We start from the raw sequence: 112,877 nt of genomic DNA on the forward strand, positions 1-112,877 counted from the left end.
CCGCTCGGGCTTGCGGCGCCGGTGCGACTCGCGGCGCTCGTCGGACTCGGGGTCGCGCTCTATGGCGCATTGCTTTGGATGCTCGAACGCGACGCGCTCGCCGAAGTGATCCGCCTTATATTGCGCCGCCAGCCGCCGGCCGCCGAAGCACCTGTTCAGGACGCGATATAGTCGCGCATCGCCGCGGCTTCGGCCTCGATCTTGTCGATGCGATATTTGACGAGGTCGCCGATCGACACGAATCCGACGAGTCGGCCGCCGTCGACCACCGGCAGGTGGCGAATACGGCGCTGCGTCATCTGCGACAGTGCCGCGATGACCGCGGTTCCCGAATCGCAGGTCACCGGCGTCTTGGTCATCACTTCGTCAAGCTGGCGGTCGAGCGCCTCGGGGCCGTATGAGGACATCAGCCGGACGAGATCGCGTTCGGAGAATATGCCGACGATCGCCTCGCCCTCCATCACCGGGACCGCGCCGATGCGGTGCTGCGCAAGCAGGTCGAGCACCGCTCGAACACTATCTTCCTTGCGCGCCGAAATAATCGCGCCCGTCCGTCCGTGAAGGATCGCTCCGATCGTCATGCCTGCCGCTCCCCATGTCGATTCTGTCGAGGCAAAGCCTATCATGATTCGTGGCAAAGCCGAAACGCCCGGCCGCGTTCCATTCGCGCTTGGCCTTGCCTCCGGGGTGGTCCATGGAGGCGCCCATGGTCAAACGCTCCCCGCTCGACGACGGCGACACGTCGAAAGTCGCCTGGGCACGCTATCGCCGGCTGATGAAGGGCATGGCGCTGGTATCGCTGCTCGCCGTCGTCGGCGCACTCGGCTGGCTTCGCTTCACGATGGGCGAAGCGCTGACCATCCACATGATGATCGCGACTGCCGCCGGGGTGGGCCTGTCGGTCCTGCTCGGCGCCGCGTTGATGGGACTCGTCTTCCTGTCGAGCGGCAGCGGCCATGACGAAGCGATCGAAGACCCGTTCGAAGACGATCCGGATATGAACCATGACCGATAACAAGCCAGACTGCCCGCGCGACCCGATCCTGCGCGTCGTGCCGCGCCCCGCCGACATCAACGCCAACGGCCATATCTTCGGCGGCTGGGTTTTGAGCCAGATGGACATTGCTGGCGGCATCGTCGCTGGGCGCGAGGCGCAGGGCGCGGTCGCGACGGTGGCAATCGAGACGATGGAGTTCATCGCGCCGATCCTGCTGCGCGATATCATCTCGATCTACGCACATATCGAACGGCGCGGCCGCACTTCGCTCGCGATTCGCCTCGAGGTGATCGCTACCCGCGACCGCGGCGAGAATGAAGTGAAGGTGACCGAGGGTGTATTCACCTTCGTCGCGCTCGACGAGAATCACAGGCCGCGGCCGCTACCCGCCATCTGACGCGCACGCCGGGACGAATCAGTCGCCCTTCAGTTTCTGCCGGAAAGTCCGGGCAAAACTGTCGTTCGCAGGGACGCGGACGCGCCAGACCCAGCTCGACCCGCGCCGCTCCCATCCTTCGGGGGTCGGATCGAGCGCGAAGGGAATCAGCATTTCGACCTCGGCATCGAAAGGCCGGGCGTTGGTCAACGTGACCTGCCACTGGCGATAGTCCGGGTTCGGGTCGTTCTGGACCGCGACCTTATACTGGACAGCAGGACTCGAGCCGATGTCGTAATCGACGCGCTCGTCCTTCGCCTTGTCGCCGATCCGCGCCTCGCCGACGAGCAGGCGGCGGCCGCCGATCGTTTCGAATATCGTCGCCATGCCCGCGGGCAGCGCGAGTCCCAGCCCGTCCGCTTCGCGATTCTGCGCGCGGAGCCGCATCGTCAGCGGCTGCGGGCGCCCGTCGCCGAAATTATAGAGCGTCGCCGCATAAAGCTGTTCGACCGCAACCTTGTCCTTCGCAAGCAGCGCGACCTGCTTCTGTCCCTTCGCCGACAAGTCGACGCGGAACGGGACCCGATAGAATTTGAGGTCGCCGAGATCCTCCGCGGGCGGCGGCGGCGGTGCGGGCGGCGGAGGCGGCGGTGGGGGCGGTGGTGCCATCGCCATCGCGCGCCGTTCGAGCCGGCTGCCGGTCACGACGACTTCCTCGGCCATTATGCCGTCGTAATTCTGTTCGATCTCGATGATCGGCGGCAATTCCCACAAGGGATGCGTGCTCGTGATATCCATCGGCCAGCATTTCAGCACCAGCGGCCCCGGCGTACTGCGCGGCAGCGGCGGGCTGTACATCTTGTTGAGCCGCCCCGCGATGACATTGAGCTGCGCGCCCGGAAAGCTCGTCACACCGCCATTGGCGACGGTGATCCACCCCGTCAGCCCCAGCGTCTTTCCGTCGGCGCCGCGGTCGGCAACATAATTGGCGGCCCAGTCGAACCCTTCGGCCAGATAGAGGAGCTGCACCTTCACCGTGCGCGCCGCCTTGCTCTCTACGAGCACCGACAAGGTCGGCTTGGCCGACAAATCCTTGGGCACGCGGGCGTAGAGCATGCGTTCGGGCAGCCCCGAACAAGCGAGCGCCTCGACCCCCGCAGCGGTTTGCAGGATGACGCCGCCGTTCGGCCCCGACTGGATCACCGCTTCCTGTTCGACGACCTTTCCGGTCGCAAGGCTGGTGCGTCGCAGCGTCACGCTGCGCTTGAGATAGGCGTCGACCAGCCCCGCGGGCGACAGCAGCCGTGCGTCGCGATTCTTTTCGACCACGCCGTCGGGCAGGCCGCTGACCACGGCGGTTTCGGGGAGCAATCCTTCGGCCACGCCTTCGAATCGCAGCACCGACGTACCCGCGGGCAAGGTGACGGTGCGCGTTTCGGTTATGAAGGCGAAACCCTGCGGCCAGTTCGGATTGATCGGCCCGCTGCCGCGCGACGGCGCGCGATAGACGGTGACCGCGGCATCGTCGATCTTTGCCGAGACGGTGACCGGGGCCGACGCCTGGGCGTGCACGGGCGCCGGTGCCAGCAGCACCGCGATTCCTGCCAGCGACAGTCGCGCCCGCGTCATGCGGTGCGCCTCAGTACCGCGTATCGAAGGTGGCGGTGACGTCGACCTTGCCATTGGCCGGCACCGGGACCGACCATTCAACGCGATCGGCGGATACCCGCTCGCCCTTCAGGCTTTCGTCGGTAATGCGCACGTCGCCATACAGCCCGTCCTGCGCCAACAGCACCGTCACCTCGCCCGGCCGGGCATTGCTGACGGTATATTTCATCTTGGTCACCCAGCGCGAATCGCCCTTGCGCGTGCGCGAAACGACGGTCGGCTGGACCTTGACGTCGAACGCGTCGCCGGTGCGCAGCGACATCGCCGACCCCATCGGGGTGTGGTCGATGCGATTCTCGCCGATGAATTGCGGGTCGCCGCGTGCATCGCGCATATAGACGCGGATCGTGCCCGCCGGGAGCTGGTCGCCGAGCCCGCCCTGACGCGACGTCGAGAAGCGCAGGACGCTCGCGGTGCTCACAGGCTCGGTGTTGCTGCCGAGCCAGCGATTGACATATTCATAGGTCGAGCGCGCGGGCGCCCCCTTCACGTCGAGGAAGCTCACCTGCTTCTGCTGCGCGTTGGCGATCGTCGTGCGCTGGGCGAGCGGATAGAGATAATAGTCGCCGAGCCGCTCGCGATCGTTCGATTCGGTACCCGCCGAATCCATCGCGCCGGTCATCTGGCGGAAATCGCCGCCCCCTCCCGGATTGCCCGCGACCAGCAAGGTGCGCGCATTGTTGAAGGTCGTGCCGGTGCTGTTGGTGAGCGTCACCCAGCCCTGGATATCCATCGCGCCCTTCGCGGCGTCGAACAATGCGACATAGTCGGCGGTCCAGCCGAGGTTGGGGGTCAGGTAGGACAAGCGCGCCGGGACGGTGCCGGCGTTGGCGGCATCGACGGTGACCGACAGCGTCGGCCGCGCGCGCAGATTGGGGGGCAGCCGGTCGAACACCGCGCGCACCGGCAGGCCGTCGTCGCGAAGCACCTCGATCCGCTCGCCGATCTGGAGCACGATGCCCCCGTTCGCCGCGAGCACCTTTGCACGCTCGCTGCGCTCGGCGCCGGTCGCGGGATTGGTGCGGACGAGAGTGATCGACTGGCCGACCGCCTTGTCCATCAACTTGTCGGGGGTAAGCAGGTCGAAATCGAAATTCTGCTCGACGATCCCGATGCCGGGACCCGAGAGCGTCACCGTTTCGGGGCGGATGCGCGCCGACACGTCGGGGAATTCGATGCGGTTGCGCCCGGCCGCGACGCTGAGCTGGCGATCGTCCTGCACCAGCGACTGGCCATTATTATAGATGGTAACGGCGACATCGCCCTGCGCGTTACGGGCCGCCGCCTCCTGCGCGAAAACCGAAGAAGGCATCCCTGCGACGAGCAACGGCAAAGCGGCCAAGGCCAACACGCGCATAAAAAACCTCCCCGCAGGATATGTCCTGCGGGGAGGCTATGTCATGCGAATCGGAAAAACCAGTGTGAAAACGCTAGCTTATTCGGCCGCCTCGACGTCGGTGTTGCGCGTCGCCAGCGTGCGGCGCGTACGGCGCGGCTTGGCCGCGGGCGCTTCGCCTTCGGCATCGCTTTCCGCGGCGCGTTCGGGGCGACCGATTGCGGGCGGCAGAACGGCGGTGTCGATGCCGGCATCGCCCTTGTCGGCGCTGTCGTCCTGCCGCGGGCGGCGAGCCGGGCGGCGCGCGGGACGCGGAGCGGGTTCCTGCTCGGCGACTTCTTCGCGCACAACGGGTGCTTCGCTGCGATCGTCCCGATCGTCACGGGCCTCGTCCTCGTCGCGATTGCGCGCCGGACGGTTCCGCGATTGCTGGCGGTTGCCGCGATTGTCGTCGTCGCGATTGCCACGCGGTTCGCGGTTGCCACGATTATCGTCATCCCGGTCGCCGCGCGGTTCGCGGTTACCGCGATTGTCGCGCTGGCCGCGATCACTGCGATCGTTCCGCTCATTGCCGCGATCGTCGCCATTGTCGCCGTCGCCCGCGCCGGTGTCGGCTTCGAAATCGCTGTCGGTATCGTCATGGCCGTCGAAATCCTCGACGCCGCGTATCTCGCGGCTACGGTCGTGGCCGCGGTCCTGCCCGTTCTGGGCGTTCTTTTCTTCCTGACGCGCACGAAAATCGCTGACGACGCGGAAATAATGGTCGGCGAACTGCAGATAATATTCGGTCTGGACCCGGTCGCCCGCAAGCTGCGCGTCGCGCGCAAGGTTGCGGTACTTCTCGATCATCTGGGCGCCGTTGCCGCGCGCCCGGCTGTCGATGCGGTTGGCCTGGTCGACCCCGCCGCGACCGCCCGATTGCGACCGATTGTTATTATTGTTGCTGTTGTTGTTGCGGCCACGACGGCGACCGCTTTGCCGGTTGTTCATGTTCAACTGAGACATCCTGTCGAATAAGCTAATAAGCTACGCCAACCCCTTTTGGCCGATCGCGCCATATGCGCGTCGCGCCCGCGCCTCCAAGCGCGGTTCCCTTTACCGCTTGCGCCGGACCCCACGGTCCGCACCAGCATCGTAAGTGGGAAGCAGGCCAGCCGGACCAATCAAGGTACCCGTGCCGTGCCTGTGAGCCGCCCCTACCGCGCTTTGCGGCGGAAACCAAGAAAATTCTTGTGCGGGTGTCAGGCGCGGGTCAGCAAAAGCGCCCTGTCGCGGCCGCCGAGATCCTGTCTGCAGGCGACCGAAAACCCCGCCGCTTCGGCGAGGTCACGAACCAACATATGCTGGCTATGCCCGATTTCAAGGATCGCGGCCCCGCCGGGCGCCAGAAGGCGCGGCAAATCGGGGATAATCCGGCGATAGTCGTCAAGCCCGTCCACCCCTGCGAACAGCGCGCCGGCGGGCTCATGGTCGGCGACATCGGGCATCAGAACTTCGCTGTCTGCGATATAGGGCGGGTTGCACAAGATGAGGTCGAACTGGCCGTCGAGACCGGCCGCCCAATCACCGACCCGAAAACGCGCCCGATCGTTCAGACCAAGGTCGTCGGCGTTCATTTCGGCCCAGTCGGCCGCCTTTTCGGATTCGTCGACACCCAGGCCGTGCGCGTCGGGCCATTCGGCGAGCGCCGCAAGGAGCAATGTTCCGGGACCGCAACCCAGATCGAGCACCCGTTTCGGCTCATTGTCGCCGAAATAGTCCACCGCCGCCTCGATCAGCGTCTCGCTGTCGGGACGCGGGATCAGCATTCCCGGCCCGACCGCCAGCCGGATCGTCCAGAAATCCCGATATCCCACGATATAGGCGACGGGCTCGTGCACCATCCGTCGCTCGACCAGCGACACGAACTCGGCGGGCACCGCATGACGCGAAGGATCGAGCAGCAGCGCCTGCCTCTCGACGCCCAGCGCATGTGCCATCAGCAGTTCGGCGTCGAGCCGCGGCGTGTCCGACACGCCCTCCAGCCGCTGCGCCGCTTCGCGCAGCGCGGCGGCGACGTCAGTCACCCAGCCCCGCCAGCCGCTGCGCCTGATCCTCGGCGATCAGCGCGTCGATCAGCTCGTCCATCTGCCCCTCGATGATTTCGGGCAGGCGGTGAAGCGTCAGGTTGATGCGGTGATCGGTCACGCGCCCCTGCGGGAAATTATAGGTGCGGATACGCTCGGACCGGTCGCCCGACCCGACCATCGACTTGCGCGCCGACGCCTCGGCGCTGTGAATCTTCTCGCGCTCGAGGTCGTAGAGCCGCGCGCGCAGCACCTGCATTGCCTTCGCCCTGTTCTTGTGCTGGCTGCGCTGGTCCTGCTGGATCACGACGAGTCCGCTCGGAATGTGCGTGATGCGGATCGCCGAATCGGTCGTGTTGACGTGCTGCCCGCCCGCCCCCGACGCGCGATAGATGTCGATCTTGAGGTCGCTGTCGTTGATCGCGACGTCGACTTCCTCGGCTTCGGGCAGCACCGCGACGGTCGCCGCGCTGGTGTGGATGCGCCCCTGGCTTTCGGTCGCGGGGACGCGCTGGACGCGGTGCACGCCGCTTTCGAACTTCAATTTGGCGAACACGCCCTGCCCCGTGACCGATGCGACGACTTCCTTGTACCCGCCGACCTCGGTCTCGTTCGCCGAAATGACCTCGACCTTCCAGCCCTGCCCGTCGGCATAGCGGCTGTACATGCGCAAGAGGTCACCCGCGAACAGCGCGGCCTCATCGCCGCCGGTTCCGGCACGGATTTCGAGCATCGCGGCGCGTTCGTCGGCGACATCCTTCGGCAGCAGCTTGATCGCAAGATCATGCTCGGCGGCGGGAAGCGCCTCCTCGACCGCGGCGATCTCCTCGGCCGCCATCGCCTTCATTTCGGGATCGGCGAGCATCTCGTTGAGCGAAACGAGCTCGGCGCGCAGCCGCGTCACTTCGGCCGCCGCTTTCGCAACAGGTTCGAGTTCGGCGAACTCCTTCGACGCCGCGACGAAATCGGCGGGCGCCATATCGCCCGTCGCCATGCGCGCCTGCAGCGCGGCGTGGCGCTCGATGATGGCTTCGATCTGCTTGGAAGAAACCTGGGCCATCAGAGCGCGCGGACGACCGCCTCGGCCTGCTTCGCCCGGTCGCTATCGCCGCGGACATTGATATGCGTCGCGCCGTCGCGCGTGCCGACCGATACCAGCGCGTGCGCCGGAATCTTCGCCGCCTTGTCGAACCGCTTGCGCGGCGAACCACTCGCCACGATTTCGGCCGAGAAGCCTCCGTTGCGGAGTGCCGCCAAGGCCTTCATCGCAAGCGCGAGCTGACTATCGTCTTCGACCGCGACCACCGCGTCGAGCCGGTTGTCGATGATGTCATCGGCCAGCAACATCGCCAACCGCTCGATCCCCGCTGCCCAGCCGACCGCCGGGGTCGTGGGACCGCCGAGATTCTCGATCAGCCCGTCGTAGCGCCCGCCGCCGAGCACCGTGCCCTGCGCGCCCAGCCGATCGGTGACGAACTCGAACGCGGTGTGACGATAATAGTCGAGCCCGCGCACGAGCCGCGCGTTGCGTTCCCAGGCGACGCCCGCGGCGTCGAGGCCCGCGGTGACGGCGCCGAAGAAATCCTGCGCCTCGCCGGTGAGGAACGCGTCGATATCGGGCGCGCTGTCGGCGATCGGGCGGTCCTTCGGATCCTTGCTGTCGAGGATGCGCAGCGGATTCTTGTCGAGCCGTGCGAGGCTGTCCTCCGACAGCTCACCGCGATGCGCTTCGAAATGCTCGACGAGCGCGGCGCGCCAAGCGTCGCGGCTTTCCGCATCGCCGAGCGTATTGAGCGTCAAGGTCACACCCTCGGCGACGCCCAGCTCTTTCAGAAGCTGGTCGGCGAAGACGAGCAGTTCGGCGTCGGCGAGCGGGCTGTCGCTCCCCAGAACCTCGGCGTCGAGCTGGTGGAACTGGCGATAGCGCCCCTTCTGCGGGCGTTCGTAGCGGAACAAGGGCCCGTGCGTCGCAACCTTCAGCGGCGCGAACTGCTGCCAGCCGTTCGTGACATAGGCGCGTGCGATCCCTGCGGTGAATTCGGGACGCAGCGTGATCGATTCGCCGCCGCGGTCCTCGAACGAATACATTTCCTTCGACACGACGTCGGTGGTTTCGCCAAGGCTGCGCGCGAACACCGCGGTCGGCTCGATTACCGGCACCTCGATCCGCTTGAAGCCATAGAGGCGGCGCACGCGCTCGAACGTGTCGACGACATAAGCGAAACGGTCGGCGAAATCGCCGAGCATGTCCTGGGTACCGCGCACGGGCTGCGGCGTCGGGATCTTCGCGGATTTGTCCTTGCTCATGCGCCGCGCGTCTAATGGTTTTTCGTCGAAAGGCAAAGCGCGCTTGCAGAGGCGTCGCTGGACCTTCGCAGCATTTGGCGGCAGAGGTATTGCCCATGAAAAAAGCACTGTTCGTCGCAGCGGCCGTGATCGTCGCCCCCATCGCCATTTCCCCCGCCATCGCCCAGGACGGCAACAGCCGCCCGCAGCCGGTCGTCCAGCCGCTCACCATCCCGCTGCCGTCGGACAAGCCCTATTCGGGCACGATGATCTTGAAGGTCGACGCGACCGACTTTGCGCGCGGCATCTTTCACGTCCGCCAGACGATCCCCGTCGCGCGGTCGGGCAAGCTCACCCTGCTCTATCCCGAATGGCTGCCCGGCAAGCATGCGCCGCGCGGCGCGATCGCCGAAATGGCGGGGTTCCGGCCGAGCGCGGGCGGCAAGCCGCTCACCTGGACGCGCCAGCCGACCGACGTCTACGCCTTTGACATCGACGTGCCCGCGGGCACGAAAAGCATCGACGTCGCCTTCGACTTCCTCTCGCCCACACGAACAAGCGAGGGCCGCGTCGTCGTCACGCCGTCGATGATGAACCTGCAGTGGGAACAGGTCAGCCTCTACCCCGCCGGCTATTTCACGCGCAATATTCCGGTGCAGCTCGACGTGACGCTGCCCGACGGCTGGACCGGCGCAACGGCGCTCGACGGGCTCAAGGTTTCGGGCAACCGCTACAGCTTCGCGCCGACCAATTACGAGGTGCTCGTCGACAGCCCGATGTTCGCCGGCAAATATTTCCGTAAATGGGACCTCGGCAACAAGGTGACGCTCAACGTCGTCGCCGACGAACCAAAATATCTCGAGGCGAGCCCCGACCATATCGCGCGCCACGCCGCGCTCGTCTCCGAAGCGGTGGCCCTGTTCGGGGTGCGCCATTTCGACCGCTATGAATTCCTGCTCGCGCTGACCGACGAACTCGGCGGCATCGGACTCGAACATCATCGCAGCAGCGAAAACAGCCGCAATCCCGACTATTTCACCAAATGGAACGACAATGACAGCGAGCGCGGGCTGCTCCCGCACGAGCTGACGCATAGCTGGAACGGCAAATATCGCCGTCCCGACAAGATGTGGACGCCCGATTTCCGTACCCCGATGCAGGACAATCTGCTGTGGGTTTACGAAGGCCAGACGAGTTTCTGGGACCTCGTCCTCGCCGGCCGGTCGGGGATGCAGTCGAAGGAGATGATCCTCGCCGAATGGGCGACCAACGCCGGCAACTACAGCGTCCAGCCGGGGCGGCTGTGGCGGTCGGTCGAGGACACGACGCTCGACCCGATCATCGCGGCGCGCAAGCCCAAGCCCTTCGCAAGCTGGTCGCGGAGCGAGGATTATTACAACGAAGGGTCGCTTGTCTGGCTGGAGGCCGACATGCTGATTCGCCAGGCGACGAACAATGCGCGGAGCCTCGACGATTTCGCGCGCGCCTTTTTCGGCGGGCGCGAGGGCGACTGGGGGCAGGACACCTATGATTTCGACGATGTCGTCGCGGCGCTGAACGCCGTCCATCCCTATGACTGGGCGAGTTTCCTTCGCGAGCGATTGCAGGCGTCGGGGCGGCCCGCGCCGGTCGGCGGGATCGAGCGCGCGGGGTACCGCCTCGTCTGGCGCGACGCGCCCAACGCCTATGACCGCGACCGCATGGCGCAGGCGAAAAACGCCGACCTGACCCATTCGCTGGGAATGACGATCGACAAGGATGGCGTCGCCACCGGCATCCTGTGGGACGGTCCGGCGTTCAAGGCCGATATCATCAACGGCACCAAGATCGTGGCGGTCGAGGGGCTGAGCTACAGCCGCGAGCGGATCGAAAGCGCGATTCGCGCCGCGACCGACGGCAAGACACCGGTGCGCCTGCTCGTCGAACGCGGCGGCCGCTATCGCAATATCGAGATCGACTATCGCGGCGGGCTGCGCTGGCCGCACCTCGAAAAAACGGCGAGCGGCCCCGACTGGTTCGACCGGTTGCTCACGCCGCGCCGCGCACTCTAGGCCCGGCTTCCGCAAGCGCGAGGCGGCACAACCTCGACCGACGCCCTCGACTTTTGGCTCTTTGGGGCGCTAAAGGCGCGCGCGATTCAAAAACACACAAGGATCTCCCATGCGTATCGACCTGATTCCCGCCGGCGACAGCCCACCCGACAGCCTGAATGTCCTGATCGAAGTGCCGATCGGCGGCGAACCGGTGAAATATGAATTCGACAAGGCATCGGGCGCGCTGTTCGTCGACCGCTTCCTGCACACGCCGATGCGCTATCCCGCCAATTATGGCTTCGTGCCCCACACGCTGGGCGAAGACGGCGATCCGCTCGACGCGCTCGTCGTGGCGCGCTCCCCGATCGTCGCGGGCGCGGTGGTGAAGTGCCGCCCGATCGGCGTGCTGATGATGGAAGACGATGCCGGCGGCGACGAAAAGCTGCTGTGCGTCCCCGTCAACAAGACCTTCCCCTATTATGACAAGGTCGCGAGCTACAAGGACATGCCCGAAATCGTGCTCCAGCAGATCGAGCATTTCTTCACCCACTACAAGGATCTCGAACCCGGCAAATGGGCGAAGCTCAACGGCTGGGGCGATGTCGACGACGCGAAGCGCATCATCGTCGAATGCATCGAGCGCGCGAAGAAGGTCGGCTTCTAATTTGCGTCGGCGGGCGCCGGGCCTTCGTCCGGCGCCCCGACGATCCGCACGTCGGTTCGCGGATAGGGGATGCGAATCCCCGCTTCCTTGAAACGATCCCATATCCCCAGAAACACTTCGCCCTGGATATTGCCGAGTCCCGCCTCGGGGTCCGAAATCCAGTATCGCAGCTCATGCTCGACCGCGCGCTCGCCGAACGCGGTGATCCATACGGCCGGCTCGGGTTCGTTGAGGATTCGGGGATTTTCCTTCGCGGTCTCGGCGATCAGCCGCTGCGCGAGGCGGAGGTCGCAGTCATATCCGACCGGAATACGCATCCGCACGCGCACCTCGGGGCTTGCATAGCTCCAATTCTCGACCGGCTGCGTCATCAGCAATTCGTTCGGGATCAGATGCTTCTTGCCGTCGCGCGTGATGACGTTGACCGCGCGCACCCCGATCTTGGCCACGCGCCCGACATTGGGCACCCCGCCGGGGAGCGCCGACCCACCCATCGAACTGCCATCGCCGACGACGATGATGTCCCCCGGCTTGATCGACCTGTCCATCAGCAGGATGATCCCGGCGATCAGGTTGCCGACGGTTTTCTGGAGGCCGAAACCGATGGCGAGGCCCGCGGCGCCCGAAAAGACCGCGAGCGCGGTGAGGTCGATACCGAGGAGGTCGATGCCGAACAGCAGTGCAAAGACGAACAGCGCGATCGCGATCAGCTTTTCGGCGAGCAGCCGCTGCGTCGCGTCGATCTGGGTGTTGCGGCGAAGCAGCCATTTGATCGACCGCAGGATGACGCGCACCGAAAGGTACAGCAGCACCGCGACGACAATCGTCGAGAACAGCCCGTAAAGCGACAGGCGGTACGAACCCACATCGATCCCGATCGCCTTCAGCACCTCGATCGTGCGGAGGACGCCGTCGGGCAGCCCGTCCATGCGGCTCATCCCGCCATTGCGGCAAGGCCGCGTTCGAGATCGGCGATCAGGTCGGCGGCATCCTCAAGCCCGATCGACAGGCGGACGAGCGGGTCGGCCTCGGTCCACGCGGCCGCGGTGCGAATCGACGCGGGATCGCTCGGCACGACCAGGCTTTCATATCCGCCCCAGCTGAAGCCGATGCCGAAATGCGTCAGCGAATCGATAAAGCGCGTCCGCGCCGCCTCGTCGGCGCCCTTCAGCGTGAAGCCGAACAGCCCGCTGGTGCCGGAAAAATCGCGCGACCAGATCGCATGGCCCCGGTCCCCAGGCAGCGCGGGGTGGAGCACGCGGCCGATCTCCGGACGCGCTGCCAGCCAATTCGCGACCGCGAGGCCGCTCTCGCCATGCCGCTGCATCCGCACGCCGAGCGTGCGCAGCCCGCGCAGCATCAGTGCGCAATCGTCGGGCGAAACCGCCTGCCCGAGCTGATAGGCCGCGCTCCGGAGCTTGGGCCACACCGCCCTCGTCGCGGTCAGCGAGCCCATCATCGCGTCGCTGTGCCCGCCGACATATTTGGTGAGACTCATCATTGTCACGTCGACGCCGTGCGCCAGCGCAGGAAACAGCAACGGCGTCGCCCAGGTATTGTCGAGCATCGTCAGCACGCCGCGCGCGCGCGCGATTGCCGTGATCGCGGGAATATCCTGCACCTCGAACGTCAGGCTTCCAGGCGATTCGAGAAAGATCAGCTTCGTTTCGGGCCGGATCAGGTCGCCGATGGCGCTGCCGACGAGCGGATCATAATAGGTCGTGTCGACGCCCATCCGCGCGAGCATTCCGTTGCAGAAGGCGCGCGTAGGTTCATAGGCGCTGTCGACCATCAACAGATGGTCGCCCGGCGACAGCAGCGCGAGCAGACCCGCCGAATTGGCGGCGACCCCCGACGGATAGAGCAAGGTGCCTTCGGCCCCCGGCTCCATCCCCGTCAATGCGTCGGCGAGCGCCCAGACGGTCGGGGTGCCGCGGCGGCCATAATAGAGTTTGTCGTGCGTCGCGTGGCCGCGCGCCTTCAGGTCGGCGATATTGTCGTAAAGGATCGTCGAGGCGCGCCACACCGGCGGATTGACGACCCCGCCGCCAAGGCGCGGGTCGCCCGTCCACTCGGGCCGCCGTCCGCCCTGCACGAGTTTCGTTGCAGGGCGAAGGCTGTCGCTGTCCTTGTCGCTCGAACCGGCCACTGCGCGGATCAGGCCGCGCCGGTGGCCTTGGGCGTCGCCGGATCGGCGCCCCATTCGATCCAGCTGCCGTCGTAGACCGCGACATCGTCCTTGCCGAGCAGGTGCGCGCCAAAAGCGACGACGGTCGCGGTCATGCCGCTGCCGCAGGTCGTGACGAGCGGCTTGTCGAGGTCGACCCCGGCGGCGTCGAAGACGGCCTTGAGTTCGTCACCCTGTTTCCAGGTGCCGTCGGCGTTGAACAGCTGGCTGTGCGGCAGGCTGCGCGAGGCCGGGATATGGCCGGGCGCCAGACCCGGGCGCGGATCGCGTTCCTCGCCGGTAAAGCGCGCGGCGGGACGGGCATCGACGACCTGTTCGGCGCCGCTGTCGACGTTCGCGAGCATCTGGTCCTTCGTGCGCACCGCCTTGGCGTCGCGCCACACGGTGAAGTGGCGGTGGCGCAGCGTCTGCTTGCCCATTTCGAGCGCGCGGCCTTCGGCCTTCCACTTGGCAAGGCCGCCGTCGAGCAGCGCGACGTCGTGCGCACCGAACAGCTTGAGCAGCCACCATGCCCGCGCCGCGCTTTTCAGCGGGCTGTCGTCGTAAAGCACGATACGGCTGCCGTCGCCGAGGCCGAGCGACTGCATGCGGCTGGCGAATTTTTCGGCGGGCGGCGCCATATTGTCGACGGCGTTCGACGCGTCGGTCAGTTCGGCCAGGTCCATGAAGACCGCGCCGGGGATATGCCCCGCCTCATATTCGGCGCGCGCATCGCGGCCTGCGTCGGCAAGGAATTTCGTCGCATCGACGACCCGCAGGTCCGATGCCCCCAGTTCGCGTTCCAGCCAGTCGGTTGAGACCAAGGCGTCCATGTCATGCTCCTGTTGCGGTCGGTCGGGAACATGTTTGCCTGTCCCTCGCCCGGCCATCCTGCTGTGGCTTCTTGTCTTTCCGGGGAATAGTCAGCCTATGCCCCCACCTGTGCTTTTTCAAGCATGGTCAGTCCTGCCCCAGAGGATGCTGCACCGCAACAAAAAACCAGTGCCCTTTTGGGCCTGGTTACAGGCTGCGCTTGATCGCCGTCGCGCGCGCGCCGGGGCGATCGACAGCATAAGCGGCGCGGTCGAGCGGCAGCGGCGCCAGCTTTTCGCTGCCACTCGCCCCCTGTTCGCGGCCGAGCACGAAGCTGCCGGCATTCTGGCCGAACGCTTCGCCTTCGCCGTCCCAATGATAGGTGACATCGAACGCGATCACGGGGACGAGCATCGGCTTGCCGCCGATCATCAGCGGCTCGATCGCGGCGCGCGGCAGCATGACTTCGGTCGACAATTCCTCACCGGCGCCCGGCGCGAGCATGATGTCATCGCGCAGGACGCTGCCGCCCGCACCATCGAAGAAACGGCCGAGCACCGGTTCGGGCATTGCCGACCCCTGGTTCAGCGCGATGCGGACCATCAGCCCGGTGGCGGCGACCGTCCCCTGATTGAGGAGGTTGAGCGCAAAACCCACCGCGACATGATCGGCGGCGAAGCGGATGCTGCGAATGTCGAGCGCCATGCCGACGACCGCGCGCTTGTCCCCCGCCGGACGCGTGACGAGCGGCGTGGCGGGCGCGGGCTGCGGCGGCGCCGGGCACGCCGGTGCGGCCGGCTTCGGCGCGGCGGCGCGCGTTGCGGGCGCCGGGGCGGCGGTGCGCGGTGCTTCGTCCGCTTCGTCAATCGACGGACCGGCCAAGGCCGAACGGCGGCGCCAGTACCAGTAACCCGCGCCGAGCGCAGCCAGCGCGGCGAGCGCCCAGGCCCAGAGCGGCGTGCCCGACGGCGCGCTCGCAGGTGCGGCAATGGCCGACGAGTCGTCGGAAGCCGTCACCGGCGGCGCTTCGGTCGCGGCGGGTGCAGCCGGGACCACCGTATCCGGCGGCGGCAGCTCGAGGTTCTCGTTCGCGGCGGGCGGTGCCGATGCCGCGGCGTCGGACTCCGCGGGGCGCGGCGCTGCCGGCGTATCGCGCCGCGCAGGAGTCGGCGCGGGCGTCGTCGCCGTAGCCGGTTGCGTCGGGGTCACGCGCGGCGGAGTCGCGGGCTGGACGGGTGCGGGCGCCGGGGTGGGGGTCAGGGTCGGCTGGCCGCGGCGTTCGCCGGGCGCGACCGGCGGCAGACCATTGTCCGACGGCCCCTGCACGCCGGGCGCGCGGTTGTCATCGGTGGGGGGCGGCAGGCGGAAGTCGAGCGGGCGTGACGAAGAGGGCGCGGGCGCATCCTGCGCGAACGCGGGCGCCGCCCCCGCCAGCAACAGCGCGAGTGCCATCAGCGGCGACGCCGCCTTGCCTGCCTGCCCCATCTTCCTCTTGATCATTCTGTTTCCGCGATCTCGAACCATGAATCCTGGTCCGGCGCCGCTGAATTGGCGCTGAACCCGGCCGCGCCGCCCAACGAGGTCGGTGACATCGGCTGCGCTGCGCACTAGAGGCTTTCCATGACCGATTCCAGCCCCACACCGCTCGCGCCGAAACATCTCGGCCAATCGAGCGAACTTCCTGCCGCGCCCGAAGCCGCGGTGCTCGACTATGTCCCCAATCCGCGCGCCGGCGATCTCTATCTCGTTCGCTTCGCCGCGCCCGAATTCACCTCGCTCTGTCCGGTGACCGGCCAGCCCGATTTCGCGCACCTTGTGATCGACTATGCCCCCGGCGAAACGATCGTCGAATCGAAGAGCTTGAAGCTGTTCCTCGGGTCTTTCCGCAACCATGCGGGTTTTCACGAGGACTGCACCGTCGGCATCGGCCGCCGGCTGTTCGACGAGATGCAGCCTCGCTGGCTGCGTATCGGCGGTTACTGGTATCCGCGCGGCGGCATCCCGATCGACGTATTCTGGCAGTCGGGCGCGCCCCCTGAGGGATTGTGGCTGCCCGATCAGGGCGTCGCGCCCTATCGCGGGCGCGGCTAGTTTGAAACGGCACCGGCCCGCTCCCCCACCCGGCCTCCCATAGGCTACTATCGTTGGGGAGGCCGGGTGGGGGAGCGGGCCGGTGCCGTTTCTGTTCAATGATGATAATTCATCTTTCCGTCACAAAATATTGACATTAGTGTCAGCGATATGACCGCAGCCTCGCTTCCGCACGACCACGACATCAAAGTCGGCGCCGACCAGATCGATTTCATGGGGCACGTCAACAACGCCCATTATCTGAGCTGGGTGCAGGAAGCGGTGCTCGCGCACTGGCGCCATATCGCGCCGCCCGACGCGGTTGCGGCGCATCTGTGGGTCGCGCTGAAGCACGAGATCACCTATCGCCGCCCGGCGTTCCTCGACGATCAGGTGATCGCGACGGTGATCCTCGAAAAGGTGCAGGGCGCGCGCGCCTTTTACGAGACGATCATCAAGCGCGGCGAGGAGGTCCTCGCCGAAGTGAAGTCGAGCTGGTGCTGTATCGATGCCGAAACGATGCGGCCCGCCCGGCTGGCGAGCGACGTGATCGCGCGCTTTTTCCCGGGCGAGAAGGCCTAGGCTTCGGGAACTAAAGGCCCTTCCTTGCGGGGAGAGGGCCTTTCCGCAATTTACGGGCTGACCGGGTCGTCGTCGCCGTCGTCATCGACCAGCAGCCAGATGCCGCCACCGATGATCGCAAGGCCGAGCACGATTGCGATCCAGCTTGCGCCTTCGAGTTCATTCTGGCCTTCGGTGATCGAAACGGCGCCAGCACCATCCATGGTCGGCGCCGCCAAGGCAGCCACCGGCGAGAGGGTCATAGAGGTCGCGGCGATTGAAATCGCGGCCTTTTTCCAAAGATTCATGACGAAGTCCTTTCAGCAAGCCGCCGGGAAACGCGGCGGACGCGGACTTTGTTCCATTTTTGCCAGCGGTACGCCGCATGGGACGACCGGCGTATCGCCTACGCCGCCTCGAACCGGATCGGCAAGCGCTTCAGCCCGCCGACGAACACCGATTCGACACGCGCCGGCGCGCCGTCCAGCTCCAGGGTCTTCAGCCGCGGCAGCAGCTCTTCCATCAATATGCGCATCTCCATCCGCGCGAGATGCTGACCGAGGCAGACATGCGCGCCGAAACCGAACGCGATCTGCTGGTTCTTTTCACGATCGGGATCGAAGGCGAAGGGATCGCCGAACACCGCCTCGTCGCGGTTGCCCGACACATAGTTGAGCATCAGCCAGTCGCCTTCGCGGATCGTCTGTCCGCCGATTTCGACATCTTGCCTGGCGCTGCGCATGAAATGCTGGACCGGGGTGGTCCAGCGAATCGCTTCCTCGATCAACCCAGTCTTGTCGCTTGTCGCGCTGCGAAAGCGTTCGAACAGCGCCGGATTCTTCGCAAGTTCCATGATCGCGCCCGCGGTCGAGGCACTCGTCGTATCGTGCCCCGCAGTCGCGATGATCATATAATAGCCGGCGAGTTCGCGGTCGGGGATCTGTTCGCCGCCAACCATGGCGTTCGCAATGACCGTCGCGATGTCCTCGCGCGGGTTGGCGCGCCGATCGGCGGTGAGCGTACCGAAATAATTTTCGAAATCGGCGATGACATAGTTGAGCATCGCGATCGCCTGCTCGGCGCTGGTGATCGCCTCGCGGCTGCGGTTCAGTTCGGGATCGGTGGGCCCGAACAATTGCTGCGTCAGCATCAGCATCCGCGGCTCGTCCTCGGGCGGAACGCCCAATATGTCCATGATGACGCGCAGCGGATAATGCGCCGCGACATCGCGCGCGAAATCGCACGCCCCGCCCGCCTCGAGCATATGATCGACCGTCTCGCGCGCGATCTGGCGGATGCGCTCTTCGACGATCTTCAGATTCTTGGGCATGAACCAGCTCTGCGTCAGCAGCCGGTATTTCATATGATCGGGCGCATCCATCTGCACCAGCGAGCGGATCAGATGCCCGTCATTGTTCGGCGTCGCCGCGCGCGCCAGCGCCTCGCCGTCGCGATTGGTCAGCACCGTCGGCCGGATACCATTCGCAAAGCGCTGCGGATCGCGGCTGATCGCCATGATGTCGGCGTGCCGCGTGACGAGCCAGAAAGGGTCGTGATCGTGATTCTCGGCGACGCCGAGCGGCACGTTGGCGCGCGCCCAGGCAAGCCGTTCGTGCAGCGGATCCCACGCCCCATAGGCGGCGGGATTGACGACAGCGGCGGCGACCTCTCCGGGCAATATAGGTTTTGTCATGAAACGAAGCTGCCGCAATTCGGCGTGCGAGTCGAGCCGTCAGAAACGGCAGTTCAGATGGCCGTGGCGGGATCGGGCAGCGCCGCCTGCCATTCGGCCCGCGCGCTGCGAATCATCGCCTTCAGCGCCTCGGCCTGTTCGGCCCAGCTTTCGGCACATTCGGTTGTCCACGCCGCGCCCGCCGCCGCGCCCAGTTCGGCGACCGTCATGTCGATGAAGGCGTCATATTCGGCAATCGGCAGCGGGCCATAGGCACGGTGCGTATGCACCAGCTCGGTGACCAGCGGCCACACCCAGCTTTCGCCCTTTGCCAGCCCGAACATCATCTGCAACGTCTCGTCGGTCATCCGCCGCGACGAGGCGTCGACGACCATGAAGCTGGCGCGCCGTCCGGGATAGGCGGCGAAGAAGCGGTCGAACAGCGCGTGGCGGATATCGATGCCCGCGTCGGCGACGGCGGCAAGGCTCGCCTCCATCGCGGGCACGCCGGTCATTTGAACAGGCTGCCCAGGATACCGCGCATCAGCTGGCCACCGAATTTGCCCGCGACCTGCCGGCCGAGGCTCGTCGCCGCCGAGCGCGCCGCCGATTGCACCATCTTGTCGGTGAAGCTCGGCTTTGCGGCCTCGCGCGCGGCGGCCTTTTCGAGCCGCAACCGTTCGCGTTCTTCGGCGGCCTTGCGCTTCGCCTCTTCCTTCGCGGCGATCGCCGCCTGCTTGTCGGCCTCGACCTGCGCCTTGGCCTCGACCGCCGCCGCCTGTGCTTGCTCAGCTTTCGCGGCGAGCAGTTCCTCGGCGCTTTCGCGGTTGACCGGCGTGTCATATTTATCGGCGACGGGCGAGATCGACTTGATAATCGCGCGCTCCTTTGCGTCGAGCGGGCCGGCGCGCGAGCAGGGCGGCTTGATCAACGTGCGCTCGACGGGCGACGGCGCGCCATCGGCCATCAGCAAAGACACCAGCGCCTCGCCGACCTTGAGTTCGGTAATCTCGCGCGCGACATCGACCTTGGGGTTCGGACGGAAGGTTTCGGCAGCAGCCTTCACCGCTTTCTGGTCGCGCGGGGTGAAGGCGCGCAGCGCGTGCTGGACGCGGTTGCCGAGCTGGCCCGCAACATCCTCGGGAATGTCGATCGGGTTTTGCGTGACGAAATAGACGCCGACGCCCTTCGAACGGATCAGGCGCACGACCTGTTCGATCTTGTCGGTCAGCGCCGGCGGCGCATCGTCGAACAGCAGGTGCGCCTCGTCGAAGAAGAAGACGAGCTTCGGCTTGTCGGGGTCTCCGACCTCGGGAAGCGTCTCGAACATCTCCGACAGCAGCCAGAGCAGGAAGGTCGCATAAAGCTTCGGGCTCGCCATCAGCTTGTCGGCGGCAAGGATGTTCACATATCCGCGGCCATTCTCATCGGTGCGGATCATGTCCTGGATGTCGAGCGCGGGTTCGCCGAAGAAATGATCGCCGCCCTGGCTTTCGAGCGTCAGCAATTGCCGCTGGATCGTACCGACGGTCGCCTTGGACACATTGCCATATTTCGTCGTGAGCTCGTCGGCGTTTTCGGCGCACCAGGCGAGCATCGCCTGCAAATCGCCAAGGTCGAGCAGCAGCAGATTCTGTTCGTCGGCGACGCGGAAGGCGATCGCGAGCACGCCTTCCTGCACTTCGTTGAGCCCCATCAGCCGCGCGAGGAGCAACGGTCCCATCTCCGAAATCGTCGTGCGAATGGGATGCCCCTGTTCGCCGAACAAATCCCAGAAGATGACCGGATTGTCGCGATACGCCCAGTCGCTGTCACCGATCTCGGCGGCGCGCGCGGCGAAAATCTCGTGCGTCTTTGCGGTCGGGCTGCCCGCCATCGCCATACCGGCGAGGTCGCCCTTCACGTCTGCGACGAAGACCGGGACGCCGACGGCCGAAAAACCCTCGGCAAGTCCCTGCAAGGTCACGGTCTTGCCGGTGCCGGTCGCGCCCGCGATCAGTCCGTGGCGGTTCGCACGCTTCAGCACGAGCGACTGGCGCGGTCCGTCGGCTGCGCCGCCCCCGCCAAGGCCGATATAGATTTCGCTCGCCGTGCTGCCGTCGCTCACCCGCTGTCCTCCACTAGGTCATTGAACGGCAAGGTTAGAGCGGCGGCGCGGGTCAGGCAATCGGCAAACGGGCCGGCAAACGGTGCGAGCCCAACGGCAGATTTCGACCGATTGCGGACATCTTCTCGACTTTTGCCCGAGCATCATGGAGAGGAACGTCAGGGAAGGATTCCATATGGTTCGATGGCTCATCACGCTGGCGCTAGTGGCACAGGTTGCACCGGCCCTCGCGCAAGAAAAATGTGGAATCAGTCGCCTGACACGCGGTCATCTGAGCGTCTCCGTGTTCATGAAGCAACATGGCGACGAAACGCCATTTGCGGATCATGTTAGCTATACATCGCGCAGCAGCGACGGAGCGCTGGAGCTTCGCGCGCCCTACACAATGGACCAGAGCGGCTTGCTGATCCCGTATATGCTCTTCATCCAAACCCTCCCGAATCTGCCGCCCGAACAAAAATCGCCCGAGAGGATCAAATGGCGCTTCAACGCAGAGGATTGGGCTACGTTTCCGTATCGCTATACCTACCCCGATCAGCGTGGCAATTTTAGCTACAAGATCGCCCAATTGGGATCAGGCGCACTATCTTTCCAGACCGAATGGCTGGACAGGTTACGGCAAGGTGGGCGTTTCACGGTCATGAGACTGCTCGAAGACGGGCAGGAAGTCGCAATGGGCTCGGTCGATTACCCTACCAATGAGATAATTGCCGACGTCTTTGATGAAGCCCGAAATCAGGCTCTGGCAAGGTTGGCACCATGTGGGCCGCCGGCTGCATCCGTCCCGGCTGCTCCTCGGAACTAAACGTCCGCTTCCTACCCCAAAGCCGACAGGCCTCAGCCGGTTCACCCCATGATGAAGGCGTTGAGCTTGTTGCCGTCGGGATCGCGGAAATAGCCGGCGTAAAATCCCTCGCCGCGCGGTCCCGGAGGGCCTTCGCACGTCCCGCCATTGGCGAGCGCGATGTCGTAAAGGCGGTGGACCTGATCCTTGTCCTTTGCCTGCAGCGCAACCATCACGCCGTTGCCGACGGTCGCCTCGTTGCCGTCGAACGGCTTGGTCAGGCCGATTCCCGCGCCGCCATCGGGCTTGCCCCACGCGATGAAGGCCTCATACTCCATCATCCGCGGCGTTTCGAGTTCGGCGGCGATCGCGTCATAGAAGGCGGCCGCCTTCGCCAGATCCTTCGTCCCAAGCGTCACATAGCCAATCATCATCATTCTCCCGACTCGATGTTATGGGAACATAATATGAACATTGGCGAAGGCGCGCAAATGAAAAGGGCGCCGGACCCGAAGGTCGCGGCGCCCCTGTCCCGGCCGGAAAGGCCGGAGCTTATTTCACGCGGATCGCGATAAAGGCCGACGGGCCGCCGCGACGCAGGATTTCGAGCAGGACCGCGTCGCGGCCCGCCTTCTTCGCGTCGGCAACCGCCTTGGCGAGCGCCTCCGCCGTCGTCACCGGCGTCCGGTTCGCGCTGAGGATCACGTCGCCGCGGCGCAGGCCCTTCCGGCCCGCGTCGCTGTTCGCCGACGCCGCGCCGATCACGAGGCCCTTCGTCCCGGCATCGACCCCCACCGCGCGCGCGATATCGGGGGTCACCACCTGCACCGACAGGCCGAGTTCGTTCTGGATCGCCTTGTCGGCGGCCCCGGTCGCATCCTCGGGCTCGGCCTGTTCGGCCTCGGGATCGAAGTTGCTGCCCGCCAGCTCTTCCTCGGGCGGGCGCGTGCCGACCAGCGTCTGGATCGTCATCGCCTTGCCGTCGCGGATGATTTCGAGCGGGATGCGCGTGCCCGGCTTGGTGTTCGACACGATGTACGACAAAGTCTGCTGCGGCGTTACTTCCTTGCCGTTGACCTTGGTCACGACGTCGCCGCGCTTCAGCCCGGCCTTTTCGCCAGCCTGTCCGGGTTCGACGCGCTGGATGAACTCGCCGCGGTCCTTGGGCAGGCCGAGTGCCGCCGCGAGATCCTCGTCGACCGGCGCGATGCCGATGCCGAGATAGCCGCGCTGGACCTTTTCGCCGGCGCGCAGTGCGTTGATCACCGGGATCGCCGCGTCGGCGGGGATGGCGAAATTGACGCCAATGTTCGCGCCGACAGGCGAGATCAGCATGTTGTTGATGCCGACGACATTGCCCTGCAGGTCAAACAGCGGACCGCCCGAATTGCCGCGGTTGATCGCGGTATCGGTCTGGATATAGCGGTCATAGGCGCCGCCCTGACCGATGTTGCGCTGCACCGCCGAGATGATGCCCGCGGTCACGGTCGAGCCGAGGCCGAGCGGGTTGCCGATCGCAACGACCCAGTCGCCGACACGCGCCGTGCTGCTGTCGGCGAACTTCACGAACGGCAGGCCGCTCGCGTCGATCTTGAGCAGTGCAAGGTCGGACGCGACGTCGCGGCCGACGATCGTCGCCTTATATTCCTTCTGGTTGGTCAGCGTCACCGTGACCTGGTTGACCGCCTCGCCGCGCGGGCCGCCCGAGATGACGTGATTGTTCGTGACGATATAGCCGTCGGCGGAGATCAGGAAGCCCGAGCCGCCGCCCTGCTGTTCCTGCGTGATCGGTTCGCGCGTCCCGGCGAAGGGATTCAGTCGAACGCCGAGCGTGACTTCCTGCTTGGTCGAGATGTTGACCACCGCGGGCTGGAGCTGTTCGACGAGGTCGGCGAAGCTTTCGGGCGCGCCCGAACGCGGGACCGCCTTGGCGATTTCGCTCTTTTCATTCTGCGCGACCTGCGCGCCCACGGGAGACTGGGTGACCAGCGCCAGCGCGGTGCCACCCGCCAGCAAGGCCGAAGTGATGCCATAAACATAACGCACGATCGGAAATCCTCTTCGTTCTCGAAAACTCAACAGCCCCGGCTGCGGCGGTCTGCGGCGGACTGGCTGAACGGTATTTGAACATGAACGGCGCTTGCATATCCCGTTCATCGGACCGTCCGCCCGCCGCGACCTCCTCAATTGCCGCGGAAACGCTTCAGATATTCATTGTCCGCCGACATGATGATCGACGTCCCACCCTGGTTGTTTTCCCCCAGGAAGGTCTGCCGATAGCTCTGCATCGCACGGTAGAAGTCATAGAATTCGGGGTCCTTGCCAAAGCTCGCCGCATAGATGCGCGCCGCTTCGCCGTCGGCGCCGCCGCGGATGATCTGCGCTTCCTTCTGCCCTTCGGCACGGATCGAGATCGCCTCCTGCTGCCGCGCGGTGCGCATGCGGTTATACGCCGCCTCTAGCGTCGCGCCTTCGGGAAGGTCGGCGCGCTTGATCCTGACGTCGATGATCTCGGCGCCATATTTGTTCGCCTCGCGGTTCAGCGCGATCTGGATATTGTCCATCACCGCGCCGCGTTCGGGCGACAGCAGGGTCGCAAAGGTGCGCTTGCCGAGCTCGTTGCGCAGCGACGAACCGAGGATCGTCGCAAGCTGCGCCTGCAATTTATCCTCGGTGCGGATCGCGGTGTACATGCGCACCGGGTTGGTGATGCGGAAGCGCGCAAAGGCGTCGACCTGCAAGCGCTGCTGGTCGGTCGAGAGCACCTGCTGGCGCTCCATGTTCACGCCGAGGATGCGCTTGTCGATATACTGGATGCCGTCGGTGAACGGCACGCGCAGCACGAGGCCGGCGCCCGAGCGCCCGAAATCCTCGTTCGGCTTGTAACGGTTCACCGTCCGCTCGATCTCGCCGAAGCGCAGGATCAGCGCCTGCTTGTCCTCGGGCACGATCGCGAGCGATTGCGACAGGATGACGAGCAGGACGACGACACCGAAGAGCAGCCGCATCGGGTTCTGGAACAGCGAATTCATCATTCGCCTCCCTTCGCGCTCGCGGTGGCTTCGGGCGCCTTGATCCGCTTCTGCACTTCGTTCAGCGGCAGATAGGGGGTTACCCCGCGTGCCTCGACAATCGTCTTGTCGACGTTCGACAACACCGTCTCCATCGTTTCATAATAGAGGCGCTGGCGGGTCACGCCGGGCGCCAGCTTATACTGTTCGTAAATCTTGTCGAACGCCGCGGTGTCACCGCGGGCGCGTTCGAGCACCTGCTGCTGATAGGCGCGCGCGAGGTTGATCGCCGATTCGCGTTCCTGCCGCGCCGCGGTAACTTCCTTGAACGCCTCGTCGACCTGGCTCGGCGGATCGACCTGGCGGATCGCGATGCCCTGGATCATCACGCCGGCGCGATACTGGTTGAGCAGTTCCTGCATGCGCTGCTGGACCTGCGCCTCGATCTCGACGCGGCCGGGGCCGATCGCCTGGACGAGGTCGAAGTTCGCGACCGTCGCGCGCATCGCGCTTTCGGCGACTTCGCGGATCGTGCCTTCGGGATCGGCGAGCTGGAAGAAGAAGAGTTCGGGATCGCGCACCGACCAGCGGACCTCATAGGCAAGGTCGACGATGCTCTGGTCGCGCGTCAGCACGAAATTCTCGTCGGTCGCGTTCGGCGAACCGACCGCCATCGTGCGGATTGCGCGGACGTCCTCGAGCCGGATGCGCTCGACCGGCGCCGGCCAGGTCAGCTTCACGCCGGGACCGACGGTGCGCGAATAGCTGCCGAGACGCGTGACCACGCCTTCCTTTTCGGGCGGCACGATGTGGAAGGAGGAAAAGAGCACCCACGCGACGGCCACGCCGACCACGCCCCATTTCCAGAACTTGGCCGAATCGCCGAAATTGAACTGGCCGCTGCCGCCCGAACCGCCGCCGCCGAACCCACCGCGCCCCTTGCGCAGCAGTTCGTCGAGCGCCGACGGGCCGCGCGGTTTTGGTCCGCGGCGCTGGTCGGCGGGATCGGGGGTCACCCACGGGTTGCGCGGGCCGGGCTTCTTGCCGTCGCCCTTTCCGTCGTCATCCCCCTTGCCCGGGCCGCTGCCCCATGGGCTGTTGGCCATCTGGCTGATCTGATGGAAAAATTGCCGCAATCCTCTCGGGCTGCGGCGTCCCATGCTGCCGTCAATCTTGTCGTTCATAAGGCTTTTATAGGGTCGGCGGGCGCGATTAACAGGGGGTGCGCGCGAAAATGGTGAGGGTCAGGGTCCACCCTTCACACGTTCGAGGCGCCGAAATGGCGAAGATATCGCCTTCGCGCGGCCGTCGCGGCTAGTGGTTCTAGCGGCAAGCCGCGCGAAGGCGAGATCGAAGCCATTTCGGCGTCCCTTCGGGATTTGACCGATTTTGCCCATGGCTGCGTCGGCAAGCCTTGAAATATCGACATATTCCTTCGCCTTGCTTCCTTGCCCTGAACAAAATCGCTTCAAACCTCGAACGTGCGAAGGGCCGACCCTGACCCTAGCTAAACAGGCCAATCATGCCTATCTGGCGCGGACATGACCGAACAAAGCGCCGATATCGCCCGCCTGACCACCGCCGCCGCAGAGCTCAGCGAAGGGCGCTCCTCGGGCCTCCGCATGCTCGACGATTCGGGTCTGCTCGCCGTCGTTCTCGACGTGTCGGGACTGGCGGTCGAAGACCGCAAACCGCTCGAAGACAAGCTGCGCGCCGGCCTGCTGGCCGAAGCGGGGGTACGCGAAGTGCGCATCGCGATGACGGCCGAGAAAAAGTCGATGACGATCATCGCGGTCGGCAGCGGCAAGGGCGGGGTCGGCAAATCGACCCTCGCCGCGAACCTTGCGGTTGCTCTCCGGCGCCAAGGCGTGAAGGTCGGGCTGGTCGACGCCGATATCTATGGGCCCTCGCAGCCCCGCCTGATGGACAGCGAAGGCGTCAAACCCGAAGCGCGCGGATCGAAGCTCGCGCCCGTTCCCAACGCCTATGGCGTACCGATGCTCTCGACCGGACAGATCGCGGCGCCGGGACAGGCAATCGCGTGGCGCGGGCCGATGGCGGGCAAAGCGCTCGAACAGCTCGTCGACGCAAGCTGGGGCGATATCGACACGCTCGTCGTCGACCTGCCGCCGGGCACCGGCGACGTCCAGCTGACGATGATCCAGCGCCACAAGCCGGCGGGCGCGGTGATCGTCTCGACACCGCAGGACCTTGCGCTGATGGACGCGACGCGCGCGGTCAGCCTGTTCGAACAGGCCGATGTGCCGATCATCGGGCTGGTCGAGAATATGGCGGGCTATGCCTGCCCGCATTGCGGCGAGGTCAGCGACCCGTTCGGTTGCGGCGGCGCCGAGGCGGCGGCGGGCACGATGGGGCTCGACTTCCTCGGCCGTGTGCCGCTGTCGATGGGCATCCGCCTCGCCAGCGACGGCGGTGTGCCGCCGGCGGCGGGAACCGATCATGCGGGCGAACCATTCCATGCGATAGCGGCGAAGGTGGCCGACTGGCTGCAAGCACGAAAGGGCAAATGATGGCGATCAACGACGAAGGCGAGATTCGCGAGTTGCTCGGCCAAAAACGCCGTATCGCCATCGTCGGTGCTTCACCCAATCCCGCCCGCGCTTCGAACGGCGTCCTCGCCTTTCTCGTAAGTCAGGGCCATGACGTGATTGCGGTCAATCCAGGGCACGCCGGCAAGACGATCCAGGGTGCCCCGGTCGTTGCGACGCTCGCCGACGTCGAGCCGCCCGCCGAGCTCGTCGACATCTTCCGCAACAGCGAAGACGCGGGCGCCGCGGTCGACGAGGCGATCGTCCATGGCGCCAAGGCGGTGTGGATGCAGCTTGGGGTGATCAACGAAGCCGCGGCGAAACGCGCCGATGCCGCCGGGCTGACCGTCGTCATGGACCGTTGCCCGAAGATCGAAATCCCGCGCCTCGGCCTGCTCAAGTGAGGGCCGCGCTACCGCTGTTCGCCGCGTCGCTGCTTGCAGGATGCGCAACGACGCCGACGAACGCGAATCCGCAGGACGCCTTTTTCGACGCGCTCGCCGCCCGCTGCGGCAAGGCCTATGCCGGCCGCCTCGCGAGCGATCAGGAGGCCGATGCCGAGATGCGCGGCAAGGCGATGGTGATGCACATCCGCCATTGCACCGCCCAGCGCATCGAAATCCCCTTCCATATCGACGGACTCGGCCCCGATGGCGGCTGGGACCGCTCGCGCACATGGATCGTCAGCCGCACGGCAACCGGGCTTCGCCTGAAGCACGACCATCGCCACGCCGACGGCAAGCCCGATGAGGTCACGCTTTATGGCGGCGACACCGCCGATGCCGGGACGGCGACGCGCCAGACCTTTCCAGTCGATGCCGAATCGATCGCGATGTTCGAACGCACCGGCCGCAGCGTTTCGACGACCAACATCTGGTCTGTCGAAACGACCGGAACGGGCTTCACCTATGGCCTCGACCGGCAGGGGCGGCATTTTCGCGTCGCGTTCGATTATGCCAAGCCGGTCACGCCGCCGCCAGCGCCCTGGGGCTGGTAGGGAACCGATTCGCCCGCCATGCGCTCCCCCCGCATCGAACGGGAGAAAAAATATGCGCTGCCAGACCCTTATGCTCGTCCCGCTGTTTGCGCTCGGCGCGTGCAGCGAAAAGGCGCCCGACCCGCGCGGGGTCGGGCATGACGAAACCCTGCTGTCGGTCTCGGCGACTGGTCGCTCCGAAACGAAGCCCGACGAGGCGCGCTTCACCGCCGGGGTGAGTACGATCGCACCGTCGGCGGAAGCCGCCACGCAGAAAAACAACGAAACGATGACCAAGGTGACCGAGGCGCTGAAGGCGTTCGGCGTCGCGGGCAAGGACCTCCAGACGCGCCAGCTGACGGTGGACCGAATCGACTGGGGCGCCAACAAGGGAAAATATGAAGCGGTCAACCAGGTCGAGGTGCGGATGCGCGCGGTCGACAAGGCGGGCGAAGCGGTCGCCGCGACGACAGAGGCAGGCGCCAACGTCCTGTCGGGTCCGACGCTGCGCGTGTCCGATCAGGAGGCCGCGACCAAATCGGCCTATGCCGCCGCCTATCGCGCCGCGCGGGCGCGCGCCGACGCCTATGCGGGCGCCGCGGGGCTCAAGATCGACCGCGTGCTGACGATCCGCGATGGCGGAGAGACTTCGCCTCCGATGCCCTATTACGAAATGGACGCCGCGGCGAACCGGGCTGTCGCGCAATCGGCCGCGCCGCCCTTCAATCCCGGGGTGAACGAATCGCAGGTTTCGGTCCGCGTCGACTTCGCCTTGTCGGAGAAATAGTCGCGCACCCCGTACGGACGCGCATTCCAAAAGCCTTTGCCTCGCCGACTCGCGCCGACTATCAGCAGCGGGCATGGCCGGCATTCGCGACACTGTGGGGAAAAACAAATCGCGCCTGCCGCACGTCAGCCGCCGCCAGATGCTGGTCGGCGCGACCGCGGCGGGCGGGCTTGCCATCGCGTGGAGCCTGTGGCCGCGCGATTACCAGCCCAACCTGACCGCCGCGCCCGACGAGCATATCTTCAACGCCTTCCTGAAGATCGGCGATAACGGGCATATCAGCGCGATCGTCCCGCAATGCGAAATGGGCCAGGGCGTCACGACGCTGTTGCCGCAGATCATGGCCGACGAGCTCGGCGCCGACTGGCGGACGATCGCGGTCGAGACCGCGCCGATCAACCCGCTCTACACCAACACGCTGCTCGTCGACGAGGATAGTGCCGTCTTCACACCGCGCGCGGGCGTCCCCGATTTCGTGTCCGACGTGCGCAGCTGGGTCCGCCGCGAATGGGCGGTGCGCCACGCGGTGATGCTCACCGCGAACAGCTCGTCGGTGCGCATGTTCGAGGGGCCGTGCCGCGCCGCGGCGGCGCAGGCGCGCGTGCTGTTGATGATGGCGGCAGCGAAGCGCTGGGACGCCGACTGGGAACAATGCGATACCCACGACGGCTTCGTCACCTTCGGCAAGAAACGCCTCCGCTTCGGCGACGTTGCCGCCGCGGCGGCGCTGCTCGAACCGCCCGCCGAACCCGTCTTCCGCGCGAGCAGCGCCGATCCGCTCTACGGCAAGGAACTCACGCGGCTCGACCTGCCGGCCAAGGTCGACGGGTCGGCCAATTATGCGGGCGACATCCGCCTGCCCGACATGGTGTTCGCCGCGATCCGCCAGGGCCCGCTGGGCGCGACGCAGCTGAAGGGCATCGACCGCAAGAAGGGGCTCGCTTCGCCCGGCCTGTTGCACGTCGTCACGCACGATCGCTGGGTCGCCGCGGTCGCGCGCAACTGGTGGGCGGCGAACCGCGCGCTCGACCGCTTCGCGCCGGTATTCGAAACCGACGGCGCGCCGATTTCGTCGGATCGGATCGACAAGGCGCTGAAGGCCGCGCTGAAGGGCGACGGCTATCGCATTTCGAGCGAGGGCGATGTCGCCGAAGCGATGGAGGGGCGTACGAAGGTCGCGGCCGAATATGCCGTCGCCCCCGCGCTTCATGCCGCGATCGAAACGCGCACCGCCACTGCGGCACCAGACGGCGGCGGGCTGCGCGTCTGGGTCGCGACGCAAGCCCCCGCACAGTGCCGCGACGCGATCGCCGACGCCACCGGGCTGGCACCTGCGAATGTCACGCTGTTCCCGATGATGGCGGGCGGATCGTTCGACGCGTGCCTCGACCATAGTGTCGCGGTGCAGGCGGCGATCATCGCGCTGCAAATCAAACGCCCGGTCCAGCTCGCCTGGTCGCGCGCCGAGGAGATCATGCGCCTGCCCCCCCGCGCGCCGGCGCGGGCAAAGCTCACCGCGACGCTCGACGCCGCGGGAGGGATCGACGCGCTGGTGACGCGCATCGCGGTGCCGCCGACGAATCACGAGGTTCGCGCGCGCCTGTTCGACAATGCGCCCGCCGACATTGCGCAGCGCGCCGCGGCAGGCAACGCCGATGCCGCCGCGGTCGAAGGCGCCGCGTCGAACTATGCCATCCGCCACCGCGCGGTCGATCATTGCCCCGCCGACATCGGCCTGCCGACCGGGCGCTGGCGCGGCAATGCCGACAGCTACACCGCCTTTTTCACCGAATGCTTCGTCGACGAAATGGCGGCGCGCGCGGGAACCGACGCGCTGTCCTATCGCATGGCGATGCTCGGCAATGCGCCGCTCCTCGCGCGCTGCCTGCTCACCGCGACCAGCCTCGGCGGATGGGAGGGCGGCCTCGCGGGCACGGCGCAGGGACTTGCCTGTCACACGATGCGTGGCAGCCATATCGCGCTGATGGCGACCGCGCGGCAGAGCGACCGGGGGTTGCAGGTCGAACAGCTCGTCGCGGTCGTCGACGCCGGGCGCCTCGTCAATCCGGCGGTCGCGCGCCAGCAGATCGAGGGCGGGCTGGTCTTCGGCCTTGCCGCTGCGGTCGGCGCGACCACCGACTATGAAGGCGGCATCGCGACCGCGCGCAAATTCGGCCAGCTCGGGCTGCCCGACCTGTCGCAAACGCCGCAGATCATCGTGGAATTCATCGACAGCGACCGCGAGCCCGGCGGGCTGGGCGAGATCGCGGTACCCGTCGTCGCGCCCGCGATCGCCAATGCGATGTTCGCCGCGACCGGCCGCCGCATCCGCCGCATCCCCCTGTCGGCGGACCCGCTGTGAGCCTTCCGCCCGACCATCCGCACCTGGCGACGCGGCGCATCGGCGTGCTGCTCGTCAACCTCGGCACCCCCGACGCGCCCGATGCGCCCTCAGTGCGGCGCTATCTGGCCGAGTTCCTGTCGGACCGCCGCGTCGTCGAAATTCCACAGATACTGTGGCAGCCGATCCTGCGTGGACTCATCCTGACCACCCGCCCGAAAAAGTCGGCGCACGCCTACGCGCAGGTGTGGACCGACGAAGGGTCACCGCTTGCCGCGATCACCCGCGCGCAGAGCGAGGCGTTGCAGGCGGCACTCGGCGACGCGGCGATAGTCGCCCACGCCATGCGCTATGGTCAGCCCGCCATCGGTCCGGCGATCGACGCGCTGACCGCCGCAGGATGCCGGCGCATCCTGATCGCGCCGCTCTATCCGCAATATTGTGCCGCAACGACGGCAACGGTGGTCGATGCCGTGGGCAGCCATCTGAAGACCCTGCGCTGGCAACCGGCGCTACGCTTCGTGCCGCCATATCACGACGATGCCGCCTACCTCGGTGCGCTGAAAACATCGGTCGAAGCCGGGATTGCCGCGCTCGATTTCACGCCCGACGTGCTGCTCGCGAGCTTTCATGGCATGCCCGAACGCACGTTGCATCTGGGCGATCCCTATCATTGTCAGTGCCAGGCGACCGCGCGCCTGCTGTCGGACGCGCTCGGCCGCCCGGTCGAGGTCGCATTCCAGTCGCGCTTCGGCCGCGCCAAATGGCTCGAACCCGCGACCGATGCGCGTCTCGAACAATTGGGCCGCGAAGGACGGAGCGTGGCGGTCTTCGCGCCGGGCTTTGCGGCCGATTGCCTTGAAACGCTCGAAGAACTCGCGATCCGCGGCAAGCATCAGTTCGAGGCTGCGGGCGGCAAACGCTTCGCCTACCTCGCCTGCCTCAACGCCGGGGCGCCGGGGTCGGCGATGATCGAAGCGCTGGTGCGCCGCGAACTCGCGGGCTGGCTCTGACCGTTCCCGCTTACCAACTGTTTAGGTCCATGCGCTAAATTCATCCGGCCCGGCGCCGAAACGGCGGCCGCGCCGCTTGGAGATATGCGATGAACCAGGTCGAATCGGCCGCGTTGAAGCTGGTCCTCTTTACCCTGGCCTTCCTCGCGATCGCCTTCGTCGTCTGGTGGTTGCGCCGCCCGCGCTCCGCACACGCCGCGCCGCGAACGCCGGGCGAAAGCCGCCTGCCACGCCTGTCACGCAAGACGAATCCCGAGCTGCAACATGTCGAAATCGCCCCGTCGCGGCTCGCACGCGTCAGCGGCAAGGCGCCGCTGGAGCACCCGCCTGCGATCGAATGGGACGACGATCCCGTCGCCCCGACGCCGGAAGTCGAGCCCGCGGCGGCCGAAACCGCGCTTGAATCGCACGTCGCCGACATCGAACGGCAGGTAGTCCGGCTGGAAAAATCGAGTCCCGACACCGCGCCGCGGCCTGTCGGGCTTGAAAAACCGGATACCGACACGGTGACGTTACGGCTCGTTCCGCAGATTCCGCCGCGCGACGCGATATCGACGACGAGCTGGCTCGGCGGCCGTCCGCGGCTGCCCGCCGGAACCGAATGGCCGAAGATCGACGACCAGCCGGCCGATTTCCTCGCCCAGATCGATTGCGCCGGCCTGCCGCGCGCGCTGTGGGGCGGGCTGGGGCCGCGCGACGGCACGCTCGCCTTCTTCATCCATCGGCGCAAACCGGATATGCGCGTGCTGCACCTGCGCGATGCGGGTGCGCCCGTTTCGCCGCCCTTCGCCCTCAACGACCCCGAGGGCTGGTTCGCGCCCTATGGCGGTCTTGGGACCGGCGACCTTGCATCCTTTGCCGTCCGCGCCTTTCCCGAATGGCCCGTCGACCTTGTCGCCGCCCGGCCGGGCGAAGCCGATCCGCGCGAAGTAGGTGACGCCGACGAACCCGGCCGTGCGCTGTATGATCGCGGCTACGACATCGCCGACCCGGCATTCCACCCCTTCGACTGGGGCAGCATGACCGCGATGATCGCGCTGCTCGAGATGCGGCTCGGTGAGCTGGCAAGGGAGGATGCGTCTCCCGCCGCCGCAAGCGACGAGGAGGCCGACGAAGCAAAACGCCGCGCCGCGATCAATCGCGAGGCGGTCGAGCGTGCGCGCGAGATTATCGCGATCGTCCACGACAGCGCCGCACGCGACGCCTTTGCGGCGGGCGACGCGACGGCGGTGATGGCGGCGCTGCACGCGATCCGCTGGGCAACGACGGTTCGCACGATCGACCCTGAAACGGGCGCCGAGCGGATCGAAACGATCGCCCTGCCGCTCACGACGCACCGCGCTGACGCGGACCTTTGGGTCCATGATTACCAGACGATGCTGTTCGACCGCGCCAAACATGCCTGGTGCGCCAACCCGGACCATCTTTCGGCCCCGGCGCGTGCGCTCTACGAACCCTGGTGGCAGGAACTCGCCGCGCGCGAGATGGCCGCGATAGGCCACGAACCATTTCGCCATATCGCCGATTTTGACGAGGATCGCGATGCCGTGCTGATCGAACTGCCCACCAGCGGGCTGATGAGCCGGCGGTTCGGCGACGGTGACAATCTGGTGGTGACGCTCGACAAGGCCGACCTTGCGATCGGCGACTTTTCAAAGATCCGTGTGCAGATCAGCAACTAGCGCCGAAAGTCCTCTGCATAGCTTTGCGATTGACGTTCCGGTCAACTTGCGGCCGTCGTCGGCGCGGCCTAGTCATGGAGCCATAACTCTGTGGGAGAGCTGGATTTATGGCACGTATCGCAATCGTTACCGGTGGCAGCCGCGGCATCGGGGAAGCCATTTCCCTGAAACTCAAGGAGCAAGGTGTCACCGTCGTCGCCAACTATGGCGGTAACGACGAAAAGGCCCGCGAGTTCACCGATCGCACGGGCATCGCGGCCATCAAATGGGATGTCGGCGACCATCAGGCGTGCCTCGACAGCTGCGCGCGAATCGCCGAGGAATTCGGCCCGGTCGATATCGTCGTCAACAACGCCGGGATCACCCGCGACGGCACGCTCGCCCGCATGAGCTACGACGACTGGGACGATGTGATGCGCGTCAACCTCGGCGGCTGCTTCAACATGGCGAAGGCGACCTTCGGCGGCATGGTCGAGCGCGGCTGGGGCCGCATCGTCAACATCGGGTCGATCAACGGGCAGGCGGGCCAGTATGGCCAGGTTAATTACGCCGCCGCCAAATCGGGCATCCACGGCTTTACCAAGGCGCTGGCGCAGGAAGGTGCGAAGAAGGGCGTGACGGTCAATGCGATCGCGCCGGGCTATATCGACACCGACATGGTCGCCGCGGTGCCCGCGCCCGTGCTCGAAAAGATCGTCGCGAAAATCCCCGTCGGGCGCCTCGGCCAGGCCGACGAAATCGCGCGCGGCGTCGCCTTCCTGTGTAGCGAGGATGCCGGATTCGTCACCGGATCGACGATGAGCATCAACGGCGGCCAACATATGTATTGACGGGGACAGGCCCCGGCGGCGGCTTTGCCGTCGCCGGTTTGGGCGCTAACGTCAGACGATGCCCAACCCCCTCCATCCCCCCGTCAAACGGTCGGTCACGATCGCCGGTCATCCGACCTCGATCAGCCTCGAACCGATGTTCTGGGACGCGCTCGAGGCTGCCGCCGCGCAGCAGGCCTTGCCCGTCAACGCGCTCGTCGCGCGGATCGATGTCGAGCGGATGGAGGCGGACGATCCCCCCAACCTGACCTCGGCGATCCGCCAATGGCTATGGCGGATGCGCGCCGACTAGATGGCGGCGTAGACAGCCGATCCGAACGCCGCGCCCTTGTCGGGCGCATGATGCAGGAACAGTGAAGGCTCGATCAGTTCGAGCTCCATGATGTGCAGCTTGCCCGCCGCGTCGCCGACCATGTCGACGCGCGCATAGACCGGCGCGGCGGGGGCTGCGGCGAGTGCGGCGGCGGCTAGTTCCCACGCGGCCTCGCTTGCTACCCACACCGTCTCGCGGCCGCCGAACTGCTCCTGCACGCGAAAATCGCCCGACGCGGGACGTTTGACGATCGCGTGGCTGAATTTCCCCGCAAAGAAGAACAGCGAATATTCGCCTTCGGTCAGGATGCCGGGCATCAGCGGCTGGACGAGGCGGCGCTGTCCGTGCGCATCGGCCGGGATTGCCTCGCCCGCCGTGATGCGGTGCGTACCGTCGGCGCCCCCCGAGATAGCGGGTTTGATCACCGCCTCGCCGATCGCGAGTTCGGACATCGCCGCAGCCAGGCTCGCATCGTCGAGCGCCGCAACCTCGACCGTCGGCACGACGGCCACGCCCTTCGTGCCGAGCTGCGCGAGATAAGCCTTGTCGCTGTTCCAGCGCAGCACCGGCACCGGATTGGCGACCGGCAGCGCTTCGGCCTCGAGCCGGTCGAGCAAAGCGTACCAGCCCGCAACATCGCGCTGATAGCCCCACGCGAAGAGCGGCAGCACGAGGTCATAGCCCGCGAGATCGCCGGGGTCGGTCCACGCCCTTTGCTCGACGATCAGCCCGGCCGCGGTCAGCGCCGCCGCCTTGCGGGCAAAGGCGGGCTGCCACTTCTCGTAATAGTCGGGGGCCGGGACGAGGATCGCGACGCGGGGCTGGAAAGGCATTTACCTCCCCAGCAACCCGCGCGCCTGCCCCGCAATGTGCGACAGCATCGCACCATTGGGGCTCGGTATCATCCGCGCGCGGTCGACCGTTGCACGGAATTGCTCGACCCGCGGCGCATGGTCGGCGAGCCATTTGGTCACCGCCGCGTCGAGGTCGCCCTTCGGCAGCCCTGCGAGGAAAGTCAGGCGCATCTGCTGGAAATCGCGCGCCAGGCTGTTGACCAGCAGGCGTTCCCACGGATCGGCGGGGCTCATATGCGCCGCCAGCGTCTGCGCCCAGTCGAGCCCGAGTGCCTCACCCAGATGCGTGAAGGCGTGCGTCACCGCGATCTCGTCGTCGCCGCGCCGTTCGGCGAGGTCGACGATGCCGATCGCGCCATCGGTCTTGAACAGACGGACGACCGAAGCGGTCAGCGCCTCGGGCGCGCCGGCGTCGAGAAGCTGCTGCGCGAGCATGTCCCACTGGCGCTTCACCGACGGGCTGAGCAGCGTATCGACGCCCGCCGTCAGGCGGTCGACGCCGGGCTCGAGCCGCGCGACGACGGGTCCGGGCTGCGACAACGTCTGCGTCACGCGCAGCAGGTCCGCCATTTGCGAGGTCATCGCCGACGCCGCCTGCGCGAAGAGCGAGAGGCGGACGGATTCGTCGATCTTCGCCGCGTCGAGCGCGTCCCAGATCGCAGGTATTTCGAGCAGCCGTTCGACCGCGACGAACGCCGCGGCGATGTCGCCGAGCGCGCAGCCTTCCTCTTCGACCAGCTCGAACGGATGGACGATGCCCATGCGGTTGATGATCCGGTTCGCGATCTTCGTCGCGATGATTTCACGGCGCAGTTGGTGATCGGCGATCGCCTGCGCGAAATCACGCTGCATCTCGTCGGGGAAGGCGGCCGCAAGGTCGCTGCCGAGCGCCGGATCGTCAGGAAGATCGCTATGTTCGATCGCATCCTGCAGCGCGAGCTTCGCGGTCGACAGCAGCACCGCGAGTTCGGGCCGCGTCAGCCCGCGCCCTTCAGCGGCACGGCGGAGCAGCTCGTCGTTAGCGGCGAGCCCCTCGACCTTGCGGTCGAGCCGGCCCGACGCCTCGAACGTCTCCATCAGCCGGACGAGCGACGGCACCGCGGCCGATCCGCCCTTTTCGGCGATCGACAGCGCAAGCGCCTGGAGCCGGTTGTCCTCGAGCACCAGCTCCGACACATTGTCGGTCATCCGCACGAGCAGCGCGTCACGATCTTCCTGGCTCAAGCGGCCTTCGGCCATTTCGCGGTTGAGCGCGATCTTGATATTGACCTCATTATCCGAGCAGTCGACGCCCGCGCTATTGTCGATGAAGTCGGTGTTGATCCGCCCGCCCTTCGCCGAGAAGGCGATGCGCGCGGCCTGCGTGACGCCGAGATTGGCGCCCTCACCGACCGCCTTCACGCGCAGGTCCTCGGCATCGACGCGCAGCGCGTCGTTCGCCGGATCGCCGACTTCGGCGTTGTTCTGGCTTGCGGCCTTCACATAGGTGCCGATGCCGCCGAACCAGAGGAGGTCGACCGGCGCTTTGAGGATCGCCGAAATGAGCGACACCGGGTCGATTTCGGAGACCGAAAGGCCGAGCAGCGCCTGCACCTCGGGGCTCAAAGGAATGCTCTTCTGGCTGCGCGGGAAGATGCCGCCGCCCTTCGAAATCAGCTTGGCGTTATAGTCGGCCCAGGATGAGCGCGGCAGATTGAACATCCGCTCGCGTTCCTTCCAGCTTTTCGCCGGGTCGGGATTGGGGTCGAGGAAGATATGGCGGTGGTCGAACGCCGCGGTGAGCTGGATCGCCTTCGACAGCAGCATGCCGTTGCCGAACACGTCGCCCGACATGTCGCCGCAGCCGGCGACGCGGATCGTGTCGGTCTGCACATCGACGCCCATTTCGGCGAAGTGGCGCCGGACCGACAGCCACGCACCCTTGGCGGTGATGCCCATCGCCTTGTGGTCATAGCCGTTCGACCCGCCGCTCGCGAACGCATCGCCGAGCCAGAAGTCGCGTTCCATCGCGAGCGCATTGGCAACGTCGGAGAAGGTCGCGGTGCCCTTGTCCGCGGCGACAACGAAATAGGGATCGTCACCGTCGTGGATCACAACGCCCTTCGGATGCACGACCTTGCCGCCCACCAGATTGTCGGTGATCGATAGGAGCGAACGGATGAAGATGCGATAGCATTCGGTGCCTTCGGCGAACCAGGCATCGCGGTCGATCGACGCATCGGGCAGCGCCTTCGGATAGAAGCCGCCCTTCGCACCGGTCGGCACGATGACGGCGTTCTTGACGCGCTGCGCCTTCATCAGTCCGAGGATCTCGGTGCGGAAGTCGTCGCGGCGGTCGGACCAGCGCAGCCCGCCGCGTGCGACCGGGCCGGCGCGCAGGTGCGTGCCTTCGACGCGCGGCGAATAGACCCAGACCTCGCGCCAGGGCAGCGGTTTGGGCAGGCCGGGGACAAGGCTCGAATCGATCTTGAACGCCAGCGCTTCTGCAGCGGCGGGCGCAAAGGCGTTGGTGCGCAGCGTCGCGCCGATCACCGCATGGAAGAGCCGCAGGATGCGATCCTCGTCGATCGACTTGATGTCGGCAAAGCCCGCCATGATGTCGGCTTCGAGCGCCTCGGCGCGCTTGGCATCGCGGGCCTTCGGGTCGTGGAGCGCGCGGAAGCGGTCGATCAGCGCGGCGGTCAGCGCGGGGGCGTGGCGCAGCGCGCTGACGACCGTGTCCATGCCGTAGGCCGAGCCGCCCTGGCGCAGGTAACGGAACCACGCGCGCAGCCAGACGATCGCACCGGGATCGGTCTGGTTGGTCAGCACCAGTTCGTTGAACGCGTCATTTTCGGCGCGGCCGTCGAGCACCGCGGCGATCGCGCCTTCGAGCACTTCGGCGTAGGGAAGCAGCGCGAGCTCGTCGACATTCGCGGGCAGGCGCAGCGTGAAATCGTGGATCACGATCGGCAGCTCGTCGTCGCCTTCGGCTCCGGCGGCGCGGCCATGGAGCGCGGTCGGGATTTCTTCGAGCACCTCGAAACCGAAATGTTCGAGCGCGGGTACGACGTCGGACAGCGCGAGCGGTCCCGCCGCGCTATAGACTTTTAGCCGGAGGCGATCGTCGCCGTCGAGGCTCTTGCGGGCGAGGCGCACGCTGCGCGGGTTTTCGGCGTCGAGATCGCGCAGGCGCAGGATGTCGCGCGCGGCTTCCTCGGGATTATAGAGGTTGCGATAATTGGGCGGGAACAGCGGGCCGAAGCGCGCCGCGAGCGCGGCCGCGCGGCCGGCGTCGCCGCGCTTCGCGAGCGCTGCCTCGACCTCGGGCTGCCAGCCGCGCACCATCTGTTCGAGCTGGGCGTTGAGAGCTTCGGTATCGGGGACGACCCCGCCGCTGCGCAGGTCGAGCGTGTAGCGCAGGAGCGCCGCACCGCCATCCTCGAGCACCATCGTCCAGCCGATCACGCCCGCCTTCGCTTCGCGGACAAGCATCGTTTCGACAGCGAGACGCCGGCCGGTCGACACTTCGTCGCGCGGCAACCAGACGAACACGAACAGGTGGCGCCCCAGCGCGCTGCGCACCGTCACCAGCTTCGGCCGTGGCCGGTCGGTGATCGACATCGAAGTGAGCACCAGCTCTTCGAGCGAGGCCGCGTCGAACGCGATCAGCAAATCGTGCGGCAGCGCCGTGAGCGCGTGCGCAAGCGCCTTGCCCGCATGCCCCGTCGGGTCGAAGCCGAACTTCGCCATCAGCGCCTCAAGCTGGGCGCGCAGCACAGGCACCTTGTCGGGGCGCGCCGAGAGCGCGGCGCTGGTCCAAAGGCCGGCATGGATCGACAGGCGCTCGACTTTCTTGCCCTTCATCTCGGGAACGACGACGAGGTCGAGCAAAACGCGGCGGTGCACCGCTGACAGGCGGTTCGACTTGATCAGCAGCGGGGCTGTGCCTCCGTTGTCGAACCAGGCGAAGGCCGCTTCGAGCGCTGCGGGCGACAGGAGCTGGCCATCAGCGCTTTCGCTGATGCCGAGCGGACCCTCCACCTTGCCGTCGCGCGTGCGCCATTCATGGCCAAGCTGGGTCATCGCCCCGCCCTCGAACCAGCGCAGCAGTTCGGCCGCCTCGCCCTCGACGCGCATCGCGGCATCGGCGAGCATCGCGGCACGCATCGCGCGCCAGTCGCGGACCGCCGCGCGCACGTCGCGCAGCGCCGCCTCGACCGCGTCGAGCAACCGCCGCCGCGCCCGTGCGTCGCCGCGCTCGAGTTCCATATAGATGACCGATTCGCGGGTTTGTCCGTCGCCAGCTTCCTGCAAATGACCCTTTGCGTCGCGCTTCACCGCGACGACGGGGTGCAGGATGCGGTGCACGGCAAGACCCTGCGACGCGACGACCTGCGAGGTCGAATCGACGAGGAAGGGCATGTCGTCATTGATGATGACGAGGCGCATGCGGCGGTCGGTTCCGTCAGCCGCGATCGGCTCGAGGAGCAGCGACGGCGTTTCGGCGGCGCGCTCGAGCGCAGCGCGCGCGGCGAACTGGCTCGCGTCGGCAAGCGCGCCCTTGTCCATATCGTCGCCCTCACCCGGCAGCGCGCTTCCACGCAGCGCGGCCAGGTAGGCGGCGGCGATTTTCGGGGGAACTTTGGCGATGGAGGCGGTGGGGGTGTCCGTTTCCGGCGTGTCGGACGTAATTTCAGGCATAAAGTGCAGCATCCCGAACCAAAAGAGGGGGATCCCAGCCGACGATCGGCGGGGGTCCGTTCGCTCCGCCCCCTATGCGCCCGACGCGCGCGCGGCTCAAGGCCTCGTTCGCTGCTCCGCGTAAAATTATTTCAATTTTGGGTTTGTCTGTTGCGTGAACGCTCTCAGCCGGCGCTCACACGCCCGACGTAATCGGAACCGCCTTCTTCGCAAGCTTCGCCACGAGCGCCGGATCCTCTGCCGCCTTGGCGACGATTCCGATATGGCCGCCGGGCATCGCGCGCGCGATCAGCACGACGAATTCTGCATCGCCGGCGTCATGTTCGAGGATCAGCGCGGGGTGCGCCCGGCGCAGCGCCTCGAGCTTTTCGTCCGGGCGGTCGCTGCTTTCCTTCGACGGCTTGCGCCGCGCGCGCGCATCCTTGACCAGCCCCTTGAGCCCGCCCGGATAGCGATCGAGATAGGCCGCAAGCGCGCCGCGGCCGACCCGCTCTTCTTTCGCGTGCCCGAGCACACAGGCATATTCAGCAAGCCGCGTCTTGTCATAGGCGGCGCCGAAAACGAGCTTCACGACCGGCGTCATCGGAGCGCGATCCTGCGCCTTCAGCCCGGCGTCGTCGAGCAAGGCGGCAAAGGCATCAGGCTGCTGTTCGGCGGCGAGCACGAAATCCCATGCCTTGCCGACCGCCTGGTATAGCGCGCCGCGGCTGCGGCTATCGGCGGCGAGTGCCCGTTCGGCGGTTTCGCGCGCCAGCGCCAGCCAGTCGGCGAGCTCGGCATCGTCGCCGGGCCCGGTCGTATCTTCATCGGTGACGGCCACGAGCTCGGCACCGGCATGGATATCCAAAGCATCGGCCAGCGCCGCAAAACCCGGGACGGCATCGTCGTCGAAATGCCCCGAATCGGGGCCATCGGCCCAGACCGGCACGGGTGCGGTCAGCGGAGCGGCGCTCCGCAGCGCCTGCTCGACCGAAAGCTGCAGCTCCTCGGCCTCGTCGGCGGGAACCGCTTCCTTCCAGTTGATGACGCCCATGATGAAATCGATCGTGTCGTCGTCGGACGAAAAGGGCAGCAAGATGCCGCGGTACATGATCGTCACGCCGCGATCGTTGACGAATTCGGCCTCGAAGCCGATCGGCGCGCGGTTGGCGATGATCTGGAGATAATGGTCGGTCAGCCGCGACAGCAGCGAACGCCCCGGAATCTGACTGATGTAATGAACATCCTCGTCGATCTGCGATTCTTCGCGCAGCCGGTCGCCAAGGAAGGCGAGACCCGGATTTTCGACGCCCGCAGTGAAATCGAGCAGCACCGAATGCGGCCCGAAATCGGCGCCGTCGAGGTCGAGATCCTCGACCGAGGGATAGGCGCGGTCGGCGAGCAGCGAAGCCCAGTAATTATAGGCGCGCACCTGCATCCGCCGCTCGTCGACACCGACGACCGCGGGCGCATCGATCGCGCCATCATCCTGGCCATGGCTACCCGAAAGCAGGCCGCGCATGCTGTCCATCATCTATCCCCAGTCGCAAACATCGGCCCTTGTCATGCACCGGAACTGGTAAAAGCGGCGTAAACGATGGCGGATTTGCGCGGCTCGTTCGGCATTTCCCGAGGTGCACGAATGCAGGGCAATTGGCCGATATTCAGACTTCATATGTATGGATTCATACTCACATTATACCATTCATTTCACACTTTGATGCATATAAAATACTATATTTTAACGAGAAACTTCCCCACTTCTCTCTCTGATCGTCCGGTATCATATACATTCTGCATGGCATTTCATGCGGCCGTTGGAGGCAAGAATGACAAGCGGTGACGTCGGCAATGAAAAGCTGCGCTGGATCCTGTGGGCGGGATGGAACGGGAAATGCCCCGAATGCGGCAAAGGCCATATGTTCCGCTCTTGGCTCAAGCTCGCCGAGCGCTGCGAGCATTGCGGGCTCGACTTCAGTTTTGCGGCGCCCGACGACGGCCCCGCCTTTTTTTCACAATGTATAGTCGCCTTTCCGCTGACCTTCGTGATCGTCTGGTTGCAGATCGCCTATAGCCCGCCGCTGTGGGTCCATCTGGTCTTCTCGATCCCGATCATGGTCATCGGCTGCGTGCTGCCGCTGCGGCCGATCAAGGGCTGGCTGGTCGCCTCGCAATATGTGAACAAGGCGCAGGAATCGGGGACCGAGCATCTGTGGGCGAAACTGAATGCACGCGAAAGGCACGAGGCGGACAAGCGGCGTGGCGAGTGACGCATGGGCGCCCGATATCGCGGGCGCCGCGGGTCCCAAATATAAAGCGGTGACCGCGGCGATCTCCGCCGCGGTTGCGCGCGGCGAGCTGCGGCACGGCGACCGCCTGCCGCCGCAGCGCGACCTTGCCGCGCAGCTCGGCATCGACCTCACCACCGTGACCAAGGCGTATGACCTCGCGCGCCAGCGCGGCCTGATCGTCGCGCGCGGCCGCGCCGGCAGCTTCATCAGCGAGGATGCGCGGACGGGCGAGATCGCGACCGCAGCACAGAGCGACATCGCGATGAACAGCCCGCCGATCGCGGCCGGAAGCCAGCTAGTCGAGGCGATGACCGCAGCGCTCGCTACCTTGGCGCGCGGCGACGGCCTCGCGCGGCTCCATTACCAGCGGCCGGGCGGCAGCGCCGCCGATCGCGAGACCGGCGCCGCATTGCTGGCGCGCACGAGCCTTGCGTCCGACGTCGAGCAGATCATCGTCGGCGCGGGCGCCCAAAACGGGCTGCACGCAATCGCGTCGACGATCCTGAAGCCCGGCGACCGCGTCGCGTGCGGGCTTTATGTCTATCCGGGCTTTCGCGCGATCGCGCGCCGGATCGGTGTGACGCTGGTCCCGCTCGCGGCGATGACCGCCGACGCGCTGGAGGCGGCACACGCCGACGCGCCGCTGCGCGCGCTGTATGTCGTCCCGACCAACGACAACCCGACCGCCGTGACGATCCCACACGCCGAACGAAAGGCCATCGCAGCATGGGCGCGGGATGCGGGCGTCCAGATCATCGAAGACGACGCCTACGGCCTGCTGCCAGACGCGCCCCTTCCCGCGATCACAAGCTTCGCGCCCGAAATCGGCTGGTATGCCGCAAGCATGGCAAAGATCGTCTCGCCCGCGCTGCGCGTCGCCTTTGTCCGTGCGCCAGGCGTCGCGCAGGCGATGCAGCTCGCATCCTTCCAGCACGAAAGCGCAGTAATGGCGCCGCCGCTCAACGCCGCGATGATCTCATTGTGGCTAGCCGACGGACGCTTCGACGCGCTGGTCGGCGCGGTACGCAAGGAAGCGGCGTGGCGGCAAAAACTCGCGCACACGGTGCTCGGCGAGACGCGCCACACCGCGCACCCGCAGGGCTATCACCTCTGGCTGCCGCTCGCCGAAGACAGCCATCCCGACACGCTCGCCGCCGCGCTCGCACTCGACGGGCTGTCGGCGGTGCCGTCGGACCGCTTCGCGGTGGCCCCGGAGACACCGAAAGCGATGCGCATTTCGCTCGGCGGGACGATCGATCGCCGCACCTTGTCGCGCGCGCTGCACCGCCTCGCCGCACATCTCTGGTCGCCCGAAGGCGCAACGAGCGATATCGTCTGACGCACTATTTCCCCAGATGGAGGCGCATCGCCGCGCCGCCGCCGGGCGCCAGCCAGAGCTTGTAAGTGTCGCCCTTCTGCACCCGGATCGTTTCATATGCGATCCGGTGCCGCGCATCGGTCAGGTAAGTGGCACCTTCGCCGTCCCGGTAAATCGTCGCGGTGTAATTCCTGCCCGCCTCAAGGAAGTCGAAGTTCAGCGTCAGCGTCCGCGCGGTGCCGTCGTTGACCCCGCCGACATACCAGTCGGCGCTGGCGCGGTCCTTGCGCGCGAAGATCGCATAATCGCCCACTTCGCCCGCGATCAGCCGGCTCTCGGCCCAATCGGTCGGCACCTGCCCGATGAAGGCGAGTTCGCGCGGATACTTCGCCAGATTCTCGATCCGGTCGGCCGCCATCTGCACCGGCGAATAGATGGCGAGATAGAGGCCGAGCTGCTTCGCCAGCGTCGAGGCCATTGGCACCTCGTTCGACCCCGCGAGGCTCAGCACGCCGGGCGTATAGTCCATCGGCCCCGATAGCATCCGCGTATAGACGAGCGTCGGTTCATGGTCGGGGCCGCCGTTCGCAAAGGCGCTCCAGCTGTTATATTCCATGCCGCGCGCGCCTTCGCGCGTTATCGCATTCGGCCAGGTGCGACGAAGGCCCGTATCCTTGACGGGTTCGTGCGCGTTGACCGCAATGCGATATTTCGCCGCCGTATCGACGACGCGCTGGTGGTGGCGCACCTGCCACTGGCCGTCGTGCCACTCCCGGCGCGTCGAGCCCGGCGTATCGCCCGGCGCAATGATGCCGCCCGCATCGGCGACATAGCCCGTCTTCACCGACGTGACGCCGAGCCGCCCGTAAAGCTTCATCGCATCGTCGAGCTGCGCCTCGTAATTGGCGACATGGCCGTTGGTTTCATGGTGCCCGATCAGCGTCACGCCCTTCTTGCGCGCATAGTCGGTGATCGCCTTCAGATCGAAGTCCGCTGCGGGCTGCGTGAAGTTGAACAGACCTCCGTTCCAGCCGGTGTTCCAGCCTTCGACCAGCACCCCGCCAAAGCCGTGCTTCGCGGCGAAGTCGACATATTGCTTCGCGCGCGCCGTCGTCGCGCCATGATTCGGCCCCTCGCCCCAGCTCCACGGCCCGCGGATCATGCCCCACCAGATGCCGATATATTTCATCGGCTTCACCCAGCCGACATCGCCGAGCCGGTTCGGTTCGTTGAGGTTGAGTTCGAGATCGCTTGCCACCAGCCCCGCCGCATCGTCGGCGATGCGGATCGTGCGCCAGGGCGTCGCGAACGGCAGGTCGCGCACGACGCGCGGTCCGCCCGACGAGGGCGACAATGTCGCACGGAACTTGCGGCCCTCGGCGCGCTTCAGCCACATCGCCGAATAATCGACGAGCGCGGCCTCGTGGAAAGCAAGGTGCGTGCCGTCGTCGAGGCGCATCGTGATCGGCGTGTGCGCGGTCGCCACGCCGTCGATCGGCGTCTTCTGGTAAATCTGCTCGTAGCGGTTCCATTCGCCGCCAGTGATCCACCAGGCGGTGCCGGGCGACGCGATGTCGAATTCGGTGATCTCGTCGGCGATGCGGGCGGTCTTCATCGCCGGCTGTTCGGGCAGTTCGTAGCGAAAGCCGATGCCGTCGTCGAAGAGGCGGAAGCGGACATTCATCAGATGCCCGCCGCGGCTCTCGTGCTGGCGAAAGCGGACGAGGAGTTCGTTGTGATGATCGCGGACGAACCGGCGTTCGCCCCACGGTAGTTCCCATGTCGCATCGCCCTTGCCGCGCTCGGCGCCGTCGATTCGGAAACCACGCTGGAGCGCGGCGCCGTCGGTGAGCAGGAAGCCGAGACTCGACGGCGCGATGAGCAGCTTGCCCTTGCGCGACAATGACCAGATCGGCCGCTCGTCATTATCGGTCGAGACGGTGAGGACGATGCTGCCGTCGGGCGATACCGCCGTCTCCGACGAGCGTGCTTGCTGCGCCGACACCGAGGTCGTGGCGAGCAGCAATAAAGCGGCCAACAGGCTCCGCATGATTTCTTCCTTCGTGGATCAGCCGGGGCAGGCATCTATCCCGGCTAATCCACGACTTGGCAAATCATGCAGACGTATGGATCAGCTCGACCAGCCGCCCGCGAGCGCGCGGAACAGTGCGATCTGACGGCGCGAAATCTGGCCGTCCTGCGCAGCGAGCACCGCTTCGGTCTCGGCGAACGTGCGTTCGGCGTCGAGCCATTCGAGCGAGTCCGACGCGCCTTCCTGCCGCTTTGCGCGCACTATCCGTGCCGCGCGTTCGGCCTGGTCGCGCGCGGCGCGCAGCGCCTGACGCTGCTCGAGCGACCGCGCGTAGGAAGACAAGGCTGTTTCGGTTTCCTCGAGCGCGCGCAGTACCGTGCCGTCGAATTCGGCGAGCGATGCCTGCGTGTCGGCCTCGGCCGCCGCGATTCGCGCCCGCGCGGGTTCCTGATTGGGGAAGGCCCAGTTCAGGAGCGGCCCGAGCAGCCAGCGGATCGGACCACCGCCGAATATGTCGCCGAAGCCCGATCCGGTCGAGCCGGCCGAACCGCCGAGCGTGATACGCGGATAAAGGTCCGCCGTCGCGACGCCGATACGCGCCGTATCGGCGGCGAGACGGCGCTCGGCGGCGCGAATGTCGGGACGGCGCTTCAGCAGCGCCGCCCCATCACCGACTGGGATCGGGTCGGTGATCTCGAGGCTGATGTTGCGATCGCCCGCGATGGCGGGGAGCGCAGCGGGCGCACGACCGGTCAGGGTCGCGAGGCGGAACAAAGCCGCCTGCCGCTCGGCCTCGATGGAAGGAATGTCGGCTGCGCGCTGGTCGCGCAGCGTCGTGATGCGTGCGAGGTCGAGCCCCGTCGCCATGCCGACCTCCTTGCGCCGCTCGGTCAGCTTCACCTGCTGACCCAGCAGGTCGACGATCCGCCGCGCGACGTCGAGCCGCGCGGCGCCGGAGGCAGCGTCGGCATAGGCCTGCGTCGTGTCGGCGGCGACGATGACGCGGACCGCATCGGCATTGGCTTCGGCGGCTGCGGCATCGCCCCGCGCGGCCTCGATCGAACGGCTGACGCGGCCGAACAGGTCGACCTCGTACGAGACGTTGATCCCGACATCGACCGCCCAGTCCTCGCGATCGGCCCCCGGCACGCGCTGGCCTTCGGGGCTGCGGCCGTAATTGGCGCCCGCACCGATCTCGCCCTGCGGCAGACGGTCGGCGCGCGCGCCGCGCAAGGATGCGCGGGCACGGGCGATATTCGCCACCGCGACGCGGACGTCGGTGTTGCTGGCCAGTGCATCGGCGACGAGCCCGTCGAGCACGGGATCGTCATAGAGCCGCCACCAGTCGCCCGCGACCGGTGCGAGCGAGACTGCGGGGCTGTTCGCCGAAACGAACGGCCCGGTCGCGACCGGCGCCGAGGCCGACTTGGGCTCGGCATAGTTGGGACCAACCGCGCAGGCGGCGAGCGCGAGCGCCGAGGCGGCGGTGAGGATATTGCGAAGGATCATGATCTGGCTCCTTATTCCGCCGGGACCGGCAGCGCGGTCCCGTGGCCGTCCGACCCGCGCCGCGCACGGCGTGCAGCCGACCATTGGCTCAGCGCGCGCGCGACGACGTAGAAGGTCGGGGTGAAGATGAGGCCGAACGCCGTCACGCCAAGCATGCCGAAGAAGACGGCGGTGCCGAGCGCCTGGCGCAGTTCCGCCCCCGCCCCGCTCGCGATTAGCAGCGGCACCGCGCCGAGGATGAAGGCGAAGCTGGTCATCAGGATCGGGCGCAGACGGTCGCGCGCGGCGCGCACCGCGGCCTCGACCGGCGACAGCCCGTCTTGTTCCTCGGCCTGCTTGGCGAATTCGACGATCAGGATCGCGTTCTTCGCCGCAAGTGCGATGAGCACGACGAGCCCGATCTGCGTCAGCACATTATTGTCCATACCGCGCAAATTTACGCCAACCATCGCCGCGAGCAGACACATCGGCACGATGAAGATGATCGCCAGCGGCAGCATCAGGCTTTCATATTGCGCCGCGAGCACGAGGAAGACGAAGACCACCGCGAGCGCGAAGACAATCCCCGCGGTATTCGCCGCCGCCTTCTGCTGGAAGGCAATGCCCGTCCATTCGGTGCCGTAACCCGCGGGCAGCGAGTCCGACGCGAGCTTTTCCATCGTCGTCAGCGACGCGCCCGACGACGAACCCGGCGCGGTGTCGCCGTCGATCTCGACCGCGGGAAAGAGGTTGTAACGCGTCACGCGATACGGCCCCGTGCGGTCCTCGAAGTTCGCGACCGACCCGATCGGCACCATCGCGCCCGAATCGGACCGTGTGCGAAGGTTCGCGATATCGGCAACGGTCTGGCGATACGGCGCATCGGCCTGTGCGGTCACGCGATAGGTCCGGCCGAGCAGGTTGAAGTCGTTGACGAACGCCGAGCCCAGATAGACCTGCAGCGCCTCGAACACCCGCTCGGGCGGGACGCCGAGCGCATTCGCCTTCGCTCGGTCGATGTCCGCGAAAACACGCGGATTGGTCGGGTCGAAGAAGGTGAAGACGTTCGCGAGCCCGGGCGTTTCGTTCGCCTTGCCGATCAGCTTGTTCGTCTCGTTCGCGAGCGCCGCATAACCATGGCCGCCGCGATCCTGCACGACCATCCGGTAACCGCCGGCCGAACCGATCCCCTGGATCAGCGGCGGCGGGATGATCACGATCTGCGCATCGGTGATGTCGGCGGTCCGCTTGTGCGCCTCGGCCATGATGTCCTCGAAGGTCACGCCGAGCTTTTTCCGCTCTTCAAACGATTTGAGCGGAAAATAGGCGGCAGCCGAGTTCGGCGCGAGCGTCTGCGACGGGCCGTCGAAGCCCGCGAGCATCACCGAGCCGAGAACGCCCTCGACCGGCAGCACGCGCGCGGCGACCTTTTTCAGCACCGCGTCGGTGCGCTCGACCGACGCCCCCGAAGGCAGTTTGGCGACGACGAGGAAATAGCCCTGGTCCTGTGCGGGAATGAAGCCGGTCGGCGTCGCCCAGAACAGGCCCGCGGTCGCGGCGATGAGGCCCGCATAGGTTACCATCATCTTCTTCGGCGCGCGCACCAGCCGGTCGGTGAGCTGCGCATAGCCGTCGCTCATCCGTTCGAAACCGCGGTTGAACGCATCACCCGCGCGGCGAAGATATTGCATGCCCTTGCCTTCGTTCGCCGGCGCCGAATGGCCGCGCAGCAGGATCGCCGCGAGCGCGGGCGACAGGGTCAGCGAAAGGACGAGCGAGATGATCGTCGCGGTCGAGATCGTCACCGCGAACTGCTGGTAGAAGGCGCCCGACAGACCGGTGAGGAACAGCGTCGGCACGAACACCGCGCAGAGCACGAGCACGATGGCAACCAGGGCGCCCGACACCTCGTCCATCGAGGTGCGCGCCGCTTCGAGTGCGGACATCCCCTTTTCGAGGTTGCGCTCGACATTTTCGACAACGACGATCGCGTCGTCGACGACGATGCCGATCGCCAGCACCAGCCCGAATAGCGACAGATTGTTGAGGCTGTAGCCGAACCCCGCGAGCACGACGAAGGTGCCGATCAGCGAAACCGGGATCGCAAGCACGGGAATGATCGCCGCGCGCCATTTCTGCAGGAACACGAGGATGACGATGACGACGAGGATCACGGCTTCGAGCAGCGTGTCCATCACCGCGTCGATCGACTGGGCGATGAATTCGGTGGGGTTGTAAATGACGCGATATTCGAGCCCCTTGGGAAAGCTCTTCGATGCCGCCGCCATTTCGGCCTCGACCGCCTGCGCCGCAGCAAGCGCATTCGATCCGGGGCGCTGGAAGGTGGCGAGGATGACCGTGGGGTCGCCCGGCAGATAGGTGTTCGAATTATAGTCCGACGCGCCGAGTTCGACGCGCGCAACGTCGGACACGCGAACCTGCCGCCCGTCGGCATCGCTGCGGATCACGATATTGGCGAAATCCTTCGGGTCGGTCAGGCGGCCCTGCGTTTCGACGTTGAGCTGGAAACTGCTGCCATTGGCATAGGGCGGCTGGCCAAGCGATCCCGCCGCGACCTGCACATTTTCACGGCGCAGCGCAGTAACGATCTCGCCCGCGGTCAGGTCGAGCGCGGCGGCGCGGCCGGGGTCGATCCACACGCGCATCGCATAATCGCGGTTGCCGAACAGCCGAACGTCGCCGACCCCGTCGATACGGGACAGGCGATCGCGGAGCTGGGTCAGCGCATAGTTGGAGATATAGGCGCGATCGAGCGACTTGTCGGGCGACACGAGGTTCACGATCAACAGGAAGTCGGGCGAGGTCTTGCGCGTCACGACGCCGAGGCGCTGCACCGTTTCGGGCAGGCGCGGGGTCGCGATCGCGACGCGGTTCTGCACCAGCACCTGCGCAGCGTCGAGATCAGTGCCGATCTTGAAGGTTGCGGTGATCGTGACGACGCCGTCGCCGGTCGACTGGCTGCTCATATAGAGCATATTGTCGACGCCGTTGATTTCCTGTTCGATCGGCGCCGCGACCGTTTCGGCGACGGTTTCGGCCGACGCGCCCGGATAGGTAGCGGTTACCGTCACCGTCGGCGGGACGATGTCGGGATATTGCGAGACGGGCAGGCCGATATAGGCGACCGCACCGACGATGGTGATGATGACGGCGAGCACGGCAGCAAAGATCGGCCGGTCGATGAAAAAGCGGGATAGGCGCATGGGAGAGCCCCTGTCTAGAAATTGACCTTCGGAATGCGAGCGCCTCCGTCATCCCGGCGCAGGCCGGGATCTCGACGTCAGCAAATCAACGCTCCCCTGAGATCCCGGCCTGCACCGGGATGACGAAACTGTTATCTTGCGAATGTCACCTGCGCCGACACCGGTTCGGCCGCGGCAGCCGCGCCCTGCTTCGGCGCCACCGCGGCGATCTTGCCGGGTTTGGTCACGGCCTTTTCGCCGGGACGCGCGAACTGGTATCCGGCGATCACGACGCGGTCGGTCGGCGCCAGCCCCGCGCGGATGACGCTGAGCCCGTCGACTTCGGGACCGAGCTCGACCGGCTTTGCGGCGACCATGCCGTCCTTGCCGACGACATAGACGATCTTGCGCGCCTGATCGGTCTGGACCGCTGCGGCGGGGATCAGCAACGCGCGGGTTGTCTGGCCGGTCGACAGGCGCATGTTGCCGAACATGCCGGGGGTCAGGAACATTTCGGGGTTTGCGAAGCGGCCGCGGGCGCGGATCGTGCCCGAACGCGGATCGAGGCCGTTGTCGGTGAAGTCGAGCTGACCCTTCCAGCGATAGTCGCCTTCGTCCTGCAAACGGACCTCGATCGCCGCCGACTTGTCGCCGCCCTCGCGCTTGGTCTTGAGGAACAAAGCTTCGGAACCCTGGAACGTGAAATAGATCGGGTCGAGCGCGTTGATCGTCGTGAGCAAGGTGCCGCCGGCATCGCCCGCCGATACAAGGTTGCCCGCATCGATCTGGCGATCCGAAATGCGGCCGCTCAGCGGCGCGCGGACGGTCGTGAACTCGACGTCGAGCGCGCGGGCCGCGATGCGGGCATCCGCCCCGGCCAGCGCCGCATTGGCGGCATTGACGCGGGCACGGAGGCGGTCGATCTCGCTCTGCGAGACCGCCTCGACATCGACGAGCCGCCCGGCGCGTTCGAGTTCGAGCCGTGCGAGCGCGAGGTCGCTGCGCGCGCTCGCTGCCGACGCGCGTGCTTCGGCGAGCGCGGCGCGATAGGGACGGGGGTCGATGGTGAAGAGCGGCTGGCCCTGGCGTACGATCTGGCCGTCGGTGAAGTGGATCGCGGTGATCGCGCCCGAGACGCGCGGACGCACCTCGACCGCTTTCGACGCTTCGAAACGGCCGATATAGTCGTCCCACAGCGTCACATCGCGCGCGATCGGCGCCGCGACGGTGAGCACCGGCGCGGGGGCAGCAGCGGCCGGGGGCGGACCATCGCGCAGCAGCCACCAGGCGCCGACGACGAGTATGAGGAACGCCCCGATCCATGCGGCGCGGCGGCCGCGGCCGGGATGGAGCAATGTTTTGAGTTCGCGGCGGACCTTCGCGTCAGCGGGGTCGAGCTTTTCGATCGGGGTGTGGACGGTCATCGGATGCCCTCTTCTCTAATTATTCGGTTCGGCCGCGCGCGGGGCGCAGCGGGTCCCGGCCCCGAAAGCGCGTGCCTTCGGTCCAGTCTCGAAACAGTCCTTGTTGCTGGACGGCCCTCTTCGAAGAGGACGACCGCCCCTCCGGCCGCCCGCATCGAAGATGCGCGCGCCGGCTCCCTGTTATGCCTTGCGGGCGAGCGCCAACGAGCGCCCGACCGGAACAAGACCCGCTCCCGGGAAAATAATCGGTGATGAAGGTTCCGACCGCCGCATGATCCAGATCATGCGGCGGTCGGTCTCGGGGGAGAGCCTATCTTTGTATACTAGGCGGTATATAAGTCATGCTGCGCTGCGTCAACCGCATTCTGTACCGGGCAGTAAAAATTTTTCTACTAGCGCCCCGGCCACAGCTTCAGGCTGGTTTCGACGAGCCGTTCGAGCTCAGCGCGCGTCGCCCCTGCGCCCGCCTGCACCGACATGCCCTGGTTCACTGCGGTCAGGAAAGCGGCAAGGCCTTCGGCGTCGGTATCGGGCGGGAAATCACCCTCTTCCTTGGCACGCGCGAAGCGTTCGAGCATCGCCCGCTTCGCCGCCGCGCCGCGTTCGAGTACGGCCTGGCGAATACATTCGGCCTCGGCCCCGCACGCCACAGACGTGATGACGCCCAGGCAGCCGTTCGGATTTTCGGGGCAGGTGTACATGTCGAGCGCGCCATACATCAGCCGCTCGGCGACGCCGCGCGCGGTCGGTGCGTCGAGCGCTGCGTGCATATAGTCGGCCTTTTCGCGCTCATAGAGATCGAGCGCCTTGTTGAAGAGCGCCTCCTTGTTGCCGAAAGCGGCATACAGACTGGGCTTGGTGATCCCCATCGCTTCGGTCAGGTCGGCCATCGAGGCGCCTTCATAACCCTTCGACCAGAAGACGCGCAGCGCCGCGGCCAAGGCCGCATCGACGCAAAATTCGCGCGGGCGGCCCTTGTGCGACGGGGCGACGGGGGCGGTTTCGATTTCCATAACGTCTGGTATATAAGTGGTCGATTGCAACTTGTCCAGTGGCGCGCCGGTCAGGCGAGCCGCGTGTCGATCGGCAGCCCGCCCTTCAGCGTGAGCGTTACCGGCGTGCGCTCGGCGATGTCGGCCATCCGCACCTTTTGCTCGTCATCGAGCCCGACGATCGTAAGGACCCGGTCGATCCTGAGCCCGCCCTGATTTTGGAGTCGTAAGCCGACCTCGACCGATTCCATCGGCCATTCCTTGCGATCGGCATACATGCGCAGCGTGATCGCGGTGCAGGCACCGAGCCCGGCGAGCAGGAAGTCATACGGCGCAGGCCCGAGATTCTGCCCACCCAGCCCCGGCCCCTCGTCGCCGACCAGGTCATGCCCGCTCACATTGATTTCGGTGCGATAATGATCGTTGCCGATGCGGGCCGTACCATGAGCCATATTGCGCGTCCTTTCCGATGGGCGGATAGCGCCAATATTCCGGGCCGCTGCCGAAACGGCAAGTGGAAACCCGACCCGTCAGGCTGTCGTCAAGAAACGACGCTAGGACATCCATGGCGTCGGTTTGAACAGGGGGAGGGAAATGTGGAGGCCCGAGCCGGAATCGAACCGGCGTGCGCGGATTTGCAGTCCGCTGCGTCACCACTCCGCCATCGGGCCTCATGCCGAACGCCGGGCCGCATATGCGGGCCGGCCGGGTGTGGAACGGCGCCGCTAGTGAGGGGGTTTCGCCGCCTTGTCAAGGATTCGCCGGAACGGCGCTGCGATGGGCCCCGCACCGCGCGATGCGGGGTTGGCGCCACCCACGTTGACAGCTATGCGCGGCGGCGATGCGGCTGCGGGGCTGTATTACTATTGCAATACAGCATTGCTTCGGCTAGAGCTGCTCCGCAAAGGTTCATGCCCAGAGAATCGGAAAAGGCTGATGGCGACGAAGTTTAGCGAAATCACGGCGGCGGAGATGCGCTCCGCCATGATCGACAGCCAGCTCAGGACCAACGACGTCATCGACCCGGCCGTGGTCGGCGCGATGGGCGCGGTCGCACGCGAGGCGCATGTCCCCGCCGCGCTGGCCAGCGTCGCCTATATGGACCGCGCGATCGCGCTCGGCCAAGGCCGCGCGCTCAACGCGCCGCTCGTCACCGGCCGGATGCTGGTCGCCGCAGCGATCCGTCCCGGCCAACGCGTGCTGCTGGTCGGCAGCGCGACGGGCTACACCGCCGCGCTGCTCGCGCAGCTTGGCGCCGAGGTCACCGCGGTCGAGGAAGCAAGTGAGCTGATGGCCGCAGCGCAGGCCGCAACGAACGACACGATCCGCTGGGTCGAAGGTCCGCTGAGCGCCGGCGCGCCCGATGCCGCGCCGTTCGACCGCATCATCGTCGAAGGCGCGATCGAAACGCTGCCCGACACGCTCGTCCACCAGCTCGCCGAGGGCGGCCGGCTGGTCGCGGCGCAGCGCGACGGCGCGGTCACCCGGCTGGTCGAAGGCGTGAAGACCGGCGGCACGGTCACAATGCGCAGCTTTGCCGACATGGACGTCGCCCCGCTGCCCGGCTTTGCCGCCCCGGCGGGTTTCCGGTTCTGAAGGCCCCACCCCTCCTTGTTTCAGGCTGACACCACGATGATCGATACCGATAAGAAACAGACTCTTCGTCGTGCCCGCTGGCTTGCCGGTCTCGCGGCCGGCGCCCTGATGCTGCCCGGTGCGGCGCAGGCCGAAACATTGCAGGACGCGCTGGCCAAGGCGTATGAAAATAATCCGACGCTGACGGCCGCGCGCGCCGGACAGCGCGCGAACGACGAAAATGTCCCGATCCAGAAGGCATCGGGACTGCCGTCGGTCGGCGTCAGCGTCGACTTTCAGGAAAATCTGGTCGTCCCCGGCAACAGTTTTTTCACGCCGGGCCGTTCGCTATCGACCGGCGCGCAGCTTTCGGTGCCCATCTATCAGGGCGGCGCGGTGCGCAATGCCGTCAAAGCGGCAAAATTCCGCGTCGAGGCCGGACAGGCCGACCTGCGCGCCACCGAAGCGAGCGTCTTTTCGCAGGTCGTCGGCGCCTATATGGACGTCATCCGCGACATCGCGATCGTCCAGCTCAACCAGAAGAATGTGTCGGTCCTGCGCACCAACCTGCAGGCGACTAGCGACCGGTTCGAGATCGGCGACCTGACGCGCACCGACGTCGCCCAGTCGGAGGCCCGGCTCGCGCTGGCCGAAGGCGATTTGCGCACCGCCGAATCGAACCTGATCCGCAGCCGCGAATCCTATATCCGGCTCGTCGGCGACGCCCCCGTGGATCTGCAACCGCCGCCGGTCCTGCCGAACCTGCCCGCGACGGGCGAAGAAGCGGTGGCGATCGCGCTCAACCACAATCCCGATATCGAGGCCGCGAACCAGCGCCTTAGCGCCTCGCGCGCCGATATCGGCGCCGCGCAGGCGACGCGCGCGCCCAAAGTGTCGGCGACGGTCACCGGCGGCTATAACAACAATCTGAATTCGATCCCCGCGGGCAATACGACGTCCGAGAATACGACGACGAGCACCATCGCCGGCGTGTCGATGACGCTCCCGATCTTCCAGGGCGGCCGCGCCTCGGCGCGCGTACGCCAGGCACAGGCCCAGACGAGCCAGGCGATCGAAAATTATGTCGCGATCGAACGCGATGTGATCGCGCAGACGCGCGGTGCCTATGCCGCATGGCAGGCGAACGAACGCATCATCGCCGCGACGCAGCAGGCGGTGAGCGCGAACGGCCTGTCGCTCGAAGGCGTGCGCGCCGAAAACAGCGTCGGCACCCGCTCGATCCTCGACATTTTGAACGCCGAACAGGAATATCTGAACACGCAGGTCCAGCTCGTGTCGGCGCGGCGCAACTCCTATGTCGCAGCCTTTTCGGTCCTCGCCGCGATGGGCAAGGCCGAAGCGCGCGATCTCGGCATCGAGGGCGGCGCGCTGTACGACCCCGAGGTCAATTATCGCCGGGTGAAGGGCGAAATCTGGGATTGGGCCGACGATCCGGCGCCGCAGCAGGTGGCGACCGATACCAAGGCCGTTCCCGCCGCCACCGCCAGCGTCCCCGCCTATGTCGAGGTCGGGCCGAAACAATAGGGCTTGGCAAGATACGACCCGAATCGGTAAGAAGTCGGTTAACCATCCGGTAATCGCGATGGTTTAGGGGGTTTGGTATGGGCGATATGTCGCGGGAACCGTCGATGGAAGATATCTTGTCGTCGATTCGGCGCGTGATCGCGCGGGATGAAACGCCGGGTTCGGTGCGCGAGCTTCGCGTTCCCGAAGCTGACGATATTCTCGACCTTCAGGACGAAGAAGACGCCGCTGCCGAAGCCGTGCCCGCAACCGACGACCTCGTCTCCGACGCCAGCGCCGACGCGGCGCGCCAGTCACTCGAAGCGCTGACCGCGGCGGTTGCGCCTGCGGTTACCGCCGCAACCGTTGCAGCCCCGACCGTCGCCGGCCGCACGATGGAAGATGTCGTCCTCGACGCGCTACGCCCGATGCTCAAGGACTGGCTCGACACCAACCTGCCCTCGCTCGTCGAAGCGATGGTGGCGAAGGAAATCAGCCGGATCACCGGCAAGCGCTTCTAACCCGCCGCCCATTCTTCCAGCAGGTGGCGCGCGATCGCCAGCGGCGGCGGCGCCATGAACGGCGCACCCATGTCGCCGGCCAGCGCGGCGCGCACCTCGGCCCGGTCGACCCACATCGCCGCCTCGATTTCGGTCGTGTCGAGCGTCAGCGCGGGATCGTGCGCGACCGCGCGGCAACCGATCATCAGCGACGAGGGAAAGGGCCAGGGCTGGCTCGCCACATAGCTGACGCCCGAAACGCGGATACCCGCTTCTTCCCACAGTTCGCGCGCGACGGCCTCCTCGAGCGATTCGCCGGGTTCGACGAACCCCGCGAGCGCCGAGAAGAAGCCCGGCGGGAAACCCGGCTGGCGCCCAACGAGCACGCGGCCCTCATATTCGGCGAGCATGATCACGACGGGGTCGACGCGCGGAAAATGTTCGGCGTTGCAGCTGTCGCAGCGCCGGCCCCAGCCGCCACGGAACAGGCCGGTCGGCGCCCCGCACACCGCGCAGAAACGGTGCCGCGCGTGCCAATCGACGAGGCTGCGCGCGCCGCCGTACAGCGCCGCTTCCGCGGCCGAGAGCAAGGGAAGCAGCCGCATCACGGTGCGCGACCGTGCGTCGATTCGCGCACCTGCGGGCGCTTCGCGGACGAAATGCGGGATGCCGGCGTCGTCGATGCCGAGCAGCATCAGCGCACGGTCATCGGCCGGGTCGAGCGATTCCCACCGCAGCCCGCCGCCCTCTCCCGGCACGAAATCGATGCCGTCGAGCAGCAGGCAGCGCGCGCGCGGGTCGGCGACGGCCTCCGCGAACCGTGCCGCGTCGGTGCGAAGCTGGTCGGCGCGGTCGAGCCACGCCCCGGTAAAGCCGAGCGGAAGCGGCATCAGGCCATCACGTCCTTGAAAAAAGTCTCACCGAACTTGTTCTGGAACGGCACCGCGTCGGGCGGCATGATCTGCGTATAACCCGCGGCGCGATAGCCGAGTTTGCGGTGCACGAAGCCGATCGTCCCCGCAGCGCCCGCCCAGCCGAAAATCCCCTCGCCGCCCGGCGAGGTCGGGAGCGACACGCGGCCGCCCGCGCCAAAGCCCTGCCCGTCGATGAAGGTGCCCTTGCGGTCGACGCTGTCGGCGATGAGGTTCGACATCGCAAGCCGCGCGGTCTCGGGCTTCATCACGCGTTTCCCGCCCGTCGCGCCTTCGCCGAGCAGCATCGCGAGAAAGCGGTCATAATCGCGCGCGCTCGACACGAGCCCGCCGCCGCCGAACGGATAGGGCGGCGGGTCGAGATAGATCGAGCTTGTCGCGGGATCGAAGGGAATCAGCGCGCCGCCGAAGGGCGCATAATTGCTCGTGAAGCGCCCGACGTCCTTCGCGTTCACCATGAAGCCCGTGCTCGTCATGCCGAGCGGGTCGAACAGCCGCGCCTTGAGGAACGCGTCGAACGGCTGCCCCGACACGACCTCGATCAACCGCCCCATCAGGTCGAGGCTGATCGAATAGCTCCATTTGGTGCCGGGCTCATAGACGAGCGGCAGCGCCGCGAGCCGGTCGGCCATGACGGCGAGGCTGGGTGCAGGCGTCACCGGCGCGAGCCCCGGGATCGGCAGGCGGCTCGCCTGCCCGCCGACGATGCCCGCGTCGTCATAGGCCTTTTTGATCGGCCCCTTCTGGATGATGTTATAGCCGAGCCCCGCCGTGTGGGTGAGCAGCTGGCGCACCGTGATCGGCCCCTTCGCGGGCCGGACATCGGTGATCGACCCGTCGGGCGTATTCTGAACCTTCACGTTCGCGAAGGCGGGCAGGAAATCGGCGATCGGCTGATCGAGCTTCATCTTGCCGTCCTCGATCAGCAGCATGGCGGCGGTACCCGTGACTGGCTTGGTCATCGAATAGAGACGCCACAGCGTGTCGGGACCGACCGGCGTCGCCGAATCGTTCGACTGAACCCCGGCGCCGAGGAACAGCGGCGCCTCCTGCCCCTTGCCGATAGCGGCGAGCGTACCCGCGAGTTCGCGCCGCTCGACGAAGCCTTTGATGAACGCGTTGGTCGCGGGATAGAGCGCGGCGCCGTCGGCCTTCCACGCGAGCGCGGCGCGCGGCAGCAGCGCCGCGGCGCCGCCCAGCGCCATCCCGCCCATCAGCGCGCGGCGCGAAACCATCATGTTCATGCGTCTCTCTCCAGCATCTTGTCGGTCAATTTGCGATAGAGCGTCGGCAGCCCCGCCGCGTCAAGGTCCGCGATCGGCCACCATTCGCCTTCCGCTGCGGCATCGGGGACTTCGCGCCGCACCAGGGTCAGCGTCAGGTCGAAATGGGTGAAGCCATGGTCGACGCTGGTGATTCCCGACTCGGCGGGACGCGCGTCGGTCCAGTCGCCGCCGGGCAGCGCACGCATCCCGCCGAGCATGCCCTTGTCGGGGCGGCGGACCAGCCAGATGGCCGCATCGCGCTCGATCCAGTGCGCGAGGCCGTGGCGATGCGGCTTCGCCTTTTTCGGCGGCTTGACCGGCAGGCGCTCGACGTCGGCGCGCCCGCGCGCGTGGCAATCGGCCATCAGCGGGCAGATCGCGCACGCCGGTGCGCGCGGCGTACAGATGGTTGCGCCCAGATCCATCAGCGCCTGCGCGAAATCGCCCGGCCGGCCCGCCGGCACCAGCGGCGCCAATGCCACGCGAATCTCGCGCTTCGCCATCGGCAGCGGCGTCTCGATCAGGCGGTGACGCGCGATCACGCGCTCGATATTGGCGTCGACGACCACCGCCGGACGGCCAAAGGCGATCGCCGCGACCGAGGCGGCGGTATAATCGCCGATCCCCGGCAGCGCGCGCAGCGCCGCCTCGCTATCCGGAAAACGTCCGCCATGGTCGCGAACGACCGCGCGCGCGCATGCGAGCAGGTTGCGCGCGCGGGCATAATAGCCAAGCCCCGCCCACGCCGCCATGACGTCGGCATCGTCGGCCGCGGCGAGATCGGCGACCGTCGGCCAGCGGCTGGTGAAGCGCGCAAAATAACCCACGACCGCGGCGACGGTGGTTTGCTGGAGCATCACCTCGGCCAGCCACACGCGATAAGGGGCGGGAACGGCGTCGCTCCCCGGCGCGATACGCCAGGGCAGCTCGCGCGCGGCGCGGTCGTACCAGCCAAGCAGGCGGGCGGCGAAGTCGCCCGCGACGCCGTCGATGATGCTGGAAGTCTGGACGCTCACCCCCCGCCTATGGCATGGCGCCGGGCATGGCGAAAGACGCGGGAGAGAATGGGCCGGCCAAAAAGGTCGGGGCCAAGGGCAAGGCGAAATCCGCCAAGCCCGCCGCGCGTCCCTACGAGCGCCCGCGCGGCGGCGAGGCGCGCTCGATTTCCGACCTCGTCCCCGAAATCGGCCGCACCGCCTTTCGCAAATTCGGGTTCATCCAGTCGTCGGTGGTCAGCCGCTGGCGCGAGATCGTCGGCGACCGGCTCGCCGACGTCACCCAGCCCGCAATGATCCGCTTTCCGGCCGGCCAGAAAGCGGGCGGCACGCTGCACCTCACGATCAGCGGCGCGCATGCGCCGATGCTCCAGCATGTCGCGCCCGACATCGTCGCCGCGGTCAATCGCTTCTTCGGCTATGCCGCGATCGCCGGCGTCCGCATGACGCACGGACAGGTCACCCCCGCCCCGCCCGTTCAGCCGCCGGCAATGCTCAAGCCCGTACCCGCCGAACTGGGGGATAGCCTGCGCGACATCGGCGACCCGGAACTGCGCACCGTGCTCGAACGCATGGCGGCAGGGCTGGCGACGCCGCCCAAGCTTCCCCGTATCAGCTAGGAAAGACGGATGTCCGCTTTTGACGACCCGCTTCTCGATCGCCGCACCGCGGTGCTGGCGCTTTCGGGCGCCGCGCTGACACTGCTCGCCGCGACGCCCGCCAAGCCCGCGGCCTGGTCGCAGACCGTCACCACCAGCCCGATCGGCGCCTTCCTCGTCGGCAACCCCGACGCCAAGGTGCGGCTCGTCGAATATTTCAGCTACACGTGTCACGTCTGCGCCGATTTCGCGAAAGCGGGCTCGCTGCCGCTCAAGACGCAATATGTCGATCGCGGGCTCGTCCTGTTCGAATATCGCAACCTCGTTCGCGACCCGGTCGACATGACCGCGGCGCTGCTCGCGCGCTGCGGCGGACCCAAGGCCTTTGCCGGCAATCACCAGGCGATCTTCGCCGCCTTCCCCGCGCTCATCGCCAAGATCCAGCAGGCCACCGAGGCGCAAACGAAGAGCTGGTTCGAGGGCACCACCGGCGAACGCGCGCGCAAGATCGCCGCCGGTACCGGCCTCGCCGCGCTGATGCGCGCCCGCGGCTACACACAAGCCCAGATCGACGCCGCGCTCGACAGCGAGGTCGCACAGGCCGAACTGACCGGCATGACCAACATCGGCCTCAACGCCGATCGTGTCCAAGGCACGCCCAGCTTTTTCGTCAACGGCCGCAACGCCGGTGTGACCGCATGGCCGGCGCTCAAATCGAAACTCGACCTTGCACTCAAGGCCTCGTAAAAGCCCCGCATTCCCTTCCGTGGAGAAAGAATGACATGACCGCATCGCTTCGTATCGCCCTTCTGTCTTCGTTCGGCGCGCTCGCCCTTGCCGGTTGCGGCGGCGGCGCAACCGACCAGAGCAAGGAGCAGGAGGTCGTCGCCAAGGTCGCGCCCCCTGCCGGCAAGAGCTGGTCGCAGGTCGTGCGCGTCGACGGCGATGGCGTCGTGATGGGCAACCCCGACGCGCCGATCAAGCTCGAGGAATATGGCGCCTTCACCTGCGGCCATTGCGCCCAGTTCGCCAAGGATTCGCACGAAGAGCTGAAGCGCGATTTCGTCGACACCGGCCGCGTGTCGTACAAGCTGACGCCGTTCATGCTCCACCCGGTCGACGCGATTTCGGGCGCCATCGTCAAATGCACCGGCCCCGACCGTTTCTTCCCGCTCGCCGATGCGACTTTCCTCGAACATGAAGCCTTCATCGCGGGTGCGTCGAAGCCGCAGCCGGGGATCGAAGAAGCGATGAAATTGCCGCCGGCACAGCGCTTCACCGCGCTCGCCAAGGGCTGGGGCATCGACCAGTTCTACCAGCAGCGCGGCGTCCCCGCCGCCACGATCCAGCAGTGCCTTGCCAAGGTCGAAAATGTCGAGGCGATCGAGAAGGGCACCAACGCCGGGGTCGAGAAATATCAGATCACGGGTACGCCGACCTTCATCATCAACGGCCAAGTCGCCGAAGGCGTTGCTTCGTGGGGCCCGCTGCGCGACCGCCTGCGCACGATGGGCGCGCGCTGATCCTGATTTGAAGCAAGGGGCGGGCGAAACCTGCCCCTTGCGACTCCCCCGGCCACGCGGCATGACGGTTCGCAGGGGGATATGTGACACCAAGGTTGCACCAGCTCCGATTCGACGCGCTGCACGGGGATAGCCCGTGCAGATAAAGCGGCTGCGCCTGACCGGTTTCAAAAGCTTCGTCGAACCCACCGAATTGCGCATCGAACCCGGGCTGACCGGAGTCGTCGGCCCCAATGGCTGCGGCAAGTCGAACCTGCTCGAAGCGATCCGCTGGGTGATGGGCGAATCATCGCCCAAATCGATGCGCGGCGGCGGGATGGAGGATGTCATCTTCGCCGGCACCTCGTCGCGCCCAGCCCGCGATTTTGCCGAGGTCGCGCTGCATTGCGACACCGAAGGCGCGCTTGTTGCAGGGCTGTCCGACGGCGGCGACGGCGACGATCTGGAAGTGATCCGCCGTATCGAGCGCGGCGCGGGCAGCGCGTATCGCGCCAACGGCCGCGACGTGCGCGCCAAGGATGTCGCGCTGATCTTTGCCGACGCCGCGACCGGCGCGCACAGCCCTGCGCTGGTCAGCCAGGGCAAGATCGCCAATGTCATCGCGGCCAAGCCGACCGATCGCCGCGCGATGCTCGAGGAAGCGGCCGGCATCGCCGGGCTCCACGTGCGCCGCAAGGACGCCGAGCAAAAGCTGCGCGCGACCGAAACCAACCTCACCCGCCTTTCCGAAATCGTCGCCGACATGGAGGTGCGCGCCAACGCGCTGCGGCGGCAGGCGCGTGCGGCGGAGAAGTATAAGAAACTCTCCGACGATATCCGCGTCGCCGAAGGGCGGCTGATCTATGCGCGCTGGCGCGACGCCGCCGCCGCCGCCGATCAGGCGCGCCGCGATGCCGATGCCGCCGAAGCCGCGGTGAAGACTGCGCAGGACGAACTCGAAACGATATCGAAGGCACAGGCCGAGGTTGCGACGCGCGTCGCTTCGGCGCGGAGCGATGCGCAGGCGCAGCGCGATGCGCTCGCCGAAGTCACCGCGACGCAAGTGCGCTTGCAGGGCGAGGAGCGTGCGGCGCTACAACGGCTCGAAGATCTCGCGACGCAGCAACGGCGTATCGCCGACGACCGCGCGCACGAGGGCGAGCTTGCGCGCGAAGCGCATGCCGCACTGACCGCACTCGACGCCGAAACGAAATCGCTCGCGAACGACATCGCCGGACACGACGCCGGAAAAGCCGCGCTCGCCGAAGCCAATCTCGCAGCGCAAGCACGCCTTCGCGATGCCGAGGTCGCGCTGGCGCAGGCGCGCGCCAAGGCGGCAAGCGAGGCGGCCGACCGGCGCATCGCGGTGTCGGCGCGCGACGGCGCCGAAGCCGCCGTGCGCCGCGTTGCAGGCGACAAGGCCCGTGTCGACGCCGATATCGCTGCGCTTGGCGACAGCGCCGCGCTCGCCGCGACGCATGCCGAAAGCGTGAAAGCCGCCGAAGCCGCCGAAACCGCTATCGGGGCGGCCGAAACCGCGCTGCAAGAGGCCGAGGCGGATCGCGAAGCGGTCGCCGCCGAACTCACCGGAATCGAAAAGGGCCTCGCCGAGGCACGCGCCGCGCTCGCCGCGCTCGAAGGCGAGGCATCGACGCTCGAACGCGCACTCGCCGCCGCGCGAAGCGACGAAAGCCGCGTCCTCGACCAACTTCGCGTCGCCCCGGGTTATGAAGCCGCGCTCGCCGCCGCGCTCGGCGACGATCTCGACGCGGGAACCGACAAAGATGCCCCGCGTAGCTGGGGCGGCGCCGATACGGCGAAGGGCGACCCGCCGCTGCCCGCGGGGACGAAGCCGCTCGCAGAATTTGTGCAGGCGCCCGTCGCGCTCGCACGTCGTCTCGCACAGGTCGCGGTGGCCGATACCGACGGCGGACAGCCGCTCGCGGTCGGCCAGCGTCTCGTCACGATCGATGGCGTGATGCGCCGCTGGGACGGCTTCGTCACGCGCGGCGACGGCGCGACCGCGACCGAACGGCTGCAACGCCAGAACCGCCTCGACGCGCTCGCCGCGCAGCGCCCGCAGGTCGAACTGGGCGTGCAGGAACTCCGCGACCGCCGCGACGCCGCCTCTGCAAAGGCGTCCGAGCTGACCGCAGCCGCGGCCGCCGCACGCAAGGCGCTCGCCGCGGCCGATGAAGCGCGCCGGGCCGCGCTGCGCGCCGCCGACCAGGCACAAGCCGCGCTCGACCGCCACCGCGACGCCGCAGCACTGTTCGACCGCCGCCTTGCCGAGATCGCCGAAGCCGCCAAGGAGGCGGCCGAAACGCTGTCGACACACGAAGCCGCGCTCGCCGCGCTGCCCGACGACAGCATCGCGCGCGCCGCGCTCGAAGCCGAAGAGCAAGCGGCCGAACGCGCACGCACCGATGCCAGTACCGCGCGCGATGCATTGGCGGCGCACGAGCGCTCCCTCGCCGGCCTCAGCGAACGGCAGGCGGTCGTCAGCGCCGAGATCAAAAGCTGGAAAGCCCGCGCGGGTGAAGCCGCGCGGCGCGTGACCGAAATGGACAAGCGTGCCGACGCGCTCGCCGCCGAAGCCGCCAAATTGGCCGACGCGCCCGCCAAGCTTGCCGAACAGCGCGCCGCCGCCGAGGCGCAGCAGGAGGCGCTGCGCGACAAGGTCGCCATGGCCGAAGCGCAGGAACGCGCCGCCGAAGCCGCGCTGCGCGAGGCCGAAACCGCACTTAATGCGATCCGCGAGCGCGTTTCCGCCGCGCGCGAGACCCGCGCCGGGGCGATCGCGCGCTCCGAAAATGCCGAGCTGCGCCGCATCGAAATGGGGCGCCTGTCGGGCGAACGTTTCGAATGCCCGCCGCCGCTGCTGCCGCAAAAGGCCGGGTTCGAAAGCGCAAGCGTCGGCGACGCCAACGCCGAATCGGCGCAACACGACCGGCTGATCGCCGACCGCGAACGGCTCGGTCCGGTCAATCTCGTCGCCGCCGACGAACTGGTCGAACTCGATAGCGAGCGCGAGAAGAACGCCGCCGAGATCGAGGAGCTGACGCAGGCGGTCCACCGCCTCCGCGGGTCGATCGGCAATCTCAACCGCGAGGGCCGCGTGCGCCTGCTTGCGGCGTTCGAGGCGGTGAACACCCATTTCCAGCGCCTGTTCACCACCCTGTTCAACGGCGGGCAGGCGCATCTCGAACTGGTCGATTCGGACGACCCGCTCGAGGCGGGACTCGAAATCATGGCGCAGCCGCCGGGCAAGCGGCTCGGCACGCTCACCCTGCTGTCGGGCGGCGAACAGGCGCTGACCGCGGTCGCGCTGATCTTTGGCCTGTTCCTGACCAACCCCGCACCGATCTGCGTCCTCGACGAGGTCGATGCGCCATTGGACGACGCCAATATCGAGCGTTTCTGCGACCTGCTCGACCGCATGGCGCGCGAAACCAACACACGCTACCTGATCGTCACCCACAATGCGGTGACGATGGCGCGCATGCACCGCCTGTTCGGGGTGACGATGGTCGAGCGCGGGGTGAGCCGCCTCGTTTCGGTCGACCTCGGCGGCGCCGAAGAACTGCTCGCGGCCGAATAGGCGGCTAGGGCGCGCTGCCGACCACCAGCATCGCGGCAAAGATCAGCAGGCCGGCAAAACGGTTGCTGCGGAACTTCGCGAGCGCATCCTCGCCATTCGCGGGGTCGAGCGTCACCACCTGTCCGGTGAGGTGCACTGCGGCGGGAAGCAAGGCCACCAACACCAGCGGGTCGGGCCGCACCGCCCACAGCGCGCCGCCCCAGCAAGCGAGCGCAACCGCGTAGCACATCGCGACGCCGCCCTTCACATGGCGTCCCATCGCGCGCGCGCTCGACTTCACGCCGATCAGCATATCGTCCTCGATATCCTGGAGCGCATAGATGGTGTCGTACCCGATCACCCACGCGATGCACCCGGCGTAAAGCAACGGCAGCGCCAGCCCGTCCTGCCCGCCGACCGCGACCCACGCGACGAGCGCGCCCCAGCTGAAGACGAGGCCCAGCCACGCCTGCGGCCACCAGGTGATCCGCTTCATGAACGGATAGCCGGCGACGAGGATCAGGCTCGCCAGCGCGACAATCTGTGCCGGACGCGGCAGTTGGAGCAGCACGAGCAGGCCGACGAGCGAGAGCAACAGGGTCCACAGCAGGGCGTTCCGTACCGACACCGCGCCGCTCGCGACCGGGCGCGACGCGGTGCGCGCAACCTTCGCATCGAGGTCTCGGTCGACGATGTCGTTATAGACGCAGCCCGCGCCGCGCATCGCGATCGCGCCGATCAAGAACCAGAGGAACAGCGGCCAGTGGCTGATCGCGCCGCCGCCGAGCGCCAGCGCCCACGCGCACGGCCAGTAGAGGAGCCACCAGCCGATGGGCCTGTCGAAGCGTGCGAGCAGCGCATAGGGCCGCGCTGCGGACGGCAGCAGGGCCACGAAACCGCGAAGCTGGCTGTCGGGAGGATGTGTGGCAGTCATCGGCAGCGGCGCGTGTAGCAGCGGCGGCGCCCGCGATAAATGGCTTATTAGATCCGGCAGCCGCGGATGATCAGGAGCAGGTCGAAACGGTCACCGACGGCGAGGGATTGTAGACCTGCGAAAGGTCGCGTCCTTCGCGGATATTGAACGCCGCGGTCGACCGCATCCGCTGCGTCCCCAGCGCCTTTCCATAGAGCAAGGGCTCATAGTCATAGACGATCTCGACGAACATCACCGCGGTGCCCGTCGACGCCTTGATCTCCGCGCCCGCCGGTCCCATTCCGAGGAAGTCGGTGCCCGTCGCGCCCGTACCTTGCGGACCATATTCGGAATCGACGTCGAGGTTGCCATAGCAGCGCTGCCAGTGAATCCACTGGCCATCGTCTTCATTCTGTTCGAGGCTGGAGAGGATGACACGCCCCCGCGTCGCGAAATTCAGGCCCTTTGCCTGTTCTTCGACCCCGGTGAACACTTCGTTGATGTCGATCTCGCGGATCGAGGGTTGCGACAGGGCGCTTCCGAACGCGATGCGCGACGCATTGTCTGCCGCGCTGAGACCGATCTGGCTGATCCGCGTCTTGGTCAGCGTCACATTGGCGATTTCCAGGCCGGCAAAGCCGACCAGCACGAGGAACGGAATGGCGAAGGCCATTTCGACCATCACCGTCGCGCGGCAATCATGCCACAGCTGCACGATCGCGCGGCGCATAGAGGTCAGCCGGGCGATCATGTGCATTTCACCGGGTTGGCGTTGGTGCCGGCATTATAGGGCTGGTTACGCAGCACGGTCGATTGCTTGAGGATCGTCTTTTGCGGCTGCCCCAGCATCGACCACACCGGCAAGATCCGGTTGAACTCCATCGACGCGGTATACAGCACGATGTCGTCGGCGCCGCCATTGCCGGCGCGGCCGCGATCGGCGTCCCAGCTGCCATTGGCGTTGATATCCTCGAAGCACTCGCCGGCGTCATATTGATTGTTGCCGTTCTTGTCCTTGAACGGTTCGGGTTTGCCGACCGCGTCGAAGCTGTCGTAGGTCTGGCGCGTGAAGGTGACGGTCGCCTTGCCGAACACATTCTTGACCGCCGTGCGGACCTTTTCGTCGAGCACGGCCTGGCTCGCGGCATTGCCCTCGAGCGTCGAATCGCGCGCGGCCTTGGCGACGGCGCCCTGCAACACCTGCCGGGCATAGAATTGCCAGCTATAGTCGAAGATGCCCATCAGGAGCAGCAGGAAGAGCGGCGCGGTCAGCGCGAACTCGGTGATCGCGGTGCCGCGCTGATGCCCCCGAAGGCGGCGCGCGAGGTTGGTGAGGCGCCGGGTCATTGCGACAACCTCAGACGCGAAATCTGGTCGGCGATCGACTGGAAGATGCCCTTCAGCTTCGTCGCGCTACCTGTCTGATACGCCTTGCCGACCGTCGCGCAATTGGTGAGCTGGCTGTTGAGCGTCACGCCGAAACCTATCACCCAGATGACGACCGGCGCGTCATTCTTGCCCACGGGCATATTCTTCGCCCGGGCGCAGAGCTGTTCGAAGCGGTTGTTGTGGCGGGCGACCGCATTGTCATCGCTCGTCGCGCCGATCCGTGCGATCACCTGTTCCTGCCCTTGGTGCGAAAAATTGCTGCGCGGCGCGGTCATCGTGCCGTCGGTCATGAAGATGATATGGCGACTGATCGGACGCTTGTTCGTCACCGTGGTATTCTCGGTAGCGAAAAGGCCGGTCGGCGAAATCAGACGCGCGCCCCACGCCATGCCCGAATCATGGTAGGTAAAGCCTTGCGGCTTCAACTCGGCGATCTTGTCCTTGAACTTCTGCTTCCCCGCCGCATCCATTTCGGTCAGCTTCATCGCGGGCGGCGGGCACGCGCCGGTGTCGACGTTGATGTCTTCGGCCGCCTTGCCGAAGCTGGTCCGGTTGGTCGTGGTGTCGTCGACGGCGGATCCCGAACGGCTGTACGCGAAATCGGCGAGGAACATTTTCCATTTGGTGTCGTCGCTCGACGTCGGCACCATGTTGATGTCCATGTCATACGCCCCGGCCGGCGCAGTCGTGGTCTGATTAAAGGCGGTGGTCTTGCGCTCCATGATGCAGCCGTCCCAGTTGGACGTGAGATTGGCGCCATTCGTCCCGGTGTTGAAGGTCATGTTCGCGCCGCCCTTGCCGCCCGAGACATTGAACGTCCGGTCTTCGTAGCGATATTTGTCGAAACTCCCGTTGCTTTTGTAGCGCGGCGAGCGCGACGGCACCGTCACAGAATCGGAAATCCACGCGGGATTGGCTGTATTAAGAATGGCGCCGACATTGACCGTGCCGCTGTACGGAACGATCCCGAAGCGCAGGCGGCCATCGCCGATCTCCGCCTTGGTCAGCGTATCGAAGAACACCATCGACGCGTCGCGCAGCGCCTGGATCTTCGACACCGAATCGCCCGGATTGGTCGCTTCCATCGACCCGGTGACGTCGAGGACGAGGACCACGTCGGTGTTCGAAATTTCAAGTTTCGCGGCGCAATTGGCCGTCAGGTTGAACTGATCGGTCCCGAACATGAACATGATCGCCGACGGCAAGGTCGCGCTGGCGGTGCCGTTGACGTCGGTCTTGTTGCTGCTCGCCGTCGACGTGAAGCTGATATTCTCGCTGCCGTAGATATTGGCGGGAAAGTTGAAGTTGAACATCTTGTTCGCTTCGGCCTTCGGGGGATCATTATAGTCCCCGCCCGCCATCGCGCGGCGGCCGGCAAGCACGCCGGCATCGCACGCCTGCTGCAAGCGCAGCTGGGTCATATAGGCGCGGCCGATGTCGACCGCCGAACCGACGATCCCGATAACCGGCACGACAGCGGCAGCCGTCAGCATCAGGGCGTTGCCGCCCTGATCGCGCAGAAGCTGTTTGGCGCCGAGCCGCACGCGGCTCAATACGGTCCCTCGCATGGTTTAAACCCCTCTTCGGCCCGCGGCACGCCCCACCAGATGGGCCGCTGGTAAACTCGCACTAGGGGAGGACTGCTTACCAAAATGCTAATCGGGGACAGCGGCTTCGGCCGATATCGGCAGTTTTGACCCGGATCGGGACACAGGCGATCACCTCGTGGCAAAGGATGCACAAAATACCGCCTTCTGCTATTCGCACGGCCATGCCCGCGACTCCCGCCTGGCCCCCTGCCAGCACGCCCCGCCTGTTCGTCGATTTCCCGCTGGGACCCGATGCCGCACCGCTGATCGACGGCGCCGCCGCGCATTATCTGCTCGGCGTGATGCGGATGAAGGCGGGCGACCCCGTGCTCTTGTTCGACAATCGCAGCGGCGAATGGCTCGCGGTCATCGCCGACGCGGCGAAACGGTCGCTGACGCTGCGCATCGAGCGCCAGATGCGCGCGATCGAGCACGTCCCCGACCTCTGGCTCTGCTTCGCGCCGGTCAAGAAGGCGCGGCTCGACTGGATCATCGAGAAGGCGACCGAGCTGGGGGTCGCGCGGCTGCAGCCCGTTATCACCGAGCGCACGATCGTCGAGCGCGTCAAGCAGGAGCGGATCGAAGCGCAGATCGTCGAAGCGTGCGAACAATGCGGGCGCACCGCGCTTCCGACGCTAGCCGAACCGGTCAAGCTGCCGCAGCTGTTGAAGGACTGGCCGGCGGATCGCACGCTGCTGTTCGCCGACGAAGCCGGCGGCGTCCCACTCGCGAAGGTCGACGCACCGGCGCCGGCGGCGATCCTGACAGGCCCCGAAGGCGGCTTCACCGACCGCGAGCGCGATATGCTGGTGGCGCACGCCGCGGTGCGCCGCATCGCGCTCGGCCCGCGCATCCTGCGGGCAGAGACCGCCGCGATCGCCGCGGTCAGCCTGTGGATGGCACAGCATGGCGACTGGTCGGTCGAATAGGGCAATATTGTCCCACGGCCGAACAGAAACGCGGCCAAGTCACCGATTTTAACCGGATATTAGCTATGCGGACGCCATAGCGGCGCCATGCAACGGCGGGACCAGAGCCGATACCGCTGGCGTGGGGGCCAGTGTTTGCAGTCTGTGCGAGCATGTATCATGCTTGTCTGGCTGGCCTTCGGGCTGGCCGCGAATCCCGCCGCCGCACAGACCACGAGCAGTTACAGCAACACGACGACCGGCACGATCAGCGAAAGCGCGACATCGTGCACCAGCCCGATGGTGCGGAGTTTCACCGTCGCCGCCAACGCGCAGGTCACCGACGTCAATATCGGTGTCCAGTTCACGCACACATACCGCGGCGATGTCCGGGCCACATTGACCTCGCCGTCGGGTACGGTGGTCAACCTGATCACCAATATCGGGACATCGACGGACAATCTGAACGTCCTGTTCGACGACAGCGCCGCCGCGAGCATCACGACACACACCTCGAACAATGATTCGACCGCGACCGCGCCGCCCTATCAGCGGACGTTCCGCCCGCAGGGCACGCTCGCGAGCTTCAACGGCGATGGATCGGCGGGCACCTGGCAGCTCACCATCTGCGATTCGCTGAATGGCGACAGCGGCGCCTTCACGCGGTCCGACCTGACGCTGACGACGGTGCCGCTGTCGCCCTACGCCGACCTGTCGCTGACCAAGTCGGTGAGCAACGCCGCACCGGCGTCCGGGACCAGCATCGACTATGTGCTGAGCGTCACCAACGCGGGCGCGTCGACGCTGACCGCGACGGGCGTCACGGTACAGGACACACTGCCCGCGGGCTTCATCTTCACCAGCGCATCGGGTTTCGGCAGCTATAACAGCACGACCGGCGTGTGGACCGTCGGCAGCATCCCGGCAGGAACGACGCGCACGCTGACGATCACCGGCACCGTTGCAGCGAGCGCAGGCGCGAGCGTCACCAATATCGCCGAGATCAGCGCCTCGTCGGCGTTCGACCCCGATTCGACCCCAGGCAACGGCGCGGCGGGCGAAGATGATAGTGACAGCGCGACCTTCACCGTGTCGGGTACCCGCATCGCGGGAACGCCGCCGACGCTCGTCTGCCCGGTCGGCACGACGGTGCACGACTGGGACAGCGTCAGCTGGCCCGCGGGGACGACAAACGGCAGCTATGCCCTGACCGCGATCGGCACGATGAATTTCAACATCGCGATCAGCGGCGGCAGCTTCCTCAGCAACGCGACCTACGGCGGCCAGTCGCCGACGCGGCAGAACGCCGTTACCGGGGGGCTTGCGCCTGCGCAATTTTCGATATTCCAGATCGCCGATTTCACCAGCCAGGCAGGCGCGATCACCTCGACGATCGCCTTGCCGACCGCGGTGCCCGGCGTGCAATTTCGCGTGTTCGACATCGATTACGCAGCAGGGCAGTTCGCCGACCGCCTGACCGTCATGGGCAGCTTCAACGGCGCCCCGGTCACCCCCACGCTTACCAATGGCGTCAGCAATTATGTCATCGGCAACAGCGCCTATGGCGATGCCACCTCGGCCGACGGCAGCGCCAACGGCAATGTCGTCGTGACCTTTGCCGCGCCGGTCGACACCATCGTCATCACCTATGGCAGCCACGGCCTTGCGCCCGCCGATCCCGGTCAGCAGGGGGCCGCGATCCACGATCTCACCTTCTGTCGCCCCACGACCAACCTGACGATCGCAAAGACGAGCAGCGTCGTCAGCGATCCGGTGAACGGCACGACCGATCCCAAGGCGATCCCCGGCGCGACAATGCGTTACTGCATCCTCGTCACCAACAACGGCAGCGGCACCGCGACCGGCATTAATATCGCCGACGCGCTGCCCGCCAGCACGACCTTCGTCCCGGGCTCGCTGCGCAGCGGCACAAGCTGTGCCAGCGCGACGACGGTCGAGGACGATAATGCGAGCGGCGCCGACGAAAGCGACCCGTTTGGAGCGTCGATCACCGGCACAACCGTCGCCGCAACCACGCCGACGCTGCTGCCCACGAACGCGATGGCGGTTGCCTTCGATGTGACGATCAACTGATGCTCGGCCGTACCCGCCTCGTGCGACGCGGCGTCCTCGCCGTTGTTGCCGCAGCGCTGGCGACCGCACCGCCCGCATCGGCGCAGCGCGTGATCGTCAATCCGTCGTTCGAAGCGAACAATCCGCAAGGCGCCGGTGCGGCTAATTATGAAATCTATTCGAACGGCTCGGTCACCGGGTGGGATTCGGCGTCGGGCGAGATCGAGCTGTGGGACACGAATTTCCAGGGCGTGCCCGCCTATGAAGGCTCGGTCTTTGCCGAAATGAACGCGAATGTCCCCGGCGCGCTCTACCAGAATATCTGCATGGTGACCGGCGAGACGATCGGCTGGACCTTTGCCCACCGGGCGCGCTCGGGCGGCCCGGCGACGCAGACTGCGCGCTTCCAGATCGCCAGCAGCACGGGCACGCTGATCCAGAGCCTCGCGAGCCAGTCCTCGACAGTGAACAATGTCTGGAACGTCAACACCGGGTCGACCACCTATAACGGCGCGTCGGGGGTGCAGCGCGTCCAGTTCATCACCACCGACGCGGGCAGCCTCGGTAATTTCCTCGACGACATCCGGATCACGCTCAATCCCTTCGTCGAACTGTCGACGGCGAGCGCCTCGGGGGTCGAATCGATCGCGTCGGCGAACCTGCCGGGGCTGCTCGTCAGCGGCACTTTGTTCACGCCGCGCACGGTCAATGTCAGCATCACCGGCGGCACGGCGACGCGCGGCACCGACTATACGACGCCCGGCGGCGGCGCGAACTTCACCGTTACCATTCCAGCGGGGACGTACCAGAATGTCACCGTCCCGCTCGGCATCCAGATCGTCGACGACACCGCGACCGAGGGCAGCGAGACGATCCAGATCGCGCTGAACAGCGGCACCGGATATACCGTGTCGAGCACGTCGAGCTGTGGCGGCGCGGCACGGAGCGCCAGCACCTATACGATTACCGACAATGACTCACCCGTCGTGCTCGCCAAGAATTGGACGAACGGGATCGCGGGCGACGCGGTGAGTCTGTCGATCGCGGGCGGGGTCTTGCCGACCGCGGGCAACTCGACCGTCGGCGGCGCCGCGACCAACGCAACGGCCATCGCCACCCCCGGCAGCACGCTAACCCTGACCGAGGCCTATACCGCCGGCAATGCGGCGAATTACACCAGCAGCCTCGAGTGCCGGCGCAACAGCGACAATGCGGTGGTCGCGACATCGGGGAGTGGACTCAGCCGCACCGTCGTCATGCCGTCGGGCACCTCGCTCACTTGCAGCTGGACGAACAGCCGTAAATCGGCGACGCTTGTTGTGCGCAAGACCTGGGTCAATGCGCAGGTCGCGAATGCGGTGACGGTCGCGACGAGCGGCCTGATCAACAACGCCAGCCTCGCCTCGGTCGCGAACAGCGCGAACGAGACCGACACCAACGCCGCGGTTACCGTCTATGCCGCTGAAAGCGCCGTCCTCAGTGAAATCTTCACGGTTGGCAACGGGGCCAATTATGCGCAGGCGCTCGCCTGCACGGGCAATGCCACCGCGCTCGCCGGCAATGTGCTCACGATCGCGGCCGCCGATACCGCCATCGTCTGCACCTTCACCAACACCTATGTCGTACCGCTGTCGATCGCCAAGGCCTCGCTGGCGTACAGCGACCCGGTGAACGGCCTGACCAACCCCAAATTGATCCCCGGCGCCTTTGCCAACTACAGCCTGACAATCACCGCGCCCACGGGCACCGCGCCGACCAGCAACAGCGTGATCGTCACCGACGCGATCCCGGCGAACCTCAGCCTGTTCGTCGGCACCTACGCGCCCGGCCCAGGCCCGATCCTGTTCGCGCCGGGTGGCAGCGGGCTGACCTATGGCTTCACCAGCCTGTCGAACAATGCCGACGATCTCGAATTTTCGAACAATGGCGGTGCCAGCTGGACCTATGCGCCGACCGCCGATGCCGACGGCGTCGACCCGGCGATCACCCACGTCCGCATCCGGCCCAAGGGCGCGATGGCGCCGGGTTCGAGCTTCACGATCAACTTGCGCGCGCGCGTCAAATAGCGCGCGAACAACAGCCGATTGCATTCTGTACCGAACCGTATAATGGCGCGATATGAGCACGCGCACCGCCTCGGACAGCAACGATCCCATCGTCGAAAGCCGCGACCAGCTCGCGGCCCCCATGATCAAGGGCGAAAAGCCCAAGGACCGCTGGCGCATCGGCACCGAGCACGAGAAATTCGTGTACCGCACCGCCGATCACCGTGCGCCCAGCTATGACGAACCAGGCGGCATCCACGACCTGTTGATGGCGCTCACGCGTTTCGGCTGGGAACCTGTGATCGAGGGCGGCAAGGTTATCGCGCTTGCCGGCACCGACGGCACGGTCAGCCTCGAACCCGCGGGGCAATTGGAACTGTCCGGCGCGCCGCTCGAAAACCTCCACCAGACCTGCGCCGAAACCGGCCGCCACCTGAAACAGGTGAAAGAAGTCGGCGCCGAACTCGGCCTCGGCTTCCTCGGCCTCGGCATGTGGCCCGACAAGACGCGCGCCGAACTCCCGATCATGCCCAAGGGGCGCTACAAGATCATGCTCGACCATATGCCGCGCGTCGGCACGATGGGACTCGACATGATGCTGCGCACCTGCACCATCCAGACCAATCTCGACTATTCGTCCGAGGCCGACATGGTGCAGAAGTTCCGCGTGAGCCTCGCGCTGCAACCGCTCGCGACTGCGCTGTTCGCCAGCTCGCCCTTCACCGAGGGCAAGCCCAACGGCTATATGTCGTACCGCAGCCATATCTGGACCGACACCGATCCCGCGCGCACCGGGATGCTGCCCTTCGTGTTCGAGGAGGGCTTCGGCTATGAACGCTATGTCGACTATATGCTCGACGTGCCGATGTATTTCGTCTTTCGCGACGGCAAATATATCGACGCCGCGGGGCAGAGCTTCCGCGATTTCCTGAAGGGCGATCTGCCTGCTTTGCCGGGCGAGAAGCCGCGCCTCTCCGACTGGAACGATCACCTCTCGACCGCCTTCCCCGAAGTGCGGCTCAAAAGCTTCCTCGAAATGCGCGGCGCCGACGGCGGCCCGTGGAACCGCATCTGTGCGCTGCCTGCATTGTGGGTCGGCCTGCTCTACGACCAGAGCGCACTCGACGCGGCGTGGGATCTCGTCAAGGGCTGGGGCATCGAGGAACAGCAGACGTTGCGCGATGCCGTGCCGAGCGAGGGCCTCGACGCCCCCGCCCCCGGCGGCGGCACCGTCGGCGAACTCGCACACCGCGTCCTCGACATCGCGGCCGCGGGGCTCGCGGCGCGCGGCGAGGTCAATTCGATGGGCGACAATGAGGTCGGTTTCCTCGAGCCACTGCGCCGCATAGCCGCGAGCGGCAAGTCGCCGGCGCACGACCTGCTCGACCGGTATGACGGCCCGTGGGGCGGCGATCTTTCCAAAATCTATGACGAGTTGAGCTTCTAGCAACGCGTCCGGGGCCGGGAACGCCCGCCCCCAAAGTGCAGCAATTGCGCAACACTGCTGACACGAACGTCAGCGCACCCCGCTTCGGCGATTGATTGCGCGCGCCCGCGAAGCCAAACAGGCTCCGGTTTTTCCACTCTCCCATCGTCAACTCTGTTTCAGGAAGCTCGCCCATGCGCCACTTTCCTTCCACTATCGCTATAGTCATCGCCCTCGCCGCCGCCGGCTGGGCCGTCCCCGCCGCCGCACAGGACGCGCCCGCCGCGACCGACGACGCCGGCCTCGGCGAAATCATCGTCACCGCGCAGCGCCGCGAACAGAATATCCAGGACATCCCGCTTTCGGTCGACGTCGTCAGCGGCGCCAAGCTCGACGCGATCAATTCGGGCGGCGGCGACATTCGCGCGCTCGCCGGCCGCGTTCCCAGCCTCAACATCGAAAGCTCGTTCGGCCGCACCTTCCCGCGCTTCTATATCCGCGGACTCGGCAATACCGATTTCGACCTCAACGCGTCGCAGCCGGTCAGCCTCGTCTACGACGACGTCGTGCTCGAAAACCCGATCCTCAAGGGCTTCCCGATCTTCGACCTCGACCGCGTCGAAGTGCTGCGCGGACCGCAGGGCACCTTGTTCGGCCGCAACACGCCCGCCGGCATCGTGAAGTTCGACAGCGTGCGTCCCGACCGCGACGGCGGTTATATCAAGGGCAGCTACGGCCGTTTCGATTCGATCAATATCGAGGGTGCGGCCGGCGGCCACCTCTCCGACACCGTCTCGGCGCGCCTTTCGGCGATGTACCAGCGCCGCAGCGACTGGGTCGACAATCTCGCAACCCCCGGCAAGAACGACCTCGAAGGCTATGAGGATTTCGCGGTCCGCGGCCAACTCCAGTTCGAGCCGACCGACCAGCTCAAGCTGCGCTTCACCGGCCAGTATCGGAATTTCGACGGCACCGCGCGCGTGTTCCGCGCCAACATCTTCCGTCCGGGCAGCAACGACCTGATCTTCTACCCCGGCGTGCAGAACCCCGGCCAGACGCCCGCCGCGGCGGTCGATTTCGACCGCAATGTCGTGCGCACCGACGGAATCAATTTCCAGAAGCTCGAGCTCTATAACGCCGCCGCGACGCTCGAATATGACTTCGGCCCGGTCACGCTGACCTCGGTCACCGCTTACTGGAACGGCAATTACGACAGCCGCGGCGACGTCGACGGCGGGTTCGGCGCCAGCTTCCTGCCGAATTCGGGTCCGGGGATCATCCCCTTCCCCGCGCAGTCGCAGGACCAGGTACCCAGCCTCGACCAGCTCACGCAGGAAATCCGCATCGCGTCGAATCCCGGCAGCGCGATCGATTATCAGGCGGGCTTCTTCTACTTCGACGAAAATATCGACATCGGTTCGATCAATTACGACAACCCCACCGACACGACCCCCAGCGTCATCGCGATGCAGCGGCAGGATTCGCGCGCGTGGGGCTTGTTCGGGTCGGTCACCGTTCCTGTCACCGAGCAGCTCAAGCTGACCGCCGGCGCCCGCTATAACGAGGATCGCCGCCGCATGACGGTCGACCGCACCGGCTTCTTCGGCGCGATCGGCACGGGCTTTGCCGCGGTGAAGGACGACAATCTGACGTGGGACCTGTCGGCAACCTATGAAGCATCGGATGCGGTCAATCTCTATGCCCGCGTCGCCAAGGGCTATCGCGCGCCGAGCATCCAGGGCCGCGCGCTGTTCGTCTTCACCACGGTGCAGGACGCGATCAGCACCGCCGACAGCGAAACGATCATGTCGTACGAAGCGGGGATCAAGACCCAGTTCGACCGCCGCATCCGCTTCAACCTGTCGGGCTTCGTCTACGACCTCAAGGACGCACAGCTCACTGCAGTCGGCGGCACGATCAACACCGCGCGGCTGATCAACGTCGACAATGTCCACGGCTATGGCTTCGAAGCCGAACTCGACGCGCGTCCGGTCGACAATATGGTCCTGACCGCGGGCATCAGCTACAACAACGCCAAGATCGACGATCCCAACGCCTTCATCACCGGGTGCGGCGGCGGCTGCACCGTGCTCGACCCGGTTCGCCCCGGATCGCCCGGCATCTATTCGATCGACGGCAACCAGCTGCCGCAGGCGCCGAAATGGTCGATCAACTGGACCGCGGGCTATGGCGTGCCGGTCGGCAACGGCGAAGTCTATGTCTTCACCGACTGGGCGTACCGTTCGAAGGTCAATTTCTTCCTGTACGAATCGGCCGAGTTCAACGACGACCATATGCTCGAGGGCGGGCTGCGCATCGGTTACCGCACCGACCGCTATGACATCGCCGCCTTTGCGCGCAACATCACGAACGACGTGTCGGCGGTGGGTGCGATCGATTTCAACAATTTGACCGGCTTCGTCAACGAGCCCCGCATCTGGGGCATCGAGGCGGGTTATAAATTCTAGAAATGCTTCCGGTCCGCGCGGCTTTTCCTTTCGCGCGGACCGGCCTTCGCATCCGAATATTTCCATGTTATCATCGCCCTGCAATGATGTGGGAGACGATGATGCCCCGTTTGATCGCCAGCCTTGTCGCCATCGGCCTGTTGGCCAGCCCGGCCGCCGTTTTCGCGAGCGACGTGAACTCGGCCGCCGACTTTGGCGCCAGCGCCTATAGCAAAGCCGTCAGCATCTACCCGCACACGCGCGCGGAAGAACGCGAATGGCTGTTGCAGCGTCTCGACAAGCTATGCAGCAGCAAGCTGCGGTCCGATCAGCGCCGATGCGACCGCGCCTGGCGCATCATCGCCGACGGCTATGCGCAATTACAGGCTCGCCGCGCCGCCGAAGCGGCGAGCGCCACCACCGATCCGCTGAAGGATTAGGCGACCGGCCCGATCCGCGGGTCGGGTTCGAGCCGGATCAGCGGGCGCGTCCGCCCCGTCAACTTTGCAAACAGGCGCGGCACCAGTGCATTCGCCTGCGCCCAGTTCCAATAGGCCACATAGGCCGGATCGGCGAGGAGATGCTTTTCCTCGGTCTTGGCGCGCCAGTAATAGACGCCGCTGACAAGGCCGAGCAGCACAACGTTGCGTACGCCCTCGACCCAGCCGCCCGCGGTGACAAGGAAGGGCAGCGACCCGATCCACCAGGTCATATTCTTTGAAATATAGGCAGGATGGCGCGTGAAGGCATACGGCCCGTGGGTGATGATGCCGCGGTGCGTCAGGTTCGAAAAGCGGATTCCGAACGCCATCGTCGCCCAGCTGTAAACCGCAGTCAGCAGCACGAGCGCGATCGCCCAGGCGGTCAGCAACCCGTCGTGCCCCGCCAGCCAATAGCCCCAGTCGGAGCCGTACATCTGGTAGTCGAGCGGCCCGCCGCTCATCAGGATGAAGGGCGGGTAGCAGATGAGCGCCGCGACCCACGCCATGCCATAGGGATTGGCGGTGCGAATATGCGCGTCGAGCGGCTTCAGCGTCAGGATATAGCCCACCGTCGCGATATGGACGTCGATCAGATAGAGGAAATTGATCGTCCAGATCCCCGTCCTGTAGGGATTGGCGAGGACTTCGCTCATCGGCACGCTGACGAGGCCCGCAAAATTGCCGGGGACGATCGAGAGCATGAAGGCGGTAAAAAAGCCCTTCACCGCCCAGGCGCGCAGATGATGTCCGATGCCGCGGCCGTCGACGGGCTGTCCGGGCGCGATCAGCCAGCGGCCGAAGGCGTAGCAACCGTCGCGCGGCTCGACCATGCGGCGGTCGAGCCACAGCATATAGGGCACCGAAACGAGCAGCAGCCACGGAACCACGGTTTCGAGGAGGTTCATCGAAAAGGCGTAATTGCCCTCCCAATAATAGCGCATCGTCGCATAGGTCAGCGCGATCAGCCCCCATGTCGCCCACAGCCCGGCGAGCTTGGTCAGGCTGATATCGACCGTCTCGCGCCACGGACGACGCTGTGCCCAGTCGATGCCGGTCGAGGGATTGCGATGCACCTTGTCGACAAACACCGACCATAAAACCATCGGGATACCGCAGGCGAGCACGCTCGCGATCGCCGAGTTCGGCCCGCTCATCGGCCCGCGGGTGCCCCAGTCGACACCGAGGAAGGCCGCGATCTCGGGCGCGAAGCGCGCAATGAGCAAATAGCTCACCAGCCCCGCGAGTCCGACGATGCCGACCCCCGCGCTGACCGCCGAACGCGGGCGCACGTCGGCCGGCGCCGACGGGTCGCCCGCCGATTCGTGCGGGCCGGGTTGAGCAGAATTGGCCATGATATTCACCCGCTTAGCCCTAGCCGAAAATGGTAAGCAAGCCGTCAATACAAAAGGCCGATTCGCCCGCGATTTCCCGCCAGATTGGCAGCGTTCCCGCGCTTTGACACCGTTCACCGCGCGATGGTTTCGACTCGGCGCGACTCGGCGCGCAAAGATTCGCACCGCCCCCATCGGCCTGATACAGCGCGCATCAATCGGGGCGGAGGGCTCCAATAAAACACAAGATGGGGTCGCCACTTGTCATCGAAAAATATGGGTCTGCGCGATTTGCGCCAGCGTTTTTCTGCGCTGTTTCAGGACCATGAAATCTTCGTTCGCACGCACGGCCATGTCCGCTTCCTGCGCGTCAGCGCGGTCTGGCAAAAGCGCGTCGCGCTGATCGCTGCTGTCGTCCTGCTCGCATGGGCCGGCGCGACCTTGGCAGTGCTCGTCAACCAGCTCCTCACCTCGGGTGAACGCGCTGCGGTCGCACAGCAACAGGCCGCCGCCGCCGCTTCGGAAGCGCGCATCGCGAAATATCGCGACAATGTCGCCGAAACCGCCGCCGACCTCGAAGACCGGCAGGAACAGCTCGAGGAATGGTCGAAAGTCCATTTCGGCGTCGAACCCGCGGCGGTGACACCCGAGATTGGCACCGAAGGTGCTCCGGCGGCCGAAAAGGCCCCGCTCAAGACCAGCGCACTGATCGATCCGAACCTGCCGCCCGAAGCGCAGGTCCTCGCCCGCCTCGAAGCGCGGCAGGAAGATTTCGCGACGCGCCTGCTGACCGCGGTCAACGAGCGCGCGGCAAAGGCCGAGGGCGCCGTCGCCAAGCTCGGCATGAACCCTGCGGCGCTCGTCCGCAACGCCGCGGCAGGCCGCGGTGGTCCGTTCATCCCCTATCGCGGACGCGCCGGGCGCGCGAGCACGCTCGGCAAATCCTTTGCCGCGCTCGAAAGCGCGCTGTTTCGCATGGAGGTGCTCGAACGCACGCTCGTCGCGATCCCGTCGGGCCAGCCCGCCAATGTGCTGATGCTCTCGTCGAGCTTCGGCTATCGCAGCGATCCGTTCACCGGCGCCGGCGCGATGCACTCGGGACTCGACTTCCCCGGCCCGATCGGCACTCCGATCCTCGCCGCCGCCCCCGGCCGCGTCGTCTATGTCGGGCAGAAGTCGGGTTATGGCAACGTCGTCGAGGTCGATCACGGCCAGGGCATCCTGACCCGCTATGCCCACTTGTCGGGCTTTACCTCGACCGTCGGCGCGCAGGTCGCCGCGGGGCAGCAGATCGCCAAAATGGGCTCGACCGGCCGTTCGACCGGCAGCCACCTGCATTTCGAAGTCCGTTTGAACGGCGTCGCGGTGAACCCGCGCCGCTTCCTGGAGGCCAAAGCCGATGTTCTCGAAGTCAAAGACGACGCCCGACAGCGAGTCGGTTCCGTCGCTGCCGTCCGTGGTGCCCGCTAAGATGGCGACCGGAGCGCGTCATACGACCTTTTCGATCCTCGGATCGGATGTCGTCGTCACCGGCAATGTGGCCGCCAGCGTCGACCTGCACGTCGATGGAAAGATCGACGGCGACCTGAAATGCGCCAACCTCGTCCAGGGCGAGGCGAGCGAGATCAAGGGTTCGGTCGTCGCCGAAACGGCGAAGATCGCGGGCCTGCTCGACGGCGCGATCGAGGCGAAAACGCTGATCGTCCACGCCACCGCGCGGATCACCGGCGACGTGACCTATGAAAGCATCACGATCGAAAATGGCGGCAAGGTCGAGGGCAAGCTCAGCCACCGCCGCCACGGTGCGGGCGCCGCAAAAGCGCCGCCGCCGCTCGAGGTGATCGAGAACAAGTCCGCATCCGCCGGCCTCTGACGTTCCGATCCTGAAAAGGCCGCACCCACGGTGCGGCCTTTTTCAATTCGACCGCGCAACCTCGCGGCCCGGCGCGCGTCGGGTGACATCTTGGTGCCGCTGGACGACGACCCTGTTCCGTCCGCCGCGCTTCGCATCGTAAAGCGCCTCGTCGGCGAGCCGGTATAGCTGCTGGAAATCGCACGCCGGCCGCACTTCGGCGACCCCGACGCTGGCGGTGACCGATTGATCGCCAATGGCTTCTTCATGGTCGCAGGCAGCAATCCCGCGCCGGATGCTTTCGGCGAAGCGGGCAAGGATGATGCCTTCCATCCCGATCGTCAGCAGGCCGAATTCCTCGCCGCCGAGCCGCGAGACGGTGCACATCGGCCCCTCCCACCGCTCGATCCGCCGCGCGATGCCGCACAGCACCATGTCGCCCGCATCATGGCCGTGGATGTCGTTGATCGACTTGAACCGGTCGATATCGACGAGCAGCAAGGCCGCAGGCCAATTGTCGGCACGCGCGCGGTCGAGGAGCGGCGTCACGCTCTCGACGAAACCGCGGCGATTGGGCAGGCCGGTCAGCGGATCCCGCCGCGCGAGTTGCTGCGCCGTCGCTGCGGCGCTGCGCGCATGGTCGCGCTCGATCCGCAGGTGCGCGAGCCGCCGCGTCGCCGCGGCTGCGAGCCACAGCGCCTGCCAGGTCGCCGCGACGAGCACCAGCAGCTTCGATCCGCCGCCCCAGAAGCCATCCTCGACATCGACGATATGGACGATGGCGAGCATTGCCATCGGCAGCCCCCAAGCGGCAAGGAAATCGCGTGCCTCGACCGATCCGCGCCGCCACGCCCAGCCGACATAGGCGGTCACCGCCAGCAGGTCGGCGATGATGACCAATGCCAATATGTCGGCGAGCGGCCCGAGGCTGTCGCCGCGAATCAGCGCCAGCGGGATCCCCGCAACCCCTACGCCAAGACCGAGGACGAGCGCGGCGGTCCGAAGCCATTTCGGCCCCCTCCCGCGATCGACAGCCGTCACCGCGCTGACCGTCGCGAGCGCGATCGCAAGGCAGGCAAGAAAGGTGCATATCTGCGTCGTCACCGTCCCGGCCAGTCGCGGCACGAGCGCGAGATGGACCTGCGACCAGAGCGCGCCCCAGAGCAGCATCGTGCCCGCCCACGCCGCCTGCCACGCCAGATATTGGCGGCGGACGGCAAAGGCGAGCGACAGGCTGTAGATGCAGCTGACAAGAAGCAGCATGAGCGCCGCGCCCACCGCGGCGGCCATGCCCGCCGACTGCATCCCCGCCTCGCCCTTCGGAACGATCCGCGCGTGGACGAACGCGTGCCCCGAAAGGCGATCGAAGCGCATCGTCACCGCGATCAGCGGGACGTTGCGATCGGGCGCCTCGAACAAGATCTGCCCGCCCGCGCGCCAGTGCGATCCATAATCGCCCGCGCGCACGCGGCTCCAGCGCGTCGTGCCGTCGGCGTAGGAAAAGGCGACGGCGAGCCGGTCGAACCGCGATTGATGGACCATCAGCGCGACATCGCCGCGCTGCGCTCGCGCGCCATCGAGCGGCGCACGAAGCCAGAGGCTGGCCTGTTGGTACCCCGCAGGCGCCCCGCGACAGGAAAAACGCAGTGCGGACAGACTTGTGTCGGGCAGCACCATGGCGCTCACCGCATGACAGGCGTCACGATCGATATCGAGCGTTCGCGCCGCCGCAGGCGCTGCCGGCCAGCCGAGCAGCAGGGCAGCGAGGCCCAGTATGAGCCGGCCGCACAGCTTTGCCACAAGATCGCCCGCCGCAGTCATGGCAGCCCTATTGCATGAAACTGTTCGAGAAATGTTTACCACCGTCCGGAAAACCGCGAGTTCAGCGCCGGTCGGGGCGGCTGACCCGCATCCGCACCATCACCTTGTCGCCCAGTCCGACACGTTCGGCCTTCTGGATCGCAACCTTGATCGGGAGCAGATAGCTTCCGTCGCGCGGGAAAAGCGAGGTCGCGAATTCGCTGTTCCCGACCCTTGCCACGACGGGAACGACGCCCCAGCCATAGCTCTCGGTCATCGCGGCATAGCGGATCGCGCCGACATGTTCGTCGGGAACGGAGGCGAACAGGAAGGGGGCGGGACCGCGCCATTCGATAATCGCGGCTTCGAAGACGATCGCGTCATCCACGGACATCAGTTCCTCGGTGCCTGCCGCCGATAGCTCAACGCCTCGGCGATATGGATTCGGCCGACGTCCTCGGCGCCGGCGAGATCGGCGATCGTCCGCGCGACACGCAATATCCGCGTATAGCCGCGCGCCGAAAGCCGCATCGCCTCGGCCGCTTGCGCGAGCAGTTGGCGCCCCGCCTCGTCGGGCGTCGCGACGGCTTCGAGGAGGTCGCCGTCGATCTCGGCATTGGTCCGCGCCTTGCGCCCGGCATAGCGCGCGGTCTGGACGTCGCGCGCCGCCGAAACGCGCGCCGCGACCTCGGCGCTGCCCTCGGCGGGCGGCGGCAGGACAAGGTCGGCGGCACTCACCGCCTGCACCTCGACGTGCAGGTCGATGCGGTCGAGCAAAGGCCCCGACAGCTTGGCCTGATAATCGGCGGCGCAGCGCGGCGCGCGGCTGCACGCGAGCGCGGGATCGCCGAGGTGGCCGCAGCGGCACGGGTTCATCGCCGCGACGAGCTGGACGCGCGCCGGAAAGGTCACATGCGCGTTGGCGCGCGCGACGCTGACTTCGCCCGTTTCGAGGGGCTGGCGTAGCGAATCGAGCACCCCGCGCTGGAATTCGGGAAGCTCGTCGAGGAAGAGCACGCCGAGATGCGCGAGGCTGACCTCGCCCGGCCGAACGCGCAGGCCGCCACCGACAAGCGCGGGCATCGAGGCCGAATGGTGCGGGCTGCGGAAGGGGCGTGCCCGAATCAGGCGCCCACCCTCGAGGTTCCCGGCAACCGAGGCGATCATCGACACTTCGAGCGCCTCGGCCGGAGTCAGATCAGGCAGGATGCCGGGCATGCACGCCGCCATCAGCGACTTGCCCGCGCCGGGCGGCCCCGACATCATCAAATTATGCGCTCCCGCCGCGGCGATTTCGAGCGCGCGTTTCGCGGTCTCCTGCCCCTTGACCTGCGCCAGGTCGGCGGCGCGTGCCGGCATGTCGACCTCGCCCGGCACCGGCGGCGCGAGCAACGCATGGCCCTTGAAATGATTGAGCAGCGACAGGAGGTCGGGCGCGCCGAGGACCTCGACATTTCCCGCCCACGCAGCCTCCGGCCCCTGCGCCGCGGGGCAGATCAGCCCGCGCTCGACGCTGCCCGCATGGATGGCGGCAAGCAGCACGCCGGGCGACGGCGCCACGCGCCCGTCGAGTCCGAGTTCGCCGACGACGACGTAAGAGGCCAGCGTCTCGGGATCGATCACCCCCATCGCGCCCAAAAGCGCGAGTGCGATCGGCAGGTCGTAGTGCGACCCCTCCTTCGGCAGGTCGGCGGGCGACAGGTTGACGGTGATCACCTTGGGCGGAAGCGACAGGCCGATCGCCGCCATCGCGGCGCGCACGCGCTCGCGGCTTTCGCCGACCGCCTTGTCGGGCAGGCCGACGACGACGAAGCGCGGTACGCCCGGCGTGATCTGGCACTGCACCTCGACCCCGCGCGCGTCGATGCCGAGATAGGCCGTGGTTGAGACGACTGCGACCATATTCCCCCCGGAACTGCACCGATGTGCCCCCTTTGTTCCAATGCCCTGTTTAGGCGAAGTGGCGGGAAGGTCGAGTCTTTTCGCAACTTCTCGATCATCGCGCACATCGCGGATGCCGGCGTCGATTTGACAACATACCAACTAGTCGGTATGTCGATTCGCATGACGACGAATCAGCCCCCCTCGATCCCCGCAGCCGCCGCCCGCGTCCCCTCGGCGGGCGGCGGCGCCCCGGACGCCCGCGCCCCGCGCGGCAGCGCCCGGGCGCGGCTGATCGCGGCGGCGCACGCCACGGTGCGCAAGCAGGGCTATTCGGCGACGACGGTCGACCAGATCTGCGCCGCCGCGGGCGTGACCAAGGGCGCCTTCTTCCATCACTTCGCATCGAAGGAAGACCTCGCGGTCGCCGCCGCCGAAGGCTGGACCGACCGCGCGCGCCCGATGTTCGAACTGCCGCCGCATGTCCGGCTGGAGGACCCGCTCGATCGCCTGCTCGGTCATATCGATTTCCGCCTGTCGATGCTCGACGGCCCGACCGAGGATTACACCTGCTTCGTCGGTACGATGGTGCAGGAAGCCTACGCCACGAACGACCGCATCCGCGCGGCGTGCGAGGCGAGCATCAACGCCTATTGCCAGGCGCTCACCCCCGACATCCAGGCCGCGATCGACATTCACGGCGTGCCCGACGACATTACCGCGCTCGGCCTCGCGCAGCATGTCCAGTCGGTTCTGCAGGGCGCCTTCGTCCTGGCCAAAACGACGAACGATCCGGCGATTGCGCGCGGCACCGTCACCCATCTGAAGCGTTATGTCCGGATGCTGTTCGGCGCCGGCGGCACGCCATGATGCGACAGGTAATTGCCGCCGCGCGCCGCGCACGCTGACTTCAAGCAACACACCCCAAGGAGAGAAGAGATGCCCCAGATGATTTTCGTGAACCTGCCGGTGACCGACCTCGACAAGTCGAAAGCTTTCTATGAAGCGGTCGGCGCGGTGAACAACCCGGCCTTCACCGACGAAACCGCAGCGTGCATGGTCGTCACCGAAGGGTCGATCCACGTCATGCTGCTGACGCATGAAAAATGGGCGACCTTCACCTCGAAGGCGATCCCCGACGCGCACACCACCGCGCAGGTCCTGCTCTGCGTCTCGGCCGACAGCCGCGCGGATGTCGACGGGCAGGTCGACAAGGCGGTCAAGGCGGGCGGCAAGGCCGACCCCACCCCGACGCAGGATTTCGGCTTCATGTACGGCCGCAGCTTCGAAGATCCCGACGGCCATATCTGGGAAGTGATGTGGATGGACCCGACCGCCATCCCCGCCGGCGAGCCCGCCGAAGCGACCGCATAATAGGCATAAGGGAGGAGGAAGAGGATGACCGACACGACCCCCACCAAGGGCCAGTTGATCGCCGGCCGCATTTTGAGCGGCCTTGTGATCCTCTTCCTGCTCTTCGACGCCGGATTGAAGCTCGTCGCGCCGCAGTTCGCAATCGATAACGGCCCGCCGAACCTCGGCTGGCCGCCCAAGATCGAGACGATGTACCTGCTGGCGATCCTGCTGTTGATCCCGACGCTGCTTCATATCTGGCCGCGTACCGCAATCCTCGGCGCGATCCTGATCACCGGCTATCTCGGCGGCGCCATCGCGACGCAGGTGCGCGTCGGCAACCCGCTGTTCAGCCACATGTTGTTCGGCGTCTACCTCGGGCTGATGCTGTGGGGCGGCCTGTGGCTGCGCGATCCCCGCGTCCGCGCGATGATCCCGTTTCGGGCGGGAGCGGCCGCATGAGCTTTCAGGCCTATATCGACAATGTCGAAGCCAAGACCGGCCAATCGGCCGACGCGCTGAAAAGCATCGCGATCGGCAAGGGCCTCGCCGACGAAAACGGGCTCGCTCCGGGCGTCAAAGCCGGCGCGATCATCGACTGGCTCAAGGATGATTACGACCTGGGCCACGGCCACGCGATGTCGATCGTCGCCTGGATCAAAGGGAAGAGGAACTGATCATGTCTGCCCGACCTGAAGCCGCACCCGAAATCACTGCCTACCGATCGGTGCCGGATTTCGCCTACGGCCGCATCAAGGACATCCGGGTTCGCTGGGCGCTCGACGAAATCGGCCGACCCTATCGCACGCGGCTGATCGGCGGCATTTTCGAGGACAAGACACCCACCTATCTTGCCGATCAACCGTTCGGGCAGGTTCCCGTCTACAAGGAGGGTGATCTGACCCTGTTCGAGACGGGGTCGATCCTGATCCACATCGGCGAAGCCGACGCGCGCCTGTTGCCGCGCGATGCAAAAGGACGCGGGCGCGCGATCAGCTGGATGATCGCCGCGCTCAACAGCGTCGAGCCGATGATCCAGACCTTGGTCGTGCTGACCGTCAAGGGACAGGGCACCGACTGGCTCGCCGGTGCCATCGAAGCGGCGAAACCCTTTGCCGAGCAGCGGCTGTCCCGATTATCGGAGGCACTCGGCGACCGCGACTGGCTGGAAGATCGTTTTTCGATCGGCGACATCGTGATGATCGATGTGCTCCGCAACGCAAATCCGGCGTTGCTGGCGCCGCACCCCAATCTGGCCGCCTATGTCGCGCGCGGCAAAGCCCGCCCCGCCTTTCAAAGCGCCATGGCGGCGCATCTGGCCGACTGCGCTGTCAGCGAACCACAACCTGCCTGACCCCCGAAACCGAGGAGAGATCGCCATGCCTGTGAACCCCGACAGCAAGATCGAAGTCACCGCCTTCGACTGGGTGCCCGATTTCGCGCGCGGCTATGTCCGCGACCTGCGCCCGCGTTGGGCGTGCGAGGAAATCGGGCTCGATTATGCCGAACATCTGATCAGTGCGATCAACCGCCCCGCCGACCATTTCCTGTTCCAGCCGTGGGGGCAGGTGCCGGTACTCAACGACGGCGGGATCCGACTGTTCGAAAGCGGTGCGATCCTGCTCCACCTCGCCGAGAAGGATGCGCGGCTGATGCCCCGCGACGCGCAGGCGCGCGCCAACACGCTCGCCTGGCTGTTCGCCGCCTATAACAGCGTCGAGCCGATGCTGTTCGAACTCGGCAATGTCGATATTTTCTCGACCGAAGAAGAATGGGCGAAGCTGCGCCGTCCGAGCCTGATCGAATTCATCCAGGGCCGGCTCGGCCGCCTCAACGACGCGATCGGCGACAAGGCGTATCTGACGGGCGAATTCACCGTCGCCGACATCGCGATGGCCACCGTGCTGCGCGAAGCCGTCGAGGCCGGCCTCATCGCCGAGCAGCCGCGGCTGCAGGCCTATCTCGACCGCTGCCTCGCCCGCCCCGCCTTCCAGCGCGCGATGGACGCGCAGCTGGCCGCCTTCAGCGAAGAAGCGGGACCGCCCGCCGCCTGAAACCCCCTCCCACCCCCCCAAGGAGAGACAAGATGACCTATGTAGAAGGATTTGTGGTCGCGGTGCCGACCGCCAACAAGGAAGCGTATCGCAAGCACGCCGCCGACGCGGCCCATCTGTTCAAGGAATTCGGCGTCGCGCGCATGGTCGAATGCTGGGGCGACGATGTCCCCGACGGCAAGGTCAATGATTTCAAGGGCGCGGTGCAGGCGAAGGACGACGAGACCGTCGTGTTCAGCTGGTTCGAATATCCCGACCGGGCGACGCGCGACGCCGCGAACGAGAAGATGATGAGCGACCCGCGCATGGCGGCGATGGGCGGCGAGATGCCGTTCGACGGCAAGCGCATGATCATCGGCGGCTTCGATTCGATCGTCGACGACCGCGCCGCGGGCCAGACCGCTTACGTCGACGGCTATGTCGTGCCCGTGCCCGAGGGCAACAAGGACGCCTATCGCGCGCTGGCGCAAAAGGCTTCCGAAGTGTTCCGCGATTATGGCGCGACGCGCGTCGTCGAGGCGTGGGCCGACGATGTCCCCGACGGCAAGGTCACCGACTATGCGCGCGCGGCGCACAAGAAGGACGGCGAAAGCGTCGTCTACAGCTGGGTCGAATGGCCGAGCAAGGAAGCGCGCACCGCCGGCTGGGAAAAGATGATGGCCGACGAGCGAATGAAGCCCGATCCCGACAACACGCCCTTCGACGGCGCGCGGATGATCTACGGCGGTTTCGCCCCGATCGTCGAGGCCTAGCTGGCGGATATCCTCCCTGTGGCCGGAGGCCATGGGGAGGTGGCAGCCCGTAGGGCTGACGGAGGGGCGATGACGCACCGTTGCAGCCCCTCCACCACCGCTTCGCGGCGGTCCCCCTCCCCATGGCTTCGCCACAGGGAGGATCAAAGGAGAGACCAATGCCCAGCACGGAAAAAACGGAAACACGCACCGCATCGTGCCAATGCGGAACGGTGGCGCTCGAACTCACCGGCAAGCCGATCATGGCGGCGACCTGTTATTGCCATAGCTGCCAGACGGCGGGCCACGGCTTCGAGGCCGTTCCCGGAGCGCCCGCGGTGGTTGGCGCCGACGGCGGCACGCCCTATCTGCTCGTCCGCAAGGACCGGCTCCTATGGCTGTCGGGGGCGGACCGCCTCGAAGAACATCGGCTGAAACCCGATTCGCCGACGCGGCGGTTCGTCGCGCGTTGCTGCAACACCCCGATCGCGCTCGAATTCACCAAGGGGCATTGGCTGAGCATCTATTCGGGGCGCATCCCGGAGGATCAGCGCCCGGCGGCCGAGATGCGGACGATCGTCGGCGACCGGCCCGAAGGCGTCGAGCTGCCCGACGATATCCCCAATTACCGAACGCCGTCGGGCAAGTTCATGTGGCGGCTGCTGACCGCATGGGCCGCGATGGGTTTTCGCGCGCCGGCGATCGAAGCGACGAAGGGATATGCGGGGTGAGCGAGGCCATCGAGCGCGTCGAGATGCTCAATGCGACGAGCCCCGGCCATGTCGTGCGCGTCGAAAAGGCGAAATATGACGCGATGCGTGGCGCGCTGCTCGCCTCGGTGCCCGCAGCCGCGCCCGGACTGACCGTTGCCGAGATCAAGGCGCGCGTGCTGCCCTTGCTGCCCGACACGCTGTTCCCCGGCGGCGCCAAGGCGGGCTGGTGGTTGAAGGGCGTTCAGCTCGATCTTGAGGCGCGTGGGCTGATCGCGCGCGAAAATGTGAAGCCGCTGCGGCTGCACCGGCTATAAACGGACCCAGAAGGAAGCCAAGCCATGGAACATCTGTCCTTCCCCGGCGAAAGCCCCGAATATCGCGCCGCGCGCGCCGAACTGCTCGCCGACGAGATCGCGCTGCGCCGCCAGATCGAGGCGGTCGCGGCGAAGCGCCGCGCGCTGCCGCCCGGCGGCGAAGTGCCCGAGGATTACAGCTTCGAGCGGATCGGCGCCTTCCAGCGGCCCGAGCGCGTGAAACTGTCCGAGCTGTTCGCGGGCAGGCCGAGCATCATCCTGCAAAGCTTCATGTTCGGGTCCGAGCGCGACAAGCCGTGCAACGGTTGCACGCATATGCTCGACGCGATCGACGGCAGCGCGCGCCATGTCGGGCAGCGTGCGCCGCTCTATGTCGTCGCCAAGTCGCCGATCGCGCGGCTCGAAGCCTGGGCGAAGGATCGCCGCTGGCCGCACCTGACCTTCCTGTCCGACGTCGAGGGCCGCTATTCGGCCGACTATTTCGGCGACACGTCGAAACTGACCGACGCCAAGCGCGCCGAACATGGCGTGAAACCCGGCGAAAATTGGGACGAGACGATCTTCAACGTCTTTCGCAAGGACGGCGCGCGCGTCCGCCACGTCTGGGCGAGCGAGATGGCCTATGCGCCCGAGGATCCCGGCCAGCACCACCGCGCGGGCGACCTTGTCGACCCGCTGTGGGGCCTGCTCGACATGACGCCCGAGGGGCGCGGCGACTGGTTCCCCAGCCTGACTTACTGACACCCAACCGAGGAGAGCGACGATGAACGCAGCATCGAACTTCATCTGGTACGAACTGATGACCCCCGACCCCGCAGGCGCGGCGCGCTTTTATGGAGCGGTCGTCGGCTGGACCATCGCGGCGACGCCCGATCCGGCGGCGGGCGACGTCGATTACCGCATGATCGGCCGCGCCGACGGCGGCAATGCCGGCGGGGTGCTCGCGCTCAACGCCGACATGCTCGCCGGCGGCGCGCGGCCGGGCTGGATGGGCTATCTCGATGTCGACGATGTCGATGCCAAGATCGCCGCGATCAAGGCCGACGGGGGCACGGTACATATGCCCGCGACCGACCTGCCCGTCGGCCGGATTGCGATGGTATCGGACCCGCAGGGCGCGGTCTTCTATGTCATGAAGCCCATCCCCCCCAAAGGCATGGAGGGCATGGAAAGCGACGTCTTCTCGGTCACCGAGGCGCAACATGTGCGCTGGAACGAGCTCGCGACGAGCGATCCCGATGCCGCCATCGCCTTTTACAAGAAGCATTTCGGCTGGGGACAGGAAGGCGAGATGCCGATGGGCGAACTCGGCGCGTACCGCTTCATCCAGCGCGGCGACGTCGGGCTGGGCGCAGTGATGCCGTTGATGGAGGGCTATCCGGCGCCGGCGTGGAATGTCTACATCGGCGTCGACGACATCGACCGCGCCCACGCCGCGGTGACCGCGAACGGCGGCACGATCACCAACGAACCGATGGAAATCCCGGGCGGCGAATATGCGATGAACGCGATCGACCCGCAGGGCGCGCCGATCGGCTTCGTCGGCCCGCGCAAGCCATAATCCCCCCAAGGAAGACAAGGAGAGAGACGATGACGAAACAACCGACGAGCCAACCGGTGAGCCTCTGCCTCTGGTACGACAAGGACGCCGAGGAGGCCGCGAACTTCTATGCCGCAACCTTCCCGAACAGCAGCGTGGGCGCGGTCCACCGGTCGCCGAGCGACAATCCGAGCAGCAAGGAAGGCGAGGTGCTGACGGTCGACTTCACCGTGCTCGGCATAGCGTGCGTCGGGCTCAACGGCGGCCCTGCCTTCAAGCATAGCGAGGCCTTTTCCTTCCAGGTCCATACCGACACGCAGGAAGAAACCGACCGCTACTGGAACGCGATCGTCGGCAATGGCGGCGCGGAAAGCATGTGCGGCTGGTGCAAGGACAAATGGGGGCTGAGCTGGCAGATCACACCGCGCGCGCTGACCGACGCGGCGATGGGCGGCGACCCCGCGGCCGCGAAACGCGCGTTCGAGGCGATGATGACGATGAAGAAGATCGACATCGCAAAGATCGAGGCCGCGGTGCGGGGCGAAGCCGTTGGCGCGGCGTAGCCCGGCGCTCTTCGCCTGGCTGCTCTGCGGCACGCTCGACATCGTCTATGCGGCGGTGTCGAGCGTCTTGCAGGGCGGCACCGTCTCCTCGATGCTCCACGCGGTGGCGAGCGGGCCGTTCGGCGACGCGGCGCGCGGCTGGGGCATCGGCGGCGATATCGCGGGCCTCGTCACGCACTTCGCGATCATGGGCGCGATGGTCGCGGCATGGTTCTTTGTCGCGCGGCGCTGGACCGCATTGACGACGTGGCCGTGGTGGCTCACGGGCACGCTCTACGGGCTGCTGCTCTATGTCATCATGAACGGCGTGGTGCTGCCGCTGCGCTTCGGATCGCCCTTCCCGCCGACCGACCTCGCCAAGGGTGCGATCGCGCTCTTCCCGCACATTTTCTTCGTCGGCTGGCCGCTCGCCTGGCTGACACGCAAGGATGGCAATTGATGCTGATCTATTATGGCCACCCCTTTTCTTCCTACACATGGAAGGTGCTGATCGCGCTCTACGAGAAGGGGATCGAATTCGACTATCGCTCGGTCGATCCGGCATTCCCCGAGCATATGCCCGAGCTGAGGGCGCACTGGCCGGTCGGGCAGTTCCCGCTGCTCGTCCACGACGGCGTGCCCTGGTTCGAATCGTCGATCATCATCGAATATCTCGACCACCTCGTTCCCGAGCCACGCCTGATCCCGCAGGATTTCGAGGCAGCGCTGAAGGTTCGCTTTTTCGACCGGATTTTCGACAATCATGTGATGAACCGGATGCAGGCGCTCGTGGCGGCAGTACTGCGCGACGCGGGCGCCGATATTCCCGCGATCAGGCAGCAGGTCGAGACTACGCTCGAGACCGTCTACGCCTGGCTCGACAGGGAGCTGGCGGGCGGCGGCTGGGCGACTGCCTATGGTTTCAGCCTCGCCGATTGCGCGGCAGCGCCGTCGCTCTTCTATGCCGACTGGGTTTACCAGATCCCGGACACATACGAGAATTTGCGTGCCTATCGCGCGCGGCTGCTCGCGCATCCGACGGTTTCGCGCTGCGTCGAAGATGCGCGCCCCTATCGCGGCTATTTCCCGCTCGGCGCGCCCGACCGCGATTGAGCGCGAGCGTGCCGAAACGGGGTTAACGGCCCGCTGACGCTGCCTGTTCGCCATTTGATAGGCGCGCACGCGCGAAGGCGGACGCATGGTTTCGCCGTCCGCCTTCGTTCGTACGCTCGTCGTCGCCGCGCTCGCAGCGGTGCTGGCGTTCGCGCCGGCGCATGCACAGCAGGTCGTGACCGTCACGACGACGACGGTGACGTGGACCTATGACGATACGGGCGACGGCGCCGACTATAGCGACGAAGGCGCCGCGCTCCTCGATGACGAAGCGCTCGCCGAAGATGCCGATTTCGCCGCTACGCGCCGCTATGCGCCGAACGCAGCGCTCGCGACGCTCGGCCATGCGAAAGCGACCTATGGTCCCTTTTCGGTGATCGACGCCACGACGGTCCGCATGGCGGGCGACGTCACCTCGGCAACCCCGCGCCAGTTCGCGGCGATGCTCGCGGCCTTTCCGGGGCTCAAGCGGCTCGAAATGGTCGACTGCCCGGGCAGCCTCGACGAGGAAGCCAATCTGATCCTCGCGCGCGCTGTTCGCCGGCAGGGCATGGAGACCGTCGTTCCCGCGGGCGGATCGATCCGTTCGGGCGCGGTCGAGCTGTGGCTTGCCGGGGTGACCCGCCGCGCCGCGCCCGACGCCGAGTTCGGCGTCCATAGCTGGGCCGACGAATATGGGCGCGAGGCGAACGACTATCCGGCGAGCGATCCGGTCCACGCCGAATATCTGGGCTATTACCGCGAAATGGGCATGGACGCCGCGAAGGCGCGCGCCTTTTACGCGCTGACCAACGCGACGCCGTTCGACGACGTCCGCTACCTGACGCGCGACGACATGGCGCGGTTCGTCACGCTGAATTGACGCCGCAGCGCGTCAGCGCTGCTTTAGCCTTGTAACACGCCGCCGCCTCCCCCACATCGCCCTCCATGGCGAAGCGGAGCCTTTATCAGCGATTGCGATCGACCGCGCAGGTCCGGCTGGCGCTGTTCATCCTCGGCGTCGTGATGATGGCGATCTCGCCGATCGTCGGAATTTTGCCCGGCCCCGGCTTCATCATCCTCTTCCCGCTCGGCCTGATGCTGTGCCTGCAGAACAGCGCGTGGGCGAAGCGCATCTATGTCCGCTTCAAATGGCGCCACCCGCGCTATGCCGCATGGACCGACCGCGTGATGCAGCGCGCGAGCGCGGCACGAAAGCGCGAACGCGCGGCACTCGATGCGATGAAGTCCGCGGCATTTCGCGGCAAGGCACCGGAAAACCGCCGCGATGACGATTGACTTTGCCCCGACTCTCGCTTATCCGCGCCCCCATCAGTGGCCGCCCACGTTTGGCGGCCCTTTTCTGTTAGAGCCTTTAAAGAGAATTTGGGGATACCGCGATGAAGCGTACCTATCAACCGAGCCGCCTCGTTCGCAAGCGTCGCCACGGTTTCCGCGCCCGCAAGGCGACTGTCGGCGGCCGCAAGGTTCTCGCCAACCGCCGCGCCCAGGGCCGCAAGAAGCTGTCGGCCTGATCGCTGACGCTTCTGCGCCAGTCACACTGGTGCGAACGCTTTCAAAACGCAGCGAATTCCTGGCCGCCAATCGCGGCCTTCGCTTTCCCATGCCCGGCTTTGTCCTGCTCGTCCGCCAGCGCGGCGACGGCGACGATTCGCTGGGCGTCGGCTATACCGTCAGCAAGAAGGTCGGCAACGCCGTCACGCGCAACCGGATGAAGCGGCGCTTTCGCGAACTCGCGCGCGCCGCGCTCCCCGAATCGGGAATCGCCGGCGCCGACCATGTGCTGATCGGCCGGCCGGGCGGCAACGACATCGTCTTTGCCGAACTCGGCGAGCATCTCGATTCGGCGTTGAAGCGCGCGGCGAAGAAGCTCGCAGCGCAAGCGTCATGATCGCCAAGCTGCTCATCCTGATCGCGCGGGGATGGCAAATCGGCCCCTCGCGCATCCTTCCGCCGACCTGCCGCTATTCGCCATCGTGCAGCGCCTATGCGATCACCGCGCTCCAGCGCCATGGTGCGATCAAGGGTGGCTGGCTGGCGACAAAGCGGCTATTGCGCTGCCATCCTTGGGGCGGCCACGGCCACGACCCGGTGCCGTAAGGCGCCATCCCCGACATTTTGAGACGAAGAGAGACCGAAGAGCGTGGACGACAAGCGTAACATGATCGCGGCGATTTTGCTGTCGGTAGCCATCCTGATCGGCTGGAACTTCGTTTCGGAGAAATTCTTTCCGACGCCCGACAAGCCCGATGTGACCAAGACGGTCGCCGGCGCCAACGGCGCGCCCGCCGCCACCCCGGCAGCGCAGGGCCAGCCGAGCGCCTTGCCGACCCCCGGTGCGCCCGCCGCGCCCGTGAGCACGGCGATCCGCCCGGTCGATGCCGTGCTGGCCGAGGGCAACCGCATCCCGATCGAAACGCCCGAGATCAAGGGGTCGATCAACCTCGTCGGCGCGCGCATCGACGACATCACGCTCACCAAATATCGCCAGACGATCAAGAAGGATTCGCCCGCGGTGCGCCTGTTCGCGCCGGGCGGGACGTCGGCCGCCTATTTCGCCAGCATCGGCTGGGCGGCGCAGGGCATCGCGGTCCCGAACGCAAATACCGTCTGGACCGCGACCGGAGCCAAGCTGACCCCGGCGACCCCGGTGACGCTGAGCTGGGCGAACACGACCGGCCAGACCTTCCGCATCGAGTACAGCATCGACGCCGATTACCTGATCACCGCGAAGCAGACGATCGCCAACACCGGTACCGCGCCGGTGAGCGCGAGCAGCTTTGCGCTGATCGACCGCCTCGGCAAGCCGACCGATCCGCACGAACAGGACAGCTGGACGATCCATATCGGCCCGACGGGCTATCTCGACGGCAAGTCGGTGTTCGACACCGATTATGACGATGTCGAGGAAGCCCCGAACCGCACCGTGCGCTACAATTCGGCAGGCTGGCTCGGCTTCACCGACAAATATTGGCTCGCCGCGATCGTCCCGGCAAAGGGCGAGCGCGTGACCGCGGCGATCAGCTCGCCCGCGGCGAACAATTACCAGACGTTGTTTGCGCGCGACTTCACGCAGGTGGCGCCCGGCAAGCAGGTCACGACGACCAGCCGCATCTTTGCCGGCGCGAAGGAAGTCGAGATCCTGTCGAAATATCAGGACGAACAGGGAATCCCCCGCCTGTCGAACGCGATCGACTGGGGCTGGTTCGAATTTTTCGAAGTGCCGATCTTCAAACTGCTCCACTGGCTGTTCCTCCAGCTCGGCAATTTCGGCCTCGCGATCATGGCGCTGACCTTGATCATCCGCGGGCTGATGTTCCCGATCGCACAGCGCCAGTTCGGCTCGATGGCGCAGATGCGCCTCGTCCAGCCGAAGATGAAGGCGCTGCAGGAACGCTACAAGGACGACAAGCAGAAGCAGCAGCAGGAGCTGATGAAGCTCTACAAGGACGAGAAGATCAATCCGCTCGCCGGCTGTCTGCCGATCCTGATCCAGATCCCGATCTTCTATGCGCTGTACAAGGTGCTGATGTTGGCGATCGAGATGCGGCACCAGCCGTTCATCCTGTGGATCAAGGATCTGTCGGCGCCCGACCCGCTGCACATCCTGAACCTGTTCGGCCTCCTGCCCTTCACCCCGCCGTCGATCCTGTCGATCGGCATCCTCGCGGTGATCCTCGGCATCACGATGTTCCTGCAGTTCCGTCTGAACCCGCAGGCGACCGACCCCGTGCAGCAGCAGGTGTTCAAGATCATGCCCTGGCTGTTCATGTTCATCATGGCGCCGTTCGCGGCGGGCCTGCTGCTTTACTGGATCACCAACAACCTGCTGTCGATCGCGCAGCAGCAGTGGATGTACCGCAAGTTCCCGGCGCTGAAGGCGGCCGTGGCGACGAAGTAGCGCCGTCTTCATCGGCGTGTGTCCCCGCGAAGGCGGGGACCCATCTCCGGTGGTTTCGGTAGTAAAACAACAGGAGATGGATCCCTGCTTTCGCAGGGGTACGGCCGAGTATGAATGAAGAAATTGAAGATCCCGAGCGGGCGGCCGAAACTGCCGAGCGCGCGCGCAAGCTGTTTTCGGGACCGATTACGTTCCTGAAATCGGCGCCTGCGCTCCAGCATCTGCCGGCGCCGAGCGTGCCCGAGATCGCATTCGCGGGCCGTTCGAACGTCGGCAAGTCGTCGCTGCTCAACGCACTGACGAACCGCAACGGGCTTGCGCGTACTTCGGTGACACCGGGCCGGACGCAGGAGCTCAACTATTTCGACGTCGGCGAGAATCCGCTGATCTTCCGGCTCGTCGACATGCCCGGTTACGGCTTTGCCAAGGCGCCGAAGGATGTCGTCAAGAAATGGCGTTTCCTGATCAACGATTACCTCCGCGGCCGCGCGGTGCTGAAACGCACGCTCGTGCTGATCGACAGCCGTCACGGGATCAAGGACGTCGACCGCGATGTGCTCGAAATGCTCGACACCGCGGCGGTCAGCTATCGCATCGTCCTGACCAAGGCCGACAAGATCAAGGCGACCGAACTCGAAGCGGTGCAGGCCGCGACCGAAGCCGAAGCGCGCAAGCATCCCGCCGCGCATCCGCAGGTGATCGCGACGAGCAGCGAAAAGGGCATGGGCATCGCCGAATTGCGCACCGCGGTGCTGGAGGCGGTCGAGAGTTGACGTCAGCTTTCTCCTCCCGCAAGCGGGACGGAGACAAAAGGACGACGCATGAAACTCTTCCTCGGGAACAAGGCTTACTCAAGCTGGAGCCTGCGCGGCTGGCTGGCGGTCAAGCATAGCGGCCTGCCGTTCGAGGAAGTCACCGTGCCCCTCTATGACGAGGATTGGTCGAACCGGCGCGAGGGCGACGAGTTCGCGCCGTCGGGCGGCAAGGTGCCGATCCTGTGGGACGGCGACGATATCGTCGTGTGGGACAGCCTCGCGATCATCGATTATCTCAACGAAAAGACCGGCGGGACGAAAGGCTTCTGGCCCGACGACATGCCCGCGCGCGCAATGGCGCGGTCGATGGCCGCCGAAATGCATTCGAGCTTTGCCGCGCTGCGCCGCAACCACAGCATGAACATCCGGCGCATCTATCCCGCCGCCGAACTGCTCCCCGAAGTGCAGGCCGATGTCATCCGCATCTTCCAGATCTGGGCCGAGTCGCGCGCGCGCTTCGGCGGCGAGGGCGACTTCCTCTTCGGCAACTGGTCGGCGGCCGACATCATGTTCGCGCCGGTCGTCACGCGCTTCATCACCTATTCGATCCCGCTGCCGCGCTTTGCCGCCGCCTATGCGCAGGCGGTGATCAGCCATCCATGCATGCAGGAATGGATCGGCGGCGCGCAGGCCGAGGACTGGATCATCGAAAAGTTCGAGGGGCCGGTCGAGGGCTGACCGGCCGCTTGTCGCGGCGCCGAACCATGCGTTCACGACGCGGCCATCCGAAGCCTGCCAGGACAGACCGATGCAGACACGCGCCCTCACCGCCCTGACCGCCCTCACCCTGCTCGCGGGCGCCAGCCCCGCCGCCGCGCAGGACGCCGCGAGCTGGGAAATCGGGCCGATCATCCGCGGCAAGAATTATTCGCAGGGCATGCCGCTGCGCCCGCAGCCGACGCGGACCGGCTGGTCGTTCGATTTTCCGGTCGGCAGCCGCGAAGCGGGGCATGTCCATTATGTCACCGTCCGCCCCGGCCCGGTCACGCCCCGCTCGCGCATCGTCGTGCGTTACCGCGTCGATGCGCGGCCCGGCACCCGCTTCGTGCCGCAGGAGACTCCGGACCGGCCCGCGACGGTATCGCTCTATTTCCAGCGCCGCGGCGACAGCTGGAGCGCAAAGGGCCGTTTCGAACATTATCGCTGGTACGCCCCGGCCGCGACGGTCCAGCAGATCGCGCCGGGCGAGCACCGGATCAGCATCGCGCTCGACGACCCGAACTGGATTTCGGTCATGGGGCGGACTGCCGGGTCGAACCCCGGCGCGATCGAGGCCGCGCTCGCCGACATCGACCGCATCGGCCTCGTCTTCGGATCGGCCGAGGCGCGCGGCCACGGCGTCTATGCGACCGCGCCCGCGCGTTTCACGCTGCTGGGCTTCCAGATTCTTTAGGGAATCCGCGTCGTCGGATAGGGCGTGCCGTCCTTGTGAAAATAGCCGTCGGGCGTGAACATCATGTCGATGTCCGAATAGCCGCCGCCGGTGTCGTATTTCTTGCCGCCGCCCAATGCGACAAAGACGCAGTCGCTGTCCGATTCGTTGACGAGATGATGCCCGTTGGTGCTGCCCTTCGGCCAGACCGCGATGTCGCCCGCGCGCATCGGCCAGCGCCCGCCATCCTCGACCAGCACCGCCTCGCCCGCAATCATCACGAGCATCTCGTCCTCGCCGTCGTGCCAGTGGCGCTGCGACGACCAGGCGCCGGGTTTGAGCACGACGTGGCTCGCGGCGAAATCGCTGAGCCCCGTGGGCGGCGCAAGGCGGCGGTACCAGCGGCCCTGCACGGGCGCATCATACGGTGCGGGATAGCCGGTCGTATTCGTCTGCGGGATGGTATCGAGATCGAGCTTGGGCATCGCAGTCCTCGCGGATTTGTTCTATCTTTGTTTCGCACAAAGCGCGCGCGATGCAAAGCCTCGACTTCGCGCGGTGCGAAGGCGTAAAGGGCGGGCATGACCCATCCTGTCAATCCCGTCGAACTGGCCAAGGCGCTGATCGCCGCGCCGAGCGTCACCCCCGCCACCGGCGCCGTGTTCGACGCGCTCGAGGCCGCGCTGACCCCGCTCGGCTTCACCGTCGAGCGCTTCATCGACGGGATCGAACCCGACGGACCCGTCGAGAATCTGCTCGCGGTGCGCGCGGGCAAGGGGCCGAAGCATTTCGGCTTTGCCGGGCATCTCGATGTCGTGCCGCCAGGGGTGGGCTGGACGGGCGACGCGTTCGCACCCGAAGTGCGCGGCGAGCTGCTCTACGGGCGCGGCGCGGTCGACATGAAGGGTTCGATCGCGGCTTTTGTCGCCGCTGCCGCCGCGACGCCGGCCGAAGCCGGAACGATCAGCCTGATCATCACCGGCGACGAGGAAGGCCCCGCGATCTTCGGGACGCGCGCGCTGATGGAGCATATGGACGCGCGCGGGGTGAAGCCCGACATGATCGTCGTCGGCGAGCCGACCTCGGTGAACAAGCTCGGCGACATGGTGAAGATCGGGCGGCGCGGGTCGGTCAATATCTGGATCGACGTGCCGGGGACGCAGGGCCACGTCGCCTATCCGCATCTCGCCGACAATCCGATCCCGAAGCTGGTGAAGATATTGGCGGCGATCGAATCGGTGAGCCTCGATGCCGGGACCGACTGGTTCCAGCCGTCGAACATCGAATTCACCGACATCGACGTCGGCAATGGCGCGACCAACGTAATCCCCGCCTCGGCGCGCGCGCGGCTGTCGATCCGTTTCAACGACCGGCATCGCGGCGCCGATCTCGTCGCAATGATCGAGCGTCTTGCGCACGACGTCGAGCCGGGTGCCAAGGTACTGGGCAAGATTTCGGGTGAAGCCTTCCTCACCCCGCCGGGCGACCTGTCCGAACTCGTCGCCGAGGCGATCCATGCCGAAACCGACGTGCGCCCCGAAATGTCGACGACGGGCGGCACGTCGGACGCGCGCTTCCTCCACGCGCTCTGCCCGGTGGTCGAATTCGGGCTGACCAACGCCACGATGCACAAGCTCGACGAGGCGGTCGCCGTCGAGGATCTGTACAAGCTGACTGCGATCTATCGCGGCATATTGATGCGCGTCTTCCTCTAGTCCTCGCGGCTGCGCCTGAAGATCACATAAACCGCCCCCGCGCCGCCGTGGCTGATATGCGCGGGGCGGAGCGCGACGATCTGGTCGGCGTAGGGCGAGTAAGCGAGCCAGTCGGGCAGCGAGGCGCGGATCGCGCCGCGCGGGCGCGGGTCGCCGTGCATCTGCGGCAAGCGGTCGGCGCCGGGGCGCAGCCGCCCCGCGACCACCAGCAACACGCGCGCACCGCGCAACAACGCCCGCCCGATCGCGTCATCGAGCAAGGCCTGCGCCGAGGCGAGCGTGTGCCCGTGGAGGTCGATGCTGAGATCGGGGCGCACGAGCCCCTTGCGCAGGCGGCGATCCCAATGGCCGTCGAGCGTCGCGGCCTGATGCGTCCTCCGCGGTGGCGGCAATTTAGCGGGGGCCCGCGGCGGCGCGGCAGGTGCGGAGGTGCTGCGCGGGGTCGGTTTGGGCGGTTTGACGGTCGGCGGCGCGACGGGCGCGAGCGGTGCCTTCGCCTTGGCGAGCGGCTTTACCGTCGCTGCGACCTTCTTCCACAGCGCGCTTTCGTCGGGATCGAGGCGCCGCGGCATGGCGGGTTCAGCCAGCCGGAGGGATCAGCCGCGCGATGCTGGCGCGCGGCAGCAAGAGTAGCGCCGATCCACGCGCCGCCATGCCGCCGGCGATCGCGCGACCTTCGTCGCCCGCGCCCCAGAAGCTGTCGAAGCGGTTCGCGCCCTTGATCGCACCCCCGGTATCCTGTGCGATCCAAAGGCCATTCGGTTCGGCGCGGTCGAGCGAGAGGAAAACGGGGGCGCCGAGCGGCACATATTTGGGATCGGCGGCGACGCTCGCGCGGCCGGTGACGGGCACGCCCAAAGCGCCGAGCGGGCCGGGGCCGGTGAGTTCGCGGAAGAAGACCCAGCTGGGGTTCTCGTTCATCACCGCCGCGCCGCGCACCGGGTCGGCGCGAAGATAATCGAGAATGCCCTGCATCGACGCCTGCCCGCGCTGCAACGCGCCGCGATCGAGCAGCAGCTTGCCGATGCCGACATAACCGCGGCCATTCTGGGTATCATAGCCGATGCGCATGACGCCGCCGTCGGGCAGCCGCAGGCGCCCCGACCCCTGTACCTGCAGGAAGAAGAATTCGGCGGCGTCGGCGACATAGGCGATTTCGAGCCCTTGGCCCGCGAGCGCCCCGCTTTCGATCGCCGCGCGGTCGTAATAGGGAACGAGATTGCCGCCCTCGACGCGGCCGCGCACCTTCTTGCCCTTCAGATCGTCGGAGAACTGGCCAAGGTCGACCTCGACGAGGTCGGTCGGGCGTCGATAGACGGGAACGTCAAAGCCCGGCTGCATCGTGCGCGAGCCCGCGATTTCGGGTTCATAATAGCCGGTCACAAACGCGCTGCCCGCGCCGACCTGCACCGTCCCGAAATAGCGGGTGAAAAAGGCGAGCGCGTCGCTGTCCGCCCAGTTCTTTGCGGCGGAGCAGCTTTCGGTCCAGTCGCCGCCCTGCGTCAGGCCGCTCGCATCGGCGCGGCGCTGCACCGAGGGACAGCTGATGCGGAAGGCGGCGAGCGCGGTCGCCGCCTGCCCGGCGGTGACGCCGAGCGTCGCAAAGTCGGGGCCCGCGATCACGCCGCTCGCGGCGGCGGTCGCCGCGTCGACGGGCACCGCCGCCGCGGGCAACGGCGCGCGCGGGGTTGCGGGGATCGGCTGTGCGGCGGGACCGGGGCGTTCGGAAGGCCGCGGCACATAGACACGCGGCGTCCCGATCGGACGCGGGGGCGCCGGGGTCGCGGTCGCGGTCGCGGGACGATTGTCCGCCGCCGGGACCACCGAAGCGCAGCCGGCAAGCATTGGCAGGGTAGCGAGGAGCGCGAATCCGAAAGCTCGCGCGCGCGGCGCCCGCACCGCCCGGATCATGCGATCAGGCCGATTCGGCTTCGTCGAGCACCCAATTGGGGTCGTTGCTGCCGATCTGGCGGCGGAAGGTCCAGAGGTCGTCGGCCTGCGCGGCGTCGCTCATCGATCCGGCGATCAGCTTGCCGTCCGCGTCGCGCGTCACGGCGCTGATATCGGCATGGTAGCGCACGGTGACGCGTGCCTCGCCGCGGTGCAGTTCGACCGCGGTGATCTTCGCCGAATCGATACCGATCAGGCGGTTGTCGAGCGTCTCGCCGCGCGCCTCGCGCGCCGCGATCGCTTCGATAAAGGCGTCGTAGCTGTCGTCGTCGCACAGATCGCGGAGCGTATCGCGATCGCCCTTCCAATAGGCCTCGAGGATCATGCGATACGCCGCCTCGGCGCCTTCCATGAAACGGCCGGCGTCGAAATTGCGGTCGGTCGCGAGCAGCTGGCGAAGACCGGCTTCGGCAGCGGGTTCGTAAACGAGGCCCGACGTGTCGGCGGGCGCGGCGGCAGCTGCCTGCGATCCGTCATTCTCGTCGAGCCGGACGGGGGCCGCCGTCGTCCGCTCACGCGGCAGCACGGGTTCCTGCTCGTGCCCGGTACGCTTGCCAAGCACCGAGTAGAGCCGCATCCCGAGGAAGGCGGCAATCATGGCGAGCAGGACGATCGAAAAAGCGGTCACGGGCAACTGTCCAATGCGGAAGAACGGAAACAATCTGGCTGATACATAGGCGATACGCGCCCCGGTTTCAAATGACCATGGCCGTTGGCGTGCGGCGGGTCAACGATTCGACCTTAACTATACGCCGGGACAGGGCCCCATTGTGCTGCTCGCCGGGCACTGCTAAGCGCCGCGGCAACCGTCCGCCGCGGTCCCGACACGGCTCGCGGATGCGGATATTGTTTCCAACTTTCCAGCGAAAGCATCTTCATCATGGCCGACGAGACCAGCGCCGACATCAACAACCCCGCCCTGCAGCCCAACGGCGAAGACACGAGCCCGGCGATCGGCCTGATCTCGCAATATGTGAAGGACCTGTCGTTCGAAAACCCGAACGCCCCCGCGGTCTATCAATGGCAGGACGCGCCGCAGGTCGATGTGCAGTTCAACATCGCCGCCGACAGCGTGGGCGAAAATCTGTACGAAGTAACGCTGAAGATCGACGTGACGTCGAAGACCGACCAGGGCACCAGCTTCGTCATCGACCTCAAATATGCCGGCTTGTTCGGCGTCCGCAACGTCCCCGACGACCAGCTCCAGCCCTTCTTCCTCGCCGAAGCGCCGCGCATCCTCTTCCCCTTCGCGCGCCGCGTCGTCGCCGATGCCGTCCGCGACGGCGGCTTCGCACCGCTGCTGCTCGAACCCATCGATTTCCACGGCCTGTTCATGCAGCAGGTCCAGCAGGTCGAAGCCGAGCAGGCGGGCGCGGTCGCGCCGGTTGGCCAGGCCTGACGCCATAGGACGGGCGGGCTGACGGGGTGAGCAGCCTGATCAAGAATGTCGGGACGATCGGCGGGCTGACGATGGTCAGCCGGATCTTCGGCTTCGTCCGCGACATGCTGCTCGCACGCGTGCTGGGCGCCGGCCTCGCCGCCGATGCGTTCCAGCTCGCCTTCACGCTGCCCAACACCTTCCGCCGCCTGTTTGCGGAAGGCGCCTTTTCGGTCGCCTTCGTCCCCATGTACAGCCGCGCGCTGCATGGTACGGACGAAGGCGGCGAGGAAGCGGCAGCGAAGTTCGCCGACGATGTGCTCGGTGTCTTCCTGTGGGTTCTGCTTGTCTTTTCCGCCATCGCCATGATCGCGATGCCGGGGATCGTCTGGCTGCTCGCGCGCGAATATCAGGAGGTGCCGGGCAAGTTCGAACTCACCGTCTTCCTGAGCCGCATCACCTTTCCCTATCTCGGCCTGATCAGCCTCGTTGCGATGCTGTCGGGCCTGCTCAACGCGCGCTCGCGCTTTGCCCCCGGCGCGGCGGCGCCCGTGCTGCTTAACATCGTGCTGATTGCCGGCATATTGATCGGTGCCGAAATGCGCGGCCCCGGCGGCGACGACCGCATCGTGGCGCTGGCACTCGCCATCTCGGTCGCGGCGGCCGGAGTGGTCCAGCTCGCCTATCTGTGGTGGGCGGTACGGCGCGCAGGGCTGAAGCTGCATATCCGCCTGCCCAAATTCACTCCCGAGGTGAAGAAGCTGGGCATGCTGATATTGCCCGCGACCTTTGGCGCCGGAATCTACCAGATCAGCCAGTTCGTCGACACTTTCTTCGCGACCAGCCTTGCGCAAGGATCGCTGGCCCTGCTCAAGCTGGCCGACCGGTTAAACCAGATGCCGCTGGGGATCGTCGGCATCGCGCTCGGCACTGCAATCCTCCCGATGCTCTCGCGCCATATCCAGAGCGGCGATGCCGCCGAGGCGCAGCGATTGCAGGCCAATGCGTTCGAGATGGCAACCTTGCTGACCTTGCCGGCGGCCGCGGCGCTCGCCATCTGCGCGCCCGCCTTTACCACCGCCTTCTTCCAGGGCGGGAAGTTTACGGCTGAAAATAGCGCGCTGATGGCAAATATCGTCGTCGCGCTCGTTGCCGGGCTCCCCGCCTATGTGATCGTCAAGATCCTGAATCCGGGGTTCTTCTCCCGGTCGGATACGCTGACGCCAGTCTGGACCGCGCTGGCATCGCTGATCTTCAATATCGGTCTCAACATCAGCTTCGTCGGCGTCGACAATTTCCTGTGGACGGGCATCCGGGTCGAAGGCATGGGATTCGGCATCACCAGCCTCGCTGCCGCGACGGCGATGTCGGCGTCGCTGAACTGCATTTTGCTTTATGCCATCCTTCACCGGCGCGGCTGGTTTCATGTGACCGGGAAACTGATCGGCAAAGTGGCACGGCAACTTGTGGCCGTCGCCGCGATGTCGGCGCTCCTCTGGTGGATGATGCCGCAGCTCGCACCCTATTATGGCGGCGGAGTTCTCGACCGGATCTGGTCGATTGCGGCGCTCTGCGCGGCAGGCGGCGCGGTGTTTTTCGCAGCCGCCTTCCTCGTCGGCGCGCTTGACAAGGATCTGGTCGCCATGCTCACGCGGCGGCGCGGCAAACCTGCCGCATAACAGGAGTTCATCATGCGGACGCTATCGGGCATCCAGCCCACCGGAAATTTGCATCTCGGCAATTATCTGGGCGCGATCCGCAACTGGGTGCGCATGCAGGACGAGATGGAGGGCGACAAACTCTATTTCCTTGCCGACCTGCACGCGATCTCGATGCCGCACGTCCCCGCCGAGCTCACCGCCAACACGCGCGCGATGACCGCGGCGCTCGTCGCCTGCGGGATCGACACCGACCGCTCGATCCTCTTCAACCAGGCGCGCGTTCCCGCGCATGCCGAGCTGCAATGGCTGCTCAACGGCACCGCGCGGCTCGGCTGGCTCAACCGCATGACGCAGTTCAAGGACAAGTCGGGCAAGAATCGCGAGAGCGCATCGGCGGCGCTCTACACCTACCCGGTGCTGCAAGCGGCCGACGTGCTGCTCTATCAGACGACGCATGTCCCCGTGGGCGAAGACCAGAAGCAGCATCTCGAACTCGCGCGCGACGTCGCGCAGAAATTCAACAATGACTATGCGAGCGAAGACGCGCCGGTCTTCACCCTGCCCGAGCCGATCATCCCGGCCGGGCTCGCGCGCATCATGAGCTTGCGCGACGGCAGCGCGAAAATGTCCAAGTCCGACCCGTCGGACATGAGCCGCATCAACCTGACCGACGACGCCGACACGATGATGCAGAAGGTCCGCAAGGCAAAGACCGACCCCGAGGTGCTGCCGTCCGAAGCCGAAGGGCTCGACGGGCGTCCCGAGGCGCGCAACCTTGTCGGCATCTACGCCGCGCTCGCCGACACGAGCGTCGACGCGGTGCTGCGCGACCATGCGGGCCAGGGGTTCGGCGCCTTCAAGCCCGCGCTCGGCGAATTGCTGATCGAGAAGCTGGGGCCGATCAACGCGCGCTACGTCGCGCTGAAGGACGATGCTGCCGCGCTCGATGCCATCCTCGACAAGGGGGCGGAAAAGGCGCGCGCACTGGCGAAGCCGACGCTCGACGCCGCTTATGCCGCGCTGGGGCTCTGCCGCTGACACGCCGCTGTTTCGACGCGAAATTTCTTGTTTTTGGCTTCCACGTCCCCATATCGGGACGTGGAACGCCGTGCGACGAAGCGGGTTCAACCAAGGTTAAGTCGCATCGGCATAGTCTATGGTATGAAAGTGCGGCCTGACCGCACACCGAATCACGGAGCCAAGACGATGAGCAAGATCAATTTCCGGCGACTGGGCCTTGCCGCCATGACGGGCGCGGCGCTGGCACTGGCCGGCTGCGCGACGCCGTTCAAGGCCGATGTCGCGCGCTTCCAGACGCAGCTTCCTGCGCCGCAGGGCCAGAGCTTCGTCGTCGAAGCGAGCAACCCGGCGCTCGAAGGCGGGATCGAGTTCGGCCAATATGCGAACCTCGTCGCGGGCGAGCTGACCCGCTACGGCTATCGCCCCGCGGCCAATGGCGAACGCGCCGACATGGTCGTTCGCATGGATTATGGGGTCGACAAGGGGCGCGAGCGCGTCGTGTCGAGTCCGAGCTTCGGCGATCCCTGGTATGGCGGTTATTATGGCCGCGGTTTCTATCGCCCGGTGATCGTCAGCGGCCGCGGCGGGCGCCGCTATGTCTATGGCTATCGCGATCCGTTCCTGTGGGGCGGTTTCGGACCCGGCTGGGGCGGCACCGATGTCAGCAGCTACACCGTCTATACCAGCGGCCTGAACCTGCAGATCAACCGCGCCGCCGACGGCGCGCGCCTGTTCGAAGGTCATGCCGAGGCACAGTCGCGCGACAACAATTTGCAGACGATCGTCCCGAACCTTGTCGAGGCGATGTTCACCGGCTTCCCCGGCAATTCGGGCGAGCGGGTGCGGATCACGGTAGCGCCGCCCGAAAAGGGCTGAGGCGCCGCACAAGCCAAAGCAAAAGGCCCGCCATCCGAAAGGAAGGCGGGCCTTTTTGTTGCTGTGGACAGATCCGGGGATAAGCCCGGGATAAATCTGTGGATCAGCTGTTGAGACTGCGCCGGATCGCGGCGATTTCGGCGTCGAGTTCGCTGTCGGCGACGCGCAGCGCCTCAACCGTGCGCACCGCATGGATCACCGTCGAATGGTCGCGCCCGCCGAAGCGGCGCCCGATTTCGGGGTAGGAGCGCGGCGTCAGTTCCTTCGCGAGATACATGGCGACTTGCCGCGGACGCGCGATCGCGCGGACGCGGCGCTTCGACGCCATTTCCGACTTGTCGAGCCGGTAATGGGCGCAGACTGCGCGCTGGATCTCGTCGATCGTGATGCGCGGGCGCGCGGTACGGACATTTTCGGCGAGCCGGTCCTCGGCGAGCGCGAGGTCGACCGTCGTGCCGGTGAGTGCCGCATAGGCGAGCAGCTTGTTGAGTGCGCCTTCGAGCTCGCGGATGTTGCGCGTGAAATGCTTGACCAGATAGGCGACGACATTGTCGGGCACCTCGACCATCGGCATCGCGGCGAGCCGCTGGCGGATGATGCGTTCGCGAAGGTCGTCCTCGGGCGCCTCGATATCGGCGACTAGCCCGCCCGACAGGCGCGACAGCAGCCGCGCCTCGACCCCGTCGAGCATCGCCGGCGGGCGGTCGGCGGTGACCACGAGGCGCTTGCCTGCGGTCATCAGGTCGTCGATCGTGTGGAGCAACTCTTCCTGCGTCGAATTCTTGCCGATCACGAACTGGAGATCGTCGAGCAGCAGCAGGTCGGCGGCGCGCAACCGCGCCTTGAACGCCATCATATCGCCGCCGCGCATCGCGCCGACGAATTCGAGCATGAACTTTTCCGCCGACATCAGGATGATGTTCGCGGTCGGGTGCGTCGCGGCATAATCCTGCGCGATCGCCTGGAGAAGGTGGGTCTTGCCCTGCCCGGTGCCCGAGCAGAGGTAGAGCGGGTTGAACTGCGGCGCTTCGACCATCGCCATGCGGCGCGCGGCGTTCGCAGCAAGGATGTTGCTGCGCGCGACGACGAAGCGGCCGAACGACAGGCGCGGATCGAAATTGAGCAGCGCCGGGTTGGCGGCGGGAGCCGGCGGCGGCGTCTCGAAGCTCGGCAGCGGCTGCGACGACAGCGCCGCGACGCGCTCGTTCGCCGCCGCGCCGCCACGGACCATGACGCTGCGCACTGCGGGCAGCTGCTGCCGCCACGCCAGTTCGAGCCGGTCACCGAAGCGTTCGTTGATCCAGTTCGCCGAAAAGCGGCTGGCGGTTTCGAGCGTCACGACGCCCGACAAGGTGCAATAGTCGGCAAAGCGCACGGGCTTCAGCCAATGATCGAAGGTGCGGACGCCGAGGTCACGGCGCAGCCCTTCGGCGACGCGCGGCCAGAGCGTTGCGGCATCGCCGTTCATCGCTCCACCCTTTGCGTCATTCCCATGCTGATTGCCGCTTTCCGTCACGCTGTGCCGCCCCCTCAGGTCCCCTGGCGCCGGATGATCGGGCGGCCGGCCACGCGCCGATTCGTCGCCTGCGCAGGGCACAGGCATACTATCCGGGGCAAGCAGCCCGAGAAGTCGCGAATCATGTCGATGTGGCGGCCGCCGGCGAAGGCCGACGACACCCCCTGTCTAGGCAAGGGTCGGTGAGTCGATCAAGGGCTGGCCATGTAAAAATACTGAAATAAAAATCTTGACTCATCGGGGGCACCGGAATCGCGCGAAACCCCCATTTTATCTATATATTTCAGTATTTTAATCGCGACATGCGCGTGACCAAGCAACGAATCGCCGTAAATCCGTCACTTACCGCGCTGCAACACTATTGCCATCGCGCTGTCACAATAACGGACGCAAAAAAGGACCCGCGGGCATGACGCCAGCGGGTCCTTTTTGTTCCCTTTCGGGACAGCCGAATCAGGCGATCGCGTTGACGCTCTTGGTCAGGCGCGAGAATTTGCGGGCCACGGTGTTCTTGTGCAGCACACCCTTGGCAACGCCGCGCGCCATTTCGGGCTGCGCAGCCTTCAGCGCGGTCGCGGCGGCGTCCTTGTCACCGGCGGCGACAGCGTTCTCGACCTTCTTCACCAGCGTGCGAATGCGCGAAACGCGATTCTTGTTCACGATGGTGCGCGCGGTGTTGCGGCGGATGCGCTTCTTTGCCTGCGGCGTATTGGCCATAAATTCCTCTAGTCTTTCAAACGGTCTACATGGTCGGAGCACAGCCTCAGCGGAGCAGCCGAATCGCGCGAGTTGCAGCGAATCAATGTCCGGATGCGGCCGGTTCCGGACGACCGGACCCTGCTCGAAGGGTGCGCGCATAGCCAGCTTGGCCCTTTTGGTCAATGCCTATTGCGGGAAAGCCCCGCATTACCGCTGGCATTTGGAGCAATAGAAGGTCGACCGGCCCGACTGCACGATCCGCACGATCGTCCCGCCGCATTCGCACGCCTCGCCCTCGCGCCCATAGACGCGCCAGTCCTTCGCGAAATAGCCAAGGTCGCCTTCGGGACTGAGGAAATCGCGCAGGGTCGACCCGCCGGCGGCGATCGCGGCGATCAGCACCTCCTTGATCGCGGGCACCAGCACGGCAAGTTTCGCCTTCGATACGTCGGCCGCGGGCTTCGCCGGCGCAATGCGCGCCATGTTGAGCGCCTCGCAGACATAGATATTGCCGAGCCCCGCAACGACCGTCTGGTCGAGCAGCATCGCCTTGATCGGCGCGCGCCGTCCGGCGAGCGCCTTCGCGAGATAGGCGGCGCCGAAATCGTCGGACAAGGGTTCGGGGCCCAGCGTCACGAATGCTGGAAACAGCGTCAGCGGATCGCCGCTGACGAGGTCGACCGACCCGAAACGCCGCGGATCGTGCAGGAACAATCGGTGCCCCGCCGTTTCGAGCAGCAGATGGTCGTGCTTGCCCGCTTCGCCGCCCTCGGTCCGCCAGCGCCCCGACATGCCGAGGTGGAAGATCATATGATCGTCGCGGTCGGTCGAGATGACGCCATATTTGGCGCGGCGCGACAGGCCGGTCACCGTCGAGCCGGTGAGCCGCTGCGCAAGGTCGGCCGGAAAGGGCCGGCGCAGGTCGGGGCGGAAGGTGGTGACTGCGGTCAGCCGCTGGCCTTCGAGGAAAGGTGCAAGGCCGCGGACGGTGGTTTCGACTTCGGGCAATTCAGGCATATCGCACATCGGGCTACGCGCCATTTGCCTGCGCGGCAAGGCCCGGCTAAAGGCCGACGCAACACACCATCTCCCCCGCAAAGGCGCGCACTCCATGGCCACTCCCGACACCGTCAGCTTCGGTTATGAACAGGTCCCCGCGGGCGAGAAGACCGCGATGGTCGGCGAAGTGTTCAGCCGCGTCGCGCGCAAGTACGACATCATGAACGACGCGATGTCGGGGGGCATGCACCGGCTGTGGAAGGACCGCTTCGTCCGCCGCGTCAAACCGCGCGAGGGCGAGACGATCCTCGACATGGCGGGCGGCACCGGCGACATCGCGTTTCGCATGGAGCGGTTCGGCGCGAGCATCACCGTCGCCGACATCAACCCCGACATGCTGGGCGTCGGCGTCGAACGCGCCGCCGAACGCGGGATCGACACGCTGGTCTGGTCCGAACAAAATGCCGAGAAACTTTCGTTCCCCGACCAGTTTTTCGACGCCTATACGATCGCCTTCGGCATCCGCAACGTCACCGATATCCCGGCGGCGCTGGCCGAAGCGCACCGCGTGCTGCGTTATGGCGGGCGCTTCTTCTGCCTCGAATTCTCGACCAACGAATGGCCGGGTTTCGCGCAGGCCT

General features: G+C 66.4%; 109 protein-coding genes, 1 tRNA gene and 1 pseudogene (2 of these 111 only partly in view). 64 read left to right on the plus strand and 47 right to left on the minus strand.

The features are described 5' to 3' along the window. Nucleotides 1-171, plus strand: partial view of a lipopolysaccharide biosynthesis protein gene (locus tag VGN62_RS06030; RefSeq protein ID WP_327451824.1) — the final stretch only. Its footprint begins 1,362 nt before the window's first position; 171 of the gene's 1,533 nt are visible here — the last part of the coding sequence; its start codon lies beyond the left edge, outside the window; its stop codon occupies nt 169-171. Here the strand turns inward: VGN62_RS06030 and VGN62_RS06035 are convergent. Then, a complete protein-coding gene (locus VGN62_RS06035) occupies nt 156-581 on the minus strand; it encodes a CBS domain-containing protein (protein ID WP_327451825.1) in 426 nt (141 codons plus the stop codon). The two genes, VGN62_RS06030 and VGN62_RS06035, sit on opposite strands and share 16 nt — an antisense overlap. A gap of 125 nt (nt 582-706) precedes the next feature. On the opposite strand from VGN62_RS06035, the gene VGN62_RS06040 reads away from it, so the two are divergent. Both VGN62_RS06040 and VGN62_RS06045 read left to right on the plus strand, forming a co-directional pair. Beyond that, on the plus strand, nt 707-1,015 hold the full coding sequence (locus VGN62_RS06040) for a hypothetical protein (RefSeq protein ID WP_327451826.1): 309 nt from the start codon (nt 707-709) through the stop codon (nt 1,013-1,015). Beyond that, the gene (locus VGN62_RS06045) at nt 1,005-1,394 is read left to right on the plus strand and encodes an acyl-CoA thioesterase (protein ID WP_327451827.1); all 390 of its coding nucleotides are present in this window, start codon (nt 1,005-1,007) and stop codon (nt 1,392-1,394) included. Before VGN62_RS06040 ends, VGN62_RS06045 begins: the two co-directional genes overlap by 11 nt. Before the next feature lie 18 nt (nt 1,395-1,412). Here the strand turns inward: VGN62_RS06045 and VGN62_RS06050 are convergent, their stop codons facing one another. The 6 genes from VGN62_RS06050 to hisS form a co-directional block, all read right to left on the minus strand. Then, entirely contained in the window at nt 1,413-3,002 is a 1,590-nt protein-coding gene (locus VGN62_RS06050; protein ID WP_327451828.1) for a hypothetical protein, read from the minus strand. Nucleotides 3,003-3,012: 10 nt separating this feature from the next. Further along, the gene (locus tag VGN62_RS06055) at nt 3,013-4,398 is read right to left on the minus strand and encodes a DUF4139 domain-containing protein (protein ID WP_327451829.1); all 1,386 of its coding nucleotides are present in this window, start codon (nt 4,396-4,398) and stop codon (nt 3,013-3,015) included. Nucleotides 4,399-4,476: 78 nt separating this feature from the next. After that, on the minus strand, nt 4,477-5,367 hold the full coding sequence (locus VGN62_RS06060) for a DUF4167 domain-containing protein (RefSeq protein ID WP_414713254.1): 891 nt from the start codon (nt 5,365-5,367) through the stop codon (nt 4,477-4,479). Between the two features lie 251 nt (nt 5,368-5,618). Further along, complete coding sequence (gene prmC, locus VGN62_RS06065; protein ID WP_327451831.1) at nt 5,619-6,443, minus strand: peptide chain release factor N(5)-glutamine methyltransferase; 825 nt, start codon at nt 6,441-6,443, stop codon at nt 5,619-5,621. Continuing rightward, complete coding sequence (gene prfA / locus VGN62_RS06070; RefSeq protein WP_327451832.1) at nt 6,436-7,503, minus strand: peptide chain release factor 1; 1,068 nt, start codon at nt 7,501-7,503, stop codon at nt 6,436-6,438. Before prfA ends, prmC begins: the two co-directional genes overlap by 8 nt. Then, complete coding sequence (gene hisS, locus VGN62_RS06075; protein WP_327451833.1) at nt 7,503-8,750, minus strand: histidine--tRNA ligase; 1,248 nt, start codon at nt 8,748-8,750, stop codon at nt 7,503-7,505. Before hisS ends, prfA begins: the two co-directional genes overlap by 1 nt. Nucleotides 8,751-8,845: 95 nt before the next feature. Here hisS and VGN62_RS06080 point away from each other — a divergent pair, with 95 nt between their 5' ends. Beyond that, the gene (locus VGN62_RS06080; RefSeq protein ID WP_327451834.1) at nt 8,846-10,780 is read left to right on the plus strand and encodes a peptidase M61; all 1,935 of its coding nucleotides are present in this window, start codon (nt 8,846-8,848) and stop codon (nt 10,778-10,780) included. Nucleotides 10,781-10,889: 109 nt separating this feature from the next. Continuing rightward, the gene (gene ppa / locus VGN62_RS06085) at nt 10,890-11,426 is read left to right on the plus strand and encodes an inorganic diphosphatase (protein WP_327451835.1); all 537 of its coding nucleotides are present in this window, start codon (nt 10,890-10,892) and stop codon (nt 11,424-11,426) included. On the opposite strand, the gene VGN62_RS06090 is transcribed toward ppa, so the two are convergent. From VGN62_RS06090 to VGN62_RS06105, 4 genes are all read right to left on the minus strand, one after another. Next, nucleotides 11,423-12,355, minus strand: coding sequence for a mechanosensitive ion channel family protein (locus VGN62_RS06090; protein ID WP_327451838.1), 933 nt, complete (start codon nt 12,353-12,355; stop codon nt 11,423-11,425). The genes ppa and VGN62_RS06090 overlap by 4 nt on opposite strands. Nucleotides 12,356-12,360: 5 nt before the next feature. Next, nucleotides 12,361-13,629, minus strand: coding sequence for a cystathionine beta-lyase (metC, locus tag VGN62_RS06095; protein ID WP_327451840.1), 1,269 nt, complete (start codon nt 13,627-13,629; stop codon nt 12,361-12,363). Then, nucleotides 13,584-14,426, minus strand: coding sequence for a 3-mercaptopyruvate sulfurtransferase (gene sseA / locus VGN62_RS06100; protein ID WP_327451842.1), 843 nt, complete (start codon nt 14,424-14,426; stop codon nt 13,584-13,586). Before sseA ends, metC begins: the two co-directional genes overlap by 46 nt. A gap of 187 nt (nt 14,427-14,613) precedes the next feature. Next, entirely contained in the window at nt 14,614-15,906 is a 1,293-nt protein-coding gene (locus VGN62_RS06105) for a hypothetical protein (RefSeq protein WP_327451846.1), read from the minus strand. Nucleotides 15,907-16,026: 120 nt separating this feature from the next. Here VGN62_RS06105 and queF point away from each other — a divergent pair, with 120 nt between their 5' ends. Together queF and VGN62_RS06115 are read left to right on the plus strand one after the other, a co-directional pair. Then, nucleotides 16,027-16,497 carry a preQ(1) synthase gene (gene queF / locus VGN62_RS06110; RefSeq protein ID WP_327451848.1) on the plus strand — a complete coding sequence of 157 codons (471 nt, stop codon included), beginning with the start codon at nt 16,027-16,029 and terminating at the stop codon, nt 16,495-16,497. A gap of 150 nt (nt 16,498-16,647) precedes the next feature. Further along, the gene (locus VGN62_RS06115; protein WP_327451850.1) at nt 16,648-17,058 is read left to right on the plus strand and encodes a thioesterase family protein; all 411 of its coding nucleotides are present in this window, start codon (nt 16,648-16,650) and stop codon (nt 17,056-17,058) included. 50 nt (nt 17,059-17,108) lie between these two features. On the opposite strand, the gene VGN62_RS06120 is transcribed toward VGN62_RS06115, so the two are convergent. The 4 genes from VGN62_RS06120 to VGN62_RS06135 all read right to left on the minus strand — a co-directional run bounded on the left by VGN62_RS06120 (nt 17,109) and on the right by VGN62_RS06135 (nt 20,816). After that, on the minus strand, nt 17,109-17,345 hold the full coding sequence (locus VGN62_RS06120; protein ID WP_327451852.1) for a hypothetical protein: 237 nt from the start codon (nt 17,343-17,345) through the stop codon (nt 17,109-17,111). Between the two features lie 98 nt (nt 17,346-17,443). Continuing rightward, entirely contained in the window at nt 17,444-18,730 is a 1,287-nt protein-coding gene (locus VGN62_RS06125; protein WP_327451854.1) for a cytochrome P450, read from the minus strand. Between the two features lie 53 nt (nt 18,731-18,783). Beyond that, on the minus strand, nt 18,784-19,224 hold the full coding sequence (locus VGN62_RS06130) for a hypothetical protein (RefSeq protein WP_327451856.1): 441 nt from the start codon (nt 19,222-19,224) through the stop codon (nt 18,784-18,786). Then, nucleotides 19,221-20,816, minus strand: a complete 1,596-nt coding sequence (locus VGN62_RS06135; protein WP_414713250.1) for a helicase HerA-like domain-containing protein — start codon at nt 20,814-20,816, stop codon at nt 19,221-19,223. The genes VGN62_RS06130 and VGN62_RS06135 overlap by 4 nt, the downstream gene beginning before the upstream one ends. Before the next feature lie 175 nt (nt 20,817-20,991). Between VGN62_RS06135 and VGN62_RS06140 the strand changes: the two genes are divergently transcribed. After that, on the plus strand, nt 20,992-21,621 hold the full coding sequence (locus VGN62_RS06140) for a hypothetical protein (protein ID WP_327451858.1): 630 nt from the start codon (nt 20,992-20,994) through the stop codon (nt 21,619-21,621). Between the two features lie 41 nt (nt 21,622-21,662). Here the strand turns inward: VGN62_RS06140 and VGN62_RS06145 are convergent, their stop codons facing one another. From VGN62_RS06145 to VGN62_RS06160, 4 genes are all read right to left on the minus strand, one after another. Further along, nucleotides 21,663-22,031, minus strand: coding sequence for a VOC family protein (locus tag VGN62_RS06145; RefSeq protein WP_327452295.1), 369 nt, complete (start codon nt 22,029-22,031; stop codon nt 21,663-21,665). Between the two features lie 121 nt (nt 22,032-22,152). Continuing rightward, nucleotides 22,153-23,646 carry a trypsin-like peptidase domain-containing protein gene (locus tag VGN62_RS06150; RefSeq protein ID WP_327451860.1) on the minus strand — a complete coding sequence of 498 codons (1,494 nt, stop codon included), beginning with the start codon at nt 23,644-23,646 and terminating at the stop codon, nt 22,153-22,155. 137 nt (nt 23,647-23,783) lie between these two features. Beyond that, nucleotides 23,784-24,632: a protease modulator HflC gene (locus VGN62_RS06155; protein WP_327451862.1), complete on the minus strand. Its 849-nt coding sequence runs from the start codon at nt 24,630-24,632 to the stop codon at nt 23,784-23,786. Continuing rightward, the gene (locus VGN62_RS06160; RefSeq protein ID WP_327451864.1) at nt 24,632-25,795 is read right to left on the minus strand and encodes a protease modulator HflK; all 1,164 of its coding nucleotides are present in this window, start codon (nt 25,793-25,795) and stop codon (nt 24,632-24,634) included. The genes VGN62_RS06155 and VGN62_RS06160 overlap by 1 nt, the downstream gene beginning before the upstream one ends. 357 nt (nt 25,796-26,152) lie before the next feature. On the opposite strand from VGN62_RS06160, the gene VGN62_RS06165 reads away from it, so the two are divergent. From VGN62_RS06165 to VGN62_RS06205, 9 genes are all read left to right on the plus strand, one after another. Continuing rightward, entirely contained in the window at nt 26,153-27,142 is a 990-nt protein-coding gene (locus VGN62_RS06165; protein ID WP_327451866.1) for an Mrp/NBP35 family ATP-binding protein, read from the plus strand. Continuing rightward, nucleotides 27,142-27,564, plus strand: coding sequence for a CoA-binding protein (locus VGN62_RS06170; protein ID WP_327451868.1), 423 nt, complete (start codon nt 27,142-27,144; stop codon nt 27,562-27,564). Before VGN62_RS06165 ends, VGN62_RS06170 begins: the two co-directional genes overlap by 1 nt. Then, the gene (locus VGN62_RS06175) at nt 27,561-28,157 is read left to right on the plus strand and encodes a hypothetical protein (RefSeq protein WP_327451870.1); all 597 of its coding nucleotides are present in this window, start codon (nt 27,561-27,563) and stop codon (nt 28,155-28,157) included. Before VGN62_RS06170 ends, VGN62_RS06175 begins: the two co-directional genes overlap by 4 nt. 52 nt (nt 28,158-28,209) lie before the next feature. After that, nucleotides 28,210-28,923, plus strand: coding sequence for an SIMPL domain-containing protein (locus VGN62_RS06180; RefSeq protein WP_327451872.1), 714 nt, complete (start codon nt 28,210-28,212; stop codon nt 28,921-28,923). 73 nt (nt 28,924-28,996) lie between these two features. Then, nucleotides 28,997-31,285 carry a xanthine dehydrogenase family protein molybdopterin-binding subunit gene (locus VGN62_RS06185; protein ID WP_327451874.1) on the plus strand — a complete coding sequence of 763 codons (2,289 nt, stop codon included), beginning with the start codon at nt 28,997-28,999 and terminating at the stop codon, nt 31,283-31,285. Continuing rightward, complete coding sequence (hemH, locus tag VGN62_RS06190; protein WP_327451877.1) at nt 31,282-32,277, plus strand: ferrochelatase; 996 nt, start codon at nt 31,282-31,284, stop codon at nt 32,275-32,277. The genes VGN62_RS06185 and hemH overlap by 4 nt, the downstream gene beginning before the upstream one ends. Before the next feature lie 89 nt (nt 32,278-32,366). Continuing rightward, the gene (locus VGN62_RS06195) at nt 32,367-33,959 is read left to right on the plus strand and encodes a DUF1963 domain-containing protein (RefSeq protein WP_327451879.1); all 1,593 of its coding nucleotides are present in this window, start codon (nt 32,367-32,369) and stop codon (nt 33,957-33,959) included. Nucleotides 33,960-34,066: 107 nt separating this feature from the next. Beyond that, nucleotides 34,067-34,789 (plus strand): acetoacetyl-CoA reductase, encoded by a 723-nt coding sequence (gene phbB / locus VGN62_RS06200; protein ID WP_327451881.1) that lies wholly within the window; start codon nt 34,067-34,069, stop codon nt 34,787-34,789. A gap of 58 nt (nt 34,790-34,847) precedes the next feature. Continuing rightward, nucleotides 34,848-35,081, plus strand: coding sequence for a ribbon-helix-helix domain-containing protein (locus VGN62_RS06205; RefSeq protein WP_327451883.1), 234 nt, complete (start codon nt 34,848-34,850; stop codon nt 35,079-35,081). Here the strand turns inward: VGN62_RS06205 and VGN62_RS06210 are convergent. The 3 genes from VGN62_RS06210 to VGN62_RS06220 all read right to left on the minus strand — a co-directional run bounded on the left by VGN62_RS06210 (nt 35,078) and on the right by VGN62_RS06220 (nt 42,149). After that, nucleotides 35,078-35,935, minus strand: coding sequence for a hypothetical protein (locus VGN62_RS06210; RefSeq protein WP_327451885.1), 858 nt, complete (start codon nt 35,933-35,935; stop codon nt 35,078-35,080). The two genes, VGN62_RS06205 and VGN62_RS06210, sit on opposite strands and share 4 nt — an antisense overlap. Next, a complete protein-coding gene (locus tag VGN62_RS06215) occupies nt 35,936-40,639 on the minus strand; it encodes an NAD-glutamate dehydrogenase (RefSeq protein ID WP_327451887.1) in 4,704 nt (1,567 codons plus the stop codon). Nucleotides 40,640-40,814: 175 nt separating this feature from the next. Beyond that, a complete protein-coding gene (locus VGN62_RS06220; protein ID WP_327451889.1) occupies nt 40,815-42,149 on the minus strand; it encodes a hypothetical protein in 1,335 nt (444 codons plus the stop codon). A gap of 298 nt (nt 42,150-42,447) precedes the next feature. Between VGN62_RS06220 and VGN62_RS06225 the strand changes: the two genes are divergently transcribed. Then, entirely contained in the window at nt 42,448-42,888 is a 441-nt protein-coding gene (locus tag VGN62_RS06225) for a DUF983 domain-containing protein (RefSeq protein WP_327451891.1), read from the plus strand. Continuing rightward, complete coding sequence (locus tag VGN62_RS06230) at nt 42,878-44,248, plus strand: PLP-dependent aminotransferase family protein (protein ID WP_327451893.1); 1,371 nt, start codon at nt 42,878-42,880, stop codon at nt 44,246-44,248. The genes VGN62_RS06225 and VGN62_RS06230 overlap by 11 nt, the downstream gene beginning before the upstream one ends. A gap of 4 nt (nt 44,249-44,252) precedes the next feature. Here VGN62_RS06230 and VGN62_RS06235 read toward each other — a convergent pair whose 3' ends face one another. The 7 genes from VGN62_RS06235 to VGN62_RS06265 all read right to left on the minus strand — a co-directional run bounded on the left by VGN62_RS06235 (nt 44,253) and on the right by VGN62_RS06265 (nt 54,037). Beyond that, the gene (locus VGN62_RS06235) at nt 44,253-46,277 is read right to left on the minus strand and encodes a glycoside hydrolase family 97 protein (protein WP_327451896.1); all 2,025 of its coding nucleotides are present in this window, start codon (nt 46,275-46,277) and stop codon (nt 44,253-44,255) included. An 81-nt stretch (nt 46,278-46,358) separates the two neighbouring features. Then, a complete protein-coding gene (locus VGN62_RS06240; RefSeq protein ID WP_327451898.1) occupies nt 46,359-47,768 on the minus strand; it encodes a TolC family protein in 1,410 nt (469 codons plus the stop codon). An 11-nt stretch (nt 47,769-47,779) separates the two neighbouring features. Further along, nucleotides 47,780-50,971: a multidrug efflux RND transporter permease subunit gene (locus tag VGN62_RS06245; RefSeq protein WP_327451900.1), complete on the minus strand. Its 3,192-nt coding sequence runs from the start codon at nt 50,969-50,971 to the stop codon at nt 47,780-47,782. A gap of 131 nt (nt 50,972-51,102) precedes the next feature. Then, nucleotides 51,103-52,374 carry an efflux RND transporter periplasmic adaptor subunit gene (locus VGN62_RS06250; RefSeq protein ID WP_327451902.1) on the minus strand — a complete coding sequence of 424 codons (1,272 nt, stop codon included), beginning with the start codon at nt 52,372-52,374 and terminating at the stop codon, nt 51,103-51,105. Nucleotides 52,375-52,766: 392 nt separating this feature from the next. Then, nucleotides 52,767-53,387, minus strand: coding sequence for a TetR/AcrR family transcriptional regulator (locus tag VGN62_RS06255; protein ID WP_327451904.1), 621 nt, complete (start codon nt 53,385-53,387; stop codon nt 52,767-52,769). 50 nt (nt 53,388-53,437) lie between these two features. After that, nucleotides 53,438-53,818 carry an OsmC family protein gene (locus tag VGN62_RS06260; protein ID WP_327451906.1) on the minus strand — a complete coding sequence of 127 codons (381 nt, stop codon included), beginning with the start codon at nt 53,816-53,818 and terminating at the stop codon, nt 53,438-53,440. Nucleotides 53,819-53,963: 145 nt separating this feature from the next. After that, nucleotides 53,964-54,037: transfer RNA gene (locus VGN62_RS06265), tRNA-Cys, on the minus strand. 265 nt (nt 54,038-54,302) lie between these two features. On the opposite strand from VGN62_RS06265, the gene VGN62_RS06270 reads away from it, so the two are divergent. From VGN62_RS06270 to VGN62_RS06280, 3 genes are all read left to right on the plus strand, one after another. Further along, complete coding sequence (locus VGN62_RS06270) at nt 54,303-54,962, plus strand: protein-L-isoaspartate O-methyltransferase (RefSeq protein ID WP_327451908.1); 660 nt, start codon at nt 54,303-54,305, stop codon at nt 54,960-54,962. 36 nt (nt 54,963-54,998) lie between these two features. Next, nucleotides 54,999-56,486, plus strand: coding sequence for a TolC family outer membrane protein (locus VGN62_RS06275; protein ID WP_327451910.1), 1,488 nt, complete (start codon nt 54,999-55,001; stop codon nt 56,484-56,486). 104 nt (nt 56,487-56,590) lie between these two features. Then, the gene (locus VGN62_RS06280; protein ID WP_327451912.1) at nt 56,591-56,986 is read left to right on the plus strand and encodes a DUF2497 domain-containing protein; all 396 of its coding nucleotides are present in this window, start codon (nt 56,591-56,593) and stop codon (nt 56,984-56,986) included. Here VGN62_RS06280 and nudC read toward each other — a convergent pair. Genes nudC through VGN62_RS06295 form a run of 3 tightly spaced genes read right to left on the minus strand, consistent with a single transcriptional unit; the run spans nt 56,983 to nt 60,178 of the window. Next, complete coding sequence (nudC, locus tag VGN62_RS06285) at nt 56,983-57,855, minus strand: NAD(+) diphosphatase (RefSeq protein ID WP_327451914.1); 873 nt, start codon at nt 57,853-57,855, stop codon at nt 56,983-56,985. The two genes, VGN62_RS06280 and nudC, sit on opposite strands and share 4 nt — an antisense overlap. Beyond that, nucleotides 57,855-59,141: a serine hydrolase domain-containing protein gene (locus tag VGN62_RS06290; protein WP_327451916.1), complete on the minus strand. Its 1,287-nt coding sequence runs from the start codon at nt 59,139-59,141 to the stop codon at nt 57,855-57,857. Before VGN62_RS06290 ends, nudC begins: the two co-directional genes overlap by 1 nt. Then, a complete protein-coding gene (locus tag VGN62_RS06295) occupies nt 59,138-60,178 on the minus strand; it encodes an A/G-specific adenine glycosylase (RefSeq protein WP_327451918.1) in 1,041 nt (346 codons plus the stop codon). Before VGN62_RS06295 ends, VGN62_RS06290 begins: the two co-directional genes overlap by 4 nt. A gap of 26 nt (nt 60,179-60,204) precedes the next feature. Here VGN62_RS06295 and VGN62_RS06300 point away from each other — a divergent pair, with 26 nt between their 5' ends. The 4 genes from VGN62_RS06300 (at nt 60,205) to smc (ending at nt 65,859) form a co-directional block, all read left to right on the plus strand. Next, entirely contained in the window at nt 60,205-60,777 is a 573-nt protein-coding gene (locus VGN62_RS06300) for a DUF721 domain-containing protein (protein ID WP_327451920.1), read from the plus strand. Nucleotides 60,778-60,786: 9 nt separating this feature from the next. Next, the gene (locus tag VGN62_RS06305) at nt 60,787-61,503 is read left to right on the plus strand and encodes a thioredoxin domain-containing protein (RefSeq protein ID WP_327451922.1); all 717 of its coding nucleotides are present in this window, start codon (nt 60,787-60,789) and stop codon (nt 61,501-61,503) included. A gap of 35 nt (nt 61,504-61,538) precedes the next feature. Continuing rightward, nucleotides 61,539-62,279: a thioredoxin domain-containing protein gene (locus VGN62_RS06310; protein ID WP_327451924.1), complete on the plus strand. Its 741-nt coding sequence runs from the start codon at nt 61,539-61,541 to the stop codon at nt 62,277-62,279. Between the two features lie 136 nt (nt 62,280-62,415). Continuing rightward, nucleotides 62,416-65,859: a chromosome segregation protein SMC gene (smc, locus tag VGN62_RS06315; RefSeq protein WP_327451926.1), complete on the plus strand. Its 3,444-nt coding sequence runs from the start codon at nt 62,416-62,418 to the stop codon at nt 65,857-65,859. A 4-nt stretch (nt 65,860-65,863) separates the two neighbouring features. Here the strand turns inward: smc and ubiA are convergent, their stop codons facing one another. From ubiA to VGN62_RS06335, 4 genes are all read right to left on the minus strand, one after another. Beyond that, the gene (ubiA, locus tag VGN62_RS06320; RefSeq protein ID WP_327451928.1) at nt 65,864-66,772 is read right to left on the minus strand and encodes a 4-hydroxybenzoate octaprenyltransferase; all 909 of its coding nucleotides are present in this window, start codon (nt 66,770-66,772) and stop codon (nt 65,864-65,866) included. 70 nt (nt 66,773-66,842) lie between these two features. Next, nucleotides 66,843-67,502: a hypothetical protein gene (locus VGN62_RS06325; RefSeq protein ID WP_327451930.1), complete on the minus strand. Its 660-nt coding sequence runs from the start codon at nt 67,500-67,502 to the stop codon at nt 66,843-66,845. Further along, a complete protein-coding gene (locus tag VGN62_RS06330) occupies nt 67,499-68,098 on the minus strand; it encodes a TadE/TadG family type IV pilus assembly protein (RefSeq protein WP_327451932.1) in 600 nt (199 codons plus the stop codon). Before VGN62_RS06330 ends, VGN62_RS06325 begins: the two co-directional genes overlap by 4 nt. Next, nucleotides 68,095-69,708 carry a TadE/TadG family type IV pilus assembly protein gene (locus VGN62_RS06335; RefSeq protein ID WP_327451934.1) on the minus strand — a complete coding sequence of 538 codons (1,614 nt, stop codon included), beginning with the start codon at nt 69,706-69,708 and terminating at the stop codon, nt 68,095-68,097. Before VGN62_RS06335 ends, VGN62_RS06330 begins: the two co-directional genes overlap by 4 nt. A gap of 203 nt (nt 69,709-69,911) precedes the next feature. On the opposite strand from VGN62_RS06335, the gene VGN62_RS06340 reads away from it, so the two are divergent. From VGN62_RS06340 to VGN62_RS06365, 6 genes are all read left to right on the plus strand, one after another. Next, nucleotides 69,912-70,658, plus strand: coding sequence for a 16S rRNA (uracil(1498)-N(3))-methyltransferase (locus VGN62_RS06340; RefSeq protein ID WP_327451936.1), 747 nt, complete (start codon nt 69,912-69,914; stop codon nt 70,656-70,658). A gap of 159 nt (nt 70,659-70,817) precedes the next feature. Beyond that, nucleotides 70,818-72,731, plus strand: coding sequence for a proprotein convertase P-domain-containing protein (locus tag VGN62_RS06345; RefSeq protein WP_327451938.1), 1,914 nt, complete (start codon nt 70,818-70,820; stop codon nt 72,729-72,731). Next, the gene (locus tag VGN62_RS06350; RefSeq protein WP_327451940.1) at nt 72,731-74,776 is read left to right on the plus strand and encodes a hypothetical protein; all 2,046 of its coding nucleotides are present in this window, start codon (nt 72,731-72,733) and stop codon (nt 74,774-74,776) included. The genes VGN62_RS06345 and VGN62_RS06350 overlap by 1 nt, the downstream gene beginning before the upstream one ends. Before the next feature lie 52 nt (nt 74,777-74,828). Next, on the plus strand, nt 74,829-76,202 hold the full coding sequence (locus VGN62_RS06355; protein WP_327451942.1) for a glutamate--cysteine ligase: 1,374 nt from the start codon (nt 74,829-74,831) through the stop codon (nt 76,200-76,202). A 173-nt stretch (nt 76,203-76,375) separates the two neighbouring features. Further along, on the plus strand, nt 76,376-78,649 hold the full coding sequence (locus tag VGN62_RS06360) for a TonB-dependent receptor (protein WP_327451944.1): 2,274 nt from the start codon (nt 76,376-76,378) through the stop codon (nt 78,647-78,649). A 101-nt stretch (nt 78,650-78,750) separates the two neighbouring features. After that, nucleotides 78,751-79,068: a hypothetical protein gene (locus tag VGN62_RS06365; RefSeq protein ID WP_327451946.1), complete on the plus strand. Its 318-nt coding sequence runs from the start codon at nt 78,751-78,753 to the stop codon at nt 79,066-79,068. On the opposite strand, the gene VGN62_RS06370 is transcribed toward VGN62_RS06365, so the two are convergent. Beyond that, entirely contained in the window at nt 79,065-80,462 is a 1,398-nt protein-coding gene (locus VGN62_RS06370) for a methyltransferase family protein (protein ID WP_327451948.1), read from the minus strand. The genes VGN62_RS06365 and VGN62_RS06370 overlap by 4 nt on opposite strands. Nucleotides 80,463-80,702: 240 nt before the next feature. Here VGN62_RS06370 and VGN62_RS06375 point away from each other — a divergent pair, with 240 nt between their 5' ends. After that, nucleotides 80,703-81,911, plus strand: a complete 1,209-nt coding sequence (locus VGN62_RS06375) for a M23 family metallopeptidase (protein WP_327451950.1) — start codon at nt 80,703-80,705, stop codon at nt 81,909-81,911. A 1-nt stretch (nt 81,912) separates the two neighbouring features. Further along, nucleotides 81,913-82,314: a polymer-forming cytoskeletal protein gene (locus VGN62_RS06380; RefSeq protein WP_327451952.1), complete on the plus strand. Its 402-nt coding sequence runs from the start codon at nt 81,913-81,915 to the stop codon at nt 82,312-82,314. A gap of 42 nt (nt 82,315-82,356) precedes the next feature. Here VGN62_RS06380 and VGN62_RS06385 read toward each other — a convergent pair whose 3' ends face one another. From VGN62_RS06385 to VGN62_RS06395, 3 genes are all read right to left on the minus strand, one after another. Further along, complete coding sequence (locus tag VGN62_RS06385) at nt 82,357-84,114, minus strand: diguanylate cyclase (RefSeq protein WP_327451954.1); 1,758 nt, start codon at nt 84,112-84,114, stop codon at nt 82,357-82,359. A 61-nt stretch (nt 84,115-84,175) separates the two neighbouring features. Then, nucleotides 84,176-84,487, minus strand: coding sequence for a DUF1905 domain-containing protein (locus VGN62_RS06390; RefSeq protein ID WP_327451956.1), 312 nt, complete (start codon nt 84,485-84,487; stop codon nt 84,176-84,178). Further along, nucleotides 84,487-85,995: a YifB family Mg chelatase-like AAA ATPase gene (locus VGN62_RS06395; RefSeq protein ID WP_327451959.1), complete on the minus strand. Its 1,509-nt coding sequence runs from the start codon at nt 85,993-85,995 to the stop codon at nt 84,487-84,489. Before VGN62_RS06395 ends, VGN62_RS06390 begins: the two co-directional genes overlap by 1 nt. Before the next feature lie 162 nt (nt 85,996-86,157). On the opposite strand from VGN62_RS06395, the gene VGN62_RS06400 reads away from it, so the two are divergent. The 24 genes and pseudogenes from VGN62_RS06400 (at nt 86,158) to VGN62_RS06515 (ending at nt 100,443) form a co-directional block, all read left to right on the plus strand. Next, on the plus strand, nt 86,158-86,844 hold the full coding sequence (locus VGN62_RS06400; RefSeq protein WP_327451961.1) for a TetR/AcrR family transcriptional regulator: 687 nt from the start codon (nt 86,158-86,160) through the stop codon (nt 86,842-86,844). Nucleotides 86,845-86,913: 69 nt separating this feature from the next. After that, nucleotides 86,914-87,348 (plus strand): VOC family protein, encoded by a 435-nt coding sequence (locus tag VGN62_RS06405; RefSeq protein WP_327451963.1) that lies wholly within the window; start codon nt 86,914-86,916, stop codon nt 87,346-87,348. A 24-nt stretch (nt 87,349-87,372) separates the two neighbouring features. Then, on the plus strand, nt 87,373-87,789 hold the full coding sequence (locus VGN62_RS06410; protein WP_327451965.1) for a DoxX family protein: 417 nt from the start codon (nt 87,373-87,375) through the stop codon (nt 87,787-87,789). Continuing rightward, nucleotides 87,786-88,004 (plus strand): DUF4287 domain-containing protein, encoded by a 219-nt coding sequence (locus VGN62_RS06415; RefSeq protein WP_327451967.1) that lies wholly within the window; start codon nt 87,786-87,788, stop codon nt 88,002-88,004. The genes VGN62_RS06410 and VGN62_RS06415 overlap by 4 nt, the downstream gene beginning before the upstream one ends. 2 nt (nt 88,005-88,006) lie before the next feature. Then, complete coding sequence (locus VGN62_RS06420; protein ID WP_327451969.1) at nt 88,007-88,681, plus strand: glutathione S-transferase family protein; 675 nt, start codon at nt 88,007-88,009, stop codon at nt 88,679-88,681. Nucleotides 88,682-88,706: 25 nt separating this feature from the next. After that, entirely contained in the window at nt 88,707-89,381 is a 675-nt protein-coding gene (locus VGN62_RS06425; protein ID WP_327451971.1) for a glutathione S-transferase family protein, read from the plus strand. 32 nt (nt 89,382-89,413) lie between these two features. Next, nucleotides 89,414-89,710, plus strand: a pseudogene (locus VGN62_RS06430) (DUF1428 domain-containing protein); the annotation flags it as partial. Nucleotides 89,711-89,728: 18 nt separating this feature from the next. Then, the gene (locus VGN62_RS06435; protein WP_327452297.1) at nt 89,729-90,133 is read left to right on the plus strand and encodes a DUF1428 domain-containing protein; all 405 of its coding nucleotides are present in this window, start codon (nt 89,729-89,731) and stop codon (nt 90,131-90,133) included. 158 nt (nt 90,134-90,291) lie between these two features. Next, nucleotides 90,292-90,843: a hypothetical protein gene (locus VGN62_RS06440; protein WP_327451973.1), complete on the plus strand. Its 552-nt coding sequence runs from the start codon at nt 90,292-90,294 to the stop codon at nt 90,841-90,843. Further along, nucleotides 90,840-91,139 carry a DUF6958 family protein gene (locus VGN62_RS06445; protein ID WP_327451975.1) on the plus strand — a complete coding sequence of 100 codons (300 nt, stop codon included), beginning with the start codon at nt 90,840-90,842 and terminating at the stop codon, nt 91,137-91,139. Before VGN62_RS06440 ends, VGN62_RS06445 begins: the two co-directional genes overlap by 4 nt. A gap of 24 nt (nt 91,140-91,163) precedes the next feature. Next, a complete protein-coding gene (locus VGN62_RS06450; protein ID WP_327451978.1) occupies nt 91,164-91,880 on the plus strand; it encodes a DUF899 family protein in 717 nt (238 codons plus the stop codon). A gap of 22 nt (nt 91,881-91,902) precedes the next feature. Beyond that, a complete protein-coding gene (locus VGN62_RS06455) occupies nt 91,903-92,700 on the plus strand; it encodes a VOC family protein (protein WP_327451980.1) in 798 nt (265 codons plus the stop codon). A 29-nt stretch (nt 92,701-92,729) separates the two neighbouring features. After that, entirely contained in the window at nt 92,730-93,242 is a 513-nt protein-coding gene (locus VGN62_RS06460; protein ID WP_327451982.1) for a VOC family protein, read from the plus strand. Beyond that, complete coding sequence (locus tag VGN62_RS06465; protein WP_327451984.1) at nt 93,229-93,681, plus strand: hypothetical protein; 453 nt, start codon at nt 93,229-93,231, stop codon at nt 93,679-93,681. Before VGN62_RS06460 ends, VGN62_RS06465 begins: the two co-directional genes overlap by 14 nt. After that, a complete protein-coding gene (locus VGN62_RS06470) occupies nt 93,681-94,334 on the plus strand; it encodes a glutathione S-transferase family protein (protein WP_327451987.1) in 654 nt (217 codons plus the stop codon). The genes VGN62_RS06465 and VGN62_RS06470 overlap by 1 nt, the downstream gene beginning before the upstream one ends. 85 nt (nt 94,335-94,419) lie before the next feature. Beyond that, complete coding sequence (locus tag VGN62_RS06475) at nt 94,420-95,196, plus strand: alpha/beta hydrolase (RefSeq protein ID WP_327451989.1); 777 nt, start codon at nt 94,420-94,422, stop codon at nt 95,194-95,196. A gap of 65 nt (nt 95,197-95,261) precedes the next feature. Then, complete coding sequence (locus tag VGN62_RS06480) at nt 95,262-95,612, plus strand: hypothetical protein (protein WP_327451991.1); 351 nt, start codon at nt 95,262-95,264, stop codon at nt 95,610-95,612. Nucleotides 95,613-95,713: 101 nt separating this feature from the next. Then, on the plus strand, nt 95,714-95,848 hold the full coding sequence (gene rpmH / locus VGN62_RS06485) for a 50S ribosomal protein L34 (protein WP_054586364.1): 135 nt from the start codon (nt 95,714-95,716) through the stop codon (nt 95,846-95,848). Nucleotides 95,849-95,877: 29 nt separating this feature from the next. Further along, on the plus strand, nt 95,878-96,225 hold the full coding sequence (gene rnpA / locus VGN62_RS06490) for a ribonuclease P protein component (protein WP_327452001.1): 348 nt from the start codon (nt 95,878-95,880) through the stop codon (nt 96,223-96,225). Further along, on the plus strand, nt 96,222-96,434 hold the full coding sequence (gene yidD / locus VGN62_RS06495; RefSeq protein WP_039570339.1) for a membrane protein insertion efficiency factor YidD: 213 nt from the start codon (nt 96,222-96,224) through the stop codon (nt 96,432-96,434). The genes rnpA and yidD overlap by 4 nt, the downstream gene beginning before the upstream one ends. Nucleotides 96,435-96,477: 43 nt before the next feature. Beyond that, nucleotides 96,478-98,235 carry a membrane protein insertase YidC gene (yidC, locus tag VGN62_RS06500; protein WP_327452005.1) on the plus strand — a complete coding sequence of 586 codons (1,758 nt, stop codon included), beginning with the start codon at nt 96,478-96,480 and terminating at the stop codon, nt 98,233-98,235. Nucleotides 98,236-98,345: 110 nt separating this feature from the next. Continuing rightward, complete coding sequence (yihA, locus tag VGN62_RS06505; protein WP_327452007.1) at nt 98,346-99,008, plus strand: ribosome biogenesis GTP-binding protein YihA/YsxC; 663 nt, start codon at nt 98,346-98,348, stop codon at nt 99,006-99,008. Between the two features lie 48 nt (nt 99,009-99,056). After that, nucleotides 99,057-99,728 (plus strand): glutathione S-transferase family protein, encoded by a 672-nt coding sequence (locus VGN62_RS06510; protein ID WP_327452009.1) that lies wholly within the window; start codon nt 99,057-99,059, stop codon nt 99,726-99,728. Nucleotides 99,729-99,798: 70 nt separating this feature from the next. Continuing rightward, nucleotides 99,799-100,443, plus strand: a complete 645-nt coding sequence (locus tag VGN62_RS06515) for a hypothetical protein (protein ID WP_327452011.1) — start codon at nt 99,799-99,801, stop codon at nt 100,441-100,443. On the opposite strand, the gene VGN62_RS06520 is transcribed toward VGN62_RS06515, so the two are convergent. After that, nucleotides 100,440-100,907, minus strand: a complete 468-nt coding sequence (locus VGN62_RS06520; protein ID WP_327452013.1) for a cupin domain-containing protein — start codon at nt 100,905-100,907, stop codon at nt 100,440-100,442. The two genes, VGN62_RS06515 and VGN62_RS06520, sit on opposite strands and share 4 nt — an antisense overlap. A 96-nt stretch (nt 100,908-101,003) precedes the next feature. On the opposite strand from VGN62_RS06520, the gene dapE reads away from it, so the two are divergent. After that, nucleotides 101,004-102,137, plus strand: coding sequence for a succinyl-diaminopimelate desuccinylase (gene dapE / locus VGN62_RS06525; protein WP_327452015.1), 1,134 nt, complete (start codon nt 101,004-101,006; stop codon nt 102,135-102,137). Here dapE and VGN62_RS06530 read toward each other — a convergent pair. The 3 genes from VGN62_RS06530 to VGN62_RS06540 are packed head-to-tail and all read right to left on the minus strand — an operon-like array spanning nt 102,134 to nt 104,715. Then, nucleotides 102,134-102,709, minus strand: coding sequence for a Smr/MutS family protein (locus tag VGN62_RS06530; RefSeq protein WP_327452017.1), 576 nt, complete (start codon nt 102,707-102,709; stop codon nt 102,134-102,136). The genes dapE and VGN62_RS06530 overlap by 4 nt on opposite strands. A 7-nt stretch (nt 102,710-102,716) precedes the next feature. After that, nucleotides 102,717-104,048 carry a murein transglycosylase A gene (locus VGN62_RS06535; RefSeq protein ID WP_327452019.1) on the minus strand — a complete coding sequence of 444 codons (1,332 nt, stop codon included), beginning with the start codon at nt 104,046-104,048 and terminating at the stop codon, nt 102,717-102,719. A 4-nt stretch (nt 104,049-104,052) separates the two neighbouring features. Continuing rightward, the gene (locus VGN62_RS06540; protein ID WP_327452021.1) at nt 104,053-104,715 is read right to left on the minus strand and encodes a Tim44/TimA family putative adaptor protein; all 663 of its coding nucleotides are present in this window, start codon (nt 104,713-104,715) and stop codon (nt 104,053-104,055) included. A gap of 252 nt (nt 104,716-104,967) precedes the next feature. On the opposite strand from VGN62_RS06540, the gene secB reads away from it, so the two are divergent. From secB to VGN62_RS06560, 4 genes are all read left to right on the plus strand, one after another. Beyond that, nucleotides 104,968-105,486 carry a protein-export chaperone SecB gene (secB, locus tag VGN62_RS06545; RefSeq protein ID WP_327452023.1) on the plus strand — a complete coding sequence of 173 codons (519 nt, stop codon included), beginning with the start codon at nt 104,968-104,970 and terminating at the stop codon, nt 105,484-105,486. 71 nt (nt 105,487-105,557) lie between these two features. Beyond that, complete coding sequence (gene murJ, locus VGN62_RS06550) at nt 105,558-107,144, plus strand: murein biosynthesis integral membrane protein MurJ (protein WP_414713255.1); 1,587 nt, start codon at nt 105,558-105,560, stop codon at nt 107,142-107,144. Between the two features lie 12 nt (nt 107,145-107,156). Continuing rightward, nucleotides 107,157-108,164, plus strand: a complete 1,008-nt coding sequence (trpS, locus tag VGN62_RS06555; protein WP_327452027.1) for a tryptophan--tRNA ligase — start codon at nt 107,157-107,159, stop codon at nt 108,162-108,164. A gap of 168 nt (nt 108,165-108,332) precedes the next feature. After that, a complete protein-coding gene (locus tag VGN62_RS06560) occupies nt 108,333-109,022 on the plus strand; it encodes a DUF4136 domain-containing protein (protein WP_327452031.1) in 690 nt (229 codons plus the stop codon). 103 nt (nt 109,023-109,125) lie between these two features. On the opposite strand, the gene dnaA is transcribed toward VGN62_RS06560, so the two are convergent. The 3 genes from dnaA to mutM all read right to left on the minus strand — a co-directional run bounded on the left by dnaA (nt 109,126) and on the right by mutM (nt 112,254). Then, nucleotides 109,126-110,490 (minus strand): chromosomal replication initiator protein DnaA, encoded by a 1,365-nt coding sequence (dnaA, locus tag VGN62_RS06565; protein ID WP_327452033.1) that lies wholly within the window; start codon nt 110,488-110,490, stop codon nt 109,126-109,128. A 501-nt stretch (nt 110,491-110,991) separates the two neighbouring features. Then, nucleotides 110,992-111,255, minus strand: coding sequence for a 30S ribosomal protein S20 (rpsT, locus tag VGN62_RS06570; protein ID WP_093510196.1), 264 nt, complete (start codon nt 111,253-111,255; stop codon nt 110,992-110,994). A 189-nt stretch (nt 111,256-111,444) separates the two neighbouring features. After that, nucleotides 111,445-112,254, minus strand: coding sequence for a bifunctional DNA-formamidopyrimidine glycosylase/DNA-(apurinic or apyrimidinic site) lyase (gene mutM, locus VGN62_RS06575; protein WP_327452299.1), 810 nt, complete (start codon nt 112,252-112,254; stop codon nt 111,445-111,447). Between the two features lie 94 nt (nt 112,255-112,348). Between mutM and VGN62_RS06580 the strand changes: the two genes are divergently transcribed. After that, nucleotides 112,349-112,877, plus strand: partial view of a class I SAM-dependent methyltransferase gene (locus VGN62_RS06580; RefSeq protein ID WP_327452037.1) — the 5' portion only. The gene runs 209 nt beyond the window's last position; the window shows 529 of its 738 coding nt (coding positions 1-529); its start codon is at nt 112,349-112,351; the stop codon falls past the right edge of the window.

The organism is Sphingopyxis sp., assembly GCF_035998905.1.
Lineage (GTDB): Bacteria > Pseudomonadota > Alphaproteobacteria > Sphingomonadales > Sphingomonadaceae > Sphingopyxis.

Excerpts from the sequence above, each read along its gene's own strand:
- VGN62_RS06035 (WP_327451825.1), bottom strand. The coding sequence starts at position 581 with ATGACGATCGGAGCGATCCTTCACGGACGGACGGGCGCGATTATTTCG.
- VGN62_RS06040 (WP_327451826.1), top strand. The coding sequence starts at position 707 with ATGGTCAAACGCTCCCCGCTCGACGACGGCGACACGTCGAAAGTCGCC.
- VGN62_RS06045 (WP_327451827.1), top strand. The coding sequence starts at position 1,005 with ATGACCGATAACAAGCCAGACTGCCCGCGCGACCCGATCCTGCGCGTC.
- VGN62_RS06050 (WP_327451828.1), bottom strand. The coding sequence starts at position 3,002 with ATGACGCGGGCGCGACTGTCGCTGGCAGGAATCGCGGTGCTGCTGGCA.
- VGN62_RS06055 (WP_327451829.1), bottom strand. The coding sequence starts at position 4,398 with ATGCGCGTGTTGGCCTTGGCCGCTTTGCCGTTGCTCGTCGCAGGGATG.
- VGN62_RS06060 (WP_414713254.1), bottom strand. The coding sequence starts at position 5,367 with ATGAACAACCGGCAAAGCGGTCGCCGTCGTGGCCGCAACAACAACAGC.
- prfA (WP_327451832.1), bottom strand. The coding sequence starts at position 7,503 with ATGGCCCAGGTTTCTTCCAAGCAGATCGAAGCCATCATCGAGCGCCAC.
- hisS (WP_327451833.1), bottom strand. The coding sequence starts at position 8,750 with ATGAGCAAGGACAAATCCGCGAAGATCCCGACGCCGCAGCCCGTGCGC.
- VGN62_RS06080 (WP_327451834.1), top strand. The coding sequence starts at position 8,846 with ATGAAAAAAGCACTGTTCGTCGCAGCGGCCGTGATCGTCGCCCCCATC.
- ppa (WP_327451835.1), top strand. The coding sequence starts at position 10,890 with ATGCGTATCGACCTGATTCCCGCCGGCGACAGCCCACCCGACAGCCTG.
- VGN62_RS06090 (WP_327451838.1), bottom strand. The coding sequence starts at position 12,355 with ATGGACGGGCTGCCCGACGGCGTCCTCCGCACGATCGAGGTGCTGAAG.
- metC (WP_327451840.1), bottom strand. The coding sequence starts at position 13,629 with ATGGGGCGCCGATCCGGCGACGCCCAAGGCCACCGGCGCGGCCTGATC.
- sseA (WP_327451842.1), bottom strand. The coding sequence starts at position 14,426 with ATGGACGCCTTGGTCTCAACCGACTGGCTGGAACGCGAACTGGGGGCA.
- VGN62_RS06105 (WP_327451846.1), bottom strand. The coding sequence starts at position 15,906 with ATGATCAAGAGGAAGATGGGGCAGGCAGGCAAGGCGGCGTCGCCGCTG.
- queF (WP_327451848.1), top strand. The coding sequence starts at position 16,027 with ATGACCGATTCCAGCCCCACACCGCTCGCGCCGAAACATCTCGGCCAA.
- VGN62_RS06115 (WP_327451850.1), top strand. The coding sequence starts at position 16,648 with ATGACCGCAGCCTCGCTTCCGCACGACCACGACATCAAAGTCGGCGCC.
- VGN62_RS06120 (WP_327451852.1), bottom strand. The coding sequence starts at position 17,345 with ATGAATCTTTGGAAAAAGGCCGCGATTTCAATCGCCGCGACCTCTATG.
- VGN62_RS06125 (WP_327451854.1), bottom strand. The coding sequence starts at position 18,730 with ATGACAAAACCTATATTGCCCGGAGAGGTCGCCGCCGCTGTCGTCAAT.
- VGN62_RS06130 (WP_327451856.1), bottom strand. The coding sequence starts at position 19,224 with ATGACCGGCGTGCCCGCGATGGAGGCGAGCCTTGCCGCCGTCGCCGAC.
- VGN62_RS06140 (WP_327451858.1), top strand. The coding sequence starts at position 20,992 with ATGGTTCGATGGCTCATCACGCTGGCGCTAGTGGCACAGGTTGCACCG.
- VGN62_RS06145 (WP_327452295.1), bottom strand. The coding sequence starts at position 22,031 with ATGATTGGCTATGTGACGCTTGGGACGAAGGATCTGGCGAAGGCGGCC.
- VGN62_RS06155 (WP_327451862.1), bottom strand. The coding sequence starts at position 24,632 with ATGAATTCGCTGTTCCAGAACCCGATGCGGCTGCTCTTCGGTGTCGTC.
- VGN62_RS06160 (WP_327451864.1), bottom strand. The coding sequence starts at position 25,795 with ATGAACGACAAGATTGACGGCAGCATGGGACGCCGCAGCCCGAGAGGA.
- VGN62_RS06165 (WP_327451866.1), top strand. The coding sequence starts at position 26,153 with ATGACCGAACAAAGCGCCGATATCGCCCGCCTGACCACCGCCGCCGCA.
- VGN62_RS06170 (WP_327451868.1), top strand. The coding sequence starts at position 27,142 with ATGGCGATCAACGACGAAGGCGAGATTCGCGAGTTGCTCGGCCAAAAA.
- VGN62_RS06180 (WP_327451872.1), top strand. The coding sequence starts at position 28,210 with ATGCGCTGCCAGACCCTTATGCTCGTCCCGCTGTTTGCGCTCGGCGCG.
- VGN62_RS06185 (WP_327451874.1), top strand. The coding sequence starts at position 28,997 with ATGGCCGGCATTCGCGACACTGTGGGGAAAAACAAATCGCGCCTGCCG.
- VGN62_RS06195 (WP_327451879.1), top strand. The coding sequence starts at position 32,367 with ATGAACCAGGTCGAATCGGCCGCGTTGAAGCTGGTCCTCTTTACCCTG.
- phbB (WP_327451881.1), top strand. The coding sequence starts at position 34,067 with ATGGCACGTATCGCAATCGTTACCGGTGGCAGCCGCGGCATCGGGGAA.
- VGN62_RS06205 (WP_327451883.1), top strand. The coding sequence starts at position 34,848 with ATGCCCAACCCCCTCCATCCCCCCGTCAAACGGTCGGTCACGATCGCC.
- VGN62_RS06210 (WP_327451885.1), bottom strand. The coding sequence starts at position 35,935 with ATGCCTTTCCAGCCCCGCGTCGCGATCCTCGTCCCGGCCCCCGACTAT.
- VGN62_RS06215 (WP_327451887.1), bottom strand. The coding sequence starts at position 40,639 with ATGCCTGAAATTACGTCCGACACGCCGGAAACGGACACCCCCACCGCC.
- VGN62_RS06220 (WP_327451889.1), bottom strand. The coding sequence starts at position 42,149 with ATGGACAGCATGCGCGGCCTGCTTTCGGGTAGCCATGGCCAGGATGAT.
- VGN62_RS06225 (WP_327451891.1), top strand. The coding sequence starts at position 42,448 with ATGACAAGCGGTGACGTCGGCAATGAAAAGCTGCGCTGGATCCTGTGG.
- VGN62_RS06235 (WP_327451896.1), bottom strand. The coding sequence starts at position 46,277 with ATGCGGAGCCTGTTGGCCGCTTTATTGCTGCTCGCCACGACCTCGGTG.
- VGN62_RS06240 (WP_327451898.1), bottom strand. The coding sequence starts at position 47,768 with ATGATCCTTCGCAATATCCTCACCGCCGCCTCGGCGCTCGCGCTCGCC.
- VGN62_RS06245 (WP_327451900.1), bottom strand. The coding sequence starts at position 50,971 with ATGCGCCTATCCCGCTTTTTCATCGACCGGCCGATCTTTGCTGCCGTG.
- VGN62_RS06250 (WP_327451902.1), bottom strand. The coding sequence starts at position 52,374 with ATGACCGTCCACACCCCGATCGAAAAGCTCGACCCCGCTGACGCGAAG.
- VGN62_RS06255 (WP_327451904.1), bottom strand. The coding sequence starts at position 53,387 with ATGGAAATCGAAACCGCCCCCGTCGCCCCGTCGCACAAGGGCCGCCCG.
- VGN62_RS06260 (WP_327451906.1), bottom strand. The coding sequence starts at position 53,818 with ATGGCTCATGGTACGGCCCGCATCGGCAACGATCATTATCGCACCGAA.
- VGN62_RS06270 (WP_327451908.1), top strand. The coding sequence starts at position 54,303 with ATGGCGACGAAGTTTAGCGAAATCACGGCGGCGGAGATGCGCTCCGCC.
- VGN62_RS06275 (WP_327451910.1), top strand. The coding sequence starts at position 54,999 with ATGATCGATACCGATAAGAAACAGACTCTTCGTCGTGCCCGCTGGCTT.
- VGN62_RS06280 (WP_327451912.1), top strand. The coding sequence starts at position 56,591 with ATGGAAGATATCTTGTCGTCGATTCGGCGCGTGATCGCGCGGGATGAA.
- nudC (WP_327451914.1), bottom strand. The coding sequence starts at position 57,855 with ATGCCGCTTCCGCTCGGCTTTACCGGGGCGTGGCTCGACCGCGCCGAC.
- VGN62_RS06290 (WP_327451916.1), bottom strand. The coding sequence starts at position 59,141 with ATGAACATGATGGTTTCGCGCCGCGCGCTGATGGGCGGGATGGCGCTG.
- VGN62_RS06300 (WP_327451920.1), top strand. The coding sequence starts at position 60,205 with ATGGCGAAAGACGCGGGAGAGAATGGGCCGGCCAAAAAGGTCGGGGCC.
- VGN62_RS06305 (WP_327451922.1), top strand. The coding sequence starts at position 60,787 with ATGTCCGCTTTTGACGACCCGCTTCTCGATCGCCGCACCGCGGTGCTG.
- VGN62_RS06310 (WP_327451924.1), top strand. The coding sequence starts at position 61,539 with ATGACCGCATCGCTTCGTATCGCCCTTCTGTCTTCGTTCGGCGCGCTC.
- ubiA (WP_327451928.1), bottom strand. The coding sequence starts at position 66,772 with ATGACTGCCACACATCCTCCCGACAGCCAGCTTCGCGGTTTCGTGGCC.
- VGN62_RS06325 (WP_327451930.1), bottom strand. The coding sequence starts at position 67,502 with ATGATCGCCCGGCTGACCTCTATGCGCCGCGCGATCGTGCAGCTGTGG.
- VGN62_RS06330 (WP_327451932.1), bottom strand. The coding sequence starts at position 68,098 with ATGACCCGGCGCCTCACCAACCTCGCGCGCCGCCTTCGGGGGCATCAG.
- VGN62_RS06335 (WP_327451934.1), bottom strand. The coding sequence starts at position 69,708 with ATGCGAGGGACCGTATTGAGCCGCGTGCGGCTCGGCGCCAAACAGCTT.
- VGN62_RS06340 (WP_327451936.1), top strand. The coding sequence starts at position 69,912 with ATGCCCGCGACTCCCGCCTGGCCCCCTGCCAGCACGCCCCGCCTGTTC.
- VGN62_RS06345 (WP_327451938.1), top strand. The coding sequence starts at position 70,818 with ATGCTTGTCTGGCTGGCCTTCGGGCTGGCCGCGAATCCCGCCGCCGCA.
- VGN62_RS06350 (WP_327451940.1), top strand. The coding sequence starts at position 72,731 with ATGCTCGGCCGTACCCGCCTCGTGCGACGCGGCGTCCTCGCCGTTGTT.
- VGN62_RS06355 (WP_327451942.1), top strand. The coding sequence starts at position 74,829 with ATGAGCACGCGCACCGCCTCGGACAGCAACGATCCCATCGTCGAAAGC.
- VGN62_RS06360 (WP_327451944.1), top strand. The coding sequence starts at position 76,376 with ATGCGCCACTTTCCTTCCACTATCGCTATAGTCATCGCCCTCGCCGCC.
- VGN62_RS06365 (WP_327451946.1), top strand. The coding sequence starts at position 78,751 with ATGCCCCGTTTGATCGCCAGCCTTGTCGCCATCGGCCTGTTGGCCAGC.
- VGN62_RS06370 (WP_327451948.1), bottom strand. The coding sequence starts at position 80,462 with ATGGCCAATTCTGCTCAACCCGGCCCGCACGAATCGGCGGGCGACCCG.
- VGN62_RS06380 (WP_327451952.1), top strand. The coding sequence starts at position 81,913 with ATGGCGACCGGAGCGCGTCATACGACCTTTTCGATCCTCGGATCGGAT.
- VGN62_RS06385 (WP_327451954.1), bottom strand. The coding sequence starts at position 84,114 with ATGACTGCGGCGGGCGATCTTGTGGCAAAGCTGTGCGGCCGGCTCATA.
- VGN62_RS06390 (WP_327451956.1), bottom strand. The coding sequence starts at position 84,487 with ATGTCCGTGGATGACGCGATCGTCTTCGAAGCCGCGATTATCGAATGG.
- VGN62_RS06395 (WP_327451959.1), bottom strand. The coding sequence starts at position 85,995 with ATGGTCGCAGTCGTCTCAACCACGGCCTATCTCGGCATCGACGCGCGC.
- VGN62_RS06400 (WP_327451961.1), top strand. The coding sequence starts at position 86,158 with ATGACGACGAATCAGCCCCCCTCGATCCCCGCAGCCGCCGCCCGCGTC.
- VGN62_RS06405 (WP_327451963.1), top strand. The coding sequence starts at position 86,914 with ATGCCCCAGATGATTTTCGTGAACCTGCCGGTGACCGACCTCGACAAG.
- VGN62_RS06410 (WP_327451965.1), top strand. The coding sequence starts at position 87,373 with ATGACCGACACGACCCCCACCAAGGGCCAGTTGATCGCCGGCCGCATT.
- VGN62_RS06415 (WP_327451967.1), top strand. The coding sequence starts at position 87,786 with ATGAGCTTTCAGGCCTATATCGACAATGTCGAAGCCAAGACCGGCCAA.
- VGN62_RS06420 (WP_327451969.1), top strand. The coding sequence starts at position 88,007 with ATGTCTGCCCGACCTGAAGCCGCACCCGAAATCACTGCCTACCGATCG.
- VGN62_RS06425 (WP_327451971.1), top strand. The coding sequence starts at position 88,707 with ATGCCTGTGAACCCCGACAGCAAGATCGAAGTCACCGCCTTCGACTGG.
- VGN62_RS06435 (WP_327452297.1), top strand. The coding sequence starts at position 89,729 with ATGATCATCGGCGGCTTCGATTCGATCGTCGACGACCGCGCCGCGGGC.
- VGN62_RS06440 (WP_327451973.1), top strand. The coding sequence starts at position 90,292 with ATGCCCAGCACGGAAAAAACGGAAACACGCACCGCATCGTGCCAATGC.
- VGN62_RS06450 (WP_327451978.1), top strand. The coding sequence starts at position 91,164 with ATGGAACATCTGTCCTTCCCCGGCGAAAGCCCCGAATATCGCGCCGCG.
- VGN62_RS06455 (WP_327451980.1), top strand. The coding sequence starts at position 91,903 with ATGAACGCAGCATCGAACTTCATCTGGTACGAACTGATGACCCCCGAC.
- VGN62_RS06460 (WP_327451982.1), top strand. The coding sequence starts at position 92,730 with ATGACGAAACAACCGACGAGCCAACCGGTGAGCCTCTGCCTCTGGTAC.
- VGN62_RS06470 (WP_327451987.1), top strand. The coding sequence starts at position 93,681 with ATGCTGATCTATTATGGCCACCCCTTTTCTTCCTACACATGGAAGGTG.
- VGN62_RS06475 (WP_327451989.1), top strand. The coding sequence starts at position 94,420 with ATGGTTTCGCCGTCCGCCTTCGTTCGTACGCTCGTCGTCGCCGCGCTC.
- VGN62_RS06480 (WP_327451991.1), top strand. The coding sequence starts at position 95,262 with ATGGCGAAGCGGAGCCTTTATCAGCGATTGCGATCGACCGCGCAGGTC.
- rpmH (WP_054586364.1), top strand. The coding sequence starts at position 95,714 with ATGAAGCGTACCTATCAACCGAGCCGCCTCGTTCGCAAGCGTCGCCAC.
- yidD (WP_039570339.1), top strand. The coding sequence starts at position 96,222 with ATGATCGCCAAGCTGCTCATCCTGATCGCGCGGGGATGGCAAATCGGC.
- yihA (WP_327452007.1), top strand. The coding sequence starts at position 98,346 with ATGAATGAAGAAATTGAAGATCCCGAGCGGGCGGCCGAAACTGCCGAG.
- VGN62_RS06510 (WP_327452009.1), top strand. The coding sequence starts at position 99,057 with ATGAAACTCTTCCTCGGGAACAAGGCTTACTCAAGCTGGAGCCTGCGC.
- VGN62_RS06515 (WP_327452011.1), top strand. The coding sequence starts at position 99,799 with ATGCAGACACGCGCCCTCACCGCCCTGACCGCCCTCACCCTGCTCGCG.
- VGN62_RS06520 (WP_327452013.1), bottom strand. The coding sequence starts at position 100,907 with ATGCCCAAGCTCGATCTCGATACCATCCCGCAGACGAATACGACCGGC.
- dapE (WP_327452015.1), top strand. The coding sequence starts at position 101,004 with ATGACCCATCCTGTCAATCCCGTCGAACTGGCCAAGGCGCTGATCGCC.
- VGN62_RS06530 (WP_327452017.1), bottom strand. The coding sequence starts at position 102,709 with ATGCCGCGGCGCCTCGATCCCGACGAAAGCGCGCTGTGGAAGAAGGTC.
- VGN62_RS06535 (WP_327452019.1), bottom strand. The coding sequence starts at position 104,048 with ATGATCCGGGCGGTGCGGGCGCCGCGCGCGCGAGCTTTCGGATTCGCG.
- secB (WP_327452023.1), top strand. The coding sequence starts at position 104,968 with ATGGCCGACGAGACCAGCGCCGACATCAACAACCCCGCCCTGCAGCCC.
- murJ (WP_414713255.1), top strand. The coding sequence starts at position 105,558 with ATGGTCAGCCGGATCTTCGGCTTCGTCCGCGACATGCTGCTCGCACGC.
- trpS (WP_327452027.1), top strand. The coding sequence starts at position 107,157 with ATGCGGACGCTATCGGGCATCCAGCCCACCGGAAATTTGCATCTCGGC.
- VGN62_RS06560 (WP_327452031.1), top strand. The coding sequence starts at position 108,333 with ATGAGCAAGATCAATTTCCGGCGACTGGGCCTTGCCGCCATGACGGGC.
- dnaA (WP_327452033.1), bottom strand. The coding sequence starts at position 110,490 with ATGAACGGCGATGCCGCAACGCTCTGGCCGCGCGTCGCCGAAGGGCTG.
- rpsT (WP_093510196.1), bottom strand. The coding sequence starts at position 111,255 with ATGGCCAATACGCCGCAGGCAAAGAAGCGCATCCGCCGCAACACCGCG.
- mutM (WP_327452299.1), bottom strand. The coding sequence starts at position 112,254 with ATGCCTGAATTGCCCGAAGTCGAAACCACCGTCCGCGGCCTTGCACCT.